General features: G+C 59.0%; 81 protein-coding genes and 2 tRNA genes (2 of these 83 only partly in view). 20 read left to right on the forward strand and 63 right to left on the reverse strand.

The genetic code is table 11. The features are described 5' to 3' along the window. The 5 genes from R5R33_RS07955 to R5R33_RS07975 form a co-directional block, all read right to left on the reverse strand. Positions 1 to 2,545 carry the 5' portion of a TonB-dependent receptor gene (locus tag R5R33_RS07955; RefSeq protein ID WP_318955488.1) on the reverse strand. The gene continues 461 nt to the left of window position 1, outside the view, so 2,545 of the gene's 3,006 nt are visible here — the first part of the coding sequence; it begins with the start codon at positions 2,543 to 2,545; its stop codon lies beyond the left edge, outside the window. A gap of 76 nt (positions 2,546 to 2,621) precedes the next feature. Continuing rightward, the gene (locus R5R33_RS07960) at positions 2,622 to 5,216 is read right to left on the reverse strand and encodes a fibronectin type III domain-containing protein (RefSeq protein ID WP_318955489.1); all 2,595 of its coding nucleotides are present in this window, start codon (positions 5,214 to 5,216) and stop codon (positions 2,622 to 2,624) included. Positions 5,217 to 5,557: 341 nt separating this feature from the next. Then, entirely contained in the window at positions 5,558 to 5,725 is a 168-nt protein-coding gene (locus R5R33_RS07965) for a hypothetical protein (protein WP_318955490.1), read from the reverse strand. 94 nt (positions 5,726 to 5,819) lie between these two features. Continuing rightward, positions 5,820 to 7,613 (reverse strand): pectate lyase family protein, encoded by a 1,794-nt coding sequence (locus tag R5R33_RS07970; RefSeq protein WP_318955491.1) that lies wholly within the window; start codon positions 7,611 to 7,613, stop codon positions 5,820 to 5,822. A gap of 57 nt (positions 7,614 to 7,670) precedes the next feature. Then, positions 7,671 to 10,889 carry a pectinesterase family protein gene (locus R5R33_RS07975; protein ID WP_318955492.1) on the reverse strand — a complete coding sequence of 1,073 codons (3,219 nt, stop codon included), beginning with the start codon at positions 10,887 to 10,889 and terminating at the stop codon, positions 7,671 to 7,673. 1,336 nt (positions 10,890 to 12,225) lie between these two features. Here R5R33_RS07975 and R5R33_RS07980 point away from each other — a divergent pair. After that, entirely contained in the window at positions 12,226 to 13,953 is a 1,728-nt protein-coding gene (locus tag R5R33_RS07980) for an alkyl sulfatase dimerization domain-containing protein (RefSeq protein WP_318955493.1), read from the forward strand. A gap of 91 nt (positions 13,954 to 14,044) precedes the next feature. Here the strand turns inward: R5R33_RS07980 and R5R33_RS07985 are convergent, their stop codons facing one another. From R5R33_RS07985 to R5R33_RS08005, 5 genes are all read right to left on the reverse strand, one after another. After that, positions 14,045 to 17,761 carry a pectate lyase family protein gene (locus R5R33_RS07985; RefSeq protein WP_318955494.1) on the reverse strand — a complete coding sequence of 1,239 codons (3,717 nt, stop codon included), beginning with the start codon at positions 17,759 to 17,761 and terminating at the stop codon, positions 14,045 to 14,047. A 639-nt stretch (positions 17,762 to 18,400) separates the two neighbouring features. Then, positions 18,401 to 19,702 (reverse strand): TRAP transporter large permease, encoded by a 1,302-nt coding sequence (locus R5R33_RS07990; RefSeq protein ID WP_318955495.1) that lies wholly within the window; start codon positions 19,700 to 19,702, stop codon positions 18,401 to 18,403. Positions 19,703 to 19,717: 15 nt separating this feature from the next. Further along, complete coding sequence (locus tag R5R33_RS07995; protein ID WP_318955496.1) at positions 19,718 to 20,308, reverse strand: TRAP transporter small permease; 591 nt, start codon at positions 20,306 to 20,308, stop codon at positions 19,718 to 19,720. 82 nt (positions 20,309 to 20,390) lie between these two features. After that, on the reverse strand, positions 20,391 to 21,383 hold the full coding sequence (locus R5R33_RS08000) for a TRAP transporter substrate-binding protein (RefSeq protein WP_404810388.1): 993 nt from the start codon (positions 21,381 to 21,383) through the stop codon (positions 20,391 to 20,393). Positions 21,384 to 21,788: 405 nt separating this feature from the next. Beyond that, positions 21,789 to 22,748, reverse strand: coding sequence for a sugar kinase (locus tag R5R33_RS08005; RefSeq protein WP_318955497.1), 960 nt, complete (start codon positions 22,746 to 22,748; stop codon positions 21,789 to 21,791). Between the two features lie 479 nt (positions 22,749 to 23,227). Here R5R33_RS08005 and uxaC point away from each other — a divergent pair, with 479 nt between their 5' ends. Then, complete coding sequence (gene uxaC, locus R5R33_RS08010) at positions 23,228 to 24,643, forward strand: glucuronate isomerase (RefSeq protein WP_318955498.1); 1,416 nt, start codon at positions 23,228 to 23,230, stop codon at positions 24,641 to 24,643. A gap of 13 nt (positions 24,644 to 24,656) precedes the next feature. After that, positions 24,657 to 26,150: a mannitol dehydrogenase family protein gene (locus tag R5R33_RS08015; protein ID WP_318955499.1), complete on the forward strand. Its 1,494-nt coding sequence runs from the start codon at positions 24,657 to 24,659 to the stop codon at positions 26,148 to 26,150. Between the two features lie 250 nt (positions 26,151 to 26,400). Here the strand turns inward: R5R33_RS08015 and R5R33_RS08020 are convergent, their stop codons facing one another. The 8 genes from R5R33_RS08020 to R5R33_RS08055 all read right to left on the reverse strand — a co-directional run bounded on the left by R5R33_RS08020 (position 26,401) and on the right by R5R33_RS08055 (position 40,607). Next, on the reverse strand, positions 26,401 to 29,160 hold the full coding sequence (locus tag R5R33_RS08020) for a TonB-dependent receptor (RefSeq protein WP_318955500.1): 2,760 nt from the start codon (positions 29,158 to 29,160) through the stop codon (positions 26,401 to 26,403). A 28-nt stretch (positions 29,161 to 29,188) separates the two neighbouring features. Then, the gene (locus R5R33_RS08025; RefSeq protein WP_318955501.1) at positions 29,189 to 30,574 is read right to left on the reverse strand and encodes a glycoside hydrolase family 28 protein; all 1,386 of its coding nucleotides are present in this window, start codon (positions 30,572 to 30,574) and stop codon (positions 29,189 to 29,191) included. A 244-nt stretch (positions 30,575 to 30,818) separates the two neighbouring features. Further along, positions 30,819 to 31,610 carry a gluconate 5-dehydrogenase gene (locus R5R33_RS08030; protein WP_318955502.1) on the reverse strand — a complete coding sequence of 264 codons (792 nt, stop codon included), beginning with the start codon at positions 31,608 to 31,610 and terminating at the stop codon, positions 30,819 to 30,821. Positions 31,611 to 31,636: 26 nt separating this feature from the next. After that, complete coding sequence (gene kduI, locus R5R33_RS08035) at positions 31,637 to 32,479, reverse strand: 5-dehydro-4-deoxy-D-glucuronate isomerase (protein ID WP_318955503.1); 843 nt, start codon at positions 32,477 to 32,479, stop codon at positions 31,637 to 31,639. Between the two features lie 66 nt (positions 32,480 to 32,545). Beyond that, on the reverse strand, positions 32,546 to 35,056 hold the full coding sequence (locus R5R33_RS08040; RefSeq protein WP_318955504.1) for a glycoside hydrolase family 88 protein: 2,511 nt from the start codon (positions 35,054 to 35,056) through the stop codon (positions 32,546 to 32,548). 200 nt (positions 35,057 to 35,256) lie between these two features. Continuing rightward, on the reverse strand, positions 35,257 to 37,905 hold the full coding sequence (locus R5R33_RS08045) for a TonB-dependent receptor (protein WP_318955505.1): 2,649 nt from the start codon (positions 37,903 to 37,905) through the stop codon (positions 35,257 to 35,259). 250 nt (positions 37,906 to 38,155) lie between these two features. Continuing rightward, positions 38,156 to 39,595 (reverse strand): glycoside hydrolase family 28 protein, encoded by a 1,440-nt coding sequence (locus R5R33_RS08050; protein ID WP_318955506.1) that lies wholly within the window; start codon positions 39,593 to 39,595, stop codon positions 38,156 to 38,158. Between the two features lie 274 nt (positions 39,596 to 39,869). Beyond that, a complete protein-coding gene (locus tag R5R33_RS08055) occupies positions 39,870 to 40,607 on the reverse strand; it encodes a FadR/GntR family transcriptional regulator (protein WP_318955507.1) in 738 nt (245 codons plus the stop codon). Between the two features lie 385 nt (positions 40,608 to 40,992). Between R5R33_RS08055 and R5R33_RS08060 the strand changes: the two genes are divergently transcribed. Further along, positions 40,993 to 42,516 (forward strand): UxaA family hydrolase, encoded by a 1,524-nt coding sequence (locus R5R33_RS08060; RefSeq protein ID WP_318955508.1) that lies wholly within the window; start codon positions 40,993 to 40,995, stop codon positions 42,514 to 42,516. A 251-nt stretch (positions 42,517 to 42,767) separates the two neighbouring features. Here the strand turns inward: R5R33_RS08060 and R5R33_RS08065 are convergent, their stop codons facing one another. Both R5R33_RS08065 and pepB read right to left on the reverse strand, forming a co-directional pair. After that, complete coding sequence (locus tag R5R33_RS08065) at positions 42,768 to 42,962, reverse strand: antitermination protein NusB (protein ID WP_318955509.1); 195 nt, start codon at positions 42,960 to 42,962, stop codon at positions 42,768 to 42,770. A gap of 190 nt (positions 42,963 to 43,152) precedes the next feature. Further along, positions 43,153 to 44,442 (reverse strand): aminopeptidase PepB, encoded by a 1,290-nt coding sequence (gene pepB, locus R5R33_RS08070; RefSeq protein ID WP_318955510.1) that lies wholly within the window; start codon positions 44,440 to 44,442, stop codon positions 43,153 to 43,155. 154 nt (positions 44,443 to 44,596) lie between these two features. Between pepB and R5R33_RS08075 the strand changes: the two genes are divergently transcribed. Further along, a complete protein-coding gene (locus R5R33_RS08075) occupies positions 44,597 to 46,036 on the forward strand; it encodes a tetratricopeptide repeat protein (protein WP_318955511.1) in 1,440 nt (479 codons plus the stop codon). Positions 46,037 to 46,072: 36 nt separating this feature from the next. Here the strand turns inward: R5R33_RS08075 and R5R33_RS08080 are convergent, their stop codons facing one another. The 5 genes from R5R33_RS08080 to R5R33_RS08100 form a co-directional block, all read right to left on the reverse strand. Continuing rightward, positions 46,073 to 47,539: a rhomboid family intramembrane serine protease gene (locus R5R33_RS08080; RefSeq protein ID WP_318955512.1), complete on the reverse strand. Its 1,467-nt coding sequence runs from the start codon at positions 47,537 to 47,539 to the stop codon at positions 46,073 to 46,075. A 72-nt stretch (positions 47,540 to 47,611) separates the two neighbouring features. Beyond that, positions 47,612 to 49,861, reverse strand: a complete 2,250-nt coding sequence (locus R5R33_RS08085) for a mechanosensitive ion channel domain-containing protein (RefSeq protein ID WP_318955513.1) — start codon at positions 49,859 to 49,861, stop codon at positions 47,612 to 47,614. Positions 49,862 to 50,035: 174 nt separating this feature from the next. Beyond that, positions 50,036 to 50,863 (reverse strand): DUF6515 family protein, encoded by an 828-nt coding sequence (locus R5R33_RS08090; protein ID WP_318955514.1) that lies wholly within the window; start codon positions 50,861 to 50,863, stop codon positions 50,036 to 50,038. A gap of 415 nt (positions 50,864 to 51,278) precedes the next feature. Next, entirely contained in the window at positions 51,279 to 52,592 is a 1,314-nt protein-coding gene (locus R5R33_RS08095; RefSeq protein ID WP_318955515.1) for an aspartate aminotransferase family protein, read from the reverse strand. 212 nt (positions 52,593 to 52,804) lie between these two features. After that, positions 52,805 to 54,250 (reverse strand): NAD-dependent succinate-semialdehyde dehydrogenase, encoded by a 1,446-nt coding sequence (locus R5R33_RS08100; RefSeq protein WP_318955516.1) that lies wholly within the window; start codon positions 54,248 to 54,250, stop codon positions 52,805 to 52,807. A 151-nt stretch (positions 54,251 to 54,401) separates the two neighbouring features. On the opposite strand from R5R33_RS08100, the gene R5R33_RS08105 reads away from it, so the two are divergent. From R5R33_RS08105 to gloA2, 6 genes are all read left to right on the forward strand, one after another. Next, entirely contained in the window at positions 54,402 to 55,316 is a 915-nt protein-coding gene (locus tag R5R33_RS08105; protein WP_318955517.1) for a LysR family transcriptional regulator, read from the forward strand. Positions 55,317 to 55,449: 133 nt separating this feature from the next. Continuing rightward, positions 55,450 to 55,758 carry a hypothetical protein gene (locus R5R33_RS08110; RefSeq protein ID WP_318955518.1) on the forward strand — a complete coding sequence of 103 codons (309 nt, stop codon included), beginning with the start codon at positions 55,450 to 55,452 and terminating at the stop codon, positions 55,756 to 55,758. Positions 55,759 to 55,844: 86 nt separating this feature from the next. After that, entirely contained in the window at positions 55,845 to 56,336 is a 492-nt protein-coding gene (locus tag R5R33_RS08115; RefSeq protein WP_318955519.1) for a GNAT family N-acetyltransferase, read from the forward strand. Positions 56,337 to 56,529: 193 nt separating this feature from the next. Next, positions 56,530 to 57,474, forward strand: coding sequence for a dihydroorotate oxidase (locus R5R33_RS08120; protein ID WP_318955520.1), 945 nt, complete (start codon positions 56,530 to 56,532; stop codon positions 57,472 to 57,474). 73 nt (positions 57,475 to 57,547) lie between these two features. Beyond that, positions 57,548 to 58,111: a sugar O-acetyltransferase gene (locus R5R33_RS08125; protein ID WP_318955521.1), complete on the forward strand. Its 564-nt coding sequence runs from the start codon at positions 57,548 to 57,550 to the stop codon at positions 58,109 to 58,111. A 21-nt stretch (positions 58,112 to 58,132) separates the two neighbouring features. Further along, positions 58,133 to 58,516 (forward strand): SMU1112c/YaeR family gloxylase I-like metalloprotein, encoded by a 384-nt coding sequence (gene gloA2 / locus R5R33_RS08130; protein WP_318955522.1) that lies wholly within the window; start codon positions 58,133 to 58,135, stop codon positions 58,514 to 58,516. A 78-nt stretch (positions 58,517 to 58,594) separates the two neighbouring features. On the opposite strand, the gene R5R33_RS08135 is transcribed toward gloA2, so the two are convergent. Continuing rightward, complete coding sequence (locus R5R33_RS08135) at positions 58,595 to 60,199, reverse strand: hypothetical protein (RefSeq protein WP_318955523.1); 1,605 nt, start codon at positions 60,197 to 60,199, stop codon at positions 58,595 to 58,597. 455 nt (positions 60,200 to 60,654) lie between these two features. Here R5R33_RS08135 and R5R33_RS08140 point away from each other — a divergent pair, with 455 nt between their 5' ends. Beyond that, positions 60,655 to 63,441 (forward strand): M1 family metallopeptidase, encoded by a 2,787-nt coding sequence (locus R5R33_RS08140; RefSeq protein ID WP_318955524.1) that lies wholly within the window; start codon positions 60,655 to 60,657, stop codon positions 63,439 to 63,441. A 69-nt stretch (positions 63,442 to 63,510) separates the two neighbouring features. Here the strand turns inward: R5R33_RS08140 and R5R33_RS08145 are convergent, their stop codons facing one another. The 3 genes from R5R33_RS08145 to R5R33_RS08155 form a co-directional block, all read right to left on the reverse strand. Further along, a complete protein-coding gene (locus R5R33_RS08145; protein ID WP_318955525.1) occupies positions 63,511 to 65,139 on the reverse strand; it encodes a tetratricopeptide repeat-containing sulfotransferase family protein in 1,629 nt (542 codons plus the stop codon). Between the two features lie 118 nt (positions 65,140 to 65,257). Beyond that, complete coding sequence (locus tag R5R33_RS08150) at positions 65,258 to 67,678, reverse strand: TonB-dependent receptor (RefSeq protein WP_318955526.1); 2,421 nt, start codon at positions 67,676 to 67,678, stop codon at positions 65,258 to 65,260. Positions 67,679 to 67,862: 184 nt separating this feature from the next. Next, positions 67,863 to 68,717, reverse strand: a complete 855-nt coding sequence (locus R5R33_RS08155) for a carbon-nitrogen hydrolase family protein (protein ID WP_318955527.1) — start codon at positions 68,715 to 68,717, stop codon at positions 67,863 to 67,865. A gap of 268 nt (positions 68,718 to 68,985) precedes the next feature. On the opposite strand from R5R33_RS08155, the gene R5R33_RS08160 reads away from it, so the two are divergent. After that, positions 68,986 to 70,224 carry an MFS transporter gene (locus R5R33_RS08160; protein ID WP_318955528.1) on the forward strand — a complete coding sequence of 413 codons (1,239 nt, stop codon included), beginning with the start codon at positions 68,986 to 68,988 and terminating at the stop codon, positions 70,222 to 70,224. A gap of 42 nt (positions 70,225 to 70,266) precedes the next feature. On the opposite strand, the gene R5R33_RS08165 is transcribed toward R5R33_RS08160, so the two are convergent. The 4 genes from R5R33_RS08165 to R5R33_RS08180 form a co-directional block, all read right to left on the reverse strand. Then, on the reverse strand, positions 70,267 to 72,066 hold the full coding sequence (locus R5R33_RS08165; protein WP_318955529.1) for an aminotransferase-like domain-containing protein: 1,800 nt from the start codon (positions 72,064 to 72,066) through the stop codon (positions 70,267 to 70,269). A gap of 129 nt (positions 72,067 to 72,195) precedes the next feature. Continuing rightward, on the reverse strand, positions 72,196 to 72,792 hold the full coding sequence (locus R5R33_RS08170; protein WP_318955530.1) for an HdeD family acid-resistance protein: 597 nt from the start codon (positions 72,790 to 72,792) through the stop codon (positions 72,196 to 72,198). A 66-nt stretch (positions 72,793 to 72,858) separates the two neighbouring features. Further along, complete coding sequence (locus R5R33_RS08175) at positions 72,859 to 73,674, reverse strand: LytR/AlgR family response regulator transcription factor (protein WP_318955531.1); 816 nt, start codon at positions 73,672 to 73,674, stop codon at positions 72,859 to 72,861. 65 nt (positions 73,675 to 73,739) lie between these two features. Next, the gene (locus tag R5R33_RS08180) at positions 73,740 to 74,828 is read right to left on the reverse strand and encodes a sensor histidine kinase (RefSeq protein WP_318955710.1); all 1,089 of its coding nucleotides are present in this window, start codon (positions 74,826 to 74,828) and stop codon (positions 73,740 to 73,742) included. Between the two features lie 145 nt (positions 74,829 to 74,973). Between R5R33_RS08180 and R5R33_RS08185 the strand changes: the two genes are divergently transcribed. Further along, positions 74,974 to 75,438, forward strand: coding sequence for an EVE domain-containing protein (locus tag R5R33_RS08185; protein WP_318955532.1), 465 nt, complete (start codon positions 74,974 to 74,976; stop codon positions 75,436 to 75,438). Positions 75,439 to 75,460: 22 nt separating this feature from the next. On the opposite strand, the gene R5R33_RS08190 is transcribed toward R5R33_RS08185, so the two are convergent. The 3 genes from R5R33_RS08190 to bioD form a co-directional block, all read right to left on the reverse strand. Then, positions 75,461 to 75,664: a DUF3094 family protein gene (locus tag R5R33_RS08190; protein ID WP_318955533.1), complete on the reverse strand. Its 204-nt coding sequence runs from the start codon at positions 75,662 to 75,664 to the stop codon at positions 75,461 to 75,463. 175 nt (positions 75,665 to 75,839) lie between these two features. Continuing rightward, on the reverse strand, positions 75,840 to 77,615 hold the full coding sequence (locus tag R5R33_RS08195; RefSeq protein ID WP_318955534.1) for an acyl-CoA dehydrogenase C-terminal domain-containing protein: 1,776 nt from the start codon (positions 77,613 to 77,615) through the stop codon (positions 75,840 to 75,842). A gap of 193 nt (positions 77,616 to 77,808) precedes the next feature. Next, the gene (bioD, locus tag R5R33_RS08200; protein ID WP_318955535.1) at positions 77,809 to 78,510 is read right to left on the reverse strand and encodes a dethiobiotin synthase; all 702 of its coding nucleotides are present in this window, start codon (positions 78,508 to 78,510) and stop codon (positions 77,809 to 77,811) included. Positions 78,511 to 78,917: 407 nt separating this feature from the next. Here bioD and R5R33_RS08205 point away from each other — a divergent pair, with 407 nt between their 5' ends. Next, a complete protein-coding gene (locus R5R33_RS08205; RefSeq protein WP_318955536.1) occupies positions 78,918 to 79,409 on the forward strand; it encodes a L,D-transpeptidase family protein in 492 nt (163 codons plus the stop codon). Between the two features lie 192 nt (positions 79,410 to 79,601). Here R5R33_RS08205 and dnaB read toward each other — a convergent pair whose 3' ends face one another. From dnaB to rpsF, 5 genes are all read right to left on the reverse strand, one after another. Next, positions 79,602 to 81,044, reverse strand: a complete 1,443-nt coding sequence (gene dnaB, locus R5R33_RS08210; RefSeq protein WP_318955537.1) for a replicative DNA helicase — start codon at positions 81,042 to 81,044, stop codon at positions 79,602 to 79,604. Between the two features lie 165 nt (positions 81,045 to 81,209). Beyond that, positions 81,210 to 81,656: a 50S ribosomal protein L9 gene (gene rplI, locus R5R33_RS08215; RefSeq protein WP_105102838.1), complete on the reverse strand. Its 447-nt coding sequence runs from the start codon at positions 81,654 to 81,656 to the stop codon at positions 81,210 to 81,212. Between the two features lie 34 nt (positions 81,657 to 81,690). Beyond that, the gene (locus R5R33_RS08220; protein WP_318955538.1) at positions 81,691 to 82,515 is read right to left on the reverse strand and encodes a hypothetical protein; all 825 of its coding nucleotides are present in this window, start codon (positions 82,513 to 82,515) and stop codon (positions 81,691 to 81,693) included. 62 nt (positions 82,516 to 82,577) lie between these two features. After that, complete coding sequence (gene rpsR / locus R5R33_RS08225) at positions 82,578 to 82,808, reverse strand: 30S ribosomal protein S18 (RefSeq protein ID WP_318955539.1); 231 nt, start codon at positions 82,806 to 82,808, stop codon at positions 82,578 to 82,580. Positions 82,809 to 82,820: 12 nt separating this feature from the next. Next, positions 82,821 to 83,273, reverse strand: a complete 453-nt coding sequence (gene rpsF, locus R5R33_RS08230) for a 30S ribosomal protein S6 (protein WP_318955540.1) — start codon at positions 83,271 to 83,273, stop codon at positions 82,821 to 82,823. A 292-nt stretch (positions 83,274 to 83,565) separates the two neighbouring features. On the opposite strand from rpsF, the gene R5R33_RS08235 reads away from it, so the two are divergent. Both R5R33_RS08235 and R5R33_RS08240 read left to right on the forward strand, forming a co-directional pair. Beyond that, positions 83,566 to 84,420 carry an alpha/beta fold hydrolase gene (locus R5R33_RS08235; RefSeq protein WP_318955541.1) on the forward strand — a complete coding sequence of 285 codons (855 nt, stop codon included), beginning with the start codon at positions 83,566 to 83,568 and terminating at the stop codon, positions 84,418 to 84,420. A 100-nt stretch (positions 84,421 to 84,520) separates the two neighbouring features. Beyond that, a complete protein-coding gene (locus tag R5R33_RS08240) occupies positions 84,521 to 85,231 on the forward strand; it encodes a 2OG-Fe(II) oxygenase (protein WP_318955542.1) in 711 nt (236 codons plus the stop codon). Positions 85,232 to 85,467: 236 nt separating this feature from the next. On the opposite strand, the gene rlmB is transcribed toward R5R33_RS08240, so the two are convergent. Together rlmB and rnr are read right to left on the reverse strand one after the other, a co-directional pair. Then, positions 85,468 to 86,220 carry a 23S rRNA (guanosine(2251)-2'-O)-methyltransferase RlmB gene (gene rlmB, locus R5R33_RS08245; protein ID WP_318955543.1) on the reverse strand — a complete coding sequence of 251 codons (753 nt, stop codon included), beginning with the start codon at positions 86,218 to 86,220 and terminating at the stop codon, positions 85,468 to 85,470. A 3-nt stretch (positions 86,221 to 86,223) separates the two neighbouring features. Continuing rightward, positions 86,224 to 89,145, reverse strand: a complete 2,922-nt coding sequence (gene rnr, locus R5R33_RS08250) for a ribonuclease R (RefSeq protein ID WP_318955544.1) — start codon at positions 89,143 to 89,145, stop codon at positions 86,224 to 86,226. A gap of 309 nt (positions 89,146 to 89,454) precedes the next feature. Here rnr and R5R33_RS08255 point away from each other — a divergent pair. Continuing rightward, positions 89,455 to 89,541, forward strand: a tRNA-Leu gene (locus tag R5R33_RS08255). 67 nt (positions 89,542 to 89,608) lie between these two features. On the opposite strand, the gene R5R33_RS08260 is transcribed toward R5R33_RS08255, so the two are convergent. From R5R33_RS08260 to ppc, 6 genes are all read right to left on the reverse strand, one after another. Then, the gene (locus R5R33_RS08260) at positions 89,609 to 90,493 is read right to left on the reverse strand and encodes a hypothetical protein (RefSeq protein ID WP_318955545.1); all 885 of its coding nucleotides are present in this window, start codon (positions 90,491 to 90,493) and stop codon (positions 89,609 to 89,611) included. Continuing rightward, entirely contained in the window at positions 90,490 to 92,934 is a 2,445-nt protein-coding gene (locus R5R33_RS08265) for a fimbria/pilus outer membrane usher protein (RefSeq protein WP_318955546.1), read from the reverse strand. The genes R5R33_RS08260 and R5R33_RS08265 overlap by 4 nt, the downstream gene beginning before the upstream one ends. A gap of 29 nt (positions 92,935 to 92,963) precedes the next feature. Further along, complete coding sequence (locus R5R33_RS08270; protein ID WP_318955547.1) at positions 92,964 to 93,656, reverse strand: fimbrial biogenesis chaperone; 693 nt, start codon at positions 93,654 to 93,656, stop codon at positions 92,964 to 92,966. Between the two features lie 6 nt (positions 93,657 to 93,662). After that, positions 93,663 to 94,370, reverse strand: coding sequence for a fimbrial biogenesis chaperone (locus R5R33_RS08275; RefSeq protein ID WP_318955548.1), 708 nt, complete (start codon positions 94,368 to 94,370; stop codon positions 93,663 to 93,665). A gap of 47 nt (positions 94,371 to 94,417) precedes the next feature. Continuing rightward, positions 94,418 to 94,900: a hypothetical protein gene (locus R5R33_RS08280; RefSeq protein WP_318955549.1), complete on the reverse strand. Its 483-nt coding sequence runs from the start codon at positions 94,898 to 94,900 to the stop codon at positions 94,418 to 94,420. Positions 94,901 to 95,363: 463 nt separating this feature from the next. Beyond that, the gene (gene ppc / locus R5R33_RS08285; RefSeq protein ID WP_318955550.1) at positions 95,364 to 98,021 is read right to left on the reverse strand and encodes a phosphoenolpyruvate carboxylase; all 2,658 of its coding nucleotides are present in this window, start codon (positions 98,019 to 98,021) and stop codon (positions 95,364 to 95,366) included. 248 nt (positions 98,022 to 98,269) lie between these two features. Between ppc and R5R33_RS08290 the strand changes: the two genes are divergently transcribed. After that, positions 98,270 to 98,356 (forward strand) — tRNA-Leu (locus R5R33_RS08290). 152 nt (positions 98,357 to 98,508) lie between these two features. Here R5R33_RS08290 and R5R33_RS08295 read toward each other — a convergent pair. From R5R33_RS08295 to R5R33_RS08310, 4 genes are all read right to left on the reverse strand, one after another. Next, complete coding sequence (locus R5R33_RS08295) at positions 98,509 to 99,246, reverse strand: transposase (protein ID WP_318955551.1); 738 nt, start codon at positions 99,244 to 99,246, stop codon at positions 98,509 to 98,511. A 420-nt stretch (positions 99,247 to 99,666) separates the two neighbouring features. Then, a complete protein-coding gene (gene sorB / locus R5R33_RS08300; RefSeq protein WP_318955552.1) occupies positions 99,667 to 99,999 on the reverse strand; it encodes a SorB family sulfite dehydrogenase c-type cytochrome subunit in 333 nt (110 codons plus the stop codon). A 10-nt stretch (positions 100,000 to 100,009) separates the two neighbouring features. Then, complete coding sequence (gene sorA / locus R5R33_RS08305) at positions 100,010 to 101,266, reverse strand: SorA family sulfite dehydrogenase catalytic subunit (RefSeq protein ID WP_318955553.1); 1,257 nt, start codon at positions 101,264 to 101,266, stop codon at positions 100,010 to 100,012. 210 nt (positions 101,267 to 101,476) lie between these two features. After that, complete coding sequence (locus R5R33_RS08310; protein WP_318955554.1) at positions 101,477 to 102,673, reverse strand: multidrug effflux MFS transporter; 1,197 nt, start codon at positions 102,671 to 102,673, stop codon at positions 101,477 to 101,479. A gap of 190 nt (positions 102,674 to 102,863) precedes the next feature. Between R5R33_RS08310 and R5R33_RS08315 the strand changes: the two genes are divergently transcribed. Beyond that, the gene (locus R5R33_RS08315; protein WP_318955555.1) at positions 102,864 to 103,880 is read left to right on the forward strand and encodes a succinylglutamate desuccinylase/aspartoacylase family protein; all 1,017 of its coding nucleotides are present in this window, start codon (positions 102,864 to 102,866) and stop codon (positions 103,878 to 103,880) included. A gap of 210 nt (positions 103,881 to 104,090) precedes the next feature. Here R5R33_RS08315 and R5R33_RS08320 read toward each other — a convergent pair whose 3' ends face one another. The 10 genes from R5R33_RS08320 to mutL all read right to left on the reverse strand — a co-directional run. Then, positions 104,091 to 105,317 (reverse strand): lytic murein transglycosylase, encoded by a 1,227-nt coding sequence (locus R5R33_RS08320; protein WP_318955556.1) that lies wholly within the window; start codon positions 105,315 to 105,317, stop codon positions 104,091 to 104,093. A 133-nt stretch (positions 105,318 to 105,450) separates the two neighbouring features. Next, complete coding sequence (gene trhA, locus R5R33_RS08325) at positions 105,451 to 106,119, reverse strand: PAQR family membrane homeostasis protein TrhA (RefSeq protein WP_318955557.1); 669 nt, start codon at positions 106,117 to 106,119, stop codon at positions 105,451 to 105,453. Positions 106,120 to 106,282: 163 nt separating this feature from the next. Continuing rightward, entirely contained in the window at positions 106,283 to 107,605 is a 1,323-nt protein-coding gene (locus R5R33_RS08330) for an adenylosuccinate synthase (protein WP_318955558.1), read from the reverse strand. A 107-nt stretch (positions 107,606 to 107,712) separates the two neighbouring features. Continuing rightward, entirely contained in the window at positions 107,713 to 108,903 is a 1,191-nt protein-coding gene (locus tag R5R33_RS08335) for an ATP phosphoribosyltransferase regulatory subunit (RefSeq protein ID WP_318955559.1), read from the reverse strand. A 278-nt stretch (positions 108,904 to 109,181) separates the two neighbouring features. After that, complete coding sequence (gene hflC / locus R5R33_RS08340) at positions 109,182 to 110,057, reverse strand: protease modulator HflC (protein WP_318955560.1); 876 nt, start codon at positions 110,055 to 110,057, stop codon at positions 109,182 to 109,184. Between the two features lie 12 nt (positions 110,058 to 110,069). Next, positions 110,070 to 111,227 (reverse strand): FtsH protease activity modulator HflK, encoded by a 1,158-nt coding sequence (gene hflK, locus R5R33_RS08345; RefSeq protein ID WP_318955561.1) that lies wholly within the window; start codon positions 111,225 to 111,227, stop codon positions 110,070 to 110,072. 96 nt (positions 111,228 to 111,323) lie between these two features. Continuing rightward, positions 111,324 to 112,661 (reverse strand): ribosome rescue GTPase HflX, encoded by a 1,338-nt coding sequence (hflX, locus tag R5R33_RS08350; protein ID WP_318955562.1) that lies wholly within the window; start codon positions 112,659 to 112,661, stop codon positions 111,324 to 111,326. Positions 112,662 to 112,843: 182 nt separating this feature from the next. Further along, positions 112,844 to 113,125, reverse strand: a complete 282-nt coding sequence (gene hfq, locus R5R33_RS08355) for an RNA chaperone Hfq (RefSeq protein ID WP_318955563.1) — start codon at positions 113,123 to 113,125, stop codon at positions 112,844 to 112,846. A gap of 179 nt (positions 113,126 to 113,304) precedes the next feature. After that, positions 113,305 to 114,267: a tRNA (adenosine(37)-N6)-dimethylallyltransferase MiaA gene (gene miaA, locus R5R33_RS08360; RefSeq protein WP_318955564.1), complete on the reverse strand. Its 963-nt coding sequence runs from the start codon at positions 114,265 to 114,267 to the stop codon at positions 113,305 to 113,307. Between the two features lie 132 nt (positions 114,268 to 114,399). Continuing rightward, a protein-coding gene (mutL, locus tag R5R33_RS08365) for a DNA mismatch repair endonuclease MutL (RefSeq protein ID WP_318955565.1) crosses the window boundary here: on the reverse strand, positions 114,400 to 115,343 show its 3' portion. 958 nt of this gene lie beyond the right edge of the window; the window shows 944 of its 1,902 coding nt (coding positions 959-1,902); the start codon falls outside the window, past its right edge; the stop codon is at positions 114,400 to 114,402.

Genomic DNA, 115,343 nt, shown 5'->3' on the forward strand with positions numbered 1-115,343 from the left:
TGAAGATGTTGTCCAACCAGCGACCCACACTGTGGTTTTCCCAGCGGCCCTCGAAGTACTGGCTGTAGCTCAGCTCAAGACCGTAGACCGACGCACCTTCACCGTTAAGGTAGGTGTTGACGTTGGTGAAGGTGGTGTCAGCCGGAATCTGGAACGCAGTGATCTGATCCGTCGGCAGCACGAACGGCAGGTCGCTGTTGATGTTCACGCTTACACCGTTAGCGTCCACGATAAAGTCGCTGATGTCCTTGTAGAACAGCGCGGCTTCCAGGAATGTGTCTTCGCCGTAATAGCTGAGCGACAGGTCCAGGTTGGTGGAGCGCATGGGGTCCAGCCCCGGGTTGCCTATACGGATGGTATTTTCCGGAGAGATGGTGAACCACTGGGCCTGATAGTCAATGTCGCCCCGTGTTCCGCCAATAGCATTGGGATCATCGGAACATTGCACTTCGCCGGCATAGCTGGGATCGGTGTTACAGAACTCCACCCGGTCGGTCACTTCGAAGAATCCACGGCTTTTGCCGAAGTCAGGACGGCTGAAACTGGTCCAGATTGATGCGCGGCCAAGCAGGTTTTCACTCAGCTCATGGCGGTAGTGCAGCGCCGGCAGGAAGAGACCGTAATCGTTGCCGGTTTCCTCGAGAGGCACGGCGATATCCAGAGAAGCCAGACCGTCTGATTCTTCGTTGCGGTCGTTGCGCAGCGCCATATAGCCGGTAGAACGGAATTTGGTGTGCTCATAGCGCGCACCCGCGATCAGGGTAGCCTCTGGCAATACCTGCAGCTCCGCCATCATGTAGGCCGCGGCCGTGTCTTCACTGAGTTCGTAGTCGAGCTTGGTGGAATCGATTTCCTGCTCGTTTACATCGTAGTTGTCACCGATCGCACGAGTGGCATTGATCAGGCGCTCCGCCTCGGCACGGGTGATAAACGCGTGGTCGAAGCTGGGGTTCTCGGACACAAAAGTCTCAAAGTCTCCCAAGGTGGATTTGGCCAGATCCAAACACTCTGCATCGCCGTTACAACCCGCTTCCTTCCTGTCATCGGGGACGATACTTGCGCGGTTCTTGTCGTTGCTGCGGCTGCGCTGGTTGGCTTTGATACCACCCTTCACGTAATTCAGCATGCCCCCATCGTCCCAGTCCTTGCGCAGGTTCAGCGCGAACTGATCCACTTCGTCTTCACGGAGGTTATCTTCCAGGAAGAGGTTGTCATAGATCATATTGGGCTGGGACACACTACCGTACTGGTAGCCGTTGCGCCCGGAGATGGCGCCAGAGGAAATACTGCCGGTCTCCACCAGCTCGGTGAGCTGTGCTTCAGAGATGATCTGCCCGTTCAGGGAGTCCTCGCCAAATTGTGCAATAGCGGCGGGAATATTCTGCAAACGGAATTGCACCCGGCGGCCGTCCGGCTTTTCGTTGGTACTGCGTGAGGAAACCAGCTCGTAATCTACTTCCCAGCCGTCGCCAAAGCGGTTCTCACCGCCGAGGGCAAGAGTGTTGGTCTCAACCTCGGATTCCTGGATGAAGTACTGCTGTTGCAGATCCACATCACCGCCGCCGAACACGTTGTTGTCTTTGTCGATAAACACCAGGTCCGCATCGTCCACCGCATAGTTGAAGCGGTAGTATTCGCGCAGCGCGATATCGTCATCAGAGTAGCTGGTGTGGTTGAACTTCAGATGATAGCGGCTGCTGTCATCTGGCTGGTATTCCAGGTTCAACAGGCCAGCCATACGCTCGCGCTCGGCATTTTCCTGGAAGGTAGTGAATTCCCACGGAATGATCATCTGCTCGCCACCGATGGTCACGTAACCCGGCAGGGTGGAACTGTGGTGGCTGGTCTGGAAGCCCTGGGTTTTGCGTTTTTCCCAGGAACCGGTGTAGGCAACGCCGATTGTCTCATTCAGGAACAGGTTGGTGCCCTGCATTGTGACTTTTGGAGAATTCTCTGCCACCTGATCCTGATAGTAGTTTTGCAACGTCAGTTTGTAGCTGTCCTTGCCGCGATCCAATGCAGACAGTGTCTTCACGTTGATCGAGCCACCGATGGCATCGAGGTCCATGTCTGGCGTCAGGGACTTGTTCACTTCAATGGACTGCAATACATCGGAAGGCAAGCTGTCGAGCGAGAAGGCGCGGTCTTCCAGCGTCTCGTTGGTGCCGCCACCGGCATTCGCCATGACACCGCCGTCCATGCGCACGCTCACCATGCCGGCCCCGAGGCCGCGCAGGTTGACGAACTTGCCTTCACCCTCGCTGCGCTGCAGGGTGATACCCGGCATGCGCTGCAGCAGTTCTGCTACGTTTTGATCGGAGAAGTTACCGGCATCATCCTGGGTGACGATGGAGCTGAAGTTGTCCTTGCTGCGTTCCGCAGCGCGCGCATTGATATCGGCCGCGCGTACACCTTCAACCTGAACCTCTTCCATTGCCGCATTGTATTGATCGCTTTCGGCTTCTTTGTTTTCTTCCTGCGCGAATACCTGCACGCTGGCTAGGGCAATAGCCAGCGGCAACATTTTCCTGCTGTATTTTTTCATTGTCTGCGTTCCCATCTTTATTCGCTTTTATGCTGCGGCCGCAAGGCGGCCGCGCTGGTTAACCTGGTAATGTTTCTTACTGTTTTTCGATCACGAGGTTGTCGATGGTTATCGGGGTTTCCACTCCGCTGTCGCAGCGGAACTGGATGAACGAAGTTGCGGTTCCCACACTGCTTTCGATCGTCACCTTGCCTTTGGATAGATCGCCATCCGCCAGCGCCAGTACCGCCTTTTCGAAAATTTTCGAACTGCCACCATGAATAGAGCTAGAGGAACTCGATGTGCTGTTATCCACATACACCTGGCACTTGCCACTACCGTCATCGGCGTTGTCGTTGGAAGTGACGTCGAAAGTGATGCGGTAAGGTGCACTCAGGTCCAGCTCACCATGGGTACTCGTATCATCAGCAGTAGTGGCCGAACTCGGTGCTGTATCGCCGGCTGAGAAACGTGCGTTGTAGAAATTCAGCGCACCACCAGCCAGAGTGATGCGGGTTTCACCACTGGTGACGTTATAAAACGGCGCAGCGCCGTCAGCTGCCAGGCTTTTGTAAGCCGCGGTAAAGAAGTCACTGGTAGCACCATCGCCATCGGTTGCCGCGAAAGCTTCGCTCAACAGGGCGCTGGAGCCTCCTTCTGACGAGGTATAGGCGCCCAGGTCGCCGATACTCGCGGGAAGTTTTCCTTTGAGCTCTTCTGCGCTCATGGCAGCCACCAGCGGATCGTTGCTCCACAGAATCCAGTCCACTTCGGCGAAATGACCGGAGCTGGAGTCCTCACCGATGCGCACACGGTTGGCGCCGGCACCGCCAGCGCGCCCGGTACCCACGATCGCGTCTCCAGATACACCGAGATTGAAGGTACTGGAGATATTTTCACCATCGCGATAGACGCGGGCGGTAACGTTGTTCGCACCCACTACCGCCGGGTCTTCCACGGTGTAGCTCACCTGATAGATGTGGTAACCGTGTTCCTCACCTTCCGCAGCCGTCATCACTACGTCAGCCTGGGTAGTGTCATCACTGCTGCTACTGCTGGCGCCGTTATTCATGAAGCGCTCCAGCTGAATTCGGCCCGCAGTGCCCTGGTCCGGACGCAGCAGCATTTTCACGCGGCTGTCGCTCGGGTTGGCAAATACGGTTTCCAGCTCCAGGCCGCGAGCGCTGCTTTTGGATACGTCCACACGCGCGATCAGGGTGAAGTGCTGCGGATACTGCTCGGCAAAGATACCGGTCAGATCACCTTTACTGCGCGCATCAGCGTCAGCGGTGCTGTCCAGTTTGGAAGTGCCGTTGTTGCTTGCTTTAAAACGCACTTCAGGTTTGCTGTCCGCTTCACCGGGGTAGCTCAGCTGACCTGGGGTGGAGGCATTCAGCAACAGGGCGCCGCTGGTGTCGGGAGATACACAGCCATCCCATACACTCCAACTGATATCGCCGGCGATATCGCTGGCAGTGGTGAGCACACAACCCAGGGGCGCAACCGGTGTGGCAGTGCCGGCAGCACTCCACTCGCTGTCGCCGACGTTATTGGTTGCACGCACCCAGACATAGTAGGCGGTACCGTTGGTCAGCTCCGTCAGGGTGGCACTGGTATCGGTCAGATCTTCCAGCAGAGTTGCACCACTGACATCATCACTGGTGCTGTAAGCCAGGTCATAGCTGATTGCCCCAAGAATACCGGTCCAACTAACGCTGAGCTGGGCATCACCGGTCAAAACGGTCGGCGCATCCGGCGCATCTGGCGCGGTGGCGGGCGTGAAAACGTTACACGCAGGCAGATCTGCCTGGCCATTTTCATCCTGATACTCCACCAGCAGATCGTCGATGATCACGGTGCTGCCACCTTCAACGCGGAACTGCAGGAAGGAGGTACCTTCGCCAACCAGTGCATCGACGGAGGCCCAGGTGCTCACGTCTTCACCACCCATGCGAGGGCTACCGGGCACGTTGATTTCAACACGCTTGCCGGCTTCCAGTTGAGTGACCGGCGCCTGGAAAATGCGCGAATCGTTGCCGGTCCAGAGAGAGTTGCCGGCACCGGAGGTATTATTATCCACAAACACCTGCAAGTTGCGGGTGCCGCTCGCCTCTTTCACACAGAAGGAAATTCGATAATCACGGCCAAGATCCAACTCACCCCAGGTGGCCAGGTCGCTAAGAGTAGTAGTGTCTTTCTTCGGGTCCTTGGCATCTTTTTCCGGCCGGGTCTGACCGGCAGTAAAGCGGCCGGTATTCAGCAGCAGGGAGGGGTTTCCATTGTCGCTGACGATACCCAGCTGACCCAGATTCACCGCGGGGCCATCCTCAGGGGTGTCATTCAGGAAGAAACAGCAGGTGGGATAGTAAAAGGACGGATGCGGATCATTGGGGTTACTGCCGCTGAGCGCCTTATACTCCGGGCTGAAAAAATATTCGGTGTCGGCCTCATCGAAATTCGCGAACAGGCCATCGCCAAAGTTTTCCGAGAGAATCGGTCCTTCGGAGGCACCACCGCCGGAAGAACTGCTGCTGGATGAACCGCCGCCAGAAGAACTGCTACTGGAAACCGGTGGCGGCGTGGTGATCACATTGCCTTCATTATTTGCATCAGTACCACCGCCGCCACAGGCGGTCAGGGTCCCCATAATACACAGCGCAAGTGCGGATCTCGCCCAAGGTAAAGGTTTCATACTCACCCCTTCTCTCTCATTTTCCGTCGTTATTTTTATGAGCCCGGGTCTTGCCGCCCGGAGAGCTTCCTGATGGTCGCGCTGTTTGAATTATTTAGCGCGCGGTTACCACCCAGGCCCAGCCATGATACTTATTGGTTTGGCAATGAAAGCAGATTGGTTAGGCATATTCAACCATTTGTGCCGACTGGTAATAACGGTGGTTATCACCGGCCTGACTAAAGTGTATTTGGCGCCATATATGCGCAAATAATGGGCAAAAACCGGGTTTTTCTGTAATAAAACTACAGAAATCGTGATGGGTATCGCAGGGAAATGCCGCCGCAGCGGCGTGGGCTTACCTAAAAAGCGGCCAGACCAACAGCGGGAACGACTGTATCGAATGAAATGCAAGCGTGACCTTCCTGCTGGGCAGCAACCGCAGCGCGGGTGTCCGTGGCCGCCAGCACCAGCAGAAAGGCCAGACCGATCACCCAACCTTTTTCTGCGAGCGTTTTTATTGGATTCATTATCTGCTCCGCGGAAAGTGTCGTTGTTATTGTGATGTCGGGCGGGCAGTCTTGCGCTGCCCGCCGCCGGATTCACAATCCCTGCAGCCGCACCTCAGGGTACGGCTTCGATCAGCAGGTCATCCACCACCACGGTGGCACCGCTCTCGGTTCTGAGCGTAATGAACGAGTTACTGCTGGCGGTGAGACCTGGCACGGTGTAGGCCTGTCCCGCTACCAGTTCGCTCAGGTAGATCTGGTGGAACTTGGAACTGGTTCCCCACAGGGAGTTGCTGCTGGACGACGTGTTGTTATCCACATATAACTGGAAATACTTGCTGGTATCCCCGCCCACACTCACCACCTTGAAGCTGATCTGCCAGGGCGCGCTCAGGTCAAAAACGCCGGTGTTGGCATCGCCGCTGGTGGTGCTCACACTCGGTGTACTGTTGCCGATGGACACGCGGGCGCCGGTCAGACTGAGCGCCCCGCTCTGCAGCTCCACGGTGCCGGTCACCCGGTAATACATGGGTGTGCCGTCACCCGGCGCGCCACTGAGATCGCGGTAGTTGTTGCTGAAGAAGTCCGCGGTATCGGTGGCAAAGTTTTCCGCATAGGGCAGCGCCACGTCCTCAATCAGCGGCTCCTCTTCTACCGGCACTTCACCTTCTGGTGTCACCGGCTCGGGAATTTCAAGACCCGACTGGTCGATCTTGCCGACGCCCGCATTGGCAATGACGTGCTCCTTGAGACCATCGGTCGCGTCGAGGGTATAGCCGTAGGGCACGGTGTAGCTGGAGGTGGATTCACCGTTTTGCGCGGTGATATCGGTGCCGCTGCCGGCGGTCCAGGTGACCCCGGTGCCGAACACGTTGCCTTTCAGGTTCCAGTAACCGATCACGTCCGAGTAAAAGGACACGATGGGATTCTGGGTATTCTCGAACACGTTGTGCTCGATCAGCATTTCCGCACCGGCGCGGGAGTTGATCGCCGTGGATTGGATATTGTTGTAGTAGTTGTTGTACACGTGGCCCTTGCCGTGGCGGTACAGCGGCACACGGGATTCCAGATTTTCGAAACGGTTGTGGTGGAAGGTCACCAGGCGATCGGTATCCGGATTGGTGTCGCTTTCGGTATGCCCGTGCAGGGAAGTTTTCCACGCGTCGTGCAGGTAGTTGTACGACAGGGTGATATAGCGCGCACCGCTTTTGGAATCCACCAGGCCATCGTAATAGTCCTTGCCCACAGACATGGAGTTGTACAGCTCACAGTGGTCGATCCAGATGTGGCTGGTGGTGGAGCCGTCGTCGTCCCCTTCGATACTGATATTGTCCTTTTCCTGGCCGGGCCAGGCTTCGTGGAACTTCAGGTTCTGCACGATGATGTTGTTGGCGCGGCGGATATACAGGCCGATACCGTCGAACTCGCCGTTTTCACCCACACCGATCAGCGACACATTATCCATATCGCGTACCTGGATATCAGTTCCGGTGCCGGTATTGAAATCGGTAATGGTGCCATCGATATAAATCGTGATCGGCTGACTTGCGTCCTTGGCCTCGTCCAGCTTCGCCTGCAGGTCGGCGCCGTTATTGACGGTGTAAACCAGCCCGCCGGCACCGCCGGTGAGATTGTAACTGTAGCCAGCAAAGCCGCCATCGGCACTGCCACTGCCGGAGGAACTGGAACTGCCGGACGAGCTCGAGGAACTGGACGAACTGGAAGAACCACCGCTGGATGAGCTTGAGGAAGAGCTGCTCGAACTGCTGGAGGAGCTGCCGCTGGAACTACTTGAAGAACTGCTGCTGGACGAGCTACTGGAGCTGCCGCCGTCGCTGCCACCACCGCCACAGGCGGTTAAGCCGGCGCAGAGTACCAGCGCCAGTAGTGTTTGCAATGAGGTTTGCATAACGCGTAATCCTGAACGTAAAAACCCCGCGCAATTCTGCGCGGGGGCTTTTGGGGTTTACTGGGACAGTTGAATATCTTCGAAAGTGAATGACTGATCGTCGTTGTACGGCGCGGCAAACAGGCCCACTTTTACGGAGGCCGGCAGACCGCTGAATGTATTCGCACCGAGCTGGGTGTAGGTCACACCGCCATCGGTGGAGACGTACACGTAGTAGGCCTGCCCCACTCGCTGCAGTTTGAAATAGAGGCTGTCACCGGGCACAACGGCAGCGCCGCTGGCTTTACCCCAACCGCCGCCGGCCGCAAGAATATGGCCGTACTGGGTTACCCACTCGGTGCCGGACATGTGCATACCTACATGGACCAGCGGAGAGGTGGTGCCCGCCGTGGCATCGCACTCACACATCATCAGCCCCACCGGGAACTGGTTGGCCGCGTAGTTACTACCCGCACTTTTCAGCTTTGCCGTCAGCACAAAGTCGCCTTCCACCTGCTGTGACACCAGATAGAAAGACTGCGCCATGGTTTCAAACTTGCCGTCGCTGGCGGTGAAGGTGACGCTGTTATCGGTCTGCGCACCGATGCTGCCAGTGGCCACGGTGGCGGAGGACTGGGCGCTATCACCCACCAGCAGGCCGTTGCCGCTCCAGGTTTCATCCGAACCGGCAGCAATGGCACAGTGGTCGTCACTGGTGTCTTCGGGGTACGGGTCCCAACCTTCGCCGCTGTTCCAGCCGGAGAAGATCTGCGCGCGCGAGCAGAAGCGGCTCGCCACTTCCTCCTCGCTCAGCTGGTAACAGCTGCCGGAAGTTCCGCAGCGGCCGCTCAGGTCCAGCGGGCTGCCGGCCAGATCGGTGCTGCCGTATTCGCGCCAGCCGGCATCCGCCGTGGCGGTTTTGGGGTTGGGTGCGGGCTGGCTGTTGATTCCTTCATAGGCCCAACCCTCTGCGGCCACGTGGGTATCCATGGCGGTATTGATGAAGGTGACATTGTCGTAGTACGTGCTGCTGCCACCGCTGCGCGCCAGATAGGTAGTGCCTGGCTGGATGGTGACGCCTTTCGGACCCGGGCCCTGGGTGAGTTTCGAATTCAGGAACACGAAACCGGGTGCGGCGGGATCCGGTGTGCGCGCCTGCAACAGGTAACCGCCGGTACTGGTGGCCTCGGTACTTTTGGAATCGCCGATAGAACGGATTTCTGTGTCTTCAAATACGGTAGCCGTGCTGTAACCCCAGATGAAATCCACGTTGCCCACCACCAGCGCATTGTGGAACCAGTTGTAGCCTTTCAGCAGCAGCGTGTCCTGCTCGGAGTAGAACGCGGCATCGCGCACAATCAGGCGGCCTTCGCTGTTGAAGTACAGGGTTTCCGCCTGGTCACCGGCACCGGTGCGCACGTGGGTGTTTTCGATACTGAGATCTTCCAGGGTGAGCATGTCCCCCCCCTTCACCAGGAACAGGCTGCGACCTTCACTGCCGCCGTTGAGCGCCTCGTAGTTTTCGTAATAAATGCGGGTCTGATCGGCGCCGGTGCCCTTGATGGTGAGGTTGTTTTTGCCGGCGAGATACAGCATTTCCCGGTAATCACCTTCGGCAACGGTAATGGTTGCCGCTTCGTCCGCGTCGACATTTTCCATCACATGGTTCAGCGCGCCCTGAACCGTGCGGAAGTCCGCAGCACCATCGTCATCCACGGTGATATTGGCTCCAGAGGGCAGCGCAGCGCGGGTGGTAAAATTCCAGCCGGCGTCTTTACCGAGACCCACGAAATCGCTGCCGTTCAGCTTCGCGCCCTGTACCAGCTCGGAACTGATCGCGACAAAGTATTCAACGCCGGGCTCCAGCACGTCGGTGTGCGGGGCGATGGTGAGGGTGTTGCCAGTGATCACAAACGGGGTGGCATTCAGGGTGCGGGTCTGTGCCTGACCTTGGTAGCCGAGGGTGTCGGTTTCACCACCGGCGCGGATGACATCCACTTCGGTGTTGTTGTCCGCACGGAAAATCCGCACGGAGCCGACGGTGTCGTTCAGTGTCGGCACATTATCGAACGTGATGCTGAGGCGGGTATCTTCATAGGCACCAGTGGCGCCGGGCATTGGGGTTACCAGCGCACCGATATCGCCGTACGTGGCGGTTGGCATTGCGAACGCCTTGGCCACTTCCACACTGATACTGCGCTGCAGGCTGCTGTCGGAACCACTGATGAAGGTCACCTCCGCAGTGCCCTCTGCCAACGGCGACAGTTTCACCAGGTTGCCGGCGACCTCGACGGCAACCACATTGGCATCGCTGGAAACTACCTCGAAGGTATCCACGGTAACACCATCGCTCTGCATCGCGGTGACGTTAACCTCTAGCGCCGGATCGCCGGCGGTAGCGGTCCAGCTGGGCTCCACATAATCGATGGTGAGCTGTACCGGTTTCACGGTGGGGTCACCCACCTTCACGTAATCCACTTCGAAGGAGCGGTTGTAGGTGAAGAAACCGATGCGTCCGGCGGTGGAATATTTATTGTCTTCGTCGGTATAGGTACCGAGTTCCTCACCGTCGAGGTACACGGTCACACTGTTGCCGACCATATCGTAGCGCACGGTGTACCAGCTTCCGTCGGTGCCACCCTGCTCACCGAGCAGCAATGGCTTTTTCGCCTGCACGGCACGGCTGATGGAACCGCTTACACCATTGTCGTCGGTACTGGCATAGCCCGCTTCTACCTGGGTGGATTCCGGGCTGCCCTGCATATTCAGGCCGCCAAAATACCACTGCAGCGGACCCTGGTAGCGGCCGACGCCGTACAGGTATTTGTTACCGGTATTGCCGTTGTTGCGCGGGCGGATGCGATACTCCACAAAGTAATCCGCGGGCACACTGCCAAACACGCCCTCTTTCACCAGGATCAATTCACCCTCGCGCAGGTTTTCTCCGCGGGTGCCGGCGGTAAAGCGCAGTGATTTGCGATCGCCCTCGTCGAGAATATCGAATAGGCCTGGATCGGCGAGACCGTAGCCGTCAATCAGCGCATCCCAGTTACTGGCGAATTCGCCATCTTCAAAGTCATCGCAGAAATACAGACCGGTTTCCGGACAGCTAAAGGTGACGGGCTCCGGCTCGGGTTCCGGCTCAGGCTCGGGCTCAGGCTCAGGCTCAGGCTGGGGTTCAGGCTCCGGCGTCACTATCGGATTTAGCTCCACCAGTTCTTTTTTGCTGCCGTCGTCACTACAGCCAGCCAGCAGGCTGCCGAGCAATGCGGCCATCAATGCGCCGTGTACTCTCATCGAACACTCCTAAATTGCAATTTTATTGTTGTTACCCGGCCTGCGCCGGTGCTGCCCTCACTGCCCTGCCGAATTACAACTTTCCCCAATTGATTTCCGGCAAGACAAATGACTATGGCGACGAAAAATGTCGGGATTTTGCGCCCGACAAAGTCCTGTCAAAATTCGATGTTGAACCGCCCTCTTAAAGGCGCGATAGCAACGGACAAACTATTTGGAACATCTCTGGCAGCGCACTGGTGTTCGCCATACTGGCAAAAACCGACATCGCGGTGTATGTACCGGCGGACATGCAAAATTCAGCGCGCGGATGGTGCTGTCATCGTGGTAAGCGAGGAGACTGTGGTAAGCACAAAAGACGGAGGTCAGCGGAATGGCTCATCATGTTCATCTTTGTATCTTTTTTGAGTTTTTATTATTTTCTTCTGGCCAAAATTCCTTTTTCCGGAAACGGCCAAGCAAGTGCCCCCGCCAGCGAAAGGCAAGAGAAGCACTTCGATTCAATCAATCATTCGATCATTCGAAAGACCATCGCCACCCCGTTCCGGGGCCAGATGTCTTCGATATTGGTTTGCCATAGTTGTCACTTTAGGTCTTCAAAAATCCATAATTGGCAATACCAAAAACGAATATCAGGTTAGTCCAACCGATTGAATGTGTAAAGCCTGTCGGCAGGTGCGGCCTGCCAATTGGCGCCAATTATTACGCCAGCCAGATCCCGCAGCGGGTACAAAAATTAGCCAGAATTGTTTTACGCGGCGCCAGTTCCACGCGCTATCGCGATTTCAAAAAACAAAAGTAATCGTATGTCACTCATGACAGTCTAATCCTCACCGCGCTTTAGCAACGCTCATTTCACTCACCCCAATCCCAACCAGGATGTAAACGCAGCCACGCTTTGGCGACCCCCGCACGTTTGCGGGTACCAATCGGCGCCCTTATCCGTAGATCAGCGCAGCGACCTCTATACTGATTTTTTTCATGCCGCCGGGGGTGGAAACACTACGACAGACCCGAGCACGAAAATTAATTCGCCGCTTAATCGGTTTAATCCGGAATTTGGTTGCGTCATCTACAGCGGTGTGAGTGCTCGAAGGGAAAGGCTGTGACAGTTATCAAACGGAAGGGAGGAATAGAAATGGATTCGACACGACGAAAAATTACCGCGCAAGTAGCATTGATTTTTTCCGGCGCAATTATTTTTTCTTGGACAGCGCCAGCCACCGCACAAGATGCCGGGCCATTGAACAGTCCCGTTCGAAGCCAGGACCCCGCAACCTTCAAAAACCCCGCCGTGCTCAATCATTTACTCCCTCACATCTGGCAGGGCAAAAATTTGGCGTTTACTGAAGCCGCGCCAACGGTTGCCAAAGCCCAAACCGAATACGCCAGGATGATGCCGGAGTCGATTCAGGAGGTTGTTAAAGACAAGATCTACCACGCCTACGGTTTTCAAATCGCCTCCACCCTGATAGTGATCGGCGATAACGGCCTGATCATCGTTGACCCGGGTTCCGACGATGACAGCGCCAGGGCAACACGGGAAGCATTTATCAAAGCAGTACCGACGGCAGCAAATCTTCCGGTGACCGCAGTTATCTACACCCACCGCCATCCGGATCACGCATTCGGCTCCGCGGGATGGGGCGTCACTCAGCAGGACATTGATGCAGGCAAGGTAAAAATTATTGCGTCGGAAAATTTCGTCGACAATCTGGTAAACGATGTCGGGGTGGTGGGCAATATTCTGACCCAGCGCACCGCCTACGCCGGTGGCTACCCCGCGCAGGGTGCCAAAGGGCTGGTGCACGCGGCCATCGGCCCGACGTTTTCTGCAGGACCGATCTCCTTCTTCATGCCAACCGACCTGGTATCCGAGGGCAAGCCTCTCAAGCTCAATATCTCCGGTGAAAACCTTGAAGTGTTTCACGCGTATGGCGATGCCGACACCGACGAAATCGATGTTTATCTTCCGGACTATCGCCATGTGCACGGCTCGGAAACCATTCAGGGGGAGACCTTCCCCAACCTGTATACCCTGCGCGGCACATCCTACCGCGATGTCGCGGCATGGATGGACGGCGTAGACATCTTGCTGGGTTACGCAAAAAACTCCGATACCTATTCCGGCTCCCATATGCGGGCCTGGAAAGGCAATGATTTTATCGTCGACAGGATTCGCAACTACCGCGATGCCATCCAGTATGTGCACGACCAGGCCATTTACTGGACAAACCTGGGGTATACCCGCGATGAACTGGCCGAGAAAGTCATCCTGCCTGAACCCTACGCCAGCGACCCCTGGTTACAGGAGTACTACGGCACCGTCGCCCACTCGGTGCGCAACATTTATGGTGGCTATATCGGCTGGTGGGAAGGCGACCCGACCCAGCTGGCACGTCCGGCACCCAAGGCCACGTCGCAGCAGTATGTTCGCGTGATGGGTGGCAGAGATGCAGTGTTAAAAGAGGGGCGCAGCGCTATTGACCAGAAAAATTATGGCTGGGCTGCAGAGCTGTTGACGCACCTGGTCAATGCGGATCCAACCGATATGGATGCGCGCAAACTGAAAGCGGAGGCGCTGCGAAACTGGGGCTATCTGCAGACCAATATCTATTGGCGTATGTACGGGATCTCCGGTGCCCAGGAACTTGACGGAACCATTGATCGCTCCCAGCCGTGGAACTTTGCCGACCCGGCTATCGTAAAAGTGCTGCCCACCACCGCCCTGCTTAAAACCATGAGCGTGCGCCTGAACGCGGAGCGCGCCGGTGACGCGGTAATGAAAGTTCAGTTCATCGTGTCCGACACCAATGAACAGGGTGGATTCGAGGTGCGCAATAAAATCGCGGCCTATAGCGAAGACAAGCTGGACAAGCCCGACGTGACCATTCGCGGACCCAAGACGGCCATCCTGCAAACCATTGCCACTGGCAAGCTGGCGGATGGACTACAGGTGTCCGGCAACAAATCGACGGCCAGCAAATTTCTCGGCCTTTTTGACCTGATTACACCGAACGACGTCAACCTGGTGCTGCCGCCGGGCACTCCACTGAAACCTTGAGCGATCACTTGTAACGATCTTCCGGATAAAAAAAGCCCATTTGCCGGCTGGCAAATGGGCTTTTTATTTCAGGCGTATCTAGCGGGACTCGTTACTGGCAGGCAACTTCCCCCAGGCCAATCACATAGCTCTGGTCGTAACCGAGCGGTGAGTTAAACGGAATCTCGCCATTTTTACCGGCGGTGGCGCTGACGTAGTCCGCCAGTGCCTGGCCAGCCGGACGACCTTCCGCAGTAATCACGTCGCGAGAGTACTGGGAGTAATCCATCTTGAGATCCGCAACACTGCCGGAGGCGCTGACGATGTCGTACACCAGAGACGGATCCAGGTTGCACGCCGCATCGGAGAACCACACCTTGCTGCCCTCACTGCGGAAGTTGCCGCCGTCGACATCACGGGCCAGCTCTTCACCGCGCTCGGTGAGCGCCTGCACCACATCGTCTTTTTCCTGATGGATGCTGTTCATCAGGAACATGTTGTCTTCCCACAGCACGCTCGCGCCGACGCGTACACTGAGGATGTCCTTGCGATAGTTCATGAACAGGTTGTCGAACATGTGCGTGGTGCCGCGACGGATCAGCGGTACGCGACGCAGGGTGTTGCCCAGGTAGCTGTAGTGATCGTCAGTGGTGACAAACGCGTTGTGATGCATGGTGGTGCGGATCTGCTCGTTGATGGTCCGGCTGTCGCTGGAACCGTGCAGCGCCGCGCGCTTCACATTCACCAGTTTGTTGAACGACATGGTGATGTTGTAGGCACCCACTTTCACATCAAACGCCGAGTCACCGGTGGTGTCGAAGGTGTTCTTGTGAATCCAGATTTCGTGGGACGCACCGGTACTGCGGATCATGTCCGGATCGAGCTCGTGGTCCTCGGTGTGACCGGCGCCGCGGAAGTCCAGGTGGGTCAGGATCACATGCTCGGAGGTCATGATCGGTGTGCCGCTGCTGTCGGCGCCGATGGCAAAACCGTTGAAGCGGAAGTAGGCATTCGCCTGGCGACCGTCGAGGGTTTTGTGCGATCCGATTTTGGTGTTGCGAATCGGCAGCGTGCTGTCGTTCAGGCGATTATTGAAGAACTCAACAAGGCACGCATCCTGGTCACTGTAGCCGTTGTCGTCACACCACTGGTGGTAGTCGATACACTGCGCTTCACTGCCACCGATTGCCGCCTGCACCGAAGCGTCGCCACAGAAGTTGCGGTACATCGCCACTTCGGTTTCACTGGCAAATTCGAACTTGTCAAACACGATCCAGTTCGGTTCATCACCGGTGACCGCATCGAGGATCTGCTGTTCGACGCTGCGGCCCTGCGCATCGTTTTTGGTGATCACGGTCAGCTGGCTGTTGCCGTCGGGATCGTAACCGCCCATGGCATTTTCACCGTAACCCACCGCGCGTCCCAGGGTCTGGAACAGGCACTCGACAATGTCCTGATCGCTGGTGAGTTCACTGGAGTCGCGCCAGTTCACGTTCGGGTCGGTGGCCAGAATGTAACAGGCATTGCTCACCTCGGTGGACGGGAAGGCACCGCCAGAGGACGTGCCACCGGAGGAGGACGAGGAGCTGCTGCCGCCGGAGGAACTGCTGGAGGAAGAGCTGCTGCCACCGGAAGACGAGCTGCTGGAGGAGGAGCTGCTAGTGCCGCCGGAAGAGCTCGAACCGCTGGAAGAGCTACTCGAAGAAGATGAGCCACCGGCACAGTCGCCCGCCACCGGCTCAACTCCGGTCACTGAGAGGCTGTCGATATTGGCGAGCCCGTTGCCGCTGGTCGCCTGCAGGCGGATCTCGTTGTAACCGGCGCTCAGGGTCACGCTAACCGATCCGGTGGTGTAGCTGGTCCAGCCACCGCTCTCGCCCATTGCAATGGAGGTCGCGCTGGCACCATTTACCAGAACATCGGCGGGGCGATCACCGGAGCCGTTGGCATAGCGGAATTCCAGCGTGTAGACGCCCGCGGCGGGAACCACCACTGACCAGTCGACACCGGTGCCGCTCGCGTTTTCGGTATTGGCATAGCCGAAACCGGTGTAGCCGCTATGCTCGGTTTCCAGCGCACCGTCTACGGCGCAGAAGCCGGCTTCCGCTTCCTGCAACACCAGGGTGGATACGGTACTGCCACCGCCCGAGCTGCTGGACGAGGAACTGCTGCTACCGCCGGAGGAAGATGACGAGGAGGAGGAAGAACTCACCTCGCCGGTTGCGTTGTACACCTCGAACTCGGCGATGTACGGCGCACTGCTGGCACTGTCGATTACCAGGTTGATCTTGGCCATGGACACATCGCCCAGATACACCTGCATCTCACTGCCGATACCGCTGCCGGACGCCAGCTCTTCGCCGGTGTCGTTGTTCACCAGGCGCCAGTTCTGCACCACATTCCCATTCTCGCGAATGATCACGGTGTTGAAGCTGGTGGCGCTGCTCCACTTGATGGAGATGCGCTCACCGCTGGCAGAAGACGGCTGCCAGGCAGAGGTCAGGTCGCCATCGCGCACGTCGCCGTAGCTGCCGCTGCCCTTGCTGGAACCGTCGGAGCCGGCGCCGATGGACAGGTTCGCACCAAGATCGGTGGGCACGCTGCCGCCCGAACTGCCAGTACCGCCGGAGGAACTACTGGAAGAGGAGCTGCTACTGCTGGTAGTACCGCCGGAAGAGCTGCTGGAACTGCTGGAAGAACTGGAGCTGCCGCCGGAGGAACTGCTGGACGAACTGCTGCTTGAGGAACTGCCGGAGGACTGGCAGTTGCCGTCGGAAGTCAGCAGGCCCTTGTTGGCGCCCGCCGCGGCGAGCACGATCTGCGGTACGCAGCCGGCGTCATCCAGTGCGTAACTGTAGGGAATGCTCAGCGTGGTGGTGGATACCGGATCCGGTCCCGCCGGGTGGTTGTCGGTGGCCTCTTCGGTCCAGGTGACGTTGGAGAAGATATTGCCACTCACGTCCCAGTAACCCATATCGTCGGTGTAGAAGGTACCGAGCGGGTCATTGGAATCCTCGAAGTAATTGTTTTCCGCTTTCATGATGCCGCCGATGCGCGGGTTCATGCCGGATTTGTTCAGGCTCACATAGTGGTTGTTGAACGCATGCGCGGTGGCGTGGCGCAACAGCGGCGTGCGCGAGTCGATGTTCTCGTACAGGTTGTGGTGGAATGTCACCGGGCCGTTGTTGTCGTCGCTGTCGCTGGAGCCGACGAGACCGCCGCGGCCGGAGTTGCGCAGAATGCTGTAGGACAGGGTCACGTACTTGGTGGTGGCCTTCATGTCGAACAGCGCATCGTAACCGTCGCTCTCGCCGCCGGATGCTTCAAGCGTGAGGTGATCCGCCCACACGTTGTACACGTTGGTTTCCATACCGATGGCGTCACCGCCGTTGGAAGTGGGGGAACCGGATTTCTTCACATTCCGCACGTGCAGGTTCTGCAGAATGATGTTGGAGGAGTTGCGCAGGTGGATGCCCAGTTCGTCGAACAGCGCACCGTTGCCGACACCGATGAGCGAGACGTTGCTCACCTCCTTGATTTCAATCACGCCGTCGGCGGTATTGCAGCTGTCGCCGGAAACCTTGCTGGTGTTGCCGTGATTGATGGTGCCCTCAACGTGAATGATGATCGGGGTATCGCTCGAGGGGCGATTGCACAGGGCCGCGTGGATTTCGGTACCGGTGGTGGCGTACACCACATCGCCGCCGGCGCCGCCGGTGGTACCGCCGTTCAGGGTCGCGTAGCCCACTGGCTGCGCCACCGCTCCGGCAGCCATAAAGCTACCCAGCAGTGCGCCGAGCACGACTGTTTTTTTCAGCTCAAATTGCATGTGACCTTCCGTTTATTTTTTTATCGAGAAGATATTTTTCAGACGACCGGCCACGGGCGCGCACTCCGCGGGGGAGTGACCCGAAAGCTAATGCCCGGAATACAACTTGAGGGGATAGCAGAACCAATCATCATCGCTGTGGGAGGCGGGTACCGCGGCACCATCCCGAGTGTTCGGCTTGCCATTATTGTTATACCGCTTGATTAATTGGCAATACCAAAGAACACAGAGAGGTTAGGCAACATGGCCGGACCTGTAAACGGCAAGGCCGGGGTCAAATGCACGAAGTGTGATTGCTCGCACCTAAACAGGGAAACTTTCCGGCCAAATGGCGCGCAAAGCAACTCAAAGCATTCTGGAGAGGTGGCCCTACAATAATTGGACTTGCCAAAGTTATATGACCAGGGGCCACGAAAACGCCTCGAAGAGCGCCCCCCGAAATTTCCGGCCGCGCCTGCGCAGCGCGCTTCGGGGCATCTGAATGCGCCAGATTTCAGGCAAAAAAAAGCCGGGCTGAAACAGCCCGGCAATACATCCTGATGATGATGCGAGGAAATCAATGAAACAGATTGAACTACAGCCGCGTTAAATCGAGGTGCACATCCCCTCTCGCGCAGCCCCTGGTTTTACCACGCAGGGTTACTCGATCAATCCCAGCGCACGCGGCAGAAACTCGCTGATACCCGGTACCAGGGTAACCAGTGCCAGCACCACAAACATCATGAGGTACATGGGCATCAGCGGGCGAATCAGCGCGGTGATTGATGTTTTGGAAATACTCGCCCCCACGAACAGCACGCTGCCCACCGGCGGTGTACACAGGCCGATACACAGGTTCAGGATCATCACGATACCGAACTGCAGCGGCGACATTCCGAGCTCGGTGACCACCGGCAGGAAGATGGGGGTAAAGATCAGCACCGCCGGGGTCATGTCCATGAACGCACCCACGGCCAGCAGAATCAGGTTGATGGTGAGCAGGATCAGCAGCGGGTTGTCGCTGATGGTGATCAGCGCCTGGCTGATGGTCTGCGGAATGTTCTGGTAGGACATGATCCAGGACATGGCGGAGGAAGCGGCGATCAGGAACATCACAATCGCAGTGGTCTCAACGGACTTGGTCAACAGGGCCGGCAGCTCGCCCCACTTCACTTCCTTGTACACCACACAGGACAGCAGCAGCGAATAGAGCACCGCAACCGCGCTGGCCTCGGTGGCAGTGAAGAAACCGCTGATGATGCCGCCGATCACAATAAAGATCAGGAACAGGCTCGGTACCGCATCCAGGGTTTTCTGCAGGGCAAATTTCAGCGTCGGCTTTTCGCCTACCGGATAGCCCTTGGCCTTGGCCCAGATGCCGCACACGATCATCAGACCCAGTGCCAGTAGCAGACCCGGCAGGTAACCGGCGATAAACAGCGCGGCGATGGACACACCGCCGGACGCCAGCGAGAACACGATCAGGATGTTGCTCGGCGGAATCAGCAGACCGGTGGTAGAGGAAGCCACGGTCACCGCGGTGTTGAAGTTCTTGTCGTAACCCTCTTTGGTCATGGACGGAATCATGAAACCGCCGATGGCCGAGGTGGCCGCCACTGCAGAACCGGAGATGGAACCGAACAGGGTGCAGCTGATGATGTTCACGAACGCCAGGCCACCGGGCAGCATGCCCACCAGCACGCGCGCGAAGTCGATGATGCGCCGGGCGATACCGCCGCTGCCCATCAGCATGCCGGAGAAAATAAAGAACGGAATGGCGAGCAGCGCGAAGCTGTCGATACCGCTGGCCATGCGCTGGGCCATGGTGATCATGGCCGGATCAAAATCGATGGTGCACAGCATGGTGAGCACGGTGGCCGCACCAATACTGATGGAAATGGGTACGTTCAGGGCGAGCAGGATCAGGAAACTGACCAGCAGTACGATAACGGCGACTTCCACGGTGGCTCTCCTCGCTTACGCTTCTGCAGCAGCGGAAGGCTGCTTTTGTTTTTCTTGTTGCTCGCGCGCCACCTGTGCCTGAATCTCCTCCGCCTCCTCGGCGTAGGGGTGCACACTGGAATCGAATTCGGCGGGCAACTCCTGCTTCGCGCTGACCAGTTCAATCAGCTGGTCGATGGAAAACAGGCAGATCAGCAGGCCGGACAGCGGCAGCACACTGTAGACATAACCCATGGGGATGTTCAGGGCCGCGGAATACTGCTCCAGCTCGAAGGTGAGCAGCATCAACTTCGAACCGCCGTAGACCATGGCGGAAGCGGCGAAGGCAAAGCACACCAGCACCACGAAAATCTGCACGGTTTTGCGCGCAGCGCCGTGCAGTGCGTTGGTGAGCAGGTCGATACCCAGGTGGGATTTTTTGCGGAACGCGTAGGCGCCGCCGAGGATGCCGATCCACACCAGCAGGTAGCGCGCCAGCTCTTCCGTATAGGAACTCGGCTGCATCGGCAGGAATCGGGTGAGGATCTGCCAGGTGACGTCCACCACCATCAGCGCCAGCAGTGAGCCGAGCGCAAAGGCCAGTGCCTTTTCAATTTTTTGCATCATCTTCGCCATCCACTTTTATTTTTTTAGTGGGCTGTTGTTTTTGTTGGGCACGCTGCGCTTTGCCCAACACACCGGGCGCGACTTAATTGATCGCCTTGATCTGGTCCAGCAGCTCGCCCACTTCCGTGCCCTTGTAGCTGTCGTGCAGCGGTTTCACCGCATCGATAAAGGGCTGCTTGTCGGGGTAGATCACCTCAACGCCGGCGGCCTTCACCGCGGCCAGGGATTCCTCGGTGGACTCCTGCCACAGCTGGCGCTGGTAGGTCACCGCCTCATCCACTGCCTGGCTAAGCCATTCCTGCTGCTGCGGTTCGAGTTTGTTCCACACCGTGGTGCTGATCAGCAGCAGGTCCGGCACGTAGGTGTGCTCGTCCAGGGTGTAGAACTTGGAAACTTCGTAGTGCTTGGAAAGGTAAAAGCTCGGCGGGTTGTTCTCGGCCCCGTTGACCACGCCCTGCTGCAGCGCGGTGTAGAGCTCGCCCCAGCTCACCGGGGTGGCGGCGCCGCCCAGGGTGTTCACCATCTTGATCGCGGTCTGGCTGTTCTGCACCCGGATCTTCTGGCCGTTCAGATCGGCCGGCGTCTGCACCGCCACATCGTTCATGTAAAAGCTGCGGCTGCCGGCATCCAGGTAACCCAGGCCGCGCAGGCGCGCGCGCTCACAGGCCACCAGCAGGTCTTTGCCGATGGGACTCTGCAGCACTTTCCAGAAATGCTCGGAATCGCGGAATACATAGGGAAGGTTGAAGACCTTCATCTCCGGCACGAAGCCCTCCATGGGGCTGGCGGAGACCTTGGTCATGGCCAGGCTGCCGATCTGCAGCAGCTCGATCAGTTCGCGCTCGCTGCCCAGCTGGCCGCCGGAGTAGATATCGATACGCATGGTATCGCCGGAGAGTTCGCGCAGGCGCTTGTCCATGAACACCATGGCGCGGTGCACCGAGTGCTGCTGGTCCAGGGTGTGGGCCAGCTTCAGCGCCACCTGGTCATCTTTGAAGCCGCAGCTGGCCATCAGCAGGGTGGTGCCCGCCAGCGCCGCAGCGCCCAGCTGCCGCAAGAATCTTCTGGTTATCATCATCGTGACCTGCGATCTATTTCTTATCGGGTACAGGTTTGCCGGTGTGCCACATTGCGCTTCGCGCGCTCGCGACGCGCAGGAGGTCATGGCAGACCAAATTGGTCATACCATGCTATCAACAACCGGTCAGGGGGTGCAATCCGTGATTTCGGTTTTCGCCGCTCATATGGCATACCGCATCCAGTCGCAGCGCCTGACGTGTTTCGCCGGGCACTGAAGTGGTGCAGGTAATCGCGCCACCATGGCGCCGGAACCTGTGCGCCCGCAGGTGAACATCGTACCCGCGCGCGCCAGCGGTGCATGTTAACGCCAGGATGGCGCTTTTTTAACCGTTAATTGCGGCCCCTGCCCGACCGCCTGCGTCAGACCAGTCCCGGCAGGCAAACCGACCGGAGGTTGTTATCAGCAGGCAGCTTCTGCACCACTTGCATCAGTGGCGAAATAGTCCGCGCGCGGAATGATCGCCCCGCGGTGGCCGATGACGCGCGCTGCGCAGCGGTTGCCCGCGGCGATGGCGTCTTCCGGGCTGGCGCCCTGCAGGCGCGCCGCCAGGTAACCCGCGTTGAAGGAATCCCCGGCACCGGTGGTATCCACCACGCTGCTGACGGCCGGCACCTCAACGGAGACCAGATCCCCCTGGTACTGCAGCAGTACCGGCTCGGCACCGCGCTTGATCACCAGCTCGGCCACACCGAAATCGCCGTTGCGCTTAATACAGCTGTCCGGGAGTTCGTCGCCCCACAGGGCCTGCTCGTCCTCAAAGGTCAGCAGCGCCATATCCGCCTGCTGCAGGAACTCCGCCACCACGCTGCGCGCGGCTTCGGCGGAAGCCCACAGGCGCGGGCGGTAGTTGCTGTCGAAGGCCACGCGGCCGCCGTTGGCGCGATACTCTTTCAGGAAAACCAGCAGTTCCGCGCGGGCTTCGGGATTCATGATGGCGAGGGTGATACCGGACAGATACAGGCAGTCCATCTTGCGCAGGTAGTCCCTGAGAACCTCGCGACGAGCCGGGTCGGCAAACAGTTCACGCGCCGGCGCCTCGCCGCGCCAGTAGGTGAAATAGCGCTCGCCGTCGGCGGTATTCTGGATCATATAAAGGCCGGGGCAGCGGCCCGGCAGACGCGCGATGGCACTGGTGTCGATACCCTCGCTGGCGAGGCGTGTGAGCACTTCCTCACTGTAGGGGTCCTCCCCCAGCAGGGTGACGTAACTGACATCCACACCACCACGGGCGATATAGACGGCGGTGTTGTAAGTGTCTCCGGCGTAGGACTGCGCCAGCAGCGCTTTCTGCCCACTTCCCTGGCTCACCGCTTGCGGCGCCAGTTCCACCATGACTTCTCCCAGTGCTGCCAGTTTCACTCAACTCTCCAATCTGCAGAAAATGTTATCTAAGCGTGGTTATGACCACTTGGTAGGGATCATCCGCCGCTGCACCAAATTAATGCCGCACAGCCCAGCGCAAAGCGCCACAAAAATGCCTTACCAGAATGGTTGACTGGTATAACCAATTTTTGGCAGTATGGCAACAAGCGGCGCCGATCCACACCTCGAATCGACGCCGCGGTTTTCTCCATCGCCTGGCGCACCGGGCACTAGGGGGCTGGTTTGGACCCCTTTGCCTTTTGTTTCGCGCATACCGCCCGCTCCCTTTCCGGCCATTTGCCGGGCAGCGAGCCGGGCTTTTCTTCGTCTGGCCGACATGAGAAGCCCAGGATCCGCCCCCTGCGGATTCTCGCGGTGGCAGCAAAACCTTACAACAATAAGCGGGACCGGCACCGGTACAAGCAATCCGAACAGCCGGCCTCTAATGGCAAACCCGAAATCTGGAAGCATCCTAAATGACACGCCCTCTGATCCTGCATCCCGACCGTCTGTTTCCGGCCGACAAAGTGAGCCGGGAAATCGCCCGCAATCTTTACGAGAGCGTCAAAGATCTGCCGATCATCAGCCCCCACGGTCACACCGACCCGTCCTGGTTCGCGGACAACAAGCCGTTCGGCAACCCCGCCAACCTGCTGATTCGCCCGGATCACTATGTCTTCCGCATGCTCTACTCCCAGGGCATTGCGCTGGAGCGCCTGGGCATCCGCACCAAAGACGGCACCGAGGTCGAGCAGGATCCGCGCAAGATCTGGCAACTGCTGGCAGACAACTACCACCTGTTCCGCGGCACCCCGTCGCGCACCTGGCTGGATACCGTGTTCCACGATGTGTTCGGCCTCGACGTGCAGCTGAGCAGCGAGACCGCCGAGCTGTATTACGAGCGTATCGACAGCGAACTGAAAAAGCCGGAGTTCCTGCCGCGCGCGCTGTTCGAGCGTTTCAATATTGAAGTGATCGCCACTACCGAGTCCCCGCTGGACGACCTGCGTCATCACCAGACCATCCTCGACAGCGGCTGGAAAGGCCGTGTGATCACCGCCTTCCGCCCGGACCCGGTACTGGATCCGGACTTCGAGGGCTTTGTGGATAACCTGGCGCAGCTGGCCGAGATCACCGGTGAAGACACCTCCACCTGGGCGGGCTACCTGGCGGCGCTGCGCAACCGTCGCGAGTTCTTCAAGCAGATGGGCGCGACCTCTACCGACCACGGCCACCCCACCGCTACAACCGCGAACCTGTCTGCGGCGGAGGCCGAGGCGCTGTTCCTGAAGGTCAGCCGTGGCAACTGCAGCGCGGCGGATGCGGAGCTGTTCCGCGGTCAGATGCTGACCGAGATGGCGCGTATGAGCATCGAGGACGGTCTGGTCATGCAGATTCACCCGGGCTCTTTCCGCAACCACAACAAGGTCGTGTTCGAGCGCTTCGGCCGCGACAAGGGTTGCGATATTCCGTCCCAGACCGATTACGTGCACGCGCTGCAGCCGCTGCTGGAAGCGGTGGGCAACGAGCCTGACCTGACGATCATTCTGTTCACTCTGGACGAGACCAGCTACAGCCGCGAACTGGCGCCGCTCGCCGGTCACTACCCGGCGCTGAAGCTGGGCCCAAGCTGGTGGTTCCACGACAGCCCCGAGGGCATGCGTCGTTTCCGCGAGCAGGTGACCGAGACCGCCGGTTTCTACAATACCGTCGGCTTCAACGACGACACCCGCGCCTTCCTGTCCATCCCCGCCCGTCACGACGTGGCGCGTCGTATGGACTGCGTATGGCTGGCGCAGCTGGTCAGCGACCACCGCCTGCAGGAAGACGAAGCCCTCGAACTGGCTGCCGACCTCGCTTACAACCTGGCGAAGAAAGCCTACAAACTCTGATAGGTAGAAAGACATGAGCCAGGAAAGACTCAACAACAGCATTCTCGAAAACCTCCCCGCCGAGGTGATCAAGCCGGCCTACGACCGCAGTGAAGTCACTACCGGTATCGTGCACCTGGGTATCGGTGCATTCCACCGCGCGCACCAGGCGTGGTACACCGAGAACCGCATTGCCGCCGGCGAAAAAAACTGGGGCATTGTGGGTGCGAGCCTGCGCTCACCGGGTGTGCGGGATCAGCTGGTACCGCAGAACGGTCTCTATTCCGTGGTGGAAAAATCCAACGCGGGCACCAAGGTGCAGATCGTGGGTGCGGTCAGCGATGTGCTTGTGGGCCCGGAAAGCCCACAGCAATTGCTGGAGCTGCTGGCCCAGGAAAGCGTGCGCATTGTTTCCCTGACCATTACCGAGAAGGGTTACTGCCACGATCCGGCGAGCGGCAATCTGAACCCGCAGCATCCGGATGTGGTGCACGACCTGGCGAACCCGCAAGCGCCGAAGTCTGCACTGGGTTATATCGTCGGTGCGCTGGCGCTGCGCAAGGAGCGCGGTCTGCCGGGCTTTACCGTGCTGTCCTGCGACAACCTGCCGTCCAACGGCAAGCTGCTGGGCAAGGTGCTGGTGCAGTATGCGGAAAAAGTAAATTCCGAGCTGGCCGCGTGGATTGCGGAGAACACCACGACGCCGGCCACCATGGTGGACCGCATTGTGCCGGCCACCACCGATAACGACCGCGCGGAGCTGGAAGCGATTCTCGGCTGTCGCGATGAGGCGGCGGTGATGGCGGAGCCTTTCTCCCAGTGGGTGGTGGAAGACAACTTCCTGCGCGGCCGTCCGGAGTGGGACAAGGCCGGCGCGACCTTTGTGGACGAAGTGGAAGTCTACGAGCTGATCAAGCTGCGCCTGCTGAACGGCAGCCACTCCATGCTGGCCTACAGCGGTTACCTGTCCGGTTTTGAAACCGTGGCGGATGTGATGGCGGAGCCCGCGTTCAACAAGCTGGCACTGCACTTCATGCAGACCGAGGCCACCACTTCCATTGAGGTGCCGGCGGATTTCGATATCGCGGCCTACCAGGCGGAGCTGATTGAGCGCTTTGAAAACCGCGCACTGCGTCACCGCACCTGGCAGATCGCCATGGACGGTTCGCAGAAAATTCCGCAGCGCTGGCTGGGTACCCTGCGCCACCAGCTCGCCAACGAAGGCCCGATTGAGGTACTGAGTTTCGCGCTGGCGAACTGGATTCGCTATGTATCTGCGGTCGACGAGAAAGGCAATTCCATTGAGGTTTCCGACCCGCTGGCGGCAGATTTGAAAGCGCTGTGTGATATGTACAAGCCCCAGGGCAATGCGGCACTGACAGCGGCCTTCCTGGCGTTTACCCCGGTATTCGGTGAAGACCTGCGCAACAGTGAGCACCTGCAACAGGCCGTTTCTGGCTGGCTGGAAAAGCTGGATGCCAATGGCACTCTGGCCTGTGTACAGGAGAGCTTTGCCGCTATCGGCTGATAGCGGCGGTTTGATTTGCCCCGTGCTTGTTGTATCTGGGCACAGTTTGTATTTGTCAGTTTTTTGTTTTTAGTTTTTGTTTTCTCGCTTAGTTTCCAGCCCCTCGATTTGAGGATTTCACTGGAAACCATTTCCCTTCCATCCCGCGGCCAACACCGCGGGATTTTTTATGCGCGCGCATAAATTTCCATAAAAAAGCCGGGACTAAGCCCGGCAAAAATAAGCGGAAATAAATAACGTCCGTTGCGGTTTAGAAATTCACCCGCAGGCCAAGCAGTACTTCACGGCCGGTGCTGTTGTATTCGCGCACCAGATCCTGATCACCCATAGGGCCAGTGGTGTAGAGGCGCTCGGGTTCGTTGGTCAGGTTGATCGCTTCGAGGCTGACCTTGATGTTGTCGGTTACATCGTAGAACGCCGACATATCCACACGGGTCGGGCCGGTAGTGGCGAAGGACGCGTTGCCTTCACCGCCGGTTCCGGAAGTCACATAGTCGTCACGGTCATTGACCACCACGCGAGCACCGAAGCGATCCTCTTCGTAGTAAACACCGAAGTTGTAGCTGTTCTCGGACAACCCTTCGAGCGGACCGCGCACGCCATTGCCGTACTCGGCATTGGACTTCACGTGGGTGAAGTTCGCCAGTACACCGAAGTTGCTGCCCCAGCCCGGCAGGAAGCTCAGCGGCTGCTGGTAGGAAACTTCATAACCATCTACCGTCGCGCCTTCACCGTTCACGGTGGTGGTGATGTCCCAGCCACTGCTGTACGGATCTTCCACGTTTGCGTCATACAGCGGACTGGAAGGATCGTATTCCGGACGGGCGGCGACGATCGCAGCCAGTTCGGCCGGCAGTTCCTGGTCGTTCACGGTGACGCTGGTGAGGAAACTGTCGATCTGCTTGTGGAACACGGTCAGTGCCAGCACGGATTCCGCGTCAAAGTACCACTCCAGGCTCACGTCCGCGGAGTCGGCGCGCATCGGCTCGACTTCCGGGTTGGCCGCACTCACGGTGCCGCGCACCGGGGTTACGGTCGTTGCCGCCAGACCGCCGAGCCCCGGACGCGCGAAGTTGCGCGCGAGGCCCACGCGCAGCAGCAGGTCTTCCTGCAGCTCCAGTACCAGGTTGGTGGACGGCAGGATTTCGGTGTAGCTGTCTTCCGGCAGGTTGCCCACGTCGGTGGAGGTTTCCACGATACGCAGACCACTGTTGACGGTCAGCGGCAGTCCCAGCAGCTGGGTTTCCACCGTTGCCTCAACATAACCACCGAGGGTTTCCTCCACCACATTGTAGGTGCTGGAGTCGTTGTCGTTCAGCGTCCACTGGCCAACGCCGTAGGCTTCTTTGGTCGCGTTGAAATCGTTTACCAGCCAGTTGGTGGGGAAGCCGGACGGCGAATCGACGCCGCTGCCAAAACCGCTGATCTCGTTTGCCAACTGCGTAGTCAACGCGGCGGTCAGCGTGGGGCTGTTGAGCGTGCCTCTGGTCGGATCCCAGCGCTCGGAATCCACTTCGCGGCTGTTCCAGATCAGACCGGTTTTCAGCACGGAGCTGTCACCGTTGAAGGTCAGGTCGGCGCGGACGGTGTCATTGGTGCGCTCCACCACGTCGCGACGCAGGGTCGGGCCGGAAAACACGTAATTGTCCGGATTCAGGATATCGAAACCGTAGGACATTTCCGCGATATCGCCGTTTTCCAGGAAGGAGTAGGAAAAGGTGGACGCGTCCCTGGCATCGATGTTGAAGCGCAGCTGGTCTTCGGTGTGCTTGGATACTGCATTGCCGTACATCACATCCAGTACCACGTTGTCGGTAAGATCGAACTTACCGGACAGCACTACCTGGGTGAAGTCGGTCTCACTGAACTGGCCGCGGCTCTCGGAACGGGGCTTCACGCCTGCGAAGGTGCCGGCCACGATATTGCGACCGCTCTCATCCAGCGTCACTTCCAGTGGCGTGATTCCGTTGAAACTGTTGCGGAACTGCGCGAAGTAGTTGTAAGAGGTCACGTCGGCTTTCAGGTTGGAGTTCAGCACATCCAGGCTGAATTCCATGGAATCGCTGGGACGGAACTGCAGGGAGCCGGTCAGGCCGAGACGCTCCTGCTCGCGGTTGAAGGAGTCCATACGCGGCAGGCGCGGCGCCCACATGTAATCCAATTTTTCATCCGCCTTGATATCGTCATCCGGGTAGTTCGCCTGCGGGTTCGGCGTACCGTGGATGATCACGTCGGCATCGGTTCCCGCCCAGCTGCGGTTGCCGTTATCAAACGGGCTGGTCCAGCGCACGGTACCGAAACCTTCCTGACGCACGGAGCGCTCGGAGTAAGCCGCGCTCACCAGCACACCCAGTTTGTCATCCATAAAGGTATTGCTGTAGAGGCCCACAAAACGGGGACTCTCTTTCTCGGCAAAACTGTCGACCATCATCTGGCCGCCGAAGGAAAAATGCTGACCGGGGTTGTCAAACGGACGCGCGGTGGAAAGCTCCACCGTCGAGGCCAGACCACCCTCTTCCACGGAAGCGATCGGTGACTTGTGAATGGTGATGCGGTTGAACAGTTCCGACGCAAATATGTTGAAGTCGAAATCACGGCTGCGGTTTACACCGCCGGAGGTATCTAGGCCGCCGGTACTGGCGGGCACTTCCATGCCATTCAGGGTGGTGCGGGAAAAGCCCGGGCCGAGACCGCGCACGGTGATGTTGCGGCCTTCGCCACCTTCACGGGTGATCGCTACACCCGGAACCCGTTGCAGCGACTCCGCCAGGTTCAGGTCGGGCATCTTGCCGATATCTTCGGCGATGATGCTGTCGGTGTTGTTGGCACTGGTCCGCTTGGTATCCAGCGCCTGCTCCAGGGACTGGCGGAAACCGGTGACCGCCACCTCTTCCAGGACCTGGCCCTGCTGATCAGGCTGCTGGGTTACTTCCTCAGCCGCTTCCTGCGCAAACGCGGGGGTTGCCAGTGCCATGGCCAGAACAAGCGGTTTTATTTTGTAATTGCTCATTACTAACGCTCCATTACTCTCTCTTCGATTATTTTCGCCAGCTCAAGACGCCGTCTATGCGCTGGCTGCCAAGTTTTACTTCTTCAAACTTCAGATTGACCGCGTTCTCGATGACAAGGGGTGTAGCCACCTTCTCGACATGGATATCCCTGAACACTACATCTTTCAGCGGGGCGGCATCGGGCGCGTGTACCTCAAGGAAAGTACCCACTTCCTGCACCTGAATATTTTCAAACACGATGTCCTGATAGGTGGACGGGAAAAAGCCACCGAGCTCGCCGGGATAATTGAGCTGGAACCAGAACAGACTGTCGAAGGACTCGACCGTGAGATTGCGCAGGCGCACATTTTCCACCAGTCCACCGCGGTCCAGATTGGACTTGAAGCGAAATGCGGAAATGCCCTTGCGCAGGATATTGTCGGTAAAAAATACATCGCGAATACCACCGGACATTTCACTGCCCAGCGCGATGCCGTCTTCCCCGCCCATGTCGTTATTGCGCACCACGATGCGCTGGCTCGGCACACCGATACTGCGGCCGTCCAGATCGCGTCCGGATTTCACCACCACAGAGTCGTCGCCGGTGCGGAACCAGCTGTTTTCCACCAGCACATTACTGCTGGATTCGATGTCGATACCGTCGTTATTCGGGAAGTGACTGTCCACGCGTATTCCGCGCACCGTGGCGTGATCGGTATAGACAATGTGGTTGACCCAGAACGGGGAGTTGAGCGCGGTAAAATCCTGCAGCAATACGCGCTTGGCATGGAAGAACTGCACCAGCGGCGGCCGCAGGAAAGTGCCCTTACCAAAAATGCGCTGCCCGACGGGGACGGAATCGGCCCCCATGCGCCGCAGACGCTGCATATCCGCATTCTGCTGCGGGTGCCAGCTTTTGAACAGGCTGTCGGCATTGCCGTCGATGATGCCGGTGCCGGTAATGGCGACATCCTCGACATTACTGGCGTAAATCAGCGGTGAATAGGTGAAAAGCTCGGTGCCTTCCCAGCGGCTTTTCACCACCGGCAGATAGTCTTCCGGATCTGCGGAAAAGCGCAGTACAGCCCCCTCCTGTAGATGTAACTCAATACGGCTCTGCAGTACCACGGGGCCACGACTTAGCCACTCACCGGCAGGGATAACAACACGGCCTCCACCGGCCCTAACCGCAGCGTCAATCGCCGCGACAATGGCCGGGCGCACATCCTTCGCGTCCGCAGCAAAATCAGCAACGAAAAATTCACGGGCGGGAATAACCGGTGCCTGAATACCGGCAACAATTTTCTCTGCCAGTTTCCAGTCATTGGCAACGGCATCGGAGCTTATTGCACAAACCGCAGTGGAGACGCCGGCAAATAAGGCGCACAGGACTATGCCCCGCAGACCGCGGGGTAGGGACATCATCGCATTCATCGTTGCTCCCGAAGGATTTATTAAATTTATTCTGGGCAGGCAGGCGCCCGCCCGCCCTCTCACTCAACAACTTGAGAGGGAAGCAACCAGACAATCAGCTATCGAAAATCGAAATATCAGTCGAACCAGACACTCCGGCGCAGGACGCGCCGGTATGCCTTGCGGTAACAGGGATTACCGCCGCCGGCAGGACACCGGCAAATATTGCGTTACACGTTATTCGTTACTTTTTATTCACAACTATTTATTCGTTACTGGGCTTGCCGATGGTGGCGAGGATGCCGCCATCCACATACACGATCTGGCCGTTGACGAAATTGCTCGCGTCGCTGGACAGGAATACCGCGGTACCCTGCAGGTCTTCCGGGTTACCCCAGCGTCCCGCCGGCGTGCGGCCGATAATGAAGTCGTTGAACGGGTGGCCGTCCACGCGAATCGGTGCGGTCTGGCTGGTGGCGAAGTAGCCGGGGCCAATACCGTTCACCTGAATATTGTGGCGCGCCCACTCGGTAGCCATATTGCGGGTCAGCATTTTCAGGCCGCCCTTGGCCGCGGCGTAGGCGGAAACACTGTCGCGCCCCAGTTCACTCATCATGGAACAGATATTGATGATCTTGCCGGCACCGCGCTCGATCATGCGCCTCACCACCGGGCGGGTCATGACCATCACGCCGGTGAGGTTGGTCTGCAGCACCAGGTTCCACTCCGCCAGATCCATTTCCAGCAGCGGCACGCGGCGGATGATACCGGCGTTGTTCACCAGCACATCGATGGGGCCCTGCTCCTGCTCGATCACCGCCACCATTTCATTCACCACCGCTTCGTCGGTGACGTTGAACAGATAGCCGTGGGCATCCAGGCCTTTGGCACGCAGCTCGGCCACCGCGTTATCCAGTTTTTCCTGGGAAGAGTGACCGGTAATCACCAGCTTGGCGCCGGCGTTGCCGAGGCCTTCCGCCATCGCCATGCCAAGACCGTGGGTGGCGCCGGTGACCAGCGCCAGTTTTCCTGTGAGATCAAATAGGGATCTGGACATAAATCTACTCCAAGCTTTTCGGCGGATTAGCGCAGCTCGTTGGGCTGCACTTTGTCCATATCGTCGTAATCGTGGTTCTCGCCAGCCATACCCCAGATAAAGGTGTAATTGCTGGTGCCGACGCCGGAGTGCAGTGACCAGGTGGGAGAGATCACCGCCTGCTCGTTCGCCATCCAGATGGTGCGGGTCTGCTGGGGCGGGCCCATGAAGTGGCACACCGCCTGACCTTCCGGCACATTGAAGTACATGTACACTTCCATGCGGCGGCTGTGGGTGTGGCACGGCATGGTGTTCCAGCAGCTGCCTTCGGCCAGTTCGGTCATCCCCATCTGCAGCTGGCAGGTTTCCAGCACATCTTTCACCAGCAGCTTGCGCAGGGTGCGCTTGTTGCAGGTTTCCGCCGCACCCAGTTCGATGACCTGGGCATCGCCCTGGCCAACCTTGCGGGTGGGGAATTCGCGGTGCGCGGGAGTGGACAGGATGTAGAACTTCGCCGGCGAAGTTTTTACATTGCTGGTGAACACCACTTCCTTGGAACCGCGGCTTACATACAGCGCTTCCTTGGTGCCGATTTCATACAGGGTACCGTCGACTTCCACACAGCCCGGGGCGCCGATGTTGATGATGCCCAGCTCGCGGCGCTCGAGAAAATAATCCGCTTTCAGTGCATCCACGGTCTCCAGCTTCACTGCACCTTCCACCGGCATGACGCCGCCCACGATCACGCGATCCACATGGGTATAGGTCAGGTTTACGGTGTCTGCGGTGAACAGGGTCGGCACCAGATATTCTTTTCTCAGGCGCTCGGTGTCGTAGTTCACATAGTCCGCCGGATGGCTGGAATAACGTTCGTCAAAAACGGTGGTCATAATCTTTCCCGGTAACTCTTGATAAATCCTGTACGAATGAAATCCGGATAGATTTCAATGTTCGGTTCAGGACTTGGATTTCAGCAGTTTGTACATCTCGACGCCGGAAGTAATGAACGGCGCGGTGCCCTTGGGGTCGTCGTCGTAAATCGGCTCGCTCAGGTAATACTTGTAGCTGCCATCGCGGCCATAACCGAGACCCGCCACCTGGCACATATCGGTGATGGTGATGCTGCCGTCGGCGTGCACCTGCACAAACTCATCCAGCAGACCCTGGTAGGCCTTTTTCGCGATTGCCAGATATTTGCCCTCGGGCAGGTAACCGTGGTTCAGCGCCTTGGCGTAGAAGTAGGTGAACATGGTACTGGCGGAAGACTCGAGGTAATTACCGCGCTCGCCGGGCTTGTCCATGATTTGCCACCAGGTACCGGTCGCCGGGTCCTGGTATTTTTCGATCACCGGCGCAATCTCGGCGATCATGTCCAGCAGGTACTGGCGCTGCTCCGTGTTTTCCTTGGGGATGTAATCCAGCACGTCCACCAGCGCCATCGCCAGCCAGCCCATACCGCGGGCCCAGTGGTAAGCGGAGAGTCCGGTTTCCTTGTCGGCCCAGTTCTGCTCGCGCTTCTCATCCCAGCCGTGGTAGTAGAGGCCGGTTTGCGGGTCGCGCAGCTTGCCGCGTACCACTTTGAATTCCGCCAGTACTTCGTCCACATTGGGCTCTTGGTGCATCAGCTGCTCATACTGAGCGAGAAACGGAATCCCCATGTAGACGCCGTCGAGCCACACCTGGTGCGGGTAAATTTTCTTGTGCCAGAACGCACCCGCAGTGGTGCGCGGGTGGTGTTCCAACTGTTCGAACAGGGTATCGACGGCTTTCTTGTAACTCTCGTCGTGATTGCGCTCGTACATGCGCAGCAACATGGTACCGGAGCGAATGCTGTCGATGTTGTATTTCGACTGTTCGTAACCGTTGATGCTGCCGTCTTCGTTGACGAAAGAACCCATCACCTTCTGCACTGCATCGGCATAGCGTGCTTCCGGCGCAACCTGGTTCAGCTCATCGTAGGCCTGCATCACCATGCCGGTGGTGTACTCGAAGTAGGATGGGCGCTTGCGGATATGGTCGAAACCGCCGAAGGCGTAATCCAGGGTTTTGCGCTGCAGCTCGGAGTCTGCCAGGCGCTTGCTCCACGCCAGCGCCACGTCCGCGGTCAGCGGCTGCCGGGTTTCCGCCAGGCTCGCCGCGGTGGTCAGCCGCTGGCGCAGCGGCATGGTGAGTTTTTCCGCTTCCTGCTGCAGATAGTTTTCAAACTGCGCTTTGCTGGTGATCGGGCCGTGACGGCTCTCCACTTCGTTGGCCCAGGCGGCGACGAAGTAGTACTGAATTTCCTTATCCGCCGGCTTCAGGATGGCAACCTGGTTGTGTTCGTCCCTGGTCACCTCATCGATGGCTTTGCGCTTGGCCAGCACCGCCATGCCGAGGTTGGCACCGTCCAGGCTCTGCGCGCCGTAGGTGCCGATATAGGTATAGGCGTGGCCGGTAATGTCCATGTCACCGACGATCAGCTCGGTGCCAGGGTGATTGACGATACCGGCGATCATGTTGTCCAGCTCTTCGCTGGTTTTCGCATTAACTTCAACCAGGCGGCTGCCCGCGTGCATCGAGAGCTGTGCACTCAGGTCGGTCTGCACACCTTCCACCGGCTTCCAGCCCAGGTAGTCGATTGTGAACGCGGAGTAGAGGTCGCCGTTCTCGGTGATCTCGGCGCGCCAGTCCTGCACATCGCTCACGCGAATGACTTTTTCACCATCCCAGAATCCGTAGCCACCAACACCGACGGCGCTGCCGACCTTGAGGATGTCCATGCCCCAATCAGAGGGTTCGTGGTAGGAATCAAAGCCATCCTGGCCAACGTTCTGCAGTACCGGTGCCAGGGTGGATTTTCCGAAGATATCGAAACCGTTGCGCCAGTCGAGATATACCCGGTAGCCCACCAGATCGGATTCGATGCCCGGGCCCTCGTAGCGGATATACCACGAGTGGTCGGTATGCTCCTTCGGCACCTCTAACGTGCTGACGTTTTCAAAGCTGCCACCGAGATATTCGCGCTCTTTCCACTCGCCGCCCACCTTGCGGGAAATCTCCGCCTGGGTGCGTTTGGCCGCGGTTTCGCCTGCCACGTCGGCTTCGGCGATCCGCAGGGTTACGGTTTCATCGACCGCAACATCCACCGTGAACAGGATGCCGTCTTTCTCGCCATCGGCATCTTTGTCGATGGCCTGTACTGGAAGTTGTCGCGCCTGGTTCCACACCGCGATCGGCGATGCAAAACCCTGTTTGAGGCCGAGTTCGTAGAAGCTCAGGTAAACCGCTTCGTCCAGACGAGGGAAATCCGAGGGGTTGGAAAGCTCGAGGGTGGCAATGGCACCCGGCTTTTCAGCAACTGCCGCGGGCGCGCTATCCGCAACGGTTTCAGCAGATTTTTCGCCACAGGCGGTGAGGGTGGCAGCGGTAAGCGCAAATGCCAGGGCACTCAGGCTCGGGGTGCGAGTGGACTTAGCAAACAGTTTCACAGACGTCTCCACGAATTCGGGTTTTATTCTGTTCTATCGATTTTCAAATCGAAAAACGGCCGCGTGCGATTTCGAATCTTCCTTGTCCACGAGACGTGGCGGATTCCTGCACTCGGCCGTTTGGGTACAACTTGATTTTTTTCATCGAAAAGCCCGGCAAATAATTTGCCGGGCTTTTCGATTATGCAGACAGCTCGTTATCAGAACTTGTACTGCGCACCGACGTAGTACTGACGACCGGTAGTGTGGTCAACCACAATACGTCCGGCAGTGTCGATCATCTGGCGGTTGGGCTCGTTGGTCAGGTTGATACCCTCGAAGCTCAGCTTCCAGTTGTCGTTCAGGTTGTAGCTGGCAACGAAGTCGATGTTGGCAGTGCCTTCGGTGTATTCCTTGTCGTTGCCGTTACGTACCGCAGCCGGAGACTGGGTCAGGTAATCGCTACGCTTGGCATAGGAAACACGCGCACTGAAGTCTTCGTTCTCGTAGAACACGGTGGCGTTGTAGGTGTTCTTGGACATGCCGGTGAGAACGTCGTACATCGGCTCATCTGTGGTGCCGTAGTTCATCTCGGAATCGACGTAGGTGTAGTTCAGCAGCAGGCCGTAGTTATCGAAGAACATCTGCTGGTATTGCAGTTCGATACCGGACAGCTCGCCGCCCTCACCGTTCACGTCACGAGTAACATCCCACGCAGTGGTTTCGTCGTAGGTACCTTCGTCACGCAGCAGAGAGGCGTCGAGACCAGTCTCCGCCCAGCTCAGGCCGGAGTCGGTCTGGCGGGTAATGAAGGAGTCGATATCCTTGTAGAAGTATGCCGCTGCGAATACCGCGTCGTCGTTGAAGTACCACTCGTAAGACACGTCGTAGGCGCGGGCGCGGAACGGATCGAGTTTCGGGTTGCCGTAGCTGATGGTGCCGTTGAACTGATCGATCTTGCCGCCGGGGGTCAGGTTGCCCAGGCCCGGACGCGCCATCACGTCAGACGCGGAGAAACGCACAACCATGTCTTCGTTGACATCCAGCGCCAGGTTCAGGGACGGCAGGGTATCGTCGTACTCGTTGGTAGCTCTTACCGCGACAAATTCACCACCCAGATCGGTCAGGCCGTTGGACTCCACTTCAGTGGTCACCTGACGCACGCCGACGTTACCGCGCAGCGGCATACCCGCCACCTCAGTGTTCCAGCCCAGCTGCAGGTAGTAGCCGGTGCTGTCTTCTTTCACATTGCGGATATCCTGAGCGCGCGGTGCCATGCTGGCCGCCACTTCACCGGCGTAGCTCGCCAGAGTGGAGTCCACATCCGGGGAGAACCAGGTGATGCCGCCCATGCTGGTGGAGCCGCCCTGCAGCTCGCTAGCAGAGATGCCACTGAACTTCGGGCCGGCGCGCATTTCTTCCACGTCGAATTCGAAGCTCTTCTGGGACACACCACCTTTCAGGGTCATGGTGTCGTTCAGATCGAATTCCAGATTGAATGCGGCAGTATCGAAAGTATTGTCAACGCTGTTCGGGCGGTGACGCAGCTCAACAAACTGGTAATTTGCCGGGTTGGAGGTATCGAAATCGGCAAAGTCGATGCTGCCACCGGAAGTGGTGGAGTTGTAGGTGAAGCTGTTCTGCACATTGATCGCGTCGACAATGGCAGTAGTCTGCATCGGGTTGCTGAAGTTGGACTCGGAGGCGCCCCAGAGCACATCACCGCGCAGACGGTCGGTGAAATCGTGAGAAGCGCGGATAGAGAACTGGTCGAACTTGGTTTCCAGCTCGTCGAAGCGGTGCTCAACACGCAGGTCGTAGTTCTCGACGGTCATGGAAGTAATGGTGCCATTGCCATCCATGGTGTAGTCGGTTACGTCGTATTCTTTGTAGTTGGTGCCGTCTTTCAGGCTGACGGAAACGAACTCTTCTTCACGGGTCGCATCGAAATTGGAGGTCAGGTAGTCCACCAGGATTTCGGTACGGTCGGTCGGGCGGAACTGCAGGGTTCCGGTAAAGCCCTGACGCTCCTGCTCGTGGGAAAACTTGCCGTAGCGCGGAATACGCGGGAAGAAGCCTTCGTTCAGTGCGGCCAGCTCTGCGTCATCGGCACAGGCAGAACAGTTGACGATCTGCTCACTGGCGGTCCAGCGCACGGTGGAGAAACCTTGTTCCAGAATGTTGCGATCGGAGTAGGAGTAGGAAGCCATCCAGCCGAAGGTTTCGGCTTCGTTCTTGCCACCGACCAGGAAAGAGGTGCGCGGGTTCGCTTCTTCAGACTGGCTGTTGTAGCCGTACTGCATGTTGGCGGCGAAGGTGAAGTCGTCGGCCATATCCAGCGGGCGACCGGTATTCAGGTCAACGGTCGCACCCAGGGAACCTTCGTCCAGCTCGGATGCGGTGGTTTTGTGTACGGTCAGGTTGGAGAACAGTTCAGACGCGAAGGTATTGAAGTCGAAAGAACGATCGCGGTTGGCACCACCGGAAGAGTCAGCACCACCAGTAGTGGAGATGGCTTCCATTCCATTGATACGAACGCGGGTGAACTGAGCACCCAGACCGCGTACAGAAATATTACGGCCTTCACCAGCATCGCGGGTAATGGCTACACCGGGGATGCGCTGCAGGGATTCGGCCAGGTTGAGGTCGGGGAAGTCTGCAATGTCTTCCGCCAGAATAGAGTCTTTGCTGCCTACTGCGTCGCGCTTCTGGTTCAGCGCGTTAGTCAGGCTGTCACGGTAGCTACCGGTTACCGTGATCTCCTCCAGGCCGGCATCGCTGAGGGTGGAGGGGGTGGATTCTTGTGCAAAGGCCGGAACTGCAATCATGGCCATCGCAAGAGTGAGTGGTTTCAGCTCAAAAGTCTTCATGACTCTCATCTCCGCTTCGTCGTTATTTTGGTAAAACCTGTTTTGGTATTACCGCTTATTATCAATGCAGGCCGATATTCGCACATGGACTACCAACTATCAACTTTTGGTAGACCAATTAATCGCCTAATTCTGCGTTATTTTTCGTCAGTTCGAAGAATACAGCGCCAAAGACCCCAGAACCAGTGCGGCTTTCACCGCACCGGTTGTCTTCAGGAGGCATTTGGAAAGCTTGTGGGGAGGGGGATGCTCAGCCGGGTTTAAAGGCCTGACCATTGATGGTGACATTGCTCACGGTCAGACCGGTAACCTCTTCGATCACACCAAGAGAAGCAGCCTGGTCAATACGGCTATTGGAAATCTGCAGACCACGAATGGGGGCGCGCTCGAAGCCGCGAATATGGAAGGCGCGATCCGCCTCCTCGCACACCAGGTTTTCCACCTGAATGTTATACACGTTGGGGTCAAAGCTGCCCTTGTCGCCCTCTTCATAGAAGAAGTTGATCACGATGACGTCTTTTACCTGGCCAATGGTCACGTTGCGCACATAAATATCGTGGATATCACCGCCGCGCATCGCATTGGTCTTGATACGCAGACCGCGCTCCAGATGCGGGCTGCTCATGACACAGTCCTCCATGAAGACGTTGCGCACACCACCGGAGATCTCACTGCCCAGCACCAGGCCGCCGTGACCGTCACGCATCTGACAGTTCCGCACCACTACGTTCTCGGTGGGAGTGTTCAGGCGGCGACCATCTGCATTGCGCCCGGATTTGATGGCGATACAGTCGTCACCATTGTCGAACAGGCAGCCTTCGATCAATACATTGCGGCAGGACTCCGGGTCGCAGCCGTCGGAGTTGGGACCGTGACTGCGTGTGGTGACATTGCGCACCGTGAGGCTTTCGCACAGCACCGGGTGAATGACCCAGAACGGAGAATTCTCAAGGGTAACCCCTTCGATAAGCACATTGCTGCACTCGTAGAACTGTACCAGTGGCGGGCGCAGGAAGGAGTTCTCGGCATAGGCACGCTCGGCCACCGGCACACCAGCTTCCATCTCTTCCATCAGGCGATTGCGCGCGGCGAACTGGGTATCCCCTTCGTTGGAGCTGTTGTCGCACTTGGTGTTCTCACCTTTCCACGGCCACCAGGTATCGCAATCGGCACCGCCATCGATCAATCCTTTACCAGTGAGCGCCACGTTCTCGGCCTGGTGGGCATAGATCAGCGGGGAGTAACCCATCATTTCCATACCTTCCCAGCGGGTTTTGACCGCCGGCAGGTAACGCTCGGGCTCGGGGATAAAGTGAATCTCCGCACCCTCTTCCAGGTGCAGTTCAGTATTGGAAACCAGGTGGATGGGACCGGTACGGTATTTACCCGCCGGCACCACGATGCGGCCACCACCGGCCTTGCGACAAGCCTCGATGGCAGCGGCGAAGAACTCGCTGGCATCTTCGCCCTCCCCGCGGGCGCCCAGCGCCTTGAGGCTGAAGTCGCGTGCGGGAATAACCGGCAGCTTGATGGAGGACAGAATTTGCGGCACCTGCGCCCAGGGGCCGTTGTACTGGGCCCGGGGCGGACGGCTCATGGCCAGCGCCTGCATGGGCAGCCCGGAGATGGCGGGCACTACCGCTGCGGCCAGCATGGATTGCAGGAATACTCTCCGGTTAAGTCCAGTCATCATTACCTCCCGGGTTTATTGTTTTATTCGGCTTTTTTATTGGGTTTTGCCGCGGCGAACTGCGACACCAACAGCCTGGTCATTCACCGGACTGCCCCATATCTGGCAAGACCAGTACAAAATTTTCGCCAATACTGTCATACCAATTTTGGCAGGGCAACAACCGGACAGGTGCCCCCAACGGCTAAGCGACCTGAGAAGGGCGGAAAATTCCGGGCACAAAAAAGCCGGCGCAGTGGCCGGCTTTCGGGCTCGAGCGAACGCAAATACAGGTTCAGGGCATTGCGAAACGCTGGCGGGCGGCGCTCATTTCACGGCGAGCCTGCTCCAGCGCTTCCGCTTCGGTGGCATCCAGCAGCTGTTGTACCACGCGCTGCAGATGGTCGCGCATGGCATTGCGCGCGCCCTCAGGATCGCGCTTCTTGATGGCCTCGAGAATACGTCGATGCTCTTCAATCCGGGGCTTGGAGCCCACCTGACGTACTTTTTCCAGGATACGCGCGGATACGGAAGAGTTGTTGCGCAGCTTCCACAGGTGATCACACACGGAAACCACGGCATCGTTGTGGGTACAGCGGGCGATATGCAGGTGGAACTTTTCGTCTGCCACTTCGGCGTTGGAGTCAGAGGCGTTCTCCTCCACCATCTCTTCCAGGATACCTTCCAGCTCCTTGATTTCCGCATCAGACATTTCGCGGGCGGCGAGGCCAGCGGCCTCCCCTTCGAACATCATGCGGGCCTGCAGGATCTCAAACGCGCCGATATCACTTTCGCCCGCAGAGAATGCGCTGGCTTCGGTATCGGTCACATAAACGCCGGAGCCGCCTTTCACTTCCACACAACCGGCGAGCTCAAGGGCGATAATGGCCTCGCGCACGGTGGGACGACTCACTTCAAAGCGCTCCGCCAGCTTGCGCTCAGCGGGCAAACGGGTACCCGCCGGATAGTCACCGGCGGCGATGGCGGCGGCCAGTTTTTCGGCCACTTGTTGGTAAAGTCTGGCACCCTGCATCAGACCAATCTCCTGCGCTAATGCTGCGTCTGTTCTTTTGTTTGTGTGCTTCTGGCAATGGACTCGCGCATACATACCCCGCGCTGCCATCCCCACACTCATCTTTAATATTACCCAGCTGGTGCCAGCGGCAGAAACCTGCCTGACCCATCCGGATTTCCCGCTTTGCTGACCGAATTTCGCGAACACGGTACTTATATATAAGTAGCGGATACATTTCGGCGCAGTTTAGCAGAAGGGGTTTAGCCACCACAACACGGGAATCCGGCCCACAGTCTTACCAAAACCTACTATGCTCCAGATTGCGGCCTTACCAATATAGTGTTAGATTGCAACCAATCATAACGACAACTGACCGCCAGTCCGTTAGCGGAGTCAGGACAAGATGGATCTCATACATATACATTCAGACGATAACGTCGCCGTCAGCAAGGCCCCCCTGCCTGCCGGTACGCTGGTGAACTGGAGCGGCAGCATGCTGCCCCTGCTCACCGATGTGCCCGCCATGCACAAGGTCTGCGTGCGCGCTATTGCCGCGGGTGAGGCGGTGATCAAGTACGGGCAGGTTATCGGCTTTGCGCGGGAGAATATTGCTCCCGGCACCCATGTGCACGAGTACAACATGGAAGCGGGCAACCACCAGGTTGCGCACGAGTTCTGTAAGGACTACGTACCCACAACTCTGATCCCGGAAAATGAGCGTGCGACCTTTATGGGTTACCGCCGTGCCAGTGGCAAGGCCGGCACACGCAATTACCTCGCGGTTGTATCCACCGTAAACTGTTCCGTTACCGTATCCCGCGCTATCGCTGCCCACTTCCGCGACAGCGGCAAACTGCGTGATTTCCCGAATATCGACGGCATTGTGGCGCTGGGCCACGACAGCGGCTGTGGTATGTCCACGTCCGGCGAAGGTTATCAGACCCTGCTACGGACCTTGCACGGTCACATTGTTCACCCGAACTTTGCCGGCGTTCTGCTGATCGGCCTCGGTTGTGAGGCGATGCAGATCACCAGCCTGATGCGTGAAACCGGCCTGCAGGAAGGCGACCATTTCCAGGTAATGACCATTCAGGGTCTGGGTGGCACGCGCGCTGCAATCGAGGCGGGTATCGAACGACTGACCTCAATGTTGCCAGCCGCCAATGCCTGTGTGCGCGAACCGATCCCCGCTTCCGAGCTGACCCTGGCGGTACAGTGCGGCGGCAGCGACGCCTACTCCGGTATTACCGCGAATGCGGGCCTGGGTGCAGCAGCGGATATCCTGGTGCGTCAGGGCGGCACCGTTATTTATTCAGAAACCCCGGAAATTTACGGTGCAGAGCATCTGCTGACCCGCCGTGCGGCGAGTCCGGAAGTTGCGCAGAAGCTGGTAGACCGTATCAAGTGGTGGGAGCACTACACCGAGATCAATGGTGTGGAGCTGAACAACAACCCGTCACCGGGTAACAAGGCCGGCGGTCTAACCACCATTGCGGAAAAATCCCTGGGGGCGCAGGCGAAAGGCGGCACTAGCGCGCTGCAGGATGTTTACCTGTACGCTGAGCAGGTGCGCAAGAAAGGCCTGGTATTCATGGACAGCCCCGGTTTCGACCCGGTTTCCGTCACCGGCCAGGTGGCGAGCGGTGCAAATGTAGTGTGCTTTACTACCGGTCGCGGTTCGGCGTTCGGTGGCAAGCCGGTGCCGAGCATCAAGCTGGCGAGTAACTCGAATCTGTTCGAGCGCATGCGTGAAGATATGGATGTCGACTGCGGTGGCATTCTGGACAAGCGCTACAGTGTTGCCGAGTGCGGCGAGATGATTTTCCAGCACATTCTGGCGATCGCTTCTGGCGAGCAGAGTGCCAGTGAGAAACTCGATTACGGTGATAATGAGTTTTTGCCCTGGCATATTGGGGCTGTTGTTTAAGCTCCCTTTTGCCTCAAAAAAACCGGCCTTGTGCCGGTTTTTTTGTTTCTGGGATTTTGGAGTTTCGTGGTTTGGAAGCAGGCCCGGTGGCGGCGAGGCAGCGCGTATCTGTTTTCAAAACCGAGCTAGGCGCCCCCCCTCAACCCATCCATGGGGGCTGCGTCGCAAACGTCCCTGTTTGCGACGCTTTTGAAAACAGATCCCCGCCACCTCCCTTCGCTTCGAATTTTTCTACTTCGTAAGCTGCTCGATTAATCGTGCTTTGCGGGTGCCTTGCTGAGCAGCACAAGTACCAAGGTAGCCAGCGGGCCGAAAATCAGGCTCAGAATCCACCAAATTAATCCACTGCGATTTTTGCCCTGTGCCAAACCGGCATTAATCAACGAGAGCGTACCCCACCCCACCAGCCACTCCCTCGACTGAATCATCACCTGATACTCTTCCACGCCAAATTCCTCGCTGCCAAATAAAACGCAAACCCTTGAATTGAAGGTGGAGTGCCGGGGGCGGGTTTTCAGGAGCGTCGCAAACAGGGATGTTTGCGACGCAGCGTACAGGGACGTATTCACAGCGGTCCTGAAAACCCGCCCCCGGTGCTCCACCGCCACAGCCTTAGCTAATTGGTTACCCCGAAACTCAATTGTCCAACAGGAATCGGGCAATAGTACGAACGCCGTGCCCCTTGGCTCCCTGCGCCCACTGGTCATTCGGCGAGGGTAAGTAAGAACCGGAAAGATCGATGTGCACCCAGCCGCGCCCGTCGTCGCGTACAAACTTGGCGAGGAACGCCGCTGCGGTGGAAGCACCCGGGCTGCCATCCACGCCCACGTTGGCAATCTCCGCAAAGCCGGAGGGAATCTGCTCCATGTGGAATTTTTCCAGCGGCAGGCGCCAGGCCTTTTCGTTTTCCAGCTTGGCCGCAGACAGCACTTTCTCGGCCATCTCGTCCTCGAAACTCATCACCGAGTTGTAATCCCGACCCACCGCCATTTTCGCCGCACCGGTGAGGGTAGCGGCATCGAGAATGTAGCGCGGGTTCTGCTCGCTCGCGGCGATAAGACCGTCTGCCAGTACCAGTCGTCCTTCCGCATCGGTATTCAGAATTTCTGCCGTCACGCCGTTTTTGTAGCGGATGATATCGCCCAGCTTGAACGCGTTGCCGGAAACCAGGTTTTCCGCGCAGCAGAGATAGAGCTTCACGCGTTTTTTAAGGCCGCGGGCGATAGCGAGCGCCAGGCCACCGGTAACCATCGCCGCGCCGCCCATATCGGATTTCATGTGCGCCATGCCGGCGGAAGGTTTGATGCTGTAGCCACCGGAATCAAAGGTGATGCCCTTGCCCACCAGGCAGATATCCACAGGAGCATCTTCTTTGCCCGTCGGGTTGTAGTCCAGCTGTAGCATGGCACCGCCGCGCACGCTGCCGCGGCCAACGTTGTGGATGCCCATAAAGCCCTCCTCAACCAGCTCGTCACCAGAGAGGATCCGGTATTCCACAGCATAAGGGGCGAGCTTTTGCAGCATGTCCGCGGCGCTTTCGGCGAGTGCGCGCGGGAAGACATTTTCCGGAGTGCCGTTGGTGATTTCACGTACCCACAGGCTGGCCGCCTTGCGCGCTTCCAGTTCTTTCAGTTCTTCGCCATCGCCAACACCCCAGTCCAGGGTGCTCTTGCGGTTCGGGTTGTAATAGCCGGCCCAGAAGGCCCAGCGAGTTTCCAGGTCCCAGTTACCCCCAACCAGAGCAACTGCAGTTACCCCCATGCCGTCCAGACGGCGGGCGCCGCGCTGCACTGCGACCAGTTTGCCGCCGGTGGCCTCGGTAGCGTGAATCCGGGCTTCGCTGTCGCTGAAGCTCAACAGGGCGTTCTTGCCCCAGTGTTCCGCCGCCGCGGTGGTTTCCAGCTTTACCTGCATCGCTGTTGTCATCTGTACACCTTTTATAAAAAAACCGGTTGCCCGAGAAAGAGACACAAGCAACACAATATTGGGTCAGTCTAGCAGCCTGCAAGTGTTGGTTTGCGCGCGGCGGCGGTGTGCCGATACACTGCGGGAGCTGAAAATAACGACAAGGATGTAGAAAATGGGCAACGCCTGCCACTACCACTCCGGTGCGGATGCCATCTGGCAATGCTCCGGCTGCAGCAAGGAATACTGCGGCGAATGCGTACCGGGTTCTGTGGATAACTATTACAAATCCACCCCCAAGTGCGTGCTGTGCAACCAGCGCTTGAACAACGTGGGCGCGAGCAACAAGGCCCGCCCCTTTTGGCAGATGGCCTCATTCTATTTCCGCTATGCGCTCTCCAGCGGGCCGCTCATGGTTTCCGCCATCTGTGCAGTGGCAGCCATCGCCATGACCGGCTTGGGCTGGTTGTCGATTTTTGTGCTGGTGGCGATGCTCGCGGTAGTGATTCGCTACAACCTGCTGGTCATCGAGAAACTCGCCGGCGGCCAGCTTGAGGCCCCCACCTTTGGCGACGCCCAGGACGGTCGCAGTGCGGCCATCTTCGTCAAGGTCATCGGCATGATTCTGGTAGCCGGCGGCGTCGGCATGCTGTTTGCCGGGCTGGGTGAAGGTGCCGTGCAGGTATATTCCATCATCCTTTCGCTGCTGGCACCGGCGGCAATGATCGTGCTGGCCCTGGAGCACAGCATGCGCGCGGCAGTAAATCCGCTCAAGCTGCTGCAGTTCACCCTGATCATCGGCTGGCCCTACTGGCTGCTGTGGCTATCCACCAGCGCGGTATCCGCGGCGCCAGCCTACCTGTTGCCGGTAGTGGCCGGGAAGTTGCCCGCGTGGATGCTGCTGCCGCTGCTGGCCTTTGTCACCAGTTATTTCTCCATCGTCACCAGCGCCATGATGGGCTACATCTGCCTGACCCGGCAGCAGAAGCTGGGTGTGATTGCGCAGGTGTACGACGATGAGTTTATGGAAGAGAGCGAGTTCGACCGCCGCAAGGCGCTGGCGAACGCCAGTATCCTGCTGCGCGAAGGCCGCGGCGAGGAGGCGCGCAAGACTCTGGTGAATGTGCTGCGCCAGCAACCGGACGATATCGCGCTGAACGAGCGCTACTTCCGCCTGCTACTCGCCATCGACGATCGCAAAGCGCTGCGTGAGCTGGGTCCACACCTGCTGGAGCGGTTCATCAAGCTGAACCAGGCGCACAAGGCCGCTGAACTGTACCTTGCCACGGCCAGTGCGGTGGGCACGCCCGCCATCGACAAATCCCTGTTGCGCCACCAGCTCGCCGAGGCACTCTACCGCCAGCGCCAGTTCAAACCGGCGCTGGCACTGGTGAACAACCTGCACAAGGAAGACCCGAACTACACACGACTGGACAGCGCCTATTTACTGCTGGCCAAGATCTATATGGATGGATTCAACCGCACCGACAACAGCCGCGCGCTACTGGCGTTTGTGGAAAAGAAATTCCCCAACAGTGCGGTGATCGGTGAAGTGCGCCAGCTGCAGGGGATTCTCGCCGCAGAGCAGCGGGCGCAGCCTGTACCGGGGCGGTAGTCGGCAGGTAGTCCGGGGCCAAAGACAGATCGACAATTAAACCGCAGTGGGCTGCAGGGTGCGGGCAAAGTCGAGCGCCCTGCGTGCCCGCTCCTCGTCGCCACAGCGGCGGTAGTGCTCCACCAGGCCGTTGGCGAGACGCGCCATCAGAGGATGGCGATACGCCTTTTCCTGCAGGCGCAGCAACAGGGTTTCCACCAGCTCCCAGCGTTTTTCCGCGGCGGCGCGCTGGGCGATCACCAGGCACACCCCCAGATTCAGCGCCCGCGGCACCTTCACTTTCTGCAGATAATCCTCGACGCCCTGAGCCACCGGAGCAAAGTCCTGTCCCGGCTGTTTGGCCAGTGCGAACAGTGCCAGCCAGGCCCGGTGGTGCGCCTCGCTCTCCGGCGTCAGCGCGGTGAGTTCAATGGACTTGTAGATCAACGGCAGGGAATCGGGGTGCTGGCGCTGGGCGCTGGCCGCTGCCTGACTGGCTTCCAGCAGCTTGCCACTGTTCTGCAGGGATTCGATGCGCGCGAGCGCCATTTGCGCCGGTGTCGGCGGCAGATCCTCTTCCACGTGGATCTCACGGCTCGGGCGCAGGCGGATCAGCAGCAGAGTGCAGGCAAAGCCCGCCACCAGTCCGCCAAAATGGGCCCAGTAGGCGATGTTGTCGTTGCCAAAGAAGTACCCGAACACTTCCTTGCCCAGCCACAGCGGCAGTACCAACAGCGCCGGCGCGGTGAACTCCCCAAACACAAACCCAAGGGTATAGAAAAAGCGCAGCCGGCGGATTCCGTACACCGCCACGAACATGCCCATCACCGCCGACACCGCGCCGGAGGCGCCGATCACCGGCATCAGGCTGCCCGCTTCCACCCCCATGTGCAGGGCCGCGGCGGCGAGCCCGCCAAGCAGGTACAGCCCGATAAACCAGGCGGCGCCCAGGGCGAGCTCCACCGACAGGCCAAACAGCAACAGGAACACCATGTTCCCCAGCAGGTGCTCCCAGCCGCCGTGCAGGAACATATGCCCGAACAGGCCCTTCAAGGTGGGATTCGCCGGCGTCAGGCCGTAGGCAAAATTAGACAGGCTATCGCGCTGCTCGGCGAACTGTTGCCGCTGCTGTAGCCAGGACTTCTGCCCCTCCGCTTCCAGCTGTGGCACCAGCCAATTGTGGAACTCCCGGCTCCACAGCAGCTGCTCGTAGATGAACTCCTCACCCGCGCCCTGGGCCAGAGTGCGCCACTCCGGCTTTTGCTCATCGACGAATTCGTAGAAGCTCGCCTCCTCCAGTCCGGGCAGGTCGCTGGCGAAGTAATACTCCTCAGCGACCTGCCAGCGGGCCTCGTCGCCACTCTGGTAGAGGACGAACACCAGCAGGTTGACAAGAACCAGGGCAAAACACACCAGCGGCGGTCTGCGCCAGTCGGGCCTGTTCTGGATGGGAATGATGAGCAAGGGCAGACCTGTGGTTGGCGGTTGATTGATCAGGTTGTTCAGAATACAGGGACTGCGCAATAAGGCCAGTCCAGCGCACCTTCAGCTTGATGCAAATCATGAAAAATGCGCCAAAGGCTGGCTTCCACCGCATTAGTGACCGGTAGGACCATTTCCGTCCTCGCTGCCGCCATCTTCGCCGTCGCCGCTCGCAGCATCGTCCGGCCAGTCTTCCTTCCCGGCGGAGCCGCGCCTAGACGCCGGGGCGCGCTCCGTTTTCGTGACATCAACTGGCATTTCGGTCACCGCCGGTGTCGACGGCCCCCAGCTGCGCACATGCAGGTCGCGCTGCGGGAAGGGAATCTCGATGCCGCGCTGGTTGAACTCCCGCAGCAGCTCAATGTTGTAGAGCGCGGTGAGGTCCCCGAGGGAGGACACCGCATTGCTGTTCACCCACACCACCAGCTTGAAATCCAGCGAGCTGTCGCCGAAGCTGGTGAGCCACACCTCGGTTTTGCGCTGCCAGTTGGTAAACGTCACCGGCACCCGCTCCGCCGCCGCCATCGCCGCCTCGCGCACGACTTCCGGATCGGTGCCGTAGGCGACGCCAAACATCACGTGAATGCGCCGCACCGGATCGTCCAGCGTATGGTTGGTGACACGCCCGGTGACGAATTCGGAATTCGGCACCAGGATATCCACATTGTCGCGGGTGGTAATGCGGGTGGAGCGCACATTGATATCGCGGATGCGCCCGAACACCCCGGACTCCAGCTCCACCAGATCGCCGACCCGCAGCGGCTGCTCGAACAGCAGGATGATGCCGGAAATGAAGTTGGAAAATATCGCCTGCATACCAAAGCCGATACCCACCGACAGGGCACCGGCGATCAGCGTGAGCTTGGAGGTGTCCAGCCCCACCATGGTGAGCACGATGATGGAAGTGATCAGGACGATGCAGTAATTCAGGATTCGCCACAGGGTATAGGCACCCTGCTCGCTGGTGCGGTTTTTACGCACCATGCGCTTCAAGATCCAGTTCAGCAGCCGCGAACAGGCCCAGGCGCCGAGAATCACCAGGATAATTTGCGCGATGTCCTTCAGGCGGATGGGCTGGCCGCTGATGGCAAACAACTCGTAGTTGGCCAGGTTACGCCAACTGGCGCGCAGGTCCTGGAACTGGTGCACGGCGCGCTCACCGAGGGTTTTCCACCAACCCTGTTGGCGCTGGTACACGAACAGCTGGGCAGTTTCGTAGCGCTTCACATCGTCAATCAGGTCACCGGCGCGACCGAGGCCGCTGGCGACCTTTTCAAACTCTCGCCACCACTTGGTCATAGCCTTGGAGTCTTCCCCCACCCAGGCAACGATCTGGCGCTGGCGCACATTGAGCTGGCGCGAGAGATTATTTTTTACCGTCTCCGCATTGGCCACCAGATCCTTGCTGAGGGACAACTTCTGCTCTTCGCCCTCGGTCTCGCTCAAGACACTGTTCATGGCCTGCAGCAGTTCCTGCTTGCGCAGCTGCAGGCGATTTTCCAGCGTCGCCACGCTGAAGTTCATCATCTTGATCTGCTGCTCCATGGTGACGGCGGCATCGGAGCTTTCGAAGATCAGGTTCTGGGAATCGCTGCGCTCGCGCGCCAGATCCTCCAGATTGGATTTTTCCTGGGTGCGCGCAGCGGCAAGCTTTTTCGATACCGCGGCGCTGTAATGCAGTTCCTTCAACATGCGCTCCAGTTCCGCGCGGGCAAAGGTCAACTCCTCCTGCCACGCGATGAGCTGTTCCTGCAGCAGCCGCTGCTCCTCGAGCGTCTGCAAATAGGTGAGCTGGGCGAGAAACACATTTACCGTGGCTTCGAGATATTTCGGGTCCGCGCGGCTCCTGTCGCGCAACGCGACCACACGCTCCCGCATACGACTTAGCGCCTGCGCGACACTCTCATCCATCTGCGACTTCTCGAGCCGCAGGCCGTCAAGGCGTTGCTGGCCCCGCGCTACCGCCGCATCCGACTGCGCCCATTGCAGCACATTGGGGTTACTGGGGAACTTGACCTCGGGCAGTACGCCGACCTTCTTCAGCTCCGCGCGCTTCAGCCAGGTCTTGCGAATTCCACTGAAACGCAGTTTGACCTCGCCGACCTTCTTGCCCAGGTCCGCGTCTTCCGGAATGGACGGGGTCCAGTCCTGCCAGGCTTTCTCCAGCTCCTTTAGCCACTGCTCGCGCTGTTCCTGGGTGGCGTCCGGCCACTGGGTCCACCAGTCCGCGGCCAGCTCATTGAAGTCCGGGATGACCGGAGAGAATTCTTTCGGCTTGGTAGAGGGGAGTTGCGCTGCGGCGATCATCGGCAGCAACAGCAGGATGGCAGCGAGGCACAGCAACCACTGCCGCGCGGCAGGCAAGGCGAAACATTGCCGTGGCTGACGGGGAGAACAGGCGCTAAAACCGGCCATGCCCGAGACTGTCCCTGTACATCGGTATTCCTGTTATACGGCGGCGGTAATCACAGGCGCACCGGATGCCGGCAGGCGCACAATCACCGCATTGACTTCAGTGTAGATGAGCCGCGCCGTTTCTCAGCGGCGGCGGTCGTAGCGCTGGATACAGTCGCGGTATTCCCGCTGATAAATCCGTTGGCGCTGGTCTTCCAGGCTGCTGCCGCGCCGCGCCGCATCGGATGCGCCCTGGCGACAGGCGGACTCGGCGAGCGCGCGGTTGTCGTAGCGCTCGCCACTGCTCCAGTCGTACGGGGGCCTGACATTGGCATAGGGTCTTATTCCGCGGCGGCGGGGATCGCGGTAGCCCTCCGCTTCATACAACGGAATGCCCTCCTCGCCCCTGCCATTGGGGTCGAGAGCGCCGGGCGGATAGGCACGGGGAATTCCGGAACGGTCGCGCAGGTCGTCCAGGTTCTCGTCGGGATAGCCGTAGAGGCGCTCCTCGTAGGCACCCACGATGTCGCCGTTGTAGTAGCGGCGCCATTCATAGGGAGGCGTGGTCACGGTATAACTGCCGCGGCGGGGATCAAAGCGGTAGAAAGTACCGGTGCCGCTCAGGAAAAAGCGCTGACCATCAATTTCAAAACCCTGACTGCGGCCGGGCAGGAATGACAACTCCGCCCCGAGTGGCGGCTCCACCCGCAGATAGCCGTCGGCTTCCTTGCGGTAGAAATACCCATCCAGGTAGTAGTAAATATTGCCGCTCAGGGTCAGCTGCTTGGCAGAAGCGGGTAACTGCCGCTGGCGGTCCGGGTCGCGCCGGTAATCTTCCTCCGCCGCGCCGCTGGATTGATCTGGTGGGGGAGAGTTCTGGGGATTCGTCTGCGCGCTCGCGCTACCGGCGGCGATGCAAGAGAAAAGCAGCAGTGAGGGGAGAACTCGCGCGCAGGGGCGGTTCCCATGCACAAGCGAAAGAAATCCTGAAAGTCCGGGCATAGGGCGACCTCCGCCACGTGCACCATGCGGCACACTGCACACCACCCCCACACCTTCGGTTCAGCAATTACTGATCCGCAGAAACAGCCACGCACGGCCCCCGCCACCTTAAAAGACTAGGCGGCAGGAACCGCACGCGCCACGGTAGCCGGAGGCGCCACCCTCCCATAATGGGTGGCGAACACAGCACAGCGCCCAAACCTCAACGGTTCCGCACTTTGTGCCGATTCGACCGACTACCCGGAAATTCTAGCCTCGAGGTGGCAGACTCCCCATCCACTCGACATTCAGGCAGTCCGTGTCTGCCGTATATCGCGGAAGATTGACCGATAGGCCAGATACATTTTCATGTATCCGGCTAATCGGTCAGCTGCAGATAACGTGGTTATGCCAGCCCGGAAATCACCTCGCGCAGTTTGGTGACGATATCGTCAATTTCATGGGCCTCGATAATCAGCGGCGGCGACATACACAGCGCATCGCCAATGCCCCGCGCCATCACCCCCGCTTCCCACGCCAGCGCCGACGCCTTGGCCCCGAACTTGCCTTTGAGGTTTTCCGGTGCGCGCAGCTCGATTGCCCCCACCAGCCCGTAATTGCGCACATCGATCACATTGTCGAGATCCGCCAGGCTGTGCAGTGCGTTTTCCCAGTGCTTGCCGATATCGCCGGCGGCGCGGGTCAGCAGTCCCTCGCGATCGTAGATATCCAGCGTCGCCATACCGGCAGCACAGGCCACCGGGTGTGCGGAGTAGGTGTAACCGTGGAAAAACTCCACTGCGCCCTCGGCGGCGGCATCCATCACGGTGTTGTAAATCTTGTCACTCACAAACACCGCGCCCAGCGGCACCGTCGCATTGGTGATGCCCTTGGCGGAAGTGATCATGTCCGGCGTCACCCCGAATTCCTGGGAGGCAAACGGCGAACCGGTACGGCCCCAGCCGGAAATCACCTCATCAAAAATCAGCAGCAGATCGTGCTTGTCGCAGATCTCGCGCAGTTGCTTGAGGTAACCCTGCGGCGGCAGCACCACACCACCGGCACCGGAGAACGGCTCCACAATCACCGCCGCAATCTGGTCCGCGCCGTGGAACGCAACCAGACGCTCGAGATCCTCCGCCAGCTCGATACCGTGCTGCGGCAGGCCGCGGCTGAACGCATTGCGCGCGATATCCAGGGTGTGGCGCATGTGATTGGACTTCACCGGCTGGCCGAACGCCTGGTAATTCGTCGGAATACCACCCACGGAAATACCACCGAAGTTCACCCCGTGGTAACCCTTCTCGCGGCCGATAAACATGGTGCGGGTGCCCTTGCCACGGGCGCGCTGGTACTGCAGTGCAATCTTCAGCGCCGACTCCACCGCCTCGGAACCGGAATTGCCGAAGAACACACGGTTCAGGCCATCCGGCGTGTACTGCACCAGGCGCTCGGAATATTCAAAGCTCAGCTCGTGGCCGAAATTGAAAATGGAGCTGTAATCCAGCTTCAGCGCCTGCTGGTGAATCGCCTCGGCAATTTCGCGACGGCAGTGGCCCGCGTTGGAACACCACAGGCCGGCAGTGGCATCGATGATCTTGCGACCGGATTTTTCAAACAGGTAAATGCCCTCCGCACGCTCGACAATGCGCGGCGCCGCCTTGTAAGAGCGGTTGGGGGTAAAGGGCATCCAGAATGCATCGGTTTTCAGTTCGGACATGAATTTCTCCGACTCAAAATTTGAGCCTTACTAACGTAGTAAAAAACTTCGAAGCGAAGGCAAAGTGCCGGGTGCGGGTTTTCAGGAGCGTCGGCAACAGGGATGTTGCCGACGCAGCGTACAGGGATGTATTCACAGCGGTCCTGAAAATCCGCACCCGGTGTTTTGCCGCCACCTCAGGAAATTAGAAAGTTCTAAATCAGCTACGAAGCTCAAACCCCGTAGCAGCAATATTTGGTCTCGTAAAATTCCGCCATACCCTCAACGCCGCCCTCGCGGCCGATACCGGATTCCTTGATACCGCCGAAGGGCGCCACCGTGGTCGAGAACACACCGGCGTTACACGCCACCATGCCGTACTCCAGCGCCTCCACCACCCGATTCGCGCGGTGAATATTCTCGCTCATCACATAAGCCGCCAGCCCATACGCCGTATCATTCGCGCGTCGGATCACATCCGCCTCATCGCGGAACTTCAGCACCACCGCCAGCGGCCCGAAAATCTCCTCGCGTGCAATGCGCATATCATCGTGCACATCCACCAGCAGCGTCGGCGCATAGTAATTCTCGCCGTTCGGCAGAAAATCCCCGCCCAACAGCAGACGCGCCCCATTGGCCACCGCCTCCTCCACCAGGCCGTGCACCCGATCCACCGCGCGGCGGAAAATCAGCGGCCCAAAAGTTGTGCCCTGTTCCAGCCCATGCCCCGGCACCAGCGCCGCCATCTGCGCGCGCAGCTTTTCGACAAAGACATCGTGCACCGACTCGTGCACGTAAATCCGGTTGGTGGACACACAAGTCTGGCCTGCATTGCGCATTTTGGTAGCCATGCAGGCAGTCACCGCCACATCGATATCCGCATCGTCAAACACGATAAACGGCGCATTGCCACCGAGCTCCATCGACATTTTCTTCACCGTGCCCGCGCACTGGCTCATCAGCAGCTTGCCCACCTGGGTAGAGCCGGTGAAGGTGAACTTCGCCACCCGCGGATCTTGTGTCAGCACCTTGCCGACGGCCGCCGAATCACTGCTCACCACCACATTCAGCGTACCCGCCGGCAATCCCGCCTCCTGCGCCAGCGCACACAGCGCCAGTGCGGACAGGGGCGTCTCTGCCGCCGGCTTGATCACCACGGTGCAGCCCGCCGCCAGTGCCGGCGCCGCCTTGCGGGTGATCATCGCATTGGGGAAATTCCACGGTGTAATGCAGGTCACCACACCCACCGGCTGGCGGATGGTGTGCAGGCGCATGTTCGGGTTGTGGGTAGGGATGGTCTGGCCATAGGCGCGACGACACTCCTCCGCGTACCACTCGATGTAAGAGGCGCCGTAATCGATCTCTCCCAGCGCCTCCGCCAGCGGCTTGCCCTGCTCCATGGTCAGCAACCGCGCCAGGTCCTCGCGGTTGTTGGCGATCAACTGATACCAGCGCTTCAGGATTGCTGCGCGTTCGGCGGCAGTCTTGCCACTCCATGCCGGGAAAGCGGCGTGGGCCGCGGCCACCGCCTGCTCCGCGTCTGCCGCGGTGCCATCGGCGATATCCGCCAGCAATGCACCCGTTGCGGGGTCAGTGACCGCCAACTTACCGGCGCCATCGCGCCACTGGCCATCGATATAGTTCTGGGCCTTCAACAATTGGTTATTGTTCAGTTCCATCGAATACTCCCTGATCGCTGTTGTATCAACGTTTCCGCGATTCTGGATCGGCAGTCCAGCGGCGAATAGTAAGAACTGTGAAACTAAAATTTACGGTTATCAAACTTTGATTTAGGCTGGCAGCTTCAATGAACGATTTCAGGACCTGAGGATGAAAACCGGCAAATCCGCACTCTCCGGCCGCATCAGCGATATGGATCTGCGCCTGCTGCGGGTATTCCGCGAAGTGGTACAGGCCGGCGGGCTGGCGCCCGCGGAAGTGGCTCTCAATATCAGCCGCTCCACCATCAGCGTGCACCTGTCCGACCTGGAGACACGCCTGGGCCTGCAGCTGTGCCTGCGCTCCCGCGGCCGCGCCGACTTCAAGCTGACCCCGGAGGGGGAAGCCCTGTATCAGGCCATCCTGGAACTGGACGGCCACCTGGCCAGTTTCAAAAGCCAGGTGAATGCCATCCAGTCACAGCTCACCGGCAAACTGCGTATTCTGTTGCCGGATGATGTGCTGGAAATGCCCCAGCTCGACCTGCCCACCACCATCGCGCGCCTGCGCGAGCGCGCGCCGCAGCTGCAGCTGGATATCCAGCTCGCCGCCCCCCATGAACTGGAGCTGGAAATTCTCGCCGGGCGCGCCGATGTCGGCCTCAACCCGCTGCACTCCCGCCGCCCGGGCCTCAGCTACCAGCCCCTGTTCAGCCATCAATCGCTGCTCTACGGCGCGGCGAGCCATCCCTGCACAACAGATATGAATGAAGAGTTCATTACCCAGCAGGAACTCGCCGCACCGGATCACGCGGTGCTGTCTGGCGCCGCACACCTGTACCGGCTGTTCCCACACAAAAGCATCGCCAACCATATGGCCGCGCGCCTGGCGATGATCCTGTCGGGAAAATTTATCGGCTTTCTGCCCACCTACCTGGCGGATGAATATGTTAGAAATGGAGCCCTGATCGCGCTGCGACCCGAGCGCTTCAGCTACCAGATACAGAATGCCATTACGTGTAAAAGCAGTGCCATGGAACAACCTGCCGTACAGTTGTTTACTTCCGCACTGGTACTCAATCACTAATCGCACGGCACATGAACACATCAAAGGCCCACGCAGTAAAAACGCAGCACCTCACCCATATCAAATACAAGCTGGCCGTATTTGATGCAAAAGGGATAGGCCAGTGTTAGCCGTTGATGGATACAGGAATCACATGCAACAAGAAAAATTCACCCAGGAAGTATCCCGCAGGCTACGTGGGCTTTTTGGCTCGTCCAAGCTGGGTTTTCCAATTCCGCCCATTGAGCGCCACCGCCTCGAAGGCTTTATGCAGGCAGGGATATTTCTCGGGCTCAGCAGCAAAGCAGAGCTGGCCCAGCTGATGGAGGATATACACGTCGACATATTCGGCAAGACCATTGCCGAGCGCAAAGCCCAGGCACCGCTGTCGTGGGTCTTCGAAGAAGTCGACTACAGCCACTACGAATCCCCCGCCTACGAGCGCACCCGCCAGGAGAGCTGATGCGTCCCAGAAAACTTCGCACCGCAGCCCCTCATATGTTTACAGGGATCACCCCCCGCAAAAGCTATTAATTACTGGAGCAAACCTTGAGCGTAACGACGTATTACCTGGAAATGACCGACCCCCGGGAACTGAACGCCAAGCCCTGCCCCGAGGGCTTCTCGGTGATTGAAGCGGAGGAAAAAGAATTTCGTTTCAATCGCTACCTCTACCAGCTGGTGGGCGAGCCGTGGCAGTGGACCGATAAGCTGAAATGGCCGGACCGCGAGTGGCAGGACTATGCGGAGCGCGATGCACTGCGCACCTGGGTCGCCTACTATCGCGGGGCCATTGCCGGCTATTTCGAACTGGAACAACAGCCCGATGGCGATGTGCAGATCGCCTATTTTGGCCTGGCACCGCGCTTTGTCGGCCGCGGTTTTGGTGGTCACCTGCTGAGCTGTGCCCTTGAAGAGGCGTGGAAATGGGCGCCCTGTCGTCGGGTGTGGGTCCACACCTGCACCCTGGATCACGATAGCGCCCTGGGCAATTACCAGGCGCGCGGTATGGCGATCTATCGTACAGATACCGAAGAGTGATTATCCGCAGTTCGTGGTGCACGAAAACAATCGTGTGCCACCTTCCACCGGCGTCTTACAACACGCGGCCGGAGAGCGCAAAAACTCGACGCTTTATCCGCCGAAGGCACGACTCTTAGCCCCCAGCCGGAAAACCTTCAGGCAATGCATATATAGTTCATTGGGTATGAATTCTTGATGAGCAGAACTGACTATGGCTGCGGCAGTTTCCCTGGCGACGTCTATCGCGGGCGTATCACTTTCCTCCTGCCTGTATAACGCCTCCGGCCCACTGTGCACCACGGCCGAGGAACTGGACGCAATCGGCAACAGTGAAGCTGGCGCCATCCTGAGCAAAAGCGCCACACTGGAGAAGCGCGCGGGCAACCCGGAGCCGAGGTATTTTGAAACCCCCTGGGGCAGCATCAACAGCATGGGACTGCCGAACGAGGGGTTTCAATACTATCTGGACTACGCCAGCCGCGCCGAGGCCTTCGCGAAACCCTACATCATGTCCATCTCTGGCCTGAGCCACCAGGACAATGTCGACATGATCAAGGCGCTGGCCGGCCAAAAACATATCGCAGCCATTGAACTCAATCTCTCCTGCCCGAATGTGCCGGGCAAACCCCAGACCGGTTATGACTTCGAACAGAGCCGCGCGCTACTGCAACGGGTATTCGAGCACGTGTCGCTGCCTCTCGGGGTCAAGCTGCCGCCTTATTTTGACCTGCCCCACTTTGACATGATGGCCGCTGTGCTGAACGATTACCCACTGGCGTTCGTGACCTGTGTCAACAGCATCGGCAACGGGTTGGTCATCGACCCGGAGTCCGAATCGGTGGTAATAAAACCGAAATCCGGCTTTGGTGGCATCGGTGGCGACTTCATCAAACCCACCGCACTGGCAAATGTACGGAAGTTTTACACTCTGCTTAACAAAGACATAGCCATCATTGGATGCGGCGGAGTGAAAAGCGGTCTGGACGCGTTTGAACACATCCTGTGTGGCGCCAGCGCCGTGCAGATCGGCACCCAGTTCATGCGCGAGGGAACCACCTGTTTCTCGCGTATTGCGCGCGAGCTTGGCGAAATCATGCAGCAAAAGGGCTATGCAGACATCACGAGCTTCCAGGGAAAACTCAGATCTCTGGATTGACCCACCTCCTGTTCTTACCGGTATCATTTCCACCCCCGGTTCGCCCCGTCAAATACCCAATAAGCACTACAGCATGAGCGAAAAACTAAAAATGCTCGCCGGTGAAATGTACAACCCGGCTGACCCGGAGCTCGCGGAGATGCGCCTGCACGCACGCATCCTGTTTGAGGAGCTGAACACCGTCAGCCAGCAGGACCGCCCCCGGAGGGATCGGTTGATCCGCCAGCTATTCGGCAGTACCGGCGAACAGATCCAGATCGAGTCCCCGTTTCACTGCGACTATGGCGGGAATATCCATGTGGGTGAGAACTTCTTTGCCAATTTCGGCTGTGTGATTCTCGATGTAGCGGAAGTGCGCATTGGCGATAATTGCATGCTGGCACCCCAGGTGGGTATCTATACCGCCACCCATCCACTCGACCCGGTGGAGAGACGCAGCGGGCGCGAGTACGCCAGGCCGGTCACCATCGGCAACGACTGCTGGATCGGCGGCATGGCGGTGATCAATCCCGGGGTTACCCTGGGCGATAACGTCGTGGTCGCCTCCGGCGCGGTGGTAACGAAAAGTTTCGGCGACAGCGTGGTGCTGGCGGGCAACCCGGCCAGAGTAATCCGCATCATCGAACCCAAGTGCTGATTTATTTTCTGATGTTTTCATATGCTGAAATCCATCCACCACGCGGCCATCATCTGCTCTGATTACCCGCGCTCGAAAAATTTTTATAGCGAAATTCTCGGCCTCGAAATCATTGCCGAAAATTACCGCGCGCCGCGCAATTCCTGGAAACTGGATCTGCGCTTGCCAGACGGCGGCCAGGTGGAGCTGTTTTCTTTTGCCGATGCGCCGGTGCGCCCCAGCTATCCCGAGGCACGGGGGTTGCGGCACCTGGCGTTTGCGGTGGATTCAATACAGGAAGCGAAGGCACATCTCGAGGCGTGCGGTGTGGAAGTAGAGCCGGTGCGCGTAGACGAATACACCGGCAAACGGTTTACATTCTTCAGCGATCCGGACGGGCTGCCGCTGGAATTGTACGAACAATAGAATTACAGCACTTAATAAAAAAGGGGAGCTATGCTCCCCTAAGTATTCCGCCAATTCGGCAGAGAAAATCATAATCCGTCAGGGCGACGCCTTGGCAGAATTGCCGCCGGTCGCACTCTTTTTGCTCTGCGCACTGTCTTTCACCAGCGCGCGGCTCTGGCTTTTTACGCTTTCGATCGCCTGGCCGCTCGCCTCGGGCTTCAGCTCCGCCAGCATGTTCTTCATCTCGTTGTACTCAACCTCGCTGGTGAGTTCCAGCATCAGCGGCTGCGCGACCTGGGCGAAGTACGATGCATCTTTACGCTCGTAAAGCTCCTTGGCCATCCACTGGGCAATATGCACTTCGCGGGGCGCGCGCAGGTAGGCCTGCTCCAGCATGTCCACGTACTGCTTTTTCGGGTAGCCGAGCATTTCCATGGTGATGGCAAGGCCATACCAGTTCATCGCCTCACCGGCCTGGTTGTTGACCAGCTGTACGAACTGGTCGCGGGCCTTCTTCAGTGCCACCTTGTTGCGGTCGCCACCCAAGGTACCGATTTCACGGTTGAGCCACAGCCACGCCTGGGCCTTCTGATACCAGAACTGGTTGCGGTCGGAAGGAGCCACCTGGGCCAGCAGATGGGCAGCGCTGTCAAAATCACCCGCGCGAGTAGCGGCATCGGCGCGCACGGCGGTGAGCTCTGCCGAGTAGATGTTCTCGCGCTCGGCGTGCTCCACCATCTGCTCGAGCCCTTCGGCGTTGTAGCCGGACTTCACCAGGAAGCGCGCCAGTTCAACCACAGTCTCCTGGCCGCTCATTACCTTCAGTTTCGGACGCACCGACTTGAAGCTGGCCGGCACCTTGCCGCGAGCGAGGTCAAAACGCCCACTCTGGAACTGGTCGTTGTAGGCCTTCTCGATCTGGCGGAGGGACATGCCGAGATTCTTGGTGAGTGCCTTCACCGGATCGGCCCCGTTGTTGTAATCCTTGACGAACTTCTTGAATTCCTCGGTCTTGCCGCTTTCCATGATGATCCAGTGGGCCAGCATCCAGCCGCTGGCGTAAATGCGGCCCTTCTCTTCATCCGGAGTGTTGTACACGGTGGCGCGCAGCAGCTCCTGCAGCGGTACCGGACTGGTGTACAGCAGGGTCATGGCGCGCTCGCCGGGGATGGCACCGATCTCGTAGGTATTGCCGGGACCGAAGGTCATGGTGGACATGAACTCGGCGAAGCCCTCGCTGTACCAGTAGGGGTAGTGCGTGGTGGTGCCGTTGTAGCTGAGGAAGTGGGTGTACTCGTGGAACAGGAACTCCCGGGCTTCCAGCTGGCGCTCGCCGGTACGGCCGTCGAGGTTTACCAGCGCATAGCTGCCCTCGGCGGTGGTGTCGAACAGACCGTTGGTGAGCTCCGACAGGTCCTCACCCACCAGGCCCGCATAGCTCTCGCGGTCGGCGGCGGCGTAGATGGTCAGCTTGGCGCCGTCATCGTTGGCACCGAGCAGGCTCAGCGCCACCGAGCGGTAGCGCTCCAGATCTTCCGCCAGACGGCGCACAGAGCCGGGTTCACCGTTGGTGACGATGTGAAAGTTAGCGCTGTCAATTTCGTACCAGGTGTCTTTCGCCAGATTGTCCGCCATGGAACTGCTGGTAAACAGCCATGTGCCGGAAAAAACGACTACGTACGCGAGCATTCGTGAAAACATATTCTGACCACCCGGATATTTCGCTAAAGATACAATTGGCTGTTTTTTAGTCAGCCTTGCGCGAAAAGCCACAATACCCGTTTTCACTGTTTAAAAAAAGAACAATCTGAAGAGAAGGCCTTTAATTCATATCAGATATAAAGACCAAACCGCTGCGTATAGTCAAAAATGGCTGGAGTGACTTCACAGCCACAGAGCTGGTCGGTTTTTATCGCCGCCAGCTCCCTAGGCTCGTGGCGTGCGGCCAGTCCACGCCATTGGCCGGAGCGATGCAGCAATCAAAAACGAAAATCAACACAGAGAGAAAACCGTGCAGACACTGGCCCTGCTGGCGCCAGACTCGACCTGCCGCCCACACAGTCCCATCCATCCCATTCCCCTGCAGACCGCCCCAGACAAACCGCTACAATAGGGAAAATTTTCGACCCTCTAAAAAGCCAACTCAAAGAAAACACATGCGAAACACTACTTTGCCCGGCTTGGCCCTGCCCAGCCTGCTGGCCGGACTTCTGCTCCTCGGTGGCTGTGACACCGCCAACAAAAGCACCCAGGAACAGGCCGCGGACAAACCCGCCGCCAGCGACAGCGCCGTCAAAGACTCCGCCAAAACCGACCTAGAGGCACCTGCCAAGGGCGAAGAACAGCCCCCAGCCGGCAAACTGCCCGAGGGCGTGCGCCCCAAAGCCTACCGCCTGGACCTCACCCTCGACCCGCGCCAGGACCGCTTCCACGGCCAGGTGGAAATCGACATCGAAGTCGACAACCCCACCGACCATATCTGGATGCACGGCAACAACATCGACGTCACCGACATCAAGGGCCTGCTGCCGGGTGCCGACGGCAAGCAGAAAGCCGAGGACAAGATCGTCCCCGCCCACTACCGGCAGATGCTCGACAGCGGCGTAGTGCGCGTGGACTTTGCCGGCGGCATCCCCGCCGGAGAGATCACCCTGCGTATCCAGTACAACGCGCCGTTCGACAAAAACCTCGCCGGCCTGTTCAAGGTGGAAGAAAAGGGCGAGGCCTACGCACTGGCCAAATCCGAATCCATCCAGGCGCGCCGCTACCTGCCCGGCTTCGACGAGCCCGGCCTCAAGGCCACCTACGACATCAGCCTCACCATTCCCAAGGGCTATGTGGCCATCGGCAACGCCCCGGAGATCGGCCGCAGCGACGTAGAGGGCGGCATGGAAAAGGTCACCTTCGCCCAGACCCGCCCCATGTCCACCTACCTGCTGTCCCTCGCGGTGGGTCCGTTCGACGTGGTCGAGCGCCCGGCGATCCCCGCCAATAAATACCGCAAGCACGAGCTGCCGCTGCGCGGCTTTGCGCGCAAGGGCCGCGGTGAAGATCTCAAATACATCCTCGACGTCACCCCGCAGATGCTGCGCATCTTTGAAGAACAGCTGCAGCGCCCCTACCCGTTCAAGAAGTTCGACATCATCGCCGCACCCCAGTGGCCGAGCGGCGCTACCGAACTCTCCGCGGCTATCACCTACCGCGAAGAGCGCATTCTGGTAGAGGGCGATGAACCGGCACCGGGGTTGCGCCTCGCGCTGCTCGGCGTGCACGCCCACGAAATGGCGCATATGTGGTTCGGCAACCTGGTCACCCCGCCCTGGTGGGACGACCTGTGGCTAAAAGAAGGCTTTGCCACCTGGGGCACCCCCCTGGTGCTCACCACCATGGAGCCGGACGGCGGCCACGACCTGAATGCCGCAGTGAGCGCCATCCGCGCGATGAAGCTGGACTCCCTCGCCAGCACCCGCGCCATTCGCGAGCCGATCACCGACAACAACGATATCCGCAACGCCTACGACGCCATTACCTACTCGAAAAGCCTGGGTGTTATTCACATGGTGGACGAGTATTTCGGCGCGGAGACCTTCCGCCCCGCCCTCGGCCGCTATATCGAAACCTTCGCCGACGGCGTGGCTGACTCACCGGACTTTTATAAAGTGATCGGCGAGCAGACCAACAGCCCGCAGCTCACCGACACCTTCCGCACCTTTGTGGAACAGAAAGGCGTGCCGCAGCTGGACCTGACTCTCGACTGCAACACCGCCGGCGATGCCAAGCTCCACGTCAAACAGGCGCGCTACAAGCCGCTGGGTTCACCGATCCAGGAAGTCGGCCAGCAGTGGAGCATTCCCTTGTGTATGCGTGCCAGCACCGGCGTCAGCCAGTGTGAATTCCTCACCGAGACCGAGCAGACCGTGGACATCTCCGGCGGCACGTGCCCGAAATGGGTGATGCCCAATGTGGACGGCAGCGGCTACTACCGCTTCAACCTGGATGAGAAAAACTGGCAGGCACTGCTCGCGCAGTTCGACCAGTTGAGCCCCACCGAACGCCTGAGCCTGATCGACAGCGCCTTCGCCGCCTTCGAGGCAGGCAACCTGCAACCCGCCCTGCTCACCGAGGTGATCCGCCTCTCTGCCAACGCCGACAAGCGCCAGGTTGTGGAAGCGCCACTGGGCTACCTGTCCAAATACGCCGCGCACTACGTGGACAACGATCACGCGGGCGACTGGCAGGCATTTCTCGACAAGCTCTACAGCGGCAGGCTCAATGCGCTGCAGCAGGAAAGTGATCCCGACAGCCAATTGCTGTACAGCAGCCTGATCGGTTTCCTGGCGCTGGAAGGCAACAACCCCAACGCGCGCAAAGCCCTGCGTGAAAAGGCCGAACAATTCACCGGTTTCAACCAGCCGAGAAACCCGGGCGCTCTCGATTCCGACCTGTATGAAGCCGCACTCACCGTTGCGGTACAGGATTCCGGCAAGGCGTTTCTCGACCACCTGATCAAGGTCCGCAGTGAACTGGATGACCCGCTGTTCGAAAGCGCCAGTGCCAACGCCATCGGCCGCGTCACCGAGCCTTCGCAATTGGACACCATCCACAACCTGGCGCTCAGCGACAGCATGGGCACACGCGAGGCCTTCGGCCTGATTCGCAATGCTCTGGCGGAGCCCAAACTCCAGGCACGCAACTGGCAGTGGCTGCAGGACAATTTCAGCAGCGTGGTAACGAAAATCCCGGAGCAGTGGCGCCGCGATACCCCGCGCTTCGCCGCGAACTTCTGCGACCAGCATTCACTGCAACAGGTGCAGTTGCTGTTCACCCAGCAACAGAAACTGGTGCCCGGCTACGAGCGTGCCCTGGCGCAGACGGAAGAAGGTATCAACCTGTGCATGGCCCTGAAAGAAAAGGGACAGGCACTGGTCGCGGGCCTGAAATAAGGCTTTCACATAACAAAAAATGGCAGCCCAGGCTGCCATTTTTTTGCATATGCAATTGTAGTTAGCGGTTCAGACAAACCCTGCCTGGGTAAGCACTTGCCGCATTGGCTGCAACGCCTTCTCGACATTCTTCCACTTTCCAACAGAAGTCGCGTAAACCGGCTGCCGCACCTGGCTGGCACTTGCGGTAGCCGTTCCCAGCCGGGTATTCATGTGAAAATCCGCAACCGACGCTGACCAGTGCAGCCCGCAAAAGGCATACAGTTGCTGTGTTTCCCTGGCGAAGTCCTTTACCAGTCGCTCGTAGTGGACATCAAGAACCCCGTCACCCACCACAGTTTGCCAGTGCGCCATCAGCGCCCGGTATTTGAGGAAATACCTGGCCAGCTCTTGCTGATCGTATGAAAACGGATAGGCGTTCCTGAACTGGGTCTTGTAAATGGCATAACAGGTATCCATCGCATCGCGACAGAGATGCACGATTTTTGCCCCGGGCAATGCCAGCCGAATCAGGCCCACATACAGAAAATTCATCGGATTCTTATCGAGAATCAATTCCGAGCCTTCCCGGGATACCCTGCCTTTGATTTCCTGCAGATAGTTCCGCCCCAACTGCTCAAAATCAATGCCCGCGGCAATCTCTACCAGACCCTTGTTACCTGGAACCGTTTCACCGCTGTTCTCGCGTGCAATTTCCTCAATCATTTCCGTGAGCAGGCGTGAAAAAATTCCCGGTTCACCTGCCGATACCACCTGCCCGTTAGCGCACAATATCCTGTCTACCAGTGTGGTTCCGGTGCGTGGCATCCCCAGCACAAACACAATTTCACGCCCCTGTGCCGGCTCGGAAGATTTCGCCATGGCATTTAAGATCTTGTCGCGATCAAAAACCCGCATGATTTCATCTATTTTTTCGAGGTCGGTCTCGGGAGCATAGCGAATGATGGACCGTCGCAATTTACAGGCCCGCTCAAGCATCGCCATGCTTTTCGCATATTCCTCGAGATCTTCATACTCCTTCGCCAGCGCAAAGCACAGCTGACTCTCACCGCCAGTATCCAAAGGGCGCCCCTTTAAAACCTGCTCCAATTCCAGCACATGATTGGCCGCCCTGGTCTGGCGGCGCAGATCGGAGCGGTTTTTGTACGCCTCCGCATCCACAGGATTTTGCGCGATGAGACGGTTATATAGCTGTTCTGCGCGCGCCAGCTTTCCCATGGCGCGATTGGCGGCGGCACAATTAAACAGCAGCTGAGTATTATTCGGCTGGAGAAGCAATGCTTTTTCGTAAAGCAGCAGCGATGCGGCATACCCGCCACAGAGGGAGTAGTGGTAAGCAGCCTGAGACAACGGCTCGATATGGTCAACGCAGGAGAAATCGATAATATCGAGAGCCCGCAATGCTCGCCGCTGCTGCCCTGACGCAACCAGTATTTTCACCAGATGCAGGCTGGCGCTCACCCAGGGTTTGGAAGCGGCCTCCGCCACAGCCAGCGCCGACTCCAGATATTCAATACACGTATCCAGTTGCCCAAGCGCATACTGAATATCCGCCCGCAGCCGCCAGCCATTGACCAGTTCGGGCCGCTCCCGCAACAGGGCGCTTACCTGTGCTTCTGCCTGCCGGTATTCCCGCTGCTGATAGGCCTGCAGCGCACGGAGATACCTGTCCTGTGAATTTACCGTGGCCTCGTTCATGGGGCATCCCGATTTATGGGGTTGGACCTAGCATACACAAAAATGCCGGCCCACAGGGCCGGCAATCAAGCAAGGTCAACAGAGTGAGAAGCGGCTAGCGCGTTTTTTCAAAACGACATCAGAAGATATAACTACCTGATACACCAAAGGTGCGGGGCTGACTGATGTAATCCTTGGAGGAGTTGCCAAGGAATCCCTCGCTGGGGTCCGTCCCCATATGGCGCTCGGTCAGCAGTCCGGTGACACCATCCTCGTTGAATATATTTTTGATGAACAGCGTCGCACTCCAGCTCTCGGCAACCAGGGAGGTGTTTGCCCCCCAAAGCTGGAAGGCATCAATCTTCGCCGCGGTGACGCCGCTGCCAATCGCGTTTTCCGAATCCGACTGGTAATAGCCATTGGCGCGGCTCACCCAATCAATGCCATCACTAAATGCGGTGGTGTAGTCGAGGGAGACAGAGAAGGTATTCTCCGCGGTACTCGGCAACCGCTCTCCGGCACTGGCGATAGTCACGCCGGTCGGGGTGATGAAGTCCTTGGTCAGTTCAGCATCCACATAGGTATAACCCGCGGTGTAGTGAAGCTTGTCACTGAGGTTACCCTCCACTTCCATTTCCAGCCCCTGAACCCGCGCTTCGTCACCATTCATTGCCGCAAAGAAGCCCCATGCCGGGGTAGCGGTATTGAGCTGAGGATCCTGCCAGTCGGTGTAAAACGCCGATACGGTATAACGCATCAACCCAGTGGAACCTTTTACGCCCATTTCATAGTTCACTACCGAGTCGGATTCGTAGCGCAGGTAGCCGGGGTCTTCCGCATAAAATCCGATGGTGGGCACGGCATTGGCGCCACCGCGGCGGTAGCCCTCGGACACAGTGGCATAGGCCATAGTGCTGGTTGAAATATCCCAGGCGAGATTTGCCTTGAACAGGGTGTCGTCGTCTTTGGTTTTAAAAGACGCGTCGCCATTGCCGAGGAACGGCCAGATCGGCAGTGACAACTGGGATTCGTTGCTCAGCTCGTTACTGAAGCTGCGCAGACCAAGGGTCAGGTGCACAATATCGCTCAGGTGGACGGTGGCTTCGCCAAACAGCGCCTTGTCGACAAAATTCTGGTTGCGGCGGAAGTAGAAGTCCTGATCCTGTACATCCGCGCCCCAATCCGCGAGTGTGGTCGCCAGAGGGGTTTCTGTATCCCACGGCGTCGGCGCGACTGCTACATATTCAGCCCAGCCCGGCATGTAGCTGTTCTGGCCGGCATTGGCATCCTGATCCATGTAATACAGCCCGAGCACCCAGTCGACGCGCGCATCTTCGGCATTGCTGACAAGTCGGATTTCCTGCACCAAGGCGGAGTCATCGTAAAAGCGCTCGGCCCTGGCCAGTGGCCGCGGTGTGCCGTAGTACAGGTTTTCAAACCAATTCTGCGCGGCATAAAAGCCGGAGTTGTCACTGATGCCGACACCGCTGTGGTTGTAGTCCGCGGTGCTGGAGGTCAGCGTGGCGAAGCCCAGATCCACTTCGATTTCCAGCGCCGTCATGTCCACGTCGCGCTCGGAGGGCTCCAGCGTGACCGCGCCATTTTCATAGTCGTCGTAGGACGCCTCCTGCCCGCTCACCCAGTTGCTTCCGCGGGTAATCTGGCGACGACCGCCGATGTCGTCACTCTGCTGCTGATACGTCAGTTGAATACTGGCATTGTCCGTTGGCGCAAACAGCAGTGAGGCGCGGCCGTAGGTGATATCGACGTAGTCCGCATCCTCTACACGCCGGAATACCGGTGCGCCGTTGGCAATATCACCACCCACCGCCACGGGTGCACCGCTGGCATCGGTGGCGTAGACGTTGGCGTAATCAACGATGCCGTCGTTATCAATCATCCCCACGTTAGCGCGAAACGCCAGTTTGTCCCCGAGGGGAACGTTGATCAGGGCATCGCTGTTCAGGTTGAAGCCCTCGGAACCCTCGGTTTGACTCAGGCTGCTGCCGACTTTCGCTTCGAACTCGCCAATCACCGGTTTGTTCATGATGTAGCGCACGGTGCCGGCGAGAGATCCCGACCCGTACAGCGTTCCCTGGGGGCCACGCAGTACTTCCACACGCTCGATATCCTTGAGCACAAAATTGGCATAGAGCGGAGTATCGTCGACATACGTGGCTACCGTTCCCACCGCCGATAGCGGCACATCGCCATTGGCACCGGTATCGATATTCATACCGCGGATCACTACCCCGTTCACGGTTCCGGAATTTCGGTAGCCGCGATCAACCACGGTGAGACCGGCGATACTGCGCATCATTTCTGCCGAATCCGTAACGTTGTTGGATTCCAGCTCCTCACCGGCCACCGCAGAAATATTGTAGGGAATATCCTGCACACTCTGTGCGCGGCGGGTTGCCGTCACAATGATTTCTTCTATCGGTTCGGCACTTTGCGCCAGAGCCACCCGGGGTACGGTGAGCAGTGTACTGGCGGATACCGCCGCGACCGCGGTGGCGAGTGTGGATTTGCTAAACCTCTGCTTGGTCAGTTTTTTCATGATGCCCTCTGCTAGGTCAGGATCTCTTCTTTGGAGTGACGTCCGCTGGCAAAAATGCGCCGGCATTTACTTATGTGATTTTTATAACCAGTCACTGGCCGCTACCTAACGTCCGTTAGTCTACAACGACTGGTCCTGTGGTGTTTCATCCCGTGCAATCGAAACCGTTCAAGCTATTGCCTGGCTACTCGGGGACTTTAAGCTCGCCGAGCTGCTCCAGTGCCGGGGATACTGCGCCGCGCTCGTACTGCGGAAAGTCCACCCGGCCATCGCGGAAACTTTTCAGGGTCTGGCCCAGACCTTTAATCCCGCGCTCGCGGACCTGAGTCACTTTTTCCAGGTCAACTTCGAAAGTGATAACTTCCTCCTCCACGGATGCCTCGTGAATCGTCTCCCCTTCCGGGCCCACGATGATCGAACGGCCTACCCCTTGGGCACCAGCCGAGTTCACGTCGACGAAATAGCACTGGTTAACCGCGGCACTGGATCGCACAATGGACAGTTCATCCAGGCGATCGATCGTGTCGGTCTTGGTGGGGTGAATAATCACTTCTGCCCCCAGCCACACCAGCGCACGGGTGGTCTCCGGAAACCACATGTCATAACAGATCGAGACACCAAAGCGGCCCACCTCCGGTATATCGAACACCACAAACTGGTCGCCGCCGGTAACGCCCTTCTCGTAGGGCAGGAAGGGGTACATCTTGCGATAGCGGGCTATTACCTCGCCGGCGGGATTGATCACCGGGGTGGTGTTAAACACCGCGCTGCCGCACCTTTCGTACATGGATCCGGGAATCAGCCAGATACCCAGTTCGCGTGCGCTGCGACAGAATGCCTCCTCTTCTGCCGACGGCAGCTCACGCGCATGCTGAGCACCCACGCCGCGCAGGGCCAGCTCGCTCAGCACGACCATCCTGATCCACGGGTAGCGGAGCTTGGTGCGCTGGATCTTGTGCAGCAGCAGCTCCAGGTTGTCGGCCTCGTCCAGCTTCAGCTGCAGCGCGGCGATTCCGAATCGGCGGGGTTTGGTACTCATCTCTCACCGTGTCCTACATGATTATTCTCGGCTGGAGTAATACTGGCGCAGGCGTGTGCTCGGCTATAGGTCCAGATCGGTATTGGCGATGAGTCCACAACGGGTTTTTGGCCGCATCCGGCGAAGTGGCCCCATTAACACCACAAAACTGGCACTATCGTCGGGGCGGTAATAGGTTAGTTTTGGTCCTGCAATTGACCACGGCTGATGCAAAGCTGTGGCGCACGGTTTATTCAAATAAAAACAGCGACCCGATTTGGGAGTGATTATGCAAAGCCCAGTGCAAGTCCCAGCGCAACCGACAGCGACGGAAAACCGGGATTCAGTCAGCGCCTTGCGCTCGGCATCGCTGGCGGGCAACGGCTGGCTGGCGAGCATTTTTCTCGCCTTTCTTTCCTCCGCGGGACTGTATTACGTCAATATTTTTCCGGTTATTGTCGATGCGCTGATGGTCGGCGCGGGCTTGAGTGCGGAGCAGGCCGGACAGATCACCTTTGCCAATACCATCGGTGCGGTGATCGGAGCCTTCACCGTATCCTGGCTGATCCGCCATATTCCCCGCTGGAAGCTGGCCGCCAGCGTGCTACTTTGCTGCTCCATCGGCATGGATGTACTGACGATCCAGCTGGCAAATCTCGACCTGCTGATTCCGCTGCGCCTGGTGCACGGGATGCTCGGTGGCGCACTGGTGGGATTGGGCTTTGCGGTAATTGCCCGCAGTGGCATTGCCGGGCGCAGCTACAGCATGGTGCTTCTGGTGCAGTACACCGGTGGCGCCATCGGCATGGGCTTCCTGCCGGCACTGGTGGTAGAGAACGGCCCCTACGTGCCTTTTTACGCATTGATTACTTTCAGTGTGATCACACTGGTGATGCTGCCGCTGATTGCGGATTACCCGCTACCCGAAAAAACGCACTCCACCGCGACCGCAAACGACATCGAAACCAAACCGCCGCTCGGCCCCATCGCCATCACTCTGGTCGCCCTGTTCTGCTTCCAGTTCGCAAACATGGCGCTGTTTGCGTTTATCTTCGATCTCGGAAAATCCTTCGAATTACCCCTCGGCTTTATCAGCCAGACCCTGTTCTGGGCCAACCTGATCGCCATCAGCGGTGCCGCCCTAGCCGCGGTGACCGGCCAGAGATTTCCTCTGGCAAAACCACTGGCGCTGGCTCTGGTGGTGACAGTGCTGGGGCTGCTGATGTTTGCTTACAGCGGCGTGCGCGAGATATTCATCATCGCCAATGTGGTGACGGGTATTACCTGGGCGTTCTGTGTGCCGTATTTTCTGACCATGGCTTCGCGCTATGACAGTGCCGGACAGATGGGGGCCTTTGGTGGCTTTGCTTCCAAGCTGGGATTGGCCTGCGGTCCCTTATTCGCCGGTTATTTCATTACCGGCGGCGGCAGTTATACGCAGCTGATTGTCCTAGTGTCGGCCGTGCTCAGTATCGGTCTGATTGCGGTTCCGGCGGCGGCGCGACTCGATCGCACCTCGCCGATTTAACCTGCTGCCGCCCACCGGTAAAGACGAGAAAATCCCGGATAATTATTCGCTGGCAATAACCGCCGCATCGATCAATTTACCCGCCTGATTGAACCACTTGATCCGGTGTCCCTCGGCCACCACAAAAAAGCTCGCCTTGCGCCCGTAGGACCAATTGCGCCACTGACGTACCCACTGATCGCCATCCAGCCACCAGCGCCCCATATCCGTCTCATCCATTTCCACATCGTTGCGGGAGTAACCCAGCATGGTGCCATCCTGTTTGAGCTCAATACGGTAGGATTCCCCCAGAGTATTGGTTCCAAGGAAGACGGCCCCGGGCATTTCACGCTGCAAATCCCCGGCAGACAGACGCCTCCCGCTGGCGGCTTCGAGCGTTTCCTCTTCCGCCTGCAGCGCGCCGTTAATCAGCTTCGCCAATACCCTCACGCCGCCCTCGATCTTGTCCGCCTCGATGGCGGAAAAGCCGAGTCGCACGGCGTTGCCGTCGCTGACGGCTTCGAGCAGCAGGCCATTCTGTTCCGCCCGGATCTGCAATTGCACCGCATCGATATGCTCGGGCAATTCCAACCAACACGCGGTGCCGCAGCTGGCGCGGCGCACCTTGAGTTTCGGCAGGTGGTACATCAACGCCTCACCCAGTGCGCTCCAGCGCTCTTTCAGTTGCTGGGTGATTTTGAACAGTGCTGCATCCAGATGCCCGGCGGCAACAAATTTGGCCAACAGGCGCTGATTGAGTGCGGGGACGCGCTCCCGCAGGGTATAGCGCAACGCGCGCAGGCGCTGAATCACCGGCTTGGGCGCCACCACAAACGCGAGCTGTAGGCCCGGATCAATCACCTTGGGAAACTGGTACAGGTAAATGACCGAACTCCCGCCCTGCATACTTTTCAGCGGCGGCAGCGGATTGCCGTGATAGCAGAAATCATGGTCGCAGTCGTTTTCGATGATCACCGCGCCCTGCTCCCTCGCCTGTTTCAGCAGCAGACGCCGGCGCTCCAGGCTGCTGCTGACCGCAGTGGGGTTGTGCGCGTTGGGCTGCAGGTACAAGCAGTCGGCCTGTTTGAGATTTTCATCCAGCAGGGGTCCATCGGCATCCTGCGACAGCGGCAAGATACACGCGCCGGTACGCCGGAAAATTTCCCCCACCTCACCACCGGCAGGTTTGACCAGCGCGAGTGCGCGCTGATTGCCCAGCAGCAGCTCGCCCAGCAGGTAGCAGGCCTGCTCGATACCGCTGGTCAGCAGCACCTGCCCCGGGTCTACGTAAATGCCGCGACGCGGCAGTAGACAGGTACATATCTGCTCCACCAGGTGGCGATCATCTTCGTTATTGCCCAGAGTGGCCCATTGGGCCACTTCGCGCCCGGTGAAAATATCCCGGGCGCACTCGCGCCACTCAGCGCCAGGATAAATGCGCGGGTCATATTCATTGCTGACGAAGGGAAACGGATATTGCAGCCAGTTGGCGGGGCGGTTTTGCAGCGCGCGGCGATTGACCGATACCGAATTACAGTGGTCGCGCCAGAAGTGGCGATCGTCCTCCTCGCTGTGGGGCAAGCCGCCGCTGTGGCTGATCACCCCCTGACGGGAAACGGTTTCGTTGACGTAGAAGCCGCTGCGCTCGCGGGTAACCAGGAAACCATCGTCCACCAGCTGCTGGTAGGCAATCACGACGGTATTGCGGGCCACCCCCAGCTGCTCCGCCATGCGGCGCGACGAGGGCATTTTGTGCCCTGCGGGGATACTGCCGGACAGTATCCCCTGGATGAGTTTTTCCCGGATCTGCTGTTGCAGGCTTTTTTCCGCGGCAGGATCGAGGACGATCAGTGCTTCGCTCATGAGTGTTTAATTATCGTTTTTATTGTGCGCAGAAAGAGTTTGCCCCGCATGGGGCTGGCATTCAAGCGCGGGCCCGCAGGCCCGCTGTACCTATCAATTCAGGCCGCCTCTCGATTCAGACTGCTCGATTCAATCTGCTTTATGCGCATTGCGTGCCAACTTCCGTAACCGGAATGCCAGCCACACCAGAATCACACCAAACATAATGGCGTAACTGCCGATCAACCACAGCAGGGCCAGCGCGCCGGCTCCTGGTTTGAGCAACAGTACCAGGCCGAAAATCACCGACAGTAAGCCCGCAAAAATCAGCAACCACTCGTGCTCGATTTCCTTGCGCAGGCGCACGGCGCCGATGATTTCGAAAATGCCCCGTACCAGTGCCCAGGCGCCGATAAAAATCACCAGCACCAGCGCGGTGACCTGGGGATAAAAGAAGGTGACGATACCCGCGGCGATGCCGGTGATACCCACGAACAGCAGCCACCACAGCGATGACCGGCTGACCTCACCGCGCCCCTTGATCGCCCCGTAAATGGCGATGATGCCGTCCATCAGTGAATAGACCCCGAACAGGATCACCAGGCTTAACAGAGTAATACCCGGCCACACAAACGTGAGCACGCCGAACAGGATGGCAAACAGGCCGCGCACCAGCGCCACCCACCAGTTGTCGGCCAGGGCGCGCAGCAGAGGGCGGTTGGAAAGGGAAATGGAATTCCTGGTCATGATCACTCCCGACACGTAAAGACCATTGCGCCGGGAGTTATAGGGTGAAGTTGCGCGAACAGCGAATCAGATGAAATGCTGTACCTTGTTTTTGTAGCTGCGGCTCATTTTCAGCCGCTCGCCATTGTTCAGCACCAGGTGGTATTCACCGTTGATGTGCGCACAAATCTCGCGCACCCGCTTCAGGTTGACGATGGTGGAGCGGTGGATACGCTGGAACACTTTCGGGTCGAGTTGCTGTTCCAGTTCCTTCATGGTGATTCGCATCACGTGGGTTTCGCCATTGGCGTGCACGCACATGTAGTCGCCGGCGGCATCGATCCAGTCGATGTCCCGCGCGGGCACCAGGGTAATCTTACCCGAGTCCTTGATGGCGATTTTTTCCGGGTAGCGACTGCTGTTGCCGAAGTCCCCTGCGGCCAGCTTCTGCTCCAGTGCCTCGGGGGTTTCCTGGGTGAGGTCGGCCACCGCCTCCAGCAGCTTTTCGCGCTCGGCGGCGAGGTGTTCACTGCCGAGCTTGTCGCGCACCCGCTGCAGGGCCAGCGCCAGGCGGTCTTCCTCGATGGGCTTCAGCACATAATCCACTGCGTTGACCTCGAACGCCTCCACGGCGTACTGGTCGTAAGCGGTTACGAACACGATCTGCGGCATATCCTTTTTCGGCAACAGCTGCACCAGCTCAAGGCCGGTTACACCGGGCATCTGGATATCCAGGAAAGCCACATCCGGCCGCAGCGTCTGGATCTGCTCGCGCGCCTCGCGGCCATTGCCACACTCGGCAACAACTTCCACCCCGCCGAGATTTTCCAGCCGCAGGCGCAGGCCGCGGCGCGCCAGCGGCTCGTCGTCGACGATGATGACTTTCAGATTGTCGCTACTCACTGATCCACACTCCACTCAACTGTCTCGCCCCTGCATAACAGGACCGAATGTTCGCTCTGGTTGCGCTAATTTTGCTCATACGGAATGCGCAGGTGCACCGCGAGACCACCTTCGGGGCGGTTGCAGAATCGAGTCTTCTGCTCCACCCCGTAAAGTGCCTGTAGCCGCTCGCAGGTATTGCGGATGCCCACACCACTGCCGGTCCCCAGCTTTGCCAGTTCCGCCGGCGAAACCCCGGGGCCATTGTCGCTCACTTCCAGCAACAACTCGCCGGCGAAGACCCGCGCCTTGATGGTGATCTCACCTCCCCACTCGCGCTGAGAAATGCCGTATTTGATGGCGTTCTCCACCAGAGGTTGCAACAACAGGCTGGGCACCAGAGCCTTCGCCGCATCGCCATCGAGATCCACATTCACCTGCAGGCGATCCGCGAAGCGCACCTTTTCGATGTCGAGGTAGAGCATCAACGCCTCCACCTCTTTCGCCAGTGTCACTTTCTGCATCGGGTCATTATCCAGCGAGTGGCGCAGGAACTGCGACAGGCGGGTGACCATGCTGTTGGCGGTCTTGCCATCCTGATCCAGGATCAGGGTGGAAATGGCATTCAGGGTATTGAACAGGAAATGGGGGTTCAACTGGTAGCGCAACATCTTCAGCTGCGACTGGTGCGCGATGGACTCCGCCCTGAGCGCCTTTTCCTGCTGCAGCAGCGAGGCCTGGTAGTACTTGATGCCGTAGTAGAGCGCCGCCCAGGTCATGTAGATCAGGAACGAGTAGGAGAACCAGTAGATGGCCACTACCGCCGGATGTTCATCGCTCTCCTTGCCGTACAACCACAGGGAGCCGCCAAACTTGATCGCCGCCCACAACAGAGCCGCAAGCGCCACTACCCCCACGGAGCCCAGCAGGCGAGTGGCGGGCGCCTTGTCCCACAGACGCTGGAAACCCCGGCGCATCAGTTCGGTCAGGAGTACGCCGGAAGCGGTGGCCACGGCGATATAGCCGGTGTGCAGCCAGTGGTTCTTCACCCAGAAGAAACTGCCCACAAACGTCAGCAGCGTATAGCCACCCCAGCCACTGCACTGCAGCGCCCAGTATTGGTAGCGCGCAGAGGCCAGTTTTGTCGACAGCCAATTGAAAACCCCAACGCCCATAACCACGACCCATAATTCTCCAAAAATGCGCAGCGAGTGCGCCAATCTGGGAAAATAGCCTAAATGACACGGAGCGTGGACGAAATACCACCAAACGCAGCAATCTGACGTACTGCCGCAGAAAGCGGCCGGAAGCGAGGTACAAATGAATTACTGGCTATTCAAGTCGGAACCGGACGAGTACAGCCTTAATGACCTGAAACAACAACCCGGTCATACCGGCCGCTGGGACGGTATCCGCAATTACCAGGCGCGGAATTTTTTACGGGATGCTGTGAATGAGGGGGACGGCGTGCTGTTCTACCACAGTTCCTGCAAGGTACCAGCGGTGGTGGGCACCGCGCGGATAGCTCGCAGCGCCTACCCGGACCCGGCGCAGTTCAATCCCGAGAGCAAGTACTTCGACCCGAAGGCGAACGCGGAAAACCCCCGCTGGTTCTGCGTGGATATCCAGTGGCAGAGTGAATTTATCAAGCCGGTGCCGCTGACAGAGATCAAGCAGAATCCGGCCCTGGAAGAAATGGTGCTGGTAAAGCAGGGGCGGCTGTCGATACAACCGGTGACCGCAAAAGAGTGGGCGCTGCTGTTGAAGCTCGGCGGCGCCAGCTGAAGCCTCCCGTAAAAAGGTACTGTTACACCACGCCTTTTGTTTGCGCAATCAACAGGCTAAGCAGGGATAACAGGGTGAGTACGCCGACAATTGCGACCAGTAGCAGAATGGGGCGGAAGGGCTTGCGCTCCACGTCGTTGTAGCCGCTGCGCAGATAGCGGTCGACGCGGGCCTGATCCTCAGCGGACAGTTTTTTCGGCGTGAATTCTGGCTCTTTTTCGGTCATGATTTCCCCGGAAAAGTGTCTGTTCATGTCGCCGGAGTGTAGGGGCGCGCGCCGCAGGAGGCCAGTGCCTTGCGATAGGTGCCCCGATGGAAGTGTCCAAACGAACATTCCATGGGAAGCAGCCCAAATAAAAAGCCCCGCATTGCGGGGCTTCTTTATTTGCGGGTGACCTGAATCAGAACAGCTCGTCTTCCATGTCCATCAGGGTCGCGCTGCCGGCCAGTACGCTGGCAGCCAGTGCCTGGGACTGTGGCAGCAGGCGAGCGAAGTAGAAGCGCGCGGTCTTCACCTGGCCGCGGTAGAAGTCCTCGTCCTGTCCGGCGGCAACACTCGCCACCATGGCCCACATATAGGCGTAGGCGACGAAACCGAACAGGTGCAGGTATTCCACCGAGGCCGCGCCCGGTGCATTCGGGTCCTGCTGCGCCGCCGCGATCACCGCCGCGGTCACGTCTTTCAGGCGCTGCAATTCGCCGGCCAGCGGCTGGATAAACTCGGCCAGCGCCTCGTTGTCGCTGTTGGCGTCGATGAACGACTGCACGTCAGCGGCGAACAGATCGAAGAAGGCGCCGCCATTGGCGACGGTCTTGCGGCCGATCAGGTCCAGTGCCTGGATACCGTTGGTGCCCTCGTAGATCTGGGTGATGCGCACGTCGCGCACCAGCTGCTCCTGGCCCCACTCGCGGATGTAGCCGTGGCCGCCGAACACCTGCTGGCCGATCACGGTGCACTCGAGGCCCTTGTCGGTGAAGAAGGCTTTCGCCACCGGGGTGAGCAGCGCCACCATGGCTTCCGCGTGCTGCTTCTCTTCACCTTCGCCGTACTTGGAAATATCCAGCCACTTGGCCACATAGGTGGACAGGGCGCGGCCGCCGCCGATGTAGGCTTTCTGGGTCAGCAGCATACGGCGTACGTCCGGATGCACGATGATCGGGTCGGCGGCCTTCTCCGGCTGCACCGCGCCAGACGGGGAGCGACTCTGCACGCGGTCGCGGGCATATTCGAGGGCGCTTTGATAGGAGCGCTCGGAAGCGCCCAGGCCCTGGATGCCCACACCCAGACGCTCGTAGTTCATCATGGTGAACATGGCGGCGAGGCCTTTGTTCACTTCACCCACCAGCCAGCCCTTGGCGCCGTCAAAGTTCATCGCGCAGGTGGCAGAAGCCTTGATGCCCATCTTGTGCTCGATGGAGCCACAGCTGACCGCGTTGCGCTCACCCAGGCTGCCGTCTTCGTTGACCATGATCTTCGGCACCAGGAACAGGGAGATGCCCTTCGGACCCTTCGGCGCGTCCGGCAGCTTTGCCAGCACCAGGTGGATGATGTTCTCGGACAGGTCGTGGTCGCCACCGGTGATGAAGATCTTAGAACCGGTGATGCTGTAGCTGCCGTCTTCCTGCGGCTCCGCCTTGGTGCGGATGATGCCGAGGTCGGTACCGGCGTGGGGTTCGGTCAGATCCATGGCGCCGGCCCAGGTGCCCGCGTACATGTTCGGCAGGTATTTCTGCTTCAGCTCGTCGCTGCCGTGGGCATCGATCGCCAGACAGGCGCCGTTGGTCAGCACCGGGTACAGGGCGAAGGAAATGTTCGCCGCACAGATCATCTCTTCAACCTGGGCACCGAGGGTTTTCGGCATGCCCATGCCGCCGAATTCCGGGTTGCCCACCAGTGCGCCCCAGCCACCCTCACAATAGGTGGCGTAGGCTTCCGGGAAGCCCGCGGGTGTCGTTACCACGCCGTCGTTCCAGTGGCAGCCCTCTTCATCGCCGGAGCGGTTGATCGGGTCCAGGGTGTTGGCGGCCAGTTTGGCCATCTCTTCCAGGATCGCATCGGCGGTATCGCGGTCGGCCACATCAGCCAGCGCCGGCAGCCGCGCCCACAGCTTGTCTGCCTCAAATACCTCGTGCAGCAGGAAGTTCATCTCGCGTAGTGGCGCCTTGTACTCGGCCATGGTCTCGCCTCACTGGTTTTCTTTGAAATTTGGGAGTTGGACGTGCCAGATGCCGCGGGAACAAACTCCGCCGAGCATCAAGCAAATTGATTCATTCGTTTGTTTCAAACAATTGTTTGAAATCTAGGCCCAAGCACCCTCCAAGTCAAGCCGGACACGTGGTATCCGGCTCACAAGTCAGTCACGAAATAGATCAGCTGGAAGAAGATAGCAGCGGGTCGAGATCCAGGTGCGGAGCACCCTTGCGGTAGTCGCCGGACTCGTCGTGGGGCAGCACGCCCAGGCAGGGTGCAGGCAGTAGCGCTTTCAGGGTCATCAGGTTGGCATCGGCGCGGGGCATGTCCGCCTGCGGGCCGCGTACAAAATTCGCAACCCAACCCGCCAGCGTCAGTCCGTCGCGACGGATTGCCTCTGCAGTGAGCAGCGCGTGGTTGATACACCCCAGCTCCATCCCCACCACCAGAATCACCGGCAGCTCCATCTCTTTGGGCAGGTCGGAAAGGAAGGTCCCGGGCGTCAGCGGCACCCGCCAGCCACCGGCACCCTCGATCAGTACCAGATCCGGCTTGCCGCTGATCACCCCGCGACAGATACCCACAAGGCGCGACGCGTCCAACCGCTTACCGGCCTCCATGGCGGCGATATGTGGCGCGATGGCCGGCTCCAGCGCAACGGGATTGACCTGTTGATAGTCGAGGTCCTGCGTCATCGCCTCCATCAGCGTCAGCGCATCAGTGTTGCGCAGCCCGTCAGGGGTCTGTTCACAGCCGGACGCCACCGGCTTGACCGCCGCAGTACTCAGCCCCCGCTGCGCCGCGGCGTGGAGCAGCGCCGCCGTCGCATAGGTCTTGCCCACTTCGGTATTGGTACCAGTCACAAAGAAACTTCTGGTCACGGAATCTTCCTCATTCGGTTCGGTCTTTCGGTTTGTTGCTCTTTTTGATTGACGCCTCTTTAAACGTCGACTACTTGCTGATAAATTGACCACTCAGAGCGATATTCGTACAACCCCCTTCACCGTTACAGGGTTCGGGTTAGGATAATTGCCTAAAAATTTCCCCGACCTTGGTTGGGGTTGGCAGCAAAGGACAGCGCTGTCATTACGCTATTGCGCCATTTGGCTGCACCGCGCAACCACATTGCTTTCCCACCGGCGATCACCATCGCCCAGGGCCGAAGCTCCCCGCGACATGCAGGGACATGGAAGTGCGCAAAAATGGAAACTGATTTTTACATCCTGGTCACTAACTGATTTCACCAGTACCGATCCACTACCAACAAAGAGCGATATCGACGAGAGCCATGCGAACCTTAAAATTCTGCCTCTTTTCCCTACTGCTGCTGCCGACCCTGGCATTTGCCAAGATCAATCCCGTTGATGAAGTGGTGGTGTACAAAGCCAAGCACCTGATGCAGCTGAAACGCAACGGCAAAGTCGTGAAGAGCTACAAGGTGGTGTTCGGCAAAAACCCCGTTGGCCACAAACAGTATGCTGGCGACTCGCGTACCCCGGAAGGGCGCTACACCCTCAACTGGAAAAAGAAGAACAGCACCTTCTACCGCGCCATCCACGTCTCCTACCCGAACGCGGCGGACCGCGCGCGCGCGGCCAAACTGGGCAAAAGTCCCGGCGGCGCGATCATGATCCACGGCCAGAAGCCGCACTGGAAAGGGATCGAGAAATACCTGACCCGGATGAACTGGACCGACGGCTGTATTGCGGTGACCAATCCGGAAATGGACGAAATCTGGGCGATGGTGAATCCCGGTACGCCGATTGAGATTTTCCCCTAAGACGACTTCTCTTATGGGACTCCGAAGTCAGAATTGAAGGCAATGTGCCGGGTGGGAATTTTCAGGATCGTCGGCAACAGGGACGTTGCCGACGAAGCGTACAGGGATGTATTCACAGCGGTCCTGAAAATTCCCACCCGGTGCATTGCCGCCACCGGGCCTGCTGGAAACAGCGACTACTGAACCCCAAATCTACTCGCCCTGATAGTACTCAGGCGCCAGGTCATCAAACCGCGTGTATTTACCCACAAACGCCGCGCGACAGGTCCCAATCTCACCGTTACGCTGCTTGCCGATAATCAGCTCGGCAATGCCCTTGTCCGGGCTGTCCTCGTTGTAATACTCGTCGCGATAGATAAACAGGATCACGTCCGCATCCTGCTCGATCGCCCCCGATTCCCGCAGATCCGAGTTCATCGGCCGCTTGTTCGGGCGCTGTTCCACCCCCCGGTTCAACTGCGACAGCGCAATCACCGGGCACTCATACTCCTTCGCCAAACCCTTCAGGGATCGGGAAATCTCGGAAATCTCCTGGGTACGCCCCTCGGTGCTGCCCTTCACCTGCATCAGCTGCAGGTAATCCACCATGATCATCGCCGGCATGGCGCGGCGCTCCGCATCCTCACGCGGAAGCCGCGGGTCCGCCTGCATCAGCTTGTTGGTGTGATCGCGCACCGTGCGCTTCACCCGCGCCCGCACCTCACTGGGAGACAGGCCCGGCGTGTCATCGATATACAGGCCCTTGCCCTTCATCTTCTGCACCGCGCTCGACAGCTTCGGCCAGTCCTCCTCCTGCAACTTGCCGTTGCGGATACGACCCTGGTCAATCTTGCCGATGGACGACAGCATACGCATCACCAGGCTGTCCGATGGCATCTCCATACTGAACACCATGGTCGGCTTCTCCTGGCTCAGCATCGCCGCCTCGACGAAATTCAGCGCCAGTGCCGTCTTACCCATGGAGGGACGCGCGGCGAGAATGATCAGCTCACCCGGCTGCCAGCCGGAGGTGCGCTGGTCCAGCTCGGTCAGCCCGGTACTGAGACCGGTGAGGTCACCCTCGGACTTGAACAGCTCATCGATGCGCTCGACGGTCTTTTTCAGCAACGCGTCGACACCGACAAAACCGCCCTCTTTGGCGCGGCCCTCGGCGATCTCCGTCACCCGGCGCTCTGCCATCTGCAGCAGATCGATGGAACTCAGGCCACCGGGATTGAAGCTGGTGCGGCTGATCTCCCCCGCCGCGGCGATCAACTGGCGCAGCATGGAGCGCTCGCGCACGATCTTGGCGTAGGCAACGATGTTGGCGGTGGAGGGGGTGTTTTCCGCGAGTTCGGCGAGATAGGCGGGGCCGCCCACGTTCGCCAGCAGGTCTCGGCTGGCAAGCCCTTCAGCGAGGGTCACGATATCCAGCGGCTGTTCGCCACCGGAGAGTTCCATCATTACGCCGAAAATGGCGCGGTGGCTGGCGACAAAGAAATCCGATTCGCTCAGCTGCTCCGCCACCGCATCGAGGCGACTGGCGTCCAGCATCAGGCCGCCGAGCACCGACTGCTCCGCCTCCACCGAGTGCGGCAGGGGTGAGCTGGGGTGGGAATCCTGGGTTGCCTCTGCGGGCGGGGCGTATTCGTTCATCTTCTGTGTAGGGACAATTTACCGGGCACAAAAACAAATCGGGCGCTGCATTCGCCGCCACCGGTCAGAACCGGCAGGGGGAATGCAGCGCCCGATTGTAGCGCGGCTCGGCCACCAGCGGGCAAATTCCCGCTAGCGGTGACCGCGCATGACTGCAGCAATCGCTTATTCGGCGACTACAACAACCTTGACGGTGGCAATCACGTCGGAGTGCAGCTGCACGTCAACGTCAAACTCGCCCACTTCGCGCAGCGCACCTTCCGGCAGCTTCACTTCAGCTTTGCTTACTTCAACGCCAGCAGCGGTGATCGCTTCAGCGATGTCGCGCGTGCCGATAGAGCCGAACAGTTTGCCTTCGTCGCCAGCGTTGGCGGCGATGGTAACAGTCAGTTCAGCCAGCTTGGCTGCGCGCTCTTCCGCGGAGCCCAGTTTGGCAGCGGCAGCGGCTTCCAGCTCAGCGCGCTTGGCTTCGAACTCAGCGATGTTCGCTGCGTTGGCCAGAATGGCTTTGCCGGTAGGCAGCAGGTAGTTACGGCCAAAACCGGCTTTAACTTCAACGCGGTCGCCCACTTTGCCCAGTTTGCCTACTTTGTCGAGCAGAATAACTTCCATCTCGGAACCCTCAGTTTCAGTTCTTGTGCGCCGCTCAGCGGTTGTCGCCAGAGCGTGCGCGAATATCAATCCAGCTATCGATCAGTGCCAGCCCACACAGGAACCCGGCGAGCGGCAGCGCAGCGATCACCAATGTTATATACATGGCGATCAGCGGTCCGCGCCCCCAACCCTTGCGGGCTACCAGCCAGTGGATCAGGCAGATGCCCGCCACCATCATGGGGAAGGCCGCTACTGCACCCCAGAACACCAGGTGTTCATTCACGAGGCAGTAGATCCACAGCAGCATGCCAGCGCCGGCGACGGGGATCGGCATGCGCAACGCATGCAATTCCTCCCGCAAACCGCCGGGGTTGTACAGCATGGCCTGCCACCAGCGCCCGAGCACCAGCGCCAGCGCGGCACTGATCACCGATACCCAGCTCAGGTATCCGGTGGCCTGGGCCTCGCTGGCAAATGCCTTGCTCAGCTGCTGCGCCTCGGGGCTCTGGGCCCCGCCCGCGGCCTCGGTAACCGCCTGTGTCAGCGCGGCAACCACGCCTCCGGCGGCCTGTGAGGTCACCAGTATGCCCAGTGCGGACACCCCGGTAAGCACCACCAGTGCCCAGCTCCAGGAGCGGGTCGAGCGCAGTGTCAGCGCTCCGGCCAGCACCCCCACAAAGTGGGTGATGGCCAGCCCCGCCATCAGTGGCGTCATGTAGCCGGCACCGGCAGCGGCAACCAGCGGCAGCAGTGCCCAGGCCAGTACAAACAGGCCGTCGCCACTGCCGCGGCGCAATCCCACCAGTGCGAGCACCGCGGGGCTGATCAGCGGGATTCCCACCAGGGTGAGGATCACCGCACGTAGGCGCGATCGCATGGCAAATTCAGCGATGGCGCGCACTAGATAGCTTCTCTGTAAATACAGTGCTGACGAAGCAATTAAGCTTCGTGGCTGTCCGTGTACGGCAGCAGCGCAATGTAACGAGCGCGCTTGACCGCTACGGCCAGCTGACGCTGATACTTGGCTTTGGTGCCAGTGATACGGCTCGGTACGATTTTGCCAGTCTCAGAGATGTAGGCTTTCAGGGTATCGAGATCTTTATAGTCGATACGCTTTACGCCTTCAGCGGTGAAACGGCAGAACTTACGACGACGGAAAAAACGTGCCATCTGAATATCCCCTTACTCTTCGTCTTCGGTTTCATCGGAAGACAGGTCTTCCTCAGCGCCGTCGGAGGAGTCGTCTTCATCGCGCTCAGCGCGCTCACGACGCTCGGAACGTTCTGCACGTGCAGCTTTGCGCTCGCGGGACTCTTTCTCGGCCTTCATGATCGGGCTTTCTTCGCTGATGGCTTCGTCTTCACGAATCACCAGATTACGCAGCACCGCATCGTTGTACTTGAAGTTGGTGGTCAGTTCCGCCAGTGCTTCTTCAGTACACTCGACATTCATCAGAATGTAGTGGGCTTTGTGGATTTTGTTGATCGGGTAAGCCAGACGGCGACGGCCCCAGTCTTCCAGACGGTGAACGCTGCCACCGCTTTCTTTGATGGTCGCGGTGTAACGCTCGACCATACCGGCAACCTGCTCGCTCTGGTCCGGGTGAACCAGGAATACAATTTCGTAATGACGCATTTTTGCTCCTTACGGGTTAACACAGCCTCCCGGTTCGCCGCTGTGCTATTACAGCGACTGCCCAGTGAGGCAAGGAGTACGCAACCAGACCGGCAATGGGTCTATTGCGGGCGGCGTATTCTATGCGCCTCCCCAACTGGTTGCAAGTTGATCGATTGCACGGCTTCCCCCCGACTGGCGCCATTGGCACCGGCCTGTCGAAGCGGCCCAGCGCCGGGAGCGATCTGGTCATGGGCGACACTTAAGACCACGCCGTATAGTCTTGGCTTTGCTTCTACCCGGCCCCGACTCCATGACCAATGAGACACCCAGCACCGTGGTGCACAACCTGCAGCTCGGTGAATTCCGCATCCCTCTCACCATGCGCCGGCTGGCGGGCGACCGCCCCCTCGCGCTGGTACTGCCCGCACTTGGGGTTCCCGCCAGCAAGTACCACCAGTTGCTGAATTCCCTCACCGCGCGCGGCTACCACACCGCCATCTGCGAACTGCCCGGTACCGGCGAAAGCCGGCCACAGCCGAGCCGCGCGGCGGATTATGGCTACAACGATCTGGTCTTTGCTTGGATTCCGCTGGCGCTGGAGGCGGTGCGTGAAGTATTCGGCAAAAACCCGGAACTGATGCTGGGGCACAGTATTGGCGGTCAGACACTCACCCTGGCGGCGCGCGCCGGGCTGACCGGCAACGCCCAGGTAGTCAGTGTCGCTGCCGGCCACCTGGACAGCCGCAGCTGGCGCGGTCTCAAACGGGCATCCGTGCTGGGCGCCGCCGTCGCCGCCCATCTCAGCACCCGTCTGCTCGGCTATTTTCCGGGCCAACAGTTGCGATTCGGTGGTCGCGAGGCATCAACACTGATGCGCGACTGGGGCAACGGTATCATCCGCGGCCGCTTCACCCCCGAGGCGCGCCTCCCCAGTGCGGTCGCACTGCCCCGCCAGCCGCTGCACCTGTGCATCGAGCGGGACCCGTTCGCCCCCCTGAACGCCACGCGCCGCCTCGCGGATCTGGCGGGAGGCGCCGTGCGCCAGATACCTGCCACTTACCACAAGGGCAATCCGCATCTCAGTTGGATCAAGAACCCGGCGCCAGTATTGGATATAGTGCAGTCTTGGATGGACGCGTCCGAGGCCAAAGCGGCTATGCCCTGAGGGATCGCCGCCGGCAAACGTCCAATCTTTTTCATCCGCGTGCTCCCATTTTTTCCACAGGTTCCGCGCGGGTATACCCAGCGGTAATGGGAGGTACACCATGGACCCAATGATTGTTCAGTTTGACGACGCCGTTCCTCAGGACTATTGCGCGCAGGTGATCCAGCGCTTCCAGCAGTCTCCCGACAAGGTCCCGGGGCGGACCGGTGCCGGGGTAGACACCAGCAAGAAAGAGAGCTCTGACCTGTATATCTCCTCCCAGGAATCCTGGCGGGATGTGTGCCGTGATCTCAACGGCGTGGTGTACCAGGCGCTTACCGATTACTGCAGGCGCTACCCGCACATGCTCACCGGCGCGGTATCCCCCGGTATTCGCGACGAGTCGGGCCGGGGAATGCGCACGCTGACGGCAGCAGATATCGAAAGCCTCGACGAGCAACTGCTCAAGCAACTGGTCGCCAGCTTTTTCTGCTTCGACGGCATCAACTTGCAGCACTACCGCAAAAGCAGCGGCGGCTACCATCACTGGCACTCCGAACATTTTCCACACCCCACAGATCCGCAGCAGAAATCCCTGCACCGGGTGCTGTTCTGGCTGCTGTATCTGAACGATGTAGAAGAGGGCGGGGAAACCGAGTTCTTTTACCAGAAGACCGGGGTCAAACCCCGCGCGGGAAGGTTGCTGCTGTCGCCCTGTGGCTTTACCCACACGCACCGCGGCAATGTGCCGGTATCCGAGGACAAGTACATCCTCACCTCCTGGGTGATGTACCGCCCGGCACAGCAACTCTATGGCAAGGCCCCGGGCTGAGCCCGCGGACCATACATAACCAGACTCGGAGACCCGGTCACAAATTCCTGGAAAATTGTTTTGAGGGGTTCGCCGCGCGCACCGTTATACAGAGGTGTCGCGAAAATAACCCAGAAAAAATAACAATAAATTTCAGGGACCCAAGAATAACAATCGGGATCTTCTCGGCAGAGGGGCGGCTCCGCCCCCTCCCCTTTTCTTTCCGCTCGCTTTTCTAATCAGACTTATTCAGGCAATCAGCCCCGCTGACGCACCGCCTCGAACAGGCATACGCCCGTGGCCACCGATACATTCAGGCTGCTGACCTCGCCCGCCATCGGGATCTTGATCAGGTGATCGCAATTCTCGCGGGTAAGACGGCGCATACCCGGGCCCTCGGCACCCATGACAATGGCGATAGGTCCGGTGAGCTTGGACTGGTAGACATCCTGCTCCGCCTCGCCGGCGGTGCCGAATATCCAGATCCCCGCCTGCTGCAGCATCTGCATGGTGCGCGCCAGATTGGTGACGGGGACGAACGGCAGCACCTCGGCGGCACCGCAGGCGACCTTTCTCGCCACAGGCGTGAGGCCCGCGGCATTGTCCTTGGGGGCAATGACCGCGTGCACACCGGCGGCTTCTGCGGAACGCAGGCAGGCGCCCAGGTTGTGCGGGTCGGTGACGCCATCGAGGATCAACAGGAAAGGCGCTACACCTTTTTCTTCCAGTTGCTGCAGCAGTGATTTCAGAAACTGCTCGTCATACACCTTGGTCTCGCCGGCACAGATGGCCACCGCGCCCTGGTGGTTGCCGTCGTCGCCCACTTTTTCATCCAGCGCGCGGCGATCGACATAGCGGATAACGATTTCATTCTGCTCCGCCTGGCGGATGATTTTTTGCAGCTTCTGGTCTTTGCGCCCGCGCAGCAGCAGCAGCTCCTGCACCTGCTGGGGAGCGCTTTTCAACAGGGCCTGCACCGCGTGCAGGCCGTAAACTAATTGCTGTGCCACTGGTTACTTCTTCTTGCCAGGTTTCTTTTTCGCGGATTTTTTTTGCGCCGCCTTTTTCGCGACCGCAGACTTGGCCGCCTTATGGGCGGCCTTGCGCGCCGCTACAGCCGGGCGCTTACCGCCCTTGCGGGTCGGGCTTTTGCTCGGGCCGCGTTTCTTTCTTGGAAATTCACCCGGCTGCTCGCCCGTCGGCTCCGCGCCTTCGTCCGTCGCTACGTTCGCAGACGATGTACCCCACACCGATGCTTTCGCCGCGGGCCGCTCCTGATCAGGCTTTTTCCACACCGGTTTTTTGGGCGCAGGCGCCATCACTTCCGCTTCGTCATCACCCACCCTGCGCTTGCGCACCGGGCGCGGCTCCTCGTCCACAGCGGTCACGGCTTTCTTTTTCAGGCCTGCACCCCAGGGGCTGCCCTTTTCTGCAGCAGCGCTGCTGCTGAAGTCGGACTTGCCCTTGCGCTTGCGCTCCTGCTGGAACTCTACAGCCATTTCCATGGCGCGACCGCTGACACTGGTGGACTCGGCACCAGTGCGGGATTTTTCATGCGATTTCGCACGAGGCTGATCAATAGATACTTCTGACACTTCTATGCCTTTCTTCGCCGCTTTCGGTTTGCGGTACTTGGGATTCTTGTAGCTGGGACGGGGGTGCAGCTCGACGAAGGTGAAATCCACCTTGCGCTCCTCCAGGTCCACCCGCGCCACCTGTACGGTAACGCCATCGCCAAGATGGAAGCGCACGCCACTGCGCTCGCCCACAAGGCGCTGCTGCGCCTGCTCAAACTGGTAATAGTCCTTGGGCAGAGCGGTGACGTGGATCAACCCCTCTACATACAGGTCGTCGATCTCGACAAACAGGCCAAAGCCGGTCACCGCACTGATCACACCACGGTATACCTCGCCCACATGGTCCTGCAGGTACTCGCACTTGAGCCAGCTAACCACATCGCGGGTGGCATCGTCGGCGCGGCGCTCGGTCATCGAGCAGTGCTCGCCCAGCTCCACCATCGCGGGGGGGCCGTAGGGCAGGATTTCCTCGCGCGTGAGCGCGTGGGCACCGGGCGCCTGGCGCACCTTTTTCGCCACGGCAGTGGGGTTGGCGCTGCCGTTTCTGATCAACCAGCGCAGCCCACGGTGCAACAGCAGGTCCGGATACCGGCGGATGGGCGAAGTGAAGTGCGCGTAGGCGCGGTAGTCGAGACCGAAATGGCCGCGATTTTCCGGCTGGTACACCGCCTGGTTCATGGAGCGCAGCAGCATGGTCTGGATGATGTGGAAATCCGGGCGCCCTTCCACTTCCTGTAACAGCGTCTGGTAGTCGCTGGGCTGCGGCTCGCTGCCACCTTCGAGGCGCAGGCCGAGCTCACCGAGATATTCGCGCACATTTTCCAGGCGCTCCTTCTTCGGAATATCGTGCACCCGATACAGCGCCGGTAGCTCCGCCAGCTCCATCAGCTCCGCCGCACACACGTTGGCGGCGAGCATGCACTCTTCGATCATCTTGTGCGCATCGTTGCGCACCACCGGCACGATGCGCTCGATCTTGCGCGCAGCATCGAAAATGATCCGCGTCTCGGTGGTTTCAAAATCGATCGCGCCGCGACGGTCGCGGGCGCCACGCAGCGCCCTGTACAGGTCGTGCAGATTGTCGATGTGCGGGGTGAGCGCGGCGTACTGCTTGCGCAGACCGCTGTCGCGATTGTCGCGCTCGTCCACCATCTCACCCACCTGGGTGTAAGTGAAACGGGCGTGACTGCGCATCACCCCTTCGAAGAACTGGTAGCCGAGGATATTGCCGGACTCGTCGATGCGCATTTCGCACACCATGCACAGGCGATCCACTTCCGGGTTCAGGGAACACAGGCCGTTGGACAGCTTTTCCGGCAGCATCGGCACCACGAAATCCGGGAAGTACACCGAGTTGCCGCGCTGGTGCGCCTCCACATCCAGCGGTGTGTCGACCGCCACGTAGTGAGAGACGTCGGCGATGGCCACCAGCAGTTTCCAGTTGCCATCCGGCAGCAGTTCGCAGAATACCGCGTCGTCGAAGTCGCGCGCATCTTCGCCGTCAATGGTCACCAGCGGCAGCTGGCGCACGTCGATACGCGCCTTTTTGTCCCCCTCCAGCACCTCGTCGGCAATGCCCTCCACCTGCGTCAGCACCGAGGCCGGCCAGGTGTGCGGGATGCCGTAGTTGCGGATGGCGACATCGATCTCCATGCCCGGCGCCAGGTGGTCGCCGAGTACTTCACTCACCTCACCCTGGGGCAGGTTGTCGCGACCGGGCTGCAGGGTGATGTCCACCACCACGTACTGGCCGCTCTTGGCCTCGCCGCACTTGCCTTCCGCGACCATGATGTCGAGGTTGACGCGCGGGTTGTCCGGGCGCACAAAGCACACGCCATCTTCACGGTACAAGCGCCCGGCGAGCTGGTGGGTGTTGTGCTTGATCACGCGCACCACCGCGCCTTCGCGCTTGCCGCGGAAGCCACCGGGAGTCTCGCGCACCAGCACTTCGTCGCCGTCGAACACCTTGCGCATCTGGCGGTGGGACAGGTAGAGGTCGTCACTGCCGTCACCGGGGGAGACGAAGCCGAAACCATCGCGGTGGCCGATCACGCGGCCACGCACCAGGCTCATTTTGTCGAGCACGCCGAAGTCCCCGGCGCGGTTGCTGGCGATCTGGCCGTCGCGGCTCATAGCGATCAGGCGGCGACGCACGCCCTCGCGGCGGTCCTCGTCGTCGAGACTGAGCAGGTCCGCTACCGCCTCCCAGGAAACCGGACCGGGCTGCTGCTCCAGCAGGTCCAGCAGGAATTCACGGCTGGGGATGGGCTTTTCGTACTTTTCTGCCTCGCGATCCGCGTGGGGATCTTCCGCGATGCCAGAGGGATTGGGTTTGTCTTGATTCAAAACAGCTTCCATTGTTCTGCGATTGACCGCGCAGTCTGCACGGCCCCGGGATACGTCCGGCGCAGTCGGGTGATTGGGTGCAACTGTCCTATCCAATCAGTTGGACGGGGTTCTGGAGTGGCGAATGCCGATAGCGGCCACGGGCCACCGGTAACGTTGCACATTGCCGCGAGTATAAGCGATTTAGCGGCCAATTCCCGACCGGATTTACAGCGCCGGTGTCCGGCGGCAAATTCTTCCGGATTTTTGTCACAAAAGGCGTTGACACCCCCGGACCGAATCAATATAGTGCGCGTCCTCAGCGGAGCACACCGCTGACTTGCCCAGGTGGCGGAATTGGTAGACGCGCTAGCTTCAGGTGCTAGTGGCCTTACGGTCGTGGAAGTTCAAGTCTTCTCCTGGGCACCATATCCGCAAAAAAGGCCGACTCGAAAGAGTCGGCCTTTTTTCTTTCTGCGCTCCTGCACTCTTCAGTTCACTCCAGCAGCGTTACGGTCACCCGCAGGGTGTCGCGGTACCTCCCCGCCATCCTTCCGCGGGTATCGCCGATCTCCACACTGATGTTTCTCATCTCTTCACCATCACCCGGTGTAGGGAAATCGCGGGCATCCGCTCCACTCTGCAAGCTCAGCGGCTTTCCATCGATCGAGGCGGTATAGGGTACCGCGGTATTTTCCCCTTCGAGGGAAACATGCTGCATCTGGCCATGATTCTCCGAAGAAACCACCAGGTTATAAGCACTATTGGTGCGAACGGCCAGCAGCGCCGAAAGTGTCTCGCCAGTTTCCAGCTTGCCAAAATTCATCACCGTTGACCTGCCCAACTGCCCCTCGCCGTTACCGGCCACATGGATATCCGCCTGAGCTGCGACCCGAACAGAAACCTGAAAGTCGATATCCTGCAGTGGCCGGCCGTCGGCAAAAATACGTGCGACAAAGTTATTCCGGTAGTCGCCCGCCCGGCGCGCCTGCCCACGCGGAAACCCAATGATCAGGCTGGCCTCCCTGCCCCGGGCGGTATCTTCAAATTGGATTCCGCGCTGTTCATTGCCGTTCAGCGGAATGACCTGATCGCCGCGATTACGGAACGAAAAATTCAGCGGCCTGCCCGGCCCCAAAAGCTGGGCATCGGATGTCGGCAGCAGAGCAAAGCCAAGGCGGCACGAACCGTGGGTGACAATTACCAAACGCAACTGACCGACCTCTTCGCGATTTGCGAACGGGTAATACGCCAGGTCGGCCTGCCCCTCGACTGACACCGCTTCGAGAGCACAGACCTCCTCGCTATCGTCCGCCGCCGATGACGATGCACCGTTCACGCAGAAAAACATCGAGGTCAGTGCGGCTGCGATCCACCTCATAGCGAAACCTTCTCCTTGATAATGCCCAACTCCACGATGCCGGAGGCTCCCTCTTCGATAGTAAATGGGATTTTCAGATCACCGCGATCCGGGAAGACAATCTGGTATGCCCCCGGCGCCAGCCCCTGCGCCACAAAGCGGCCGGCTTTATTGGTAAAGGTCGTCACCATCGGAAAGTCACGTCCATCTGTCGCGATTATTTGACCAACCGTCATTGTGACCGGTGCGCCTCGGGTATCCTGCACCAAACCGATTAGCGTAAGCGAAGCCTCCGACCCGGCGGTGTAGGCCATCCCGGAGCGGTAAAGAGGAAAAGAGTAGGCATCGATGTCGCCCATGTCATAACCGAAGGGCGGGTTTTCCGCCTCCCAGTGGATACGCCGCGACACATAGCTGTTCACCGCAGGCACCACCGCAGGGCCGAAACTGTCCGCCACTGCAATGTACCCACCCTGCCGCTCATCCACCAGGATGCGACTGTCACCGAGGGACTCATGGCGTCGCACCATGATGAATGAATCTTCAATTGGCCGCCCCCAGGCGACCGTACCATCGGCATAAACCAGGCTCGACCCCAGCCTGAGGGTGCTCAACTGATCCGGTTCCCGGTCGACATCGTCAAACTGCACATAGTTGTGGTCCAGCCCCAGCTGGAACCTGTTCCCCTGATAGAAAGCACCCATATCCGCGCGGTAGTTATCCACATCGGAACGCAGCGCCAGTCTTCCGGAAAAATCACCGACGGTGCCCCGCTGCATCCGGTCCAACTGCAGGTCACCAGTTTCAGAAAAGGTATCCCATCTGGTGCTTACCAGCTGTCGCTGCCCAAGCGGGGCCGACAGGCGCACCAGGGCGCGCGTCTCCTCAGTTACCGAATTGTCCTGCTCCAAGCGGAGAGAAAAATTAAAAAAACCAAAACGGCGCGTGATATTGAAACCGTATGCCTTATCTACTGGATCGGTTTCGATAAAACTTTCCGCTTGGCGTGCGCTCGCACTGAGAAAAGTGCCAAAAGGCCCCGGTGCCGAATAACGCACACGCAGTTCCGACTTGTTCTGCAGGCTGGGGCTGGCCTGGCCCATATAGGTGTAAAGCTCATCCCTGGCGACAGCAACCACATCCAACTCGTGAGCTCGTTCACCCCAGAGAAAAAAGTCATAGGACCAGCGAAGCGACGCCGCGGTACCGCGCCCGATGCCATCCAGCTCACTCGCGCTCACATCGGCGGCCAGGATGCCAAATGGAGTGGCAAGTGATAGCTCGCCACCGGCCACCTGCTGCAGTTCCGTTCCCTGGACACTTGCGCCCAATGTCAGGTAGTCGGTGATGCCGTAGCGGTAAAAACCGGAAATGGCGGGTAGATTGAAGTCATAGGCGATGCCAGGCACTTCGCTCACCCCGCGCTGGTAGCCGGCATTAAAGGAAAATTCGGACACACCACCTTTGAGCAGAGTCGGGTCCGTAAACAGTGAAAATTCAATGCTCCGCTGTTGCCCCGACGGGTCCGTAATCAGCAGGGAAACCTCGTTGACCCCTGAATTTACCGCGAAGTCACTCAGGTCGTAGCGCCCGGGATCCAGATGTAGCGTGTCCTGATATAGACCATTTACATAGATCTCCACAGTCGAACGCTGGGATACGGTAAAGCTGCGAGTGCCGGTGGGTGTGATATTTCGCAGGGGCTGGATTTCCGCATAGGCCCGCTCGACTGACAGCCCCAGCAGTGGCGGCGACATCTGAAATTCGGTTGTGCGGTAGAAAATATCGCCCAGTGAATATCGCACCGCCCGCGACAAATCATCGTACACCAGTCGGGTTTCCCGGCGCTGCCATGCGGCATCATCTCCAAGTGAAGAATCAATAAATGCACCGCTCTCTAGGGTCAAGTGCGGACTGCCAAAAAGCGTTATCGCGCCATCCAAATTGACTAGTGTGGACAGCTGTGAATCCCTATTGAGCGTGTCATTCCAAAGGTAGTCCTGCTGCAGGTTGAAATTCAGGTAAGCGGAGCGACCCGGCAAGTCGAGATTGGAAAGGTTTTCGTAATCGACGGATTTGCGACGCAGCGACAGGTCCTGGGTCTGGCGGCGCGAATCTGCCAAGTTGATTTTTATTTCGAGAACTGAGGGATCAAAAAATATGTCGATGAATTCCTCGATAAAGCTCGTAACCGGGATGACCTGCCCCTCACCGGCGGATTGGGCAACACGCTGAATGACGTCCGTATCGAAATACCCCTTGGCCAAACTCTCCCAACTCTTGCGATCGACGCTGTAAAGGGCTGTTCCAGTAACACCGACCTTCAGGTCGCCGACGATACGCCCATCGATCGAAACCGGCAGATTCACAAAGACGAGGTTCGGTACAGAACTTTGCCCATCCGCTGCCAACACCACGCGCGTGCCAAACGGGAATAACTCACAACCCAGCAACAGCCCCAAACACAGGTAACTCAAACGGGACATCGACGTCACTCCTTCCTGACCAGCCGAGCACCCTGCAGCCCGGCAGCATCAAGCCCGATTAGACGCAAGGGTATAGATACCATCTGACCGGGCAATATGGCATCCCGGTTTAACAGGCGTGCGAAATCGATGCCGTCAAAAAGGATGACTTCACGATCGTGTGTCACCCCGATCTCATAGTGTGAGAGCAGCGCATACTGTGCACCGGTGTTGTAAAACTCCAGTGAAGCACTGCCATCTATTTGCGGCGGAGAAAAGGCGAGTTCGGCCTCACCATTAGCATGTACATGTATGGGAAGCCTGAGAGTGGTCAACAGCTGGATCGCCGCACTTACCTCTCGATCCTTGACAGCGAGGGGTAACTCATCAATGGCCAGATAGTAAGAGGCACTTCGCTGCAAGGTGCTGCTCCCGCGCCAACGCACCATCACCTGCTTGGTTTCACCGGGCCGCAGCAATATCTGCGGCGGAATTACCTCGAGCGGCGCCACCATATCGGTAAATGCTGCCGAGTAATCCAGAACCGAAAATTCGATGGCCACATCCACGGGCTTGACGGAAGACAGTGTCAGTATCGCCTGAGGAGAATTATCAAGATTGATCTGAACCCGCGTCGGCGACACCGATTGCGCCAGCGCGAACGGAAGGATACCGACCAGCAACAAGCCGGCCGCGATTTGGAATATTCGTGCCAACATTATCGTCTATTTTTTGAATTTGAGTTCCGGTGTTCCGCGAACACCTCCGACGGTGAAAGTACGAATCACCCCAGGGGGAAGCAGGGTGCGACCGGCAGCGCTGGCGAGATCCGATCCGCCGACGTTCTGATTGCCAAACTTGAAGCCGAGGTCGTTGATATATACGTATTCATTGCCGCGGTTGGCGACGGAAATAACCACGCCTTCTTTTTCCGGGTGATAGCTAACAAGTTCCGGCTTCGATGTAAAACCGCGACCGGTCACATGAATGGTAGCGCCCACGCGCAGCACCGTTTTGATTCCAGATTGTTCCTGGCCACTTAAACTAAGAGGCAACTCACGAGCAAACAAAATGAAAGAACGTGATTGGGACAATGCCCCCCCCACCCACTGCACGCGCACCGCCTGCTTTTTCCTGGCTGGGACCACGGCCTGAGGTGGAAATATGACAAAGCTTTCGTCGACGGGAACTGCTTCCTCACTGCCATCTTCGTTGACCTTGCGCTCGAAAATCTCAAATACGACCGGCAAATCAGATTTTCTCGGATTGTTTAATATCAGCGTCTTGCCGCCGACATCAGTCGGCAGCGTCAAAACACTCCGCATCGGTGTCAATGTAAAACCAAGCGCGTACTGCGCGGACAGGATGAAAATTAGAGGGGCAATGCACAAGCGGAAAAGGTTTCGCAGCATGATTTTTCTCTCATCGAACAACGGGGTTACCGGGCTGCTGCAAAATGCCCGGCCCCCAGGTCTATTACTTAATCAACAAATACCGTTATCGTGACGGTGTCTGAATAAATGCCAGCCATGGTTCCTACGTCGTCTAAGTACACGTCAATATCGTCACCATCAACAAATGCGTATTGAGTGCCAAACACTGTATTAGCGGCATTCAGGAGTAGGTGGTATGGGATTTTGTAGGTGTCGTCGACCTGATGCACAAGATATCCCTCGTTCGCCGACTCGAAAATAACCTGTAGATCGTCGTCAGTATTGCAATCGACATTTAGAACCTGGGTAAGACCCTTGGCACCGGAAAAAAGTAAATTTAGATCTAAATATCCGGCAGGTGCGTTGAACGTGATTTCGCACGAACACTCAATCTCACCCTGGAGTAAGATTTCCACAGAATCCGAGCATTCATAACAGTCATGACCATAGTCATGTTCGTAACCGCCGGCATATGCACTTCCGGCGACAATAAGGGCAGCGGCGGCGCCGAGACCAAGTAGGTGTTTCATACGACAGTTTCTCCATTACCGACGAAACATGAAAAAAGGGTTAACCACTTCAGCTCCTCGCGCCACATACACTGCAATGCAAACAGCGGGAACCCCTCACCATAGACAGCTACCTGACAACCAAAAAAGAAGTGTCTGACTCTTGATCATCCACGCGCTGGACTAACTGCGGCGGGACTCTTGCCTCTCCAAATATTCGAGCGGTAGAGCACTTTGAGTCTATCCAAAATTGTTTATTTTGCGAGCAGCAGGATTAAAAGTGACGCGGCCTGCGTTATTCAGGAGTGAACTGTCGGCAGATTTATTTGTCGGCGGAATTCTTGTTTCTGTTTCGATGAACGCGGCGGCAGAGGAAAAACAATTTTAACGAAAATAAAAAAGGCCGACTCTCACAAGTCGACCTTCTTTTTTCGCTGTCATCATTTTCGGCGTGAGGCATTGCTGCACAAACCGAGAAATACCTCTACCCCGTATTGCGCATCCCCGCGGCAATACCGGCAATGGTCACCATCAGCGCACTTTCCAGCACCGGATCTTCCTCGCGGGTGCGCAGGCGCGCCATCAGCTCTGCCTGCAGCAGGTGCAACGGATCGGTGTAGGGATCGCGCACGCGGATGGACCAGCGCATCACCGGGTTGTTGTCCAGCAGATCCTTGCGCCCGGTGAGCTGGCTGAGTGCAGCGACGGTGCGCGCCAGGCGGCTGCGCAGCTCGATGCCGAGGCGCAGCTGCTCCGGGTCGTCGGTGAGGCGTTCTTCGTACCAGGACGCCACGCGGGTGTCGGACTTGGCCAACACCATCTCCAGCATATCCACCACGGTCTGGAAGAAGGGCCACTGCTCGCTCATGGCACGCAGGGTGTCCGGCGCTTTTTCCAGGCCGGTTTCCAGCGCGGCACCGGTGCCGAGCCAGGCCGGCAGCATCAGGCGCATCTGAGTCCAGGCGAACACCCAGGGAATCGCGCGCAGGGTTTCCACCCCGCCGCCGGGCTTGCGTCGCGCCGGGCGACTGCCGAGCGCCAGGCGGCTGAGTTCGGTTTCCGGGGTGACGGTGCGCAGGTAGGACACCAGTGCGGGGTCGTCCCGCACCACTTCGCGGTAGGCGCGTACCGAGGCCTGGGTCAGGCGATCCATTTCCGCGCGCCATTCCGGGCGCGGTTCCGCCGGCGGCAACAGGGTCGCCTCCAGGGTCGCCGCCATGTACTGCTCGAGGTTGTAGGCGGCCACAGACGGGCGACCATATTTGAAGCGGATCATCTCGCCCTGCTCGGTAACGCGAATGCGACCGGCGACCGATCCCGGGGGCTGTGACATCAGCGCCATACGAGTGGGCGAGCCGCCGCGGGAGATGGAGCCACCGCGGCCGTGGAACAGGGTCAGGGGAATACCGTGCTCACGGAAAATACCGGTAAGCGCTTCCTGCGCGCGGAACTGCGCCCAGGCCGCGCCGAGGAAGCCCGCATCCTTGGCGGAATCCGAATAACCGATCATTACTTCCTGGCCGGACTTCACACGCTCGCGGTAGAAGGGAATTTCCAACAGCGCGCTCATGGTGCCGAAGGCGTTGTTGAGGTCGTCCAGGGTTTCGAACAGCGGCACCACGCGCATCGGCTCGCGCACACCGGCGATCTTCTGCAACAGCATCACCGCGAGCACATCGGAGGACGTTTTCGCCATGGAGATCACATAGGCACCGAGGCCTTCCGGCCCCTGTTCGGCGATCACCCGGCAGGTGTCGAGCACTTCGCGCACTTCGTCGGTACAGAATTCACTGCGGTAGAAGGCACCGTTCACCAATGGGCGGCGGCTTTCCAGTTCGGCCAGCAGGAATTTCTGCTTCACCTTCTCACCCCAGCTGGCGTAGCTGCCCAGGTCCAGGTAGCGGGTGATCGCGTCGATCACATTGGCGTGGCGGGTGGATTCCTGGCGGATATCCAGTTTCAACAGGGTAATGCCGAAGCAATTGAGGCGGCGGAGGGTGTCTTTCAGCTGGCCTTCGGCAATGGCAGCGAGGCCCACCGCGCGCAGGGAGCGGTCAATCAGGCTCAGTTCCTGGTACAGCTCACGGCCACTGGCATAGATCGCCCCTTCGGGTTCCACGCCGCCATTTACCCGCGCCTCCATCAGTGCGCGGGTATTGCGCAGACGATCGCGCAGCTCGCGCAACAACAGGCGGTAGGGTTCCTGGCTGGGGCCGGTGCGCGCCAGCAACTCGTCGCTGGCCCGGTGCATGGACAGGTCCGCGAGCAGGTTTTCCACATCCCGCAGGTACAGGTCGGCAGCCATCCAGCGCGCCAGGGTCAACACCTGACGGGTCACCTTGGCAGTGACGTTGGGGTTGCCATCGCGGTCGCCGCCCATCCAGGAGGCAAAGCGCACCGGCACCCAATCCGCAGGCAGCGGCTCGAGCCCTGCCAGTGCCAGCTCTTTCTCGATATCGCGCATGCCCTGCGGCACAGCCTGCCACAGGGACTGCTCGATGGTAGCGAAACCCCACTTGGCCTCGTCCACCGGGGTCGGGCGTTCGCGGCGAATTTCGTCGGTGCACCAGGCGGAGATGATCTGCTCACGCAGCAGACGGCGCAGGTGCTCCTCCTCTTCCGGGGTCGTGTCCGGCCGATCCATCTCGGTGAGCAGGTTGGCGATCTGGTCGTATTTGCGGATCAGGGTGCGGCGGGTGACCTCGGTGGGGTGGGCGGTGAGCACCAGCTCAACCGACAGCTCAGCCAACGCCTGGCGGATCTTTTCCTGACTCACGTCAGCATTCTTCAGCTCAGCCAGTACCTGGCGCAGGCCGCGGTCTGTATCCGGGTCGCCCGGGAAGCGCTCATGGCGGCGATGCAGGCGTTCGCGGTGACGCTGCTCGGCAATATTGGCGAGGTTCAGGAACTGACTGAAGGCGCGCGCCACTTCCAGCAGGGTTTCGTCATCCAGCGGATCCAGCAGCTCCCGTAGTTTTCCTACAGGCATTTCCCCATGGCTGCGGCTCTCTACCGCCACCTGGCGAATGGTCTCGACGGTGTCGTACAGGGCGCCGCCGGCCTGGGCGCGCAGCACTGTACCAAGCTCTTCGCCGAGCAACCGGACATCTTCCCTCAACGGAGCATTTTGGTCTTGATCCACGAAATACCTCCCTTCTATTGAACTTATTTGCGCGACATTTTACATATTTCACGCTAGAGATTGATGCATCAGCAGTATTTTTCTGTAAAAAAACTACAAGAATAATGCCTCCAAGCGAAGCGTACCCCCTCCCCAGCGGGGAAAATGCCAAGACAGATACGGCCGGTCGCAAATAGGTCACAACTGACAATTGACACGCCGCAGAAAACGGCTATAGTGCGCAACCTCAGCGGAACGCACCGCTGATTGCCCAGGTGGCGGAATTGGTAGACGCGCTAGCTTCAGGTGCTAGTGGCCTTACGGTCGTGGAAGTTCAAGTCTTCTCCTGGGCACCATATCCGCAAAAAAGCCGACTCGAAAGAGTCGGCTTTTTTATTGCGCTTAATTTTTACCTTCGCATACCCGCACGTGACAATGCACAGATCAGGCTATGCGATAGCGTTAAACACCGACTGACTAACATCCATGTGCAGCAGGTTAGCCAGGATCAGGTTACCGCTTCCGATATGTGGACTTCAGATTTTTCACAGTGTTTATTCGAAACCATTCTCGGCCGTCCACGCTTCAGTGGACGCACGCGCTGATTGGCGATCTGCTCAACTTTATCTTTGAACCCATCACCACCCAACACCTGCCCTAGCTTAATAGTTTCCGCTATATCTTCGTGCAGCCCGCGATCAAAGTGATATCGAAACTGCTTGCGATATTGCTCGGCGCGCGCACGAGGAGTATCTCCGAGCTCGAGATACAAGCGGTGATCTGAAATTACATCACTGCTTTCTGAGCTGGCATGGTGATTGAAGCTAGACCACGAATACGCACCCAGGGAATGGGTAAGCCCGAAATACAACGGGCGCAGTTCGACATAGCGGTAACAGGTTAGCAAGTATTCGTCGGGATCGATCAGGCTCGACTTGTAACGACCCTCCCACAGGGTACCTGAGCGCCGATAGCGGTGATTTATAAATTGCACATAGCGACGCCCGAGGGACTGCATCATAGAGGGTATTCCCTCGGGAACTCGGGGCGTGGCGATAATCTGGATCATATTTGGCAGCAGCACATAGGCGTGCACTTCAACCAGATACTGGTCCGCCGCACTGCGCAGGCTGGTCAGATAAAACTGATAATCCTCATAACCAAAAAAGCACGGCAGGTTGTTGTGACCTTCCTGCACAATATGTTGGGGAATATCAATCAGATTGAGTCTGGGGAGACGAGGCATCTTTCCAAAAAATCCTTTTTATTTTGTACGAGTGTACCAGTTGTGCATCCAGCACTGAAAAGGGTTGGAATTATTACAAACTAATCAAAAAAAATTCAAACCATTCGCGCTAGAAACCTAACCTCATCACACTCAACCACTGGAATTTCTATCGTGTGCGACGTGAAAATTCGCTTTTTAGTTCACGACATGCGGCAATAAAAAAGATGAATCTATCAGGCATGTTATTAACGGACGCAAGAGCATCGGTCAGGCTACCGATGAAAATGAAGACGGCATTCGCTGCAAAAGTGATCTGGAACAATCCCTGATCCATCAAAAACAAAAAACCCAGAAAAAGCCGGGCTTCTTGTTTTTGATCGGATGCCCCACCCTGAAATAGGTTGATATTGCGGAGACCTATTTCAGCGAAAATAACCGCTAATTTTTGCCATTTTGAGACAACAGATAATTCACAATCGTAGCCACTTCATTATCCGGAATCGGCGCGCCAAACGCGTTTTTCATCTTCATTACCGTAGCGGTCCACTGCTCGCTAGTTAGCGGCGGCTGCATGTAGATGTAGTCAACCGAGTGGCAGATTGCGCAATTGCGGTTGGCGACATCCATGCCCGGTCCCGGTTTCAGTTTCGCAGTCTCTGGGGGCAGGTCGATTTGCACTTCGCCTGGTCCTGCTGCAACAAGGAGCACTGGGTGTGCGGCCAGGATGAGGAGTGCCGCCAGCGCAAGTCTCGATAGCGATATTTTTCTCATGGTTCGATCCTCAAACGCAGGTGACCCGAAGAATCTCGACAACATTGCGCATGTAACCGGAAGGATTCCAGCGTGGGGTTAAGCGCTGCGATTCGCCTTTGGTGTTGACTGCCATGCTGGCGAGTTCATAGTGGTTTCCTTTCTTGGGTGTGAATGTGCTACGCCACTCGCGGAAACTGTACTTGCCGTGGTCCTTACCGAGTTTGGTTTCGGCCCAGGTCTTGCCGCCGTCTGTGGATAACATTACACGGGCGATGCCGAAACCACCGTCAAACGCGATACCGTTTACCTCTTGGCTGCGACCGCTTGGGAGCGCTGCACCATCGGCCACGCTGGTAATGAACGAGCGCACGACCATGCGGTTGATTGGAATCGTATCGCCCCCCTTTTTTCCCGGCTCGGTGCAGGCACAGGGATTATCCGGAATCCGATACGCGGGTTTCATCCAGAAGCTCTCATCTACCTCTCCAATTACCTCAATGTCGTTCAGCATCTTGACCCAGTAGGTGGCATACCACCCCGGTACCACCAGGCGGACGGGATAGCCATTGAGCAGGGGAAGTGGTGCGCCATTCATGCTGTAGGCAACGATGACATCAGGCGAGAGCGCGATGTCCATATCGAGGGACTTGATAAAATCCGGGGTGGACGGGAGCACGGGACCGTCAGCGCCGTTGAATCTGACCTGGGCTGCCCCGCTTTCTATGCCCGCCTTTTGCAAAATGTCGCGAAGCCGAACGCCTTTCCATAGGGCGTTACCCATGGCACCGTTGCCCCATTGGCCGCCGGCCACTCGCGGATTGAACAGACCGCGGCTGTTGCCCGCACACTGGCAGACCGCGGCAATTTCGACGGGTTCGTAGCTATTTTTGAGATCGTCGATGGTCAATTCAATAGGCTGCCTGACCCGCCCGTGAATCTTGATGCGAAAGGCGCGTTCATCGATGCTTGTCGGCATACCCGCAAGGTGCCAGCGCACGAAAAAGGCATCGTTCGGCGTAAATACACCCTCATTGAAAACCGACATCGGCGTTTCAAGTTGCACCGGACGAGCGGTCATCCGGATTAACTCGCGCTTCTGCGGGTAGGTAACGAGTTCCCGCTGACCGTTCGACATAGGTAGTTCGACCAGCCTTTGTAACGCGGAGGTTGGCGAGCTGCGACCAAAAAACGCAAGACCACCTAACGCAGCCCCTGCGCCGAGAAACCTCCGGCGCGACGCGTTCAGAACATCCCAATTGCTATGCGAGTCCTCATGATCACCCATCTTGATCTTCCCTTGGCCGAGCAGCCGGCGGTGCTTAAGGCGGCCCCTCGCGGTAGAAGGCGGGTGGCCAACTGATACCATAGTTAACTTCTTGCATAGCAAGAAAAATGGGCACCTTATTTGCCGCAGCCCAGCCTTAATTCAAGGTCAATGGCTCGCCGCGTGGCCATCCAATTGCGCCGAATGGCTGTTTTTCTGTCGGCTCATTTATCATGATGTCGCCAGCTGAGGGGAGCGTCGCAAGACGCACATGAATAGCAGTGCCGCCAACACGCCACAGGTGGCAATCGCCACTACCAGCGTCAGCGGAGAGCCGTCGAACGCCGCGCTCACGATGCCAATGGCAGCCGCCCCAAGCATCATCTGCAATGTGCCGCCGAGAGCCGCAGCCGTACCCGCGATGGGGCCATGATCGTCCAGCGACAGTACCATGCTGGTCGGTACCACGAGGCCGAGGAACCCATTGCCAAGCAATAATAGCCCCACCAGTACCGCGAAGTCGTCGACGCCCAGCAGGTTCAGCAGCAGGTTCAGCAGTGCGCTCAGCGCAAAGCCGGCCACAGCCCATTTCACGACAGGCACGCCGCCAAAACGCTCACACAGATTGGCCGCAAACTGGCTGGTAACAAAAAAGCCCAGCGCGTTCATGGCAAATGCCAGGCTGAACTGGGTGGGGGTCAGACCGTAATAATCCGTGTACAGGAAAGCGGCAATGGACAAAAACGAAAAGAAACTCGCCATCGCCATACCGCCGATCAATGTCATCCCCATGAAATAGGCATCTTGCAGTAATACCCGGAATGCATCGAACATGGCGCCGAGCCTGATTGGGGTGCGCGCGGACTCCGGCAGCGTTTCCGGCAGCGCGAAGCGGATCAGCATCAGACTCGCCAGGGTTGCCAGCGCCACGCCGTAAAATACCGCCGGCCAGCCGAAGGGCTCCATCAACAGGCTGCCGACCAGCGGCGCCAGCATGGGAGAAATGGATACCACCAGCATGATCGTCGTCATCAGGCGTGTGGCCTCGGTGCCGGTATAGCGGTCGCGGATGATCGCGCGCGGAATCGACATCACCGAGGCAGCGCCGATACCCTGCACAAAGCGCAGCGCGATCAGCCACTCGATGGTGGGCGCCAGTGCGCAGCCCACGGAGGCGAACAGGAACAGCACCAGCCCGAAATACAGCGGCGGTTTGCGTCCGAACATATCCGCAGCCGGACCGTAGAACAGCTGGCAGATACCGAAGGCGATGAAGAAGGACACCAGGGTGTACTGGGACATGGCCGTCGGCACCCCGTAGTCCTCGGCCATGGCCGGCATCGCCGGCAGGTACATGTCGATAGCAAACGGGCCAACACAGCTCAACAGTCCGAGAATCAGGGCCGTTTTTATCAATTCGGGTTTCATCAACAGCTACATCCAGCTTTATTCTTTCCGGACCCGCGCGGCCCGAACTGCACTCGATTCTAACAGTGGCCTGTGGCAGATCCGCAACTGCGCTCTCTGCGGGCACCCGCAATCCATCTTTCTGACTTCCACCAAGTGGAAGGTCACTTCTACAATAAACGTCAAATCCAAGCCGAAATAACAACAACCCATGCAAGATGTCATCACCATCGCCGGCGTAGCGGTAGCCCGCGGTGAAACCCGCAAAATAGAACTCCCGATAGTGCGTCTGTACACCGATACGGAAATGGCCATTCCCGTATATGTACAGCGCGGGAAGAAATCCGGCCCCACCATCTTCGTGTGTGCCGCCCTTCACGGCGACGAACTGAACGGAGTGGAAATCATCAGCCGCCTGATCAACAGCAAGGCGCTGCGCTCCCTGCGCGGCACCCTGATCGCTGTGCCCGTGGTCAACGTCTATGGGGTATTGCAGCAGTCCCGCTACCTCCCCGACCGCCGCGATCTCAACCGCTCCTTCCCCGGCTCCGCGCGCGGTTCCCTCGCCGCGCGGATGGCCCATGTATTCCTCGATGAAATCGTCTCCAAATGCGATTACGGCATCGACCTACACACCGGTGCCCTGCACCGCAGCAACCTGCCCCAGATCCGCGCCAACCTCGACGACCAGCAAACCCGCGCCATGGCCGCCGCCTTCGGCGTCCCGGTACTGCTGAACTCCACCCTCCGCGACGGTTCACTGCGCCAGGCTGCCGCCGACCTCGGCGTGCGTATCCTGTTGTATGAAGCCGGGGAAGCCCTGCGCTTCGACGAATTCTGTATCCGCGCCGGCGTCAAGGGTGTACTCAACGTCCTGCGCCACCTGCAGATGTTGCCCCCGAAAAAATCCCCCCACGGCATCGAACCCTTTGTCGCCCGCCGCAGTGGCTGGCTGCGCGCCGGCGACAGCGGCATCGTCAACCACAAACGTCACCTTGGCGACCACGTACACAAAGGCGACACCCTCGCCACCATTGCCGATCTCTATGGCAATGAGCTGGACAAGGTAGTGGCAGACGCCGACGGCATCATCATTGGTATGCAGAATATTCCGCTGGTGCAGGAGGGAGAGGCGATGTACCACGTGGCCTATTTCCACGAGCCCAATGAGGTGTTGGAAAATCTGGAATTGTTGCAGGATACGCTGTTGCCCGAGGAAAATTATTGAGGCATAGCTTTCAGGCTTATGGAGTAAGTAAATTCGAATTTAAGGGTGGGTGCCGGGTGTGGGTTTTCAGGAGCGTCGCAAACAGGAAGTTTGCGCCGCAGCGCCCAGGGATGGGTTCACAGCGGTCCTGAAAACCCACACCCGGTGCCGACCCGCCACAGAGTACACTCAAAGTGACGGCCGGCTACGAAGTGATTTGAAGCGAAAAGCTTATTTCTTGCGCAGTAGCTCCAGCACTTCCTTACTCGGGAAGCCCTGCAGCTCTACCCCGGCGCTCTCCTCAAACTTGAGAATCGCCTTGCGCGTTCCTTCACCGGCCTTGCCATCGACCTCGCCGTCGTAGAATCCCTTCTCCTTCAGTTTGGTCTGCAACTCCATCACCTCGTCCTGATCCAGCTTGGTAAACGGACGCTTCCAGTCCTTCGTCAGAGGCTCCGCCCCACCAATCTGGTCCGCCAGAATGCCCACCGCCAACGCATAGCGGTCGGAGTTGTTGTAACGCTTGATCACATAGAAATTGTGCAGCACCAGAAATGCGGGGCCACCCCGTCCCGCCGGAACCTTAAGCTCCGCAATATCATCCGGGCGCGGAAACTTCTGCCCGCGCACCCGGTTCACTCCGAGCTTTTCCCACTCGGAAATCTTCAACTTGCCGGCGGGCAATTTGTGCTCGGGAATCGTTACCTCATAGCCCCAGGTCTCTCCGGTGCGCCAGCCATTTTTGTTCAACAGGCTCGCCGCGGTCGCCAGTGCATCCGGCACCGAATTCCAGATGTCGCGCTTGCCGTCACCATCCATATCCACCGCGTAGGCCTGGTAACTGGTGGGGATAAACTGGGTGTGGCCCATCGCGCCCGCCCAGGAGCCGGTCAGGTGACTCTCGTCGATATCACCGCTTTGCAGGATTTTCAGCGCCGCCAGCAACTGGCTGGTACCGAACTTTTTGCGCTTGGGGTCGGCATAGGCCAGAGTGGCCAGCGAGCGCACCACACTGCGCATCACATTCGTGTTATCCAGGATCGCACCGAAGCTCGATTCCATCGACCATATCGCCAGCAGGATATTCGGGTTCACCCCGAACCTTTTATCGATTTTGTCCAGCCAGGGCTGTAATTCCTGCTTCTTCTCGCGCCCGCGCTTTACCGCATATTTGGTAATACGGTTGTCGAAGTACTGCCATGCCGGCGCCTTGAATTCCGGCTGGAAGCTCGCCTTGTCCAGCACCCACTGATCCGGGGAATCGATTCCCTTGAAGGCGCGGTCAAACGTCTCCGCGGTAATCCCCTCACTCAGCGCCTGCTTGCGGAATTCCCGCTTCCACTTTTCAAATCCGGGGTCCGCCGCGGCGGCCGCCAACATTGGCAGCAAAAGCAGTGCGGAAAATAAAAAATAAATCAAACCGAAGCGGCGCGTCGACGCCGTGGTGGACTGGACCATGACAACTCCTTGGCAATAACAGCTCGCACAAGGGTAGAACGGAAGCCCGGCAACGGAAAGGGAGCAGAAGCGCCAGTCACTCAGGCTGTGACCGGACCGACACTCTTTTCAACGGAGAAATGAGAAGTTGGAATTACGCCGCCGGTGGGATCACATAAAACAACACGGCAAAGAAATGCAGCACACCGCCCGCCAGTACGAACAGGTGCCAGATGGCGTGATGGAAACGCAAGCCGCGCCACAGGTAAAAAGCAATACCGCCGGTGTAGCAGAGACCGCCAAGCACCAGCAGCCACAGGCCACCGGGCGCGAGGTTGTCCATCAGCGGCTTGATCGCCGCGATCACAACCCAGCCCATCAGCGCACTCAGGGTTATGGACAGGGCGCGAACCTTTTTCAGCGGCGTGAACTGGATGATCAATCCCAGTAACGCCAACCCCCAGATCACCCCGAACAGCGACCAGCCCCAGGGCCCGCGCAGGGTCACCAGGGTAAACGGTGTGTAGGTACCGGCGATCAACAGAAAAATGGCCGAGTGGTCCAGGGTGCGCAGCACCTGCTTGGCGCCCTCATGGGTGATGCTGTGGTACAGGGTAGACGACAAGAAACACAGGATCAGGGTGGCCGCGTAAATACTGCTGCTGACAATATGCCAGACATCACCGCGCAGGGCCGCAAAGCCGCACAGTACCCCCAGCCCAGCAATGGCCAGCAGTGCCCCGATACCGTGGGTAACGCTGTTGGCAATTTCCTCGGCGAAGCTGTAGCGCTTGCTCACGCTGGCGGACAGGCTGCTGGACATGATGAATTCCCGATCTGAATACGAGGCCAGTATGGCAGACATTTGTGACCGTAAGCTCAACTACGGTCTCAAGATCGGAATTTAACCGCCGGGAGGCCGGCCGAGGCAAGGAAAGATTGGGACCGGCGGGTTTCGCCGGCCCCAAATCCAGAGAGATGGGAAATCAGACGCTGGGGCTGTGGATACCCATTTCACACAGGGCGGAGGTTTCGCGCACGATGGTCTGTACGCGGTCCGGACCGGTGGAAATGATGTCGATGGGCGCGCCCACCAGCTCTTCGATACGGGCGATGTAATCGCGCGCTGTCTGCGGCAGGTCCGCCTCACGGCGCACACCGTAGGTGGTTTCGTCCCAGCCCGGCATGCTCTCGTACACAGGCTCTACACCTTCCCAGCCAGCCGCATCGAACGGTACCGGTACTTCTTCACCGGCAGCGTTGCGGTAGCCCACACAGATTTTCACTTCTTTCAGGCCGTCCAGTACATCCAGCTTGGTCAGGCACAGGCCGGAGATGCTGTTGATACGGATCGCATGGCGCACCGCTACCGCATCAAACCAACCGGTGCGACGACGACGACCGGTGGTGGCGCCGAACTCGTGGCCTTTTTCACCTAGGTGACGACCTACATCGCAATCCAGCTCGGTGGGGAATGGGCCGCCGCCCACGCGGGTGGTGTAGGCCTTGGTGATACCCAGTACATAGTCCAGGTACAGCGGGCCGAAACCGGAACCGGTGGCGGTACCACCAGCGGTGGTGTTGGAGGAAGTCACATAGGGATAGGTGCCGTGGTCGATGTCCAGCAGCGAGCCCTGGGCGCCTTCGAACAGGATGTGTTCGCCGTTCTCACGCGCCTTGTGCAGGTGATCCGCCACATCGGTAATCATCGGCACCAGCTCTTCACGCCAGGTTTCCGCCAGCTTGAGGGTGTCCTCGTAGCTCACCGGATCGACCTTGTAGTACTGGGTCAGGGCGAAGTTGTGGTACTCCATCAGCTCTTTCAGCTGGGCGCAGAAGTTGTCCCAGTTGCACAGGTCGCCGAGGCGCAGGCCGCGACGGGCCACCTTGTCTTCATAGGCCGGGCCGATGCCGCGGCCGGTGGTGCCGATGGCCTTGTCGCCGCGGGCTTTTTCGCGCGCCAGGTCCAGCGCGGCGTGTACCGGCAGGATCAGCGGACACGCCGGGGACAGACGCAGGCGTTTGCGCACCGGCACGCCGGCAGCTTCCAGACCCGCCATTTCTTTCAACAGGGCTTCCGGGGACAGCACCACGCCATTGCCGATCAGGCAGGTCACGTCCGGGCGCAGCACGCCGGAGGGAATCAGGTGCAGTACGGTTTTTTCACCGTTGATTACCAGGGTGTGGCCGGCGTTGTGACCGCCCTGGAAGCGGACTACCAGTGCGACTTTTTCGGTGAGCAGATCGACGATCTTGCCTTTGCCTTCGTCGCCCCACTGGGTGCCCAGCACCACTACATTCTTGCCCATGTGCGTAAATCTCGTGTCGTCAGTTCAACGTTGGACGGGCGGATAAAAGGAGCGGCCGCGCCCGTCGTGCGGCCTGGAATTCTTCAATCAACTGGATAGTCTAGGGTTCAGGAGCGCGGCTTCACCACCCAGGTGCCGCCTTCCTGTACCAGTTCGCGGTCGCAGCGGGCCGGGGTCTCGGTATCGTCGCTGCCCTCTCCGGGCATCGCGCTGATCACCACCTCACCGCTGGCACGCAGTGCGCCGACGGTCCGCCACAACTCGGCGCAATCGCTCGCGGGTGCCAGGATCGCGCCCGCTTCCGGGGCACCGTTCTGCCCCAGGGCGTTGATGGCGGCCAGATCGGTACTGAATCCGGTGGCTGCGCGGTCGCGCCCGAATACAGCGCCGATACCGTTGTAGCGGCCGCCGTTAGCCAGAGCCTGGCCATGGCCCGGTGAATAAGCGGCAAAGACCAGTCCGGTCTCGTAGTCGTAGCCGCGCATTTCACCCAGATCAAAAAACAGGGTCACCTGGGGATAGCGGCGCGCCACGGCGTCGGCCACCAGCTGCAATTCTTCCAGCGCACTCACCAGCGCCTGAGGTCCACTGGCAAACAGTTCGCGCGCGCGCGCCAGGCACTCACTGCCACCGGCGAGACGCGGCAGGCCACGCAGCCAGCTCGCCGCCTGCGCGTCGGCCACATTTTCTTCCACCCAGCGCTCGATGTCCGCCACCGCCTTGCTTTGCAGCAGCGCGGTAAGTGCCGCCTGTTGCTCGCTGTCGAGTGCCGCGGCCTCGGCCAGGCTGCGGAAGATGGCCACATGCCCAAGGTCGAGATGGATCTCGCGGATGCCGGCGGTACTGAGGGTTTCGAGCATCAGGCTGATGACTTCGATATCGCCCTGCAGGCTCTCCACACCGTAGAGTTCGGCACCGATTTGGATCGGAGCGCGCGGGCCCATGGGCGCGCGCGGGCGAGTATAGAGCACCTGGCCCGCATAGCAGAGACGGTTGGCGCCGCTGCGGGGAAAACTGTGGGAGTCGATGCGCGCCGCCTGCGGCGTGATGTCCGCACGGATTCCAAGGCTGCGCCCGGAGAGCTGATCGGTCACGCGAAAGGTTCTGAGATCGACGTCACGCCCCATGCCAATCAGCAGGGAGTCGGTGAATTCCACCATCGGCGGAATGATCATCTCGTAGCCCCAGCGGTGGTAGAGGTCCAACAGGTTTCTGCGCAGGGTTTCCACCCGCTTGGCGTCTGCGGGCAAAATCTCGGCGATGCCATCCGGTAGCATCCAGCGTTCAGCTTGGGTCATGGTGTGGGCGTTCGACTGTATTCGGCAATTAACGGTACGGTACGGTCGCGGCGACCGTGAGAACCTCAATCCCGGCGAGCGGATTTTGTGGTCAGGCAGTCAGCCAATTGACGTCCACCGCACCGACACAAAAAAACCGGGCGCCGGCCCGGTTTGGGGGATTTTACCACTAATTGGCTGGGATGTGGCCAGTCCCAACCGGATTGGGGGCCACATACCTGGCTCGTGACGGTACCGATATCCGACACCGTCACGGATGTTGGCTTACTGGAACCTGGTTATTTACCTTCCGGGTCCTTCAGGTAGCGGAAAAACTGGCTGTCCGGCGCCATCAGCAATATATCGCTCTTGTCCTTGAAGGAGTCGCGGTAAGCAGTGAGGCTGCGGGAAAAGCGGTAGAACTCGGGGTTCTTGCTGTAGGCATCGGCATAGACCCTGGCCGCTTCAGCATCCCCCGCACCGCGCAGCTCTTCCGCCTGGCGATAGGCCTCGGCCTCGATCACCACTTTCTGGCGGTCGGCATTTGCACGGATGCGCTCGCTGGCCTCCTGGCCTTTGGCGCGGTGATCGCGCGCCTGCAGCTCACGCCCGGCGCGCATCCGCTGAAACACGGACTCAGACACTTCCGGCGGAAGGTCGATACGCTTGACCCGCACATCAACAATTTCCACCCCGAGATCCTTCTGTGCAGATTCGTTCAGGTTCTTGGTGATATCCGCCATCAGCTGGTCGCGCTGACCGCTTACCACTTCGTGCAGGTCGCGCACACCGAACTGGTTACGCAGGCGGTTGTTGATCTGCTCGGCCAGCAGTCGCACCGCATTGCGCTCGTCACCGCGGGTGGCCACGTAAAAACGGCTAACATCAACGATGCGGAACTTGGCGTAGGAGTCCACCATCATGAACTTGTTTTCGCTGTTCAGCATCCGCACCGGCTGCGAGTCTACCGTCTGGATACGCGCATCGAACTTGCGCAGCTCATGTACCAGCGGCATCTTGAAATACAGGCCGGGTTTGTAGTCGGTGCGCACCAGCTCACCAAAGCGCAGCAGCACCGCCTTTTCGGTTTCCTTAACCACAAACGCACAGCTGGACAGGACCAACAGGGCGATCAGGATCAGGGCGATGACAAATAGTGATTTGTTGTTGTTCATTGCACCTCTCCCTTAACGCACTTCACGGGCGCGACGGTTATTGTTGTTCGCTTCCGTACGCAACTGGTTGATCACCCGCTGGGAAATCTCATCGATCACCTGCGGAGTAACCTGAGGGCGCTGGTTCGCCGAGCTGGCAGAGCTCTCCGCCAGCTTGTCGAGCGGCAGGTACATCATGTTGTTGCCACCTTCGACATCTACCATCACCTTGGAGGTATTGCTCATCACGTCCTGCACCGTGTCCAGGTACATACGCTCGCGGGTGACTTCCGGCGCACGCTGATATTCGGTGAGCAGTTTCTCGAAGCGCGCTGCTTCACCGCGAGCACTTTCCGCCACGCGGGCTTTGTAGGCCTCGGCTTCCTCCAGCATGCGCTGGGCTTGACCGCGAGCAACCGGAATCACCTGGTTGGCGTAGGCCTGGGCTTCGTTCTGCAGGCGCACCTCGTCCTCACGGGCGCGCACCACGTCATCGAATGCATCCTGAACTTCGCGCGGCGCCTTGGCGTCGGTGAGGTTCACCACGTCGACGCGGATACCGGTCTGATACAGATCCAGGTATTCCTGCAGGCGACTCTGGGTTTCCGCGGCGACCTGGGTACGATTCTGGGAGATGACGCCGTTCAGTGTCTGCGAACCGACGATGTGGCGCACGGCGCTGTCGGTGGCTTCCTGCAGACTCTTGAGCGGGTCGGCTACACGCAGCACAAAGGACTCGGCGTCGTCGATGTGCCACTGCACCTGCAGCACCACGTCCACAATACTCGCGTCCTCGGTGAGCATCTGGCCGGTGGTGCGCTCGGTACGCACCTCGGTCATGTTCACCTTGGTGACATTGTCGATCAGCGGCGGGTTCCAGTGCAGACCGGAGTTGACGGTCTCGTGATATTTACCGAGGCGCAGCACTACGGCGGACTGACTCGCATCCACCTGGTAAAAGCCCCACAGGCCGTAAACCACCGCGAGTACGATAAGCACCAGCGACCACGGGAAGCTGGCGCCGCCAGAGGGGGCTCCCTCGTCGGATGGAGATGGTTTGCCGCCGAACAGGCCGTTCAGCTTTTGCTGCATCTTGCGCAGCAGTTCGTCCAGGTCTGGCGGGCCGTCATTATTGCGATTGCCACCACCCCAGGGGTCCTTGTTATTACCACCCGGTTCATTCCAGGCCATCGGTCAACTCCAATTCAATCAATTTATTAATCGTTAGCTGTCGCGAAATTCTAGCATTATCCCCCGCGAAGCAGTGTTTCTACGCGACTCCAATGCTCAACTGGTTTCCCAGTCTTCCGGTTTTGGCTCGGCCTCCGGGTTTTCCGGCAGCCACTGCGGCGGATTGCCCACTTCACGGAAGGGTGCGAGCAGCCGCTGCAATTCCGCACGCGGCATGATCACGTGTAATTCGGCATCGCCATTGTCGCGGTAGCTCTCCCGCTGTACCACATTACTGGCAAACAGTTGCGCACGCAGGCGCGCGTGTTGTGGCGGAATCACCAGTGCGCCATTCACCATCTGGTTGCCGAGACGCTCGGCGATGGCTTCCACCAGCAGATCGCAGCCGGCGCCGGTGACTGCCGACAGCCATACCGCCCGCGGCACACCCTGGTCGTCGCGATCGATACGCGGCTCCATATCCGCCAGCAGATCAATTTTGTTGTACACCATCAGGTGCGGCAGTTCCGCCGCGCCGATTTCCTCAAGCACCAGCTGCACCTCTTCGATCAGGTGCAGGCGGTTTTCCGCCGCGGCATCCACCACGTGCAGCAGCAGCGAAGAGCTCGCGGCCTCTTCCAGGGTGGCGCGGAACGCCTCGACCAGGCGGTGCGGCAGGTGAGAGATGAACCCCACCGTGTCGGCCATGATCATCGCCCCCACATTCGGCAGGTCCACCCGGCGCATGGTGGGGTCCAGGGTCGCAAACAGCTGGTCGCGCACATAGACGTCGGCGTCGCTGACGCGGTTGAACAGGGTGGATTTACCGGCGTTGGTATAGCCCACCAGGGATACGGTGGCGACATCCGCGCGGGAGCGCGCACGACGCCCCTGCTCGCGCTGACGGCGCACCTTGTCCAGGCGTTTTTCGATGGCGTCAATGCGCGCGCGCAACAGGCGACGGTCGGTTTCCAGCTGGGTTTCACCGGGACCGCGCAGGCCGATACCACCCTTCTGGCGCTCCAGGTGGGTCCAGCCCCGCACCAGGCGGGTGGACATATGGCGCAGCTGCGCCAGCTCAACCTGCAACTTGCCCTCGTGGGTACGGGCGCGCTGGGCGAAGATATCGAGAATCAATCCAGTGCGGTCGAGCACCCGGCACTTGAGCTCGCGCTCGATATTGCGCTCCTGGCTCGGCGACAAGGTGTGATCGAAAAGCACCAGCTCTGCACCGTGTTTTTTCACGGTCTCGTTGATTTCTTCCAGCTTACCTTTACCGACGAAGGTTTTGGGGTCTGGCTTGGCGCGGGTGCCGAAGATGAATGCCACCGGATCGGCACCGGCCGACAGTGCCAACTCTTCAAATTCACGGGGGTCATCGGGGCTGTCGATGGCGGAAAGTTCCAGGTGTACCAGCACCGCAAGTTCACCGGATTCCGGGCGATCAAAAAACAAGGATTATTCTCTTGGGTTCAAAAAAGCACCAGAACTCTGGCGCCGAACAACAGACGCCCCGGGCATGCCGGGGCGCTGTCGGTAACTGTATTGCTCAGGTCAACACCACCGCGAACCAATCAACTCTGGCACCCCTCATCATCAGGAAAGAGACCAGCGCTGGCACCGCGCGGTGTTCAATCTCAGCCGAAGGTATCGCTGCCGCCTTCCGGACCAGCGCCCTCACCGCCCGGACCCGCCGGGTTCATCAGCGGTACGCGCACAGCGCGGGAAGGTACTACGGTGGAAATCGCGTGTTTGTAGACCATCTGGCTTACGGTGTTTTTCAACAGCACTACGAATTGGTCGAAAGATTCAATCTGGCCCTGCAGCTTGATGCCGTTGACCAGATAGATAGAAACCGGGATACGCTCTTTACGTAAAACATTCAGGTAAGGGTCTTGTAAGCTGTGCCCTTTTGACATCTTTTTTCTCCTTGCCAAAAGATAAACCGCCAGATGACGCACGATCGCGCCCGCGAATCCCGCGGACTAAAGACGGCCATGGTAATGAGGCGTATAAAAAAGAGCCAAAAGTTAACAAGGCTCTGTGAATAACTGACTGATATGGGCCGGATACACCTGCCCACTCACGTTATGGCTGCTCAACCGAGAAATTTCAAGGCCTCAGTCAACATTTCATCTAATTTGCGCACTTTGCCGCCAGCGTCCTGAGCATAGATGTAATGCACATTCGGCCAGCCCCGCAACCAGGTGAGCTGGCGCTTGGCCAGTTGGCGGGTGGCGGCGATACCAGCCTCCAGCATGTGCGGGTAATCCGTGTCACCGTCCAGGTATTCCCACACCTGGCGGTAGCCGACGGCGCGGATCGCCGGCAGGTCCTTGTGCAGGTCACCGCGCGCGCGCAGCGCTTTCACCTCGTCGATAAAACCGTTTTCCAGCATGTGCTCGAAGCGCAGGGCGATGCGCTGGTGCAGTATCGAGCGGTCGCGCGGCAGGATCGCCAGCTGCTGCACCCGGTAGTGCGCGAGCGGCGACTCAAGTTCCTGCTCCGCGCGCAGCTGCGTCATGGTCTTGCCCGTGAGGTGGTACACCTCCAGCGCGCGCTCGATTCGCACCGAGTGGTTCGGATGCAATTGTGCGGCTATTTGCGGATCGACCATTTCCAGCTCGCGGTGCAGTGCAGGCCAACCCTCTTTTTCTGCGCGCGCTTCAATCTGCGCACGAAATGCCGGGTCGGCCTCGGGCATCTCAGCCATGCCCTGCAATAGAGCCTTGAAGTAGAGCATGGTTCCCCCCACCAGCAGGGGAATTTTCCCCGCCGCGGTGATTTCTTCCATTGCCGTGAGCGCGTCCACGCGGAAACGCCCGGCGGAATAGCTCTCGGCGGGATCGCAGATATCGATCAGGCGATGGGGATAGCGCGCAAGCTCCTGCGGGCTCGGTTTGGCGGAACCGATATCCAGCCCGCGGTACACCAGCGCGGAATCCACGCTGATCAGCTCCACCGGCAGGTGGTCGCTGATGGCCATGGCCAGATCGGTTTTGCCGGAGGCGGTGGGCCCCATCAAAAAGATCGCGCGGGGGCGAATGTCACCCAGACTCATTCTGACACCTCTGAAAATCGTAGCGAGCGGGTGGCTGGCGGTGGCCGCCGGAGCGGAGGCAGCGGAGTGTATAGGTCATACATGAGCATGCCGAGCACCGCCGGACGCCGCCAGGCGCACGCGCAGTAGATTTTACTGGCCGCGCATAAACCATTTATCCATATCGGACAGTTTAACCTGGGTCCAGGTCGGGCGGCCGTGGTTGCACTGGCCGCTGCGCTCGGTGCGCTCCATATCCCGCAGCAGGCCGTTCATTTCCGGGATGCTGAGCTTGCGGTTGGCGCGCACCGAACCGTGACAGGCCATGGTCGCGAGGATCTCATTGATCTGGTTGCCGATGCGGTCGCTGCTGCCCTCTGCGAGCAAATCGCTAAGTACGTCCCGCACCAGCTGCTCCACCGGTGCGCCGTGGAGCATGGTGGGCACTTGGCGCACCATCAGGGTTTCCGGGCCGGCACGCTGCAGCACAAAACCGAGGGAGGTGAACACTTCCTCGCGCTCTTCAAAACAGTCGGCCTCGCGCTCGCTCACCGCGAGGCTCACCGGCACCAGCAGTGGCTGCGCCTGGATACCGCCGGCTGCGTGGGCCGCCTTCATCTTTTCATACACGATGCGCTCGTGGGCCGCGTGCATATCCACCACCACCATGCCGTGTTCGTTCTGCGACAGGATATAGATGCCGTGCAGCTGGGCCACGGCAAAGCCCAGTGGCGGTGTCTCGCTCGCCGATTCCGCCGGCATCGCCTGGGACCAGGACGGCGCCGCCGTCGCAACCGGCAATTCGCGCACGCCGCCTTCATAGGGACGATGCAGCTCACCATAGCTTTGCATCTGCTGCTGGATACGTTCCGGCGAGCCGCGCTCACCGAAACCGGCCTGTGGATAACTTCCAATTCCCGCCGGCGATGCAATGCTGGGCGCCTGGGTCAGGGACATGCGCTCCTGTCCGGCAAACTCACCGGCGGCGATTCCGGACACCTGCGGCGCGGCTTGTACGTGCTCATCCCGCTGCCCATCTTTATCGCCGGGGCGCACATCCGCCAGCGCGCGGTGCAGGGAGCCGAACAGGAAGTCGT

Origin of the sequence: Microbulbifer pacificus (genome assembly GCF_033723955.1) — a bacterium.
GTDB classification, from domain to species: Bacteria; Pseudomonadota; Gammaproteobacteria; order Pseudomonadales; family Cellvibrionaceae; genus Microbulbifer; species Microbulbifer pacificus.

Excerpts from the sequence above, each read along its gene's own strand:
- R5R33_RS07960 (WP_318955489.1), bottom strand. The coding sequence starts at position 5,216 with ATGAAACCTTTACCTTGGGCGAGATCCGCACTTGCGCTGTGTATTATG.
- R5R33_RS07965 (WP_318955490.1), bottom strand. The coding sequence starts at position 5,725 with ATGAATCCAATAAAAACGCTCGCAGAAAAAGGTTGGGTGATCGGTCTG.
- R5R33_RS07970 (WP_318955491.1), bottom strand. The coding sequence starts at position 7,613 with ATGCAAACCTCATTGCAAACACTACTGGCGCTGGTACTCTGCGCCGGC.
- R5R33_RS07975 (WP_318955492.1), bottom strand. The coding sequence starts at position 10,889 with ATGAGAGTACACGGCGCATTGATGGCCGCATTGCTCGGCAGCCTGCTG.
- R5R33_RS07985 (WP_318955494.1), bottom strand. The coding sequence starts at position 17,761 with ATGCAATTTGAGCTGAAAAAAACAGTCGTGCTCGGCGCACTGCTGGGT.
- R5R33_RS07995 (WP_318955496.1), bottom strand. The coding sequence starts at position 20,308 with ATGATGCAAAAAATTGAAAAGGCACTGGCCTTTGCGCTCGGCTCACTG.
- R5R33_RS08000 (WP_404810388.1), bottom strand. The coding sequence starts at position 21,383 with ATGATAACCAGAAGATTCTTGCGGCAGCTGGGCGCTGCGGCGCTGGCG.
- uxaC (WP_318955498.1), top strand. The coding sequence starts at position 23,228 with ATGACACGCCCTCTGATCCTGCATCCCGACCGTCTGTTTCCGGCCGAC.
- R5R33_RS08015 (WP_318955499.1), top strand. The coding sequence starts at position 24,657 with ATGAGCCAGGAAAGACTCAACAACAGCATTCTCGAAAACCTCCCCGCC.
- R5R33_RS08020 (WP_318955500.1), bottom strand. The coding sequence starts at position 29,160 with ATGAGCAATTACAAAATAAAACCGCTTGTTCTGGCCATGGCACTGGCA.
- R5R33_RS08025 (WP_318955501.1), bottom strand. The coding sequence starts at position 30,574 with ATGAATGCGATGATGTCCCTACCCCGCGGTCTGCGGGGCATAGTCCTG.
- R5R33_RS08030 (WP_318955502.1), bottom strand. The coding sequence starts at position 31,610 with ATGTCCAGATCCCTATTTGATCTCACAGGAAAACTGGCGCTGGTCACC.
- kduI (WP_318955503.1), bottom strand. The coding sequence starts at position 32,479 with ATGACCACCGTTTTTGACGAACGTTATTCCAGCCATCCGGCGGACTAT.
- R5R33_RS08045 (WP_318955505.1), bottom strand. The coding sequence starts at position 37,905 with ATGAAGACTTTTGAGCTGAAACCACTCACTCTTGCGATGGCCATGATT.
- R5R33_RS08050 (WP_318955506.1), bottom strand. The coding sequence starts at position 39,595 with ATGACTGGACTTAACCGGAGAGTATTCCTGCAATCCATGCTGGCCGCA.
- R5R33_RS08055 (WP_318955507.1), bottom strand. The coding sequence starts at position 40,607 with ATGCAGGGTGCCAGACTTTACCAACAAGTGGCCGAAAAACTGGCCGCC.
- R5R33_RS08060 (WP_318955508.1), top strand. The coding sequence starts at position 40,993 with ATGGATCTCATACATATACATTCAGACGATAACGTCGCCGTCAGCAAG.
- pepB (WP_318955510.1), bottom strand. The coding sequence starts at position 44,442 with ATGACAACAGCGATGCAGGTAAAGCTGGAAACCACCGCGGCGGCGGAA.
- R5R33_RS08075 (WP_318955511.1), top strand. The coding sequence starts at position 44,597 with ATGGGCAACGCCTGCCACTACCACTCCGGTGCGGATGCCATCTGGCAA.
- R5R33_RS08095 (WP_318955515.1), bottom strand. The coding sequence starts at position 52,592 with ATGTCCGAACTGAAAACCGATGCATTCTGGATGCCCTTTACCCCCAAC.
- R5R33_RS08100 (WP_318955516.1), bottom strand. The coding sequence starts at position 54,250 with ATGGAACTGAACAATAACCAATTGTTGAAGGCCCAGAACTATATCGAT.
- R5R33_RS08105 (WP_318955517.1), top strand. The coding sequence starts at position 54,402 with ATGAAAACCGGCAAATCCGCACTCTCCGGCCGCATCAGCGATATGGAT.
- R5R33_RS08110 (WP_318955518.1), top strand. The coding sequence starts at position 55,450 with ATGCAACAAGAAAAATTCACCCAGGAAGTATCCCGCAGGCTACGTGGG.
- R5R33_RS08120 (WP_318955520.1), top strand. The coding sequence starts at position 56,530 with ATGGCTGCGGCAGTTTCCCTGGCGACGTCTATCGCGGGCGTATCACTT.
- R5R33_RS08125 (WP_318955521.1), top strand. The coding sequence starts at position 57,548 with ATGAGCGAAAAACTAAAAATGCTCGCCGGTGAAATGTACAACCCGGCT.
- gloA2 (WP_318955522.1), top strand. The coding sequence starts at position 58,133 with ATGCTGAAATCCATCCACCACGCGGCCATCATCTGCTCTGATTACCCG.
- R5R33_RS08135 (WP_318955523.1), bottom strand. The coding sequence starts at position 60,199 with ATGTTTTCACGAATGCTCGCGTACGTAGTCGTTTTTTCCGGCACATGG.
- R5R33_RS08140 (WP_318955524.1), top strand. The coding sequence starts at position 60,655 with ATGCGAAACACTACTTTGCCCGGCTTGGCCCTGCCCAGCCTGCTGGCC.
- R5R33_RS08145 (WP_318955525.1), bottom strand. The coding sequence starts at position 65,139 with ATGAACGAGGCCACGGTAAATTCACAGGACAGGTATCTCCGTGCGCTG.
- R5R33_RS08150 (WP_318955526.1), bottom strand. The coding sequence starts at position 67,678 with ATGAAAAAACTGACCAAGCAGAGGTTTAGCAAATCCACACTCGCCACC.
- R5R33_RS08155 (WP_318955527.1), bottom strand. The coding sequence starts at position 68,717 with ATGAGTACCAAACCCCGCCGATTCGGAATCGCCGCGCTGCAGCTGAAG.
- R5R33_RS08160 (WP_318955528.1), top strand. The coding sequence starts at position 68,986 with ATGCAAAGCCCAGTGCAAGTCCCAGCGCAACCGACAGCGACGGAAAAC.
- R5R33_RS08165 (WP_318955529.1), bottom strand. The coding sequence starts at position 72,066 with ATGAGCGAAGCACTGATCGTCCTCGATCCTGCCGCGGAAAAAAGCCTG.
- R5R33_RS08170 (WP_318955530.1), bottom strand. The coding sequence starts at position 72,792 with ATGACCAGGAATTCCATTTCCCTTTCCAACCGCCCTCTGCTGCGCGCC.
- R5R33_RS08180 (WP_318955710.1), bottom strand. The coding sequence starts at position 74,828 with ATGGGCGTTGGGGTTTTCAATTGGCTGTCGACAAAACTGGCCTCTGCG.
- R5R33_RS08185 (WP_318955532.1), top strand. The coding sequence starts at position 74,974 with ATGAATTACTGGCTATTCAAGTCGGAACCGGACGAGTACAGCCTTAAT.
- R5R33_RS08190 (WP_318955533.1), bottom strand. The coding sequence starts at position 75,664 with ATGACCGAAAAAGAGCCAGAATTCACGCCGAAAAAACTGTCCGCTGAG.
- R5R33_RS08195 (WP_318955534.1), bottom strand. The coding sequence starts at position 77,615 with ATGGCCGAGTACAAGGCGCCACTACGCGAGATGAACTTCCTGCTGCAC.
- R5R33_RS08205 (WP_318955536.1), top strand. The coding sequence starts at position 78,918 with ATGCGAACCTTAAAATTCTGCCTCTTTTCCCTACTGCTGCTGCCGACC.
- dnaB (WP_318955537.1), bottom strand. The coding sequence starts at position 81,044 with ATGAACGAATACGCCCCGCCCGCAGAGGCAACCCAGGATTCCCACCCC.
- rplI (WP_105102838.1), bottom strand. The coding sequence starts at position 81,656 with ATGGAAGTTATTCTGCTCGACAAAGTAGGCAAACTGGGCAAAGTGGGC.
- R5R33_RS08220 (WP_318955538.1), bottom strand. The coding sequence starts at position 82,515 with ATGCGATCGCGCCTACGTGCGGTGATCCTCACCCTGGTGGGAATCCCG.
- rpsR (WP_318955539.1), bottom strand. The coding sequence starts at position 82,808 with ATGGCACGTTTTTTCCGTCGTCGTAAGTTCTGCCGTTTCACCGCTGAA.
- rpsF (WP_318955540.1), bottom strand. The coding sequence starts at position 83,273 with ATGCGTCATTACGAAATTGTATTCCTGGTTCACCCGGACCAGAGCGAG.
- R5R33_RS08235 (WP_318955541.1), top strand. The coding sequence starts at position 83,566 with ATGACCAATGAGACACCCAGCACCGTGGTGCACAACCTGCAGCTCGGT.
- R5R33_RS08240 (WP_318955542.1), top strand. The coding sequence starts at position 84,521 with ATGGACCCAATGATTGTTCAGTTTGACGACGCCGTTCCTCAGGACTAT.
- rnr (WP_318955544.1), bottom strand. The coding sequence starts at position 89,145 with ATGGAAGCTGTTTTGAATCAAGACAAACCCAATCCCTCTGGCATCGCG.
- R5R33_RS08260 (WP_318955545.1), bottom strand. The coding sequence starts at position 90,493 with ATGAGGTGGATCGCAGCCGCACTGACCTCGATGTTTTTCTGCGTGAAC.
- R5R33_RS08270 (WP_318955547.1), bottom strand. The coding sequence starts at position 93,656 with ATGTTGGCACGAATATTCCAAATCGCGGCCGGCTTGTTGCTGGTCGGT.
- R5R33_RS08280 (WP_318955549.1), bottom strand. The coding sequence starts at position 94,900 with ATGAAACACCTACTTGGTCTCGGCGCCGCCGCTGCCCTTATTGTCGCC.
- R5R33_RS08295 (WP_318955551.1), bottom strand. The coding sequence starts at position 99,246 with ATGCCTCGTCTCCCCAGACTCAATCTGATTGATATTCCCCAACATATT.
- sorB (WP_318955552.1), bottom strand. The coding sequence starts at position 99,999 with ATGAGAAAAATATCGCTATCGAGACTTGCGCTGGCGGCACTCCTCATC.
- sorA (WP_318955553.1), bottom strand. The coding sequence starts at position 101,266 with ATGGGTGATCATGAGGACTCGCATAGCAATTGGGATGTTCTGAACGCG.
- R5R33_RS08310 (WP_318955554.1), bottom strand. The coding sequence starts at position 102,673 with ATGAAACCCGAATTGATAAAAACGGCCCTGATTCTCGGACTGTTGAGC.
- R5R33_RS08315 (WP_318955555.1), top strand. The coding sequence starts at position 102,864 with ATGCAAGATGTCATCACCATCGCCGGCGTAGCGGTAGCCCGCGGTGAA.
- R5R33_RS08320 (WP_318955556.1), bottom strand. The coding sequence starts at position 105,317 with ATGGTCCAGTCCACCACGGCGTCGACGCGCCGCTTCGGTTTGATTTAT.
- trhA (WP_318955557.1), bottom strand. The coding sequence starts at position 106,119 with ATGTCCAGCAGCCTGTCCGCCAGCGTGAGCAAGCGCTACAGCTTCGCC.
- R5R33_RS08330 (WP_318955558.1), bottom strand. The coding sequence starts at position 107,605 with ATGGGCAAGAATGTAGTGGTGCTGGGCACCCAGTGGGGCGACGAAGGC.
- R5R33_RS08335 (WP_318955559.1), bottom strand. The coding sequence starts at position 108,903 with ATGACCCAAGCTGAACGCTGGATGCTACCGGATGGCATCGCCGAGATT.
- hflC (WP_318955560.1), bottom strand. The coding sequence starts at position 110,057 with ATGAACAACAACAAATCACTATTTGTCATCGCCCTGATCCTGATCGCC.
- hflK (WP_318955561.1), bottom strand. The coding sequence starts at position 111,227 with ATGGCCTGGAATGAACCGGGTGGTAATAACAAGGACCCCTGGGGTGGT.
- hfq (WP_318955563.1), bottom strand. The coding sequence starts at position 113,125 with ATGTCAAAAGGGCACAGCTTACAAGACCCTTACCTGAATGTTTTACGT.
- miaA (WP_318955564.1), bottom strand. The coding sequence starts at position 114,267 with ATGAGTCTGGGTGACATTCGCCCCCGCGCGATCTTTTTGATGGGGCCC.